General features: G+C 71.7%; 101 protein-coding genes, 1 tRNA gene and 1 CRISPR repeat array (1 of these 103 only partly in view). Of the genes, 42 read left to right on the top strand and 60 right to left on the bottom strand.

Annotation, left to right across the window (positions count from 1 at the left end):
- Positions 1-382: 382 nt before the first annotated feature.
- A CRISPR array of direct repeats spans positions 383-1,999; the repeat unit is 29 nt; unit sequence GGGACCAACCCCGCATGCGCGGGGACCAC.
- Between the two features lie 422 nt (positions 2,000-2,421).
- Complete coding sequence (locus AC068B_RS02535) at positions 2,422-3,510, bottom strand: YihY/virulence factor BrkB family protein (protein WP_478668493.1); 1,089 nt, start codon at positions 3,508-3,510, stop codon at positions 2,422-2,424.
- A 160-nt stretch (positions 3,511-3,670) separates the two neighbouring features.
- On the opposite strand from AC068B_RS02535, the gene AC068B_RS02530 reads away from it, so the two are divergent.
- From AC068B_RS02530 to AC068B_RS02520, 3 genes are all read left to right on the top strand, one after another.
- A complete protein-coding gene (locus tag AC068B_RS02530; protein ID WP_478669221.1) occupies positions 3,671-4,087 on the top strand; it encodes a TOBE domain-containing protein in 417 nt (138 codons plus the stop codon).
- A gap of 144 nt (positions 4,088-4,231) precedes the next feature.
- Positions 4,232-5,035 (top strand): molybdate ABC transporter substrate-binding protein, encoded by an 804-nt coding sequence (gene modA, locus AC068B_RS02525; RefSeq protein ID WP_478668491.1) that lies wholly within the window; start codon positions 4,232-4,234, stop codon positions 5,033-5,035.
- A 7-nt stretch (positions 5,036-5,042) separates the two neighbouring features.
- Positions 5,043-7,025, top strand: a complete 1,983-nt coding sequence (locus AC068B_RS02520; RefSeq protein ID WP_478668490.1) for an ABC transporter permease — start codon at positions 5,043-5,045, stop codon at positions 7,023-7,025.
- A gap of 90 nt (positions 7,026-7,115) precedes the next feature.
- On the opposite strand, the gene AC068B_RS02515 is transcribed toward AC068B_RS02520, so the two are convergent.
- The 5 genes from AC068B_RS02515 to AC068B_RS02495 form a co-directional block, all read right to left on the bottom strand.
- The gene (locus AC068B_RS02515) at positions 7,116-8,783 is read right to left on the bottom strand and encodes a GAF domain-containing protein (protein ID WP_478669220.1); all 1,668 of its coding nucleotides are present in this window, start codon (positions 8,781-8,783) and stop codon (positions 7,116-7,118) included.
- Between the two features lie 83 nt (positions 8,784-8,866).
- Positions 8,867-9,904 (bottom strand): rod shape-determining protein MreB, encoded by a 1,038-nt coding sequence (gene mreB, locus AC068B_RS02510; protein ID WP_478668488.1) that lies wholly within the window; start codon positions 9,902-9,904, stop codon positions 8,867-8,869.
- Positions 9,905-10,140: 236 nt separating this feature from the next.
- Positions 10,141-14,253: an SAV_2336 N-terminal domain-related protein gene (locus AC068B_RS02505; protein WP_478668487.1), complete on the bottom strand. Its 4,113-nt coding sequence runs from the start codon at positions 14,251-14,253 to the stop codon at positions 10,141-10,143.
- Positions 14,243-15,358, bottom strand: a complete 1,116-nt coding sequence (locus tag AC068B_RS02500; RefSeq protein WP_478668485.1) for an AAA family ATPase — start codon at positions 15,356-15,358, stop codon at positions 14,243-14,245. Before AC068B_RS02500 ends, AC068B_RS02505 begins: the two co-directional genes overlap by 11 nt.
- Before the next feature lie 27 nt (positions 15,359-15,385).
- The gene (locus tag AC068B_RS02495; RefSeq protein ID WP_478668484.1) at positions 15,386-17,083 is read right to left on the bottom strand and encodes a VMAP-C domain-containing protein; all 1,698 of its coding nucleotides are present in this window, start codon (positions 17,081-17,083) and stop codon (positions 15,386-15,388) included.
- Between the two features lie 295 nt (positions 17,084-17,378).
- On the opposite strand from AC068B_RS02495, the gene AC068B_RS02490 reads away from it, so the two are divergent.
- On the top strand, positions 17,379-21,098 hold the full coding sequence (locus AC068B_RS02490; RefSeq protein ID WP_478668483.1) for a S8 family serine peptidase: 3,720 nt from the start codon (positions 17,379-17,381) through the stop codon (positions 21,096-21,098).
- Positions 21,099-21,250: 152 nt separating this feature from the next.
- On the opposite strand, the gene AC068B_RS02485 is transcribed toward AC068B_RS02490, so the two are convergent.
- Complete coding sequence (locus AC068B_RS02485) at positions 21,251-22,702, bottom strand: acyl-CoA synthetase (protein WP_478668481.1); 1,452 nt, start codon at positions 22,700-22,702, stop codon at positions 21,251-21,253.
- A gap of 306 nt (positions 22,703-23,008) precedes the next feature.
- Here AC068B_RS02485 and AC068B_RS02480 point away from each other — a divergent pair, with 306 nt between their 5' ends.
- Both AC068B_RS02480 and AC068B_RS02475 read left to right on the top strand, forming a co-directional pair.
- Positions 23,009-25,405 carry a glycosyltransferase gene (locus AC068B_RS02480; RefSeq protein ID WP_478668480.1) on the top strand — a complete coding sequence of 799 codons (2,397 nt, stop codon included), beginning with the start codon at positions 23,009-23,011 and terminating at the stop codon, positions 25,403-25,405.
- Positions 25,402-26,670 carry an acyltransferase family protein gene (locus AC068B_RS02475; protein WP_478668478.1) on the top strand — a complete coding sequence of 423 codons (1,269 nt, stop codon included), beginning with the start codon at positions 25,402-25,404 and terminating at the stop codon, positions 26,668-26,670. The genes AC068B_RS02480 and AC068B_RS02475 overlap by 4 nt, the downstream gene beginning before the upstream one ends.
- 371 nt (positions 26,671-27,041) lie before the next feature.
- Here the strand turns inward: AC068B_RS02475 and AC068B_RS02470 are convergent, their stop codons facing one another.
- From AC068B_RS02470 to AC068B_RS02460, 3 genes are all read right to left on the bottom strand, one after another.
- Entirely contained in the window at positions 27,042-28,121 is a 1,080-nt protein-coding gene (locus tag AC068B_RS02470) for a YeiH family protein (protein ID WP_478668476.1), read from the bottom strand.
- On the bottom strand, positions 28,121-28,690 hold the full coding sequence (locus AC068B_RS02465) for a cysteine dioxygenase family protein (protein WP_356262012.1): 570 nt from the start codon (positions 28,688-28,690) through the stop codon (positions 28,121-28,123). Before AC068B_RS02465 ends, AC068B_RS02470 begins: the two co-directional genes overlap by 1 nt.
- A 101-nt stretch (positions 28,691-28,791) precedes the next feature.
- Positions 28,792-29,697 (bottom strand): LysR family transcriptional regulator, encoded by a 906-nt coding sequence (locus AC068B_RS02460; protein ID WP_478668475.1) that lies wholly within the window; start codon positions 29,695-29,697, stop codon positions 28,792-28,794.
- Between the two features lie 309 nt (positions 29,698-30,006).
- On the opposite strand from AC068B_RS02460, the gene AC068B_RS02455 reads away from it, so the two are divergent.
- Positions 30,007-30,321, top strand: a complete 315-nt coding sequence (locus AC068B_RS02455) for a hypothetical protein (protein WP_478668473.1) — start codon at positions 30,007-30,009, stop codon at positions 30,319-30,321.
- Here the strand turns inward: AC068B_RS02455 and AC068B_RS02450 are convergent.
- The 10 genes from AC068B_RS02450 to pgfA all read right to left on the bottom strand — a co-directional run bounded on the left by AC068B_RS02450 (position 30,311) and on the right by pgfA (position 42,747).
- A complete protein-coding gene (locus AC068B_RS02450; protein WP_478668472.1) occupies positions 30,311-30,913 on the bottom strand; it encodes a hypothetical protein in 603 nt (200 codons plus the stop codon). The genes AC068B_RS02455 and AC068B_RS02450 overlap by 11 nt on opposite strands.
- Positions 30,894-31,697: an FkbM family methyltransferase gene (locus tag AC068B_RS02445; RefSeq protein ID WP_478668471.1), complete on the bottom strand. Its 804-nt coding sequence runs from the start codon at positions 31,695-31,697 to the stop codon at positions 30,894-30,896. The genes AC068B_RS02450 and AC068B_RS02445 overlap by 20 nt, the downstream gene beginning before the upstream one ends.
- A 13-nt stretch (positions 31,698-31,710) precedes the next feature.
- Positions 31,711-31,938, bottom strand: coding sequence for a Trm112 family protein (locus AC068B_RS02440; protein WP_468559440.1), 228 nt, complete (start codon positions 31,936-31,938; stop codon positions 31,711-31,713).
- Complete coding sequence (locus AC068B_RS02435) at positions 31,935-32,843, bottom strand: hypothetical protein (RefSeq protein ID WP_478668469.1); 909 nt, start codon at positions 32,841-32,843, stop codon at positions 31,935-31,937. The genes AC068B_RS02440 and AC068B_RS02435 overlap by 4 nt, the downstream gene beginning before the upstream one ends.
- A 14-nt stretch (positions 32,844-32,857) precedes the next feature.
- On the bottom strand, positions 32,858-33,598 hold the full coding sequence (locus tag AC068B_RS02430; RefSeq protein ID WP_478668468.1) for a class I SAM-dependent methyltransferase: 741 nt from the start codon (positions 33,596-33,598) through the stop codon (positions 32,858-32,860).
- Positions 33,595-35,019 carry a condensation protein gene (locus AC068B_RS02425; RefSeq protein ID WP_478668466.1) on the bottom strand — a complete coding sequence of 475 codons (1,425 nt, stop codon included), beginning with the start codon at positions 35,017-35,019 and terminating at the stop codon, positions 33,595-33,597. Before AC068B_RS02425 ends, AC068B_RS02430 begins: the two co-directional genes overlap by 4 nt.
- Positions 35,016-39,458 (bottom strand): alpha-(1->3)-arabinofuranosyltransferase domain-containing protein, encoded by a 4,443-nt coding sequence (locus tag AC068B_RS02420; protein WP_478668465.1) that lies wholly within the window; start codon positions 39,456-39,458, stop codon positions 35,016-35,018. Before AC068B_RS02420 ends, AC068B_RS02425 begins: the two co-directional genes overlap by 4 nt.
- Positions 39,455-40,174 (bottom strand): class I SAM-dependent methyltransferase, encoded by a 720-nt coding sequence (locus AC068B_RS02415; RefSeq protein WP_107098211.1) that lies wholly within the window; start codon positions 40,172-40,174, stop codon positions 39,455-39,457. The genes AC068B_RS02420 and AC068B_RS02415 overlap by 4 nt, the downstream gene beginning before the upstream one ends.
- Positions 40,171-41,355 carry a glycosyltransferase family 4 protein gene (locus AC068B_RS02410; RefSeq protein WP_478668463.1) on the bottom strand — a complete coding sequence of 395 codons (1,185 nt, stop codon included), beginning with the start codon at positions 41,353-41,355 and terminating at the stop codon, positions 40,171-40,173. The genes AC068B_RS02415 and AC068B_RS02410 overlap by 4 nt, the downstream gene beginning before the upstream one ends.
- Before the next feature lie 357 nt (positions 41,356-41,712).
- Positions 41,713-42,747, bottom strand: a complete 1,035-nt coding sequence (pgfA, locus tag AC068B_RS02405) for a cell envelope lipid trafficking protein PgfA (RefSeq protein WP_478668462.1) — start codon at positions 42,745-42,747, stop codon at positions 41,713-41,715.
- A gap of 229 nt (positions 42,748-42,976) precedes the next feature.
- Between pgfA and AC068B_RS02400 the strand changes: the two genes are divergently transcribed.
- The 3 genes from AC068B_RS02400 to AC068B_RS02390 all read left to right on the top strand — a co-directional run bounded on the left by AC068B_RS02400 (position 42,977) and on the right by AC068B_RS02390 (position 45,434).
- Entirely contained in the window at positions 42,977-43,129 is a 153-nt protein-coding gene (locus AC068B_RS02400; protein ID WP_167355687.1) for a hypothetical protein, read from the top strand.
- A 255-nt stretch (positions 43,130-43,384) separates the two neighbouring features.
- A complete protein-coding gene (locus tag AC068B_RS02395) occupies positions 43,385-44,587 on the top strand; it encodes a PucR-like N-terminal domain-containing protein (protein ID WP_478669219.1) in 1,203 nt (400 codons plus the stop codon).
- A gap of 127 nt (positions 44,588-44,714) precedes the next feature.
- Positions 44,715-45,434, top strand: coding sequence for an SCO2400 family protein (locus AC068B_RS02390; RefSeq protein WP_478668460.1), 720 nt, complete (start codon positions 44,715-44,717; stop codon positions 45,432-45,434).
- 48 nt (positions 45,435-45,482) lie between these two features.
- On the opposite strand, the gene AC068B_RS02385 is transcribed toward AC068B_RS02390, so the two are convergent.
- On the bottom strand, positions 45,483-45,935 hold the full coding sequence (locus tag AC068B_RS02385) for a MarR family winged helix-turn-helix transcriptional regulator (protein WP_478668459.1): 453 nt from the start codon (positions 45,933-45,935) through the stop codon (positions 45,483-45,485).
- Between the two features lie 129 nt (positions 45,936-46,064).
- On the opposite strand from AC068B_RS02385, the gene AC068B_RS02380 reads away from it, so the two are divergent.
- Both AC068B_RS02380 and AC068B_RS02375 read left to right on the top strand, forming a co-directional pair.
- Positions 46,065-47,096: an NADP-dependent oxidoreductase gene (locus tag AC068B_RS02380; protein ID WP_478668457.1), complete on the top strand. Its 1,032-nt coding sequence runs from the start codon at positions 46,065-46,067 to the stop codon at positions 47,094-47,096.
- A 98-nt stretch (positions 47,097-47,194) separates the two neighbouring features.
- Complete coding sequence (locus AC068B_RS02375; RefSeq protein WP_055553766.1) at positions 47,195-47,623, top strand: organic hydroperoxide resistance protein; 429 nt, start codon at positions 47,195-47,197, stop codon at positions 47,621-47,623.
- A gap of 76 nt (positions 47,624-47,699) precedes the next feature.
- On the opposite strand, the gene AC068B_RS02370 is transcribed toward AC068B_RS02375, so the two are convergent.
- Both AC068B_RS02370 and AC068B_RS02365 read right to left on the bottom strand, forming a co-directional pair.
- Positions 47,700-48,860, bottom strand: a complete 1,161-nt coding sequence (locus AC068B_RS02370) for a serine hydrolase domain-containing protein (RefSeq protein WP_478668456.1) — start codon at positions 48,858-48,860, stop codon at positions 47,700-47,702.
- A gap of 87 nt (positions 48,861-48,947) precedes the next feature.
- Entirely contained in the window at positions 48,948-51,527 is a 2,580-nt protein-coding gene (locus tag AC068B_RS02365) for a M14 family zinc carboxypeptidase (RefSeq protein ID WP_478668454.1), read from the bottom strand.
- 139 nt (positions 51,528-51,666) lie between these two features.
- Between AC068B_RS02365 and AC068B_RS02360 the strand changes: the two genes are divergently transcribed.
- The gene (locus tag AC068B_RS02360) at positions 51,667-52,506 is read left to right on the top strand and encodes an EI24 domain-containing protein (RefSeq protein ID WP_478668453.1); all 840 of its coding nucleotides are present in this window, start codon (positions 51,667-51,669) and stop codon (positions 52,504-52,506) included.
- Here the strand turns inward: AC068B_RS02360 and AC068B_RS02355 are convergent.
- Together AC068B_RS02355 and AC068B_RS02350 are read right to left on the bottom strand one after the other, a co-directional pair.
- Positions 52,464-53,726: a pyroglutamyl-peptidase I gene (locus tag AC068B_RS02355; RefSeq protein ID WP_478668451.1), complete on the bottom strand. Its 1,263-nt coding sequence runs from the start codon at positions 53,724-53,726 to the stop codon at positions 52,464-52,466. The two genes, AC068B_RS02360 and AC068B_RS02355, sit on opposite strands and share 43 nt — an antisense overlap.
- A gap of 69 nt (positions 53,727-53,795) precedes the next feature.
- Positions 53,796-54,068 carry a hypothetical protein gene (locus AC068B_RS02350; RefSeq protein ID WP_478668450.1) on the bottom strand — a complete coding sequence of 91 codons (273 nt, stop codon included), beginning with the start codon at positions 54,066-54,068 and terminating at the stop codon, positions 53,796-53,798.
- Positions 54,069-54,191: 123 nt separating this feature from the next.
- Here AC068B_RS02350 and AC068B_RS02345 point away from each other — a divergent pair, with 123 nt between their 5' ends.
- Complete coding sequence (locus AC068B_RS02345) at positions 54,192-54,788, top strand: TetR/AcrR family transcriptional regulator (protein ID WP_478668448.1); 597 nt, start codon at positions 54,192-54,194, stop codon at positions 54,786-54,788.
- A gap of 154 nt (positions 54,789-54,942) precedes the next feature.
- Positions 54,943-55,572 carry a LysE family transporter gene (locus AC068B_RS02340; protein WP_478668446.1) on the top strand — a complete coding sequence of 210 codons (630 nt, stop codon included), beginning with the start codon at positions 54,943-54,945 and terminating at the stop codon, positions 55,570-55,572.
- Here the strand turns inward: AC068B_RS02340 and AC068B_RS02335 are convergent.
- On the bottom strand, positions 55,562-56,455 hold the full coding sequence (locus tag AC068B_RS02335) for an aminoglycoside phosphotransferase family protein (protein ID WP_478669217.1): 894 nt from the start codon (positions 56,453-56,455) through the stop codon (positions 55,562-55,564). The two genes, AC068B_RS02340 and AC068B_RS02335, sit on opposite strands and share 11 nt — an antisense overlap.
- A 130-nt stretch (positions 56,456-56,585) precedes the next feature.
- Here AC068B_RS02335 and AC068B_RS02330 point away from each other — a divergent pair, with 130 nt between their 5' ends.
- Positions 56,586-57,209 carry a GNAT family N-acetyltransferase gene (locus AC068B_RS02330; RefSeq protein ID WP_478668444.1) on the top strand — a complete coding sequence of 208 codons (624 nt, stop codon included), beginning with the start codon at positions 56,586-56,588 and terminating at the stop codon, positions 57,207-57,209.
- Here AC068B_RS02330 and AC068B_RS02325 read toward each other — a convergent pair.
- Positions 57,206-58,186 (bottom strand): LysR family transcriptional regulator, encoded by a 981-nt coding sequence (locus AC068B_RS02325; protein WP_478668443.1) that lies wholly within the window; start codon positions 58,184-58,186, stop codon positions 57,206-57,208. The two genes, AC068B_RS02330 and AC068B_RS02325, sit on opposite strands and share 4 nt — an antisense overlap.
- A gap of 58 nt (positions 58,187-58,244) precedes the next feature.
- Here AC068B_RS02325 and AC068B_RS02320 point away from each other — a divergent pair, with 58 nt between their 5' ends.
- Positions 58,245-59,063, top strand: a complete 819-nt coding sequence (locus AC068B_RS02320; RefSeq protein WP_478668442.1) for an NAD(P)-dependent oxidoreductase — start codon at positions 58,245-58,247, stop codon at positions 59,061-59,063.
- Positions 59,064-59,079: 16 nt separating this feature from the next.
- Positions 59,080-59,478, top strand: coding sequence for a RidA family protein (locus AC068B_RS02315; RefSeq protein WP_478668440.1), 399 nt, complete (start codon positions 59,080-59,082; stop codon positions 59,476-59,478).
- Here AC068B_RS02315 and AC068B_RS02310 read toward each other — a convergent pair.
- Positions 59,398-60,018 carry a TetR/AcrR family transcriptional regulator gene (locus AC068B_RS02310; protein WP_478668439.1) on the bottom strand — a complete coding sequence of 207 codons (621 nt, stop codon included), beginning with the start codon at positions 60,016-60,018 and terminating at the stop codon, positions 59,398-59,400. The two genes, AC068B_RS02315 and AC068B_RS02310, sit on opposite strands and share 81 nt — an antisense overlap.
- Before the next feature lie 169 nt (positions 60,019-60,187).
- Here AC068B_RS02310 and AC068B_RS02305 point away from each other — a divergent pair, with 169 nt between their 5' ends.
- Positions 60,188-62,674, top strand: coding sequence for a glycoside hydrolase family 3 protein (locus AC068B_RS02305; RefSeq protein ID WP_478668437.1), 2,487 nt, complete (start codon positions 60,188-60,190; stop codon positions 62,672-62,674).
- A 36-nt stretch (positions 62,675-62,710) separates the two neighbouring features.
- Here AC068B_RS02305 and AC068B_RS02300 read toward each other — a convergent pair whose 3' ends face one another.
- Both AC068B_RS02300 and AC068B_RS02295 read right to left on the bottom strand, forming a co-directional pair.
- The gene (locus tag AC068B_RS02300) at positions 62,711-63,700 is read right to left on the bottom strand and encodes an aldose epimerase family protein (RefSeq protein WP_478668436.1); all 990 of its coding nucleotides are present in this window, start codon (positions 63,698-63,700) and stop codon (positions 62,711-62,713) included.
- 24 nt (positions 63,701-63,724) lie between these two features.
- Positions 63,725-64,636, bottom strand: coding sequence for an SGNH/GDSL hydrolase family protein (locus AC068B_RS02295; protein WP_478668435.1), 912 nt, complete (start codon positions 64,634-64,636; stop codon positions 63,725-63,727).
- Between the two features lie 342 nt (positions 64,637-64,978).
- On the opposite strand from AC068B_RS02295, the gene AC068B_RS02290 reads away from it, so the two are divergent.
- On the top strand, positions 64,979-65,473 hold the full coding sequence (locus AC068B_RS02290; protein ID WP_356261936.1) for a DUF3145 domain-containing protein: 495 nt from the start codon (positions 64,979-64,981) through the stop codon (positions 65,471-65,473).
- Positions 65,474-65,563: 90 nt separating this feature from the next.
- On the opposite strand, the gene fabF is transcribed toward AC068B_RS02290, so the two are convergent.
- From fabF to AC068B_RS02265, 5 genes are all read right to left on the bottom strand, one after another.
- Complete coding sequence (gene fabF, locus AC068B_RS02285; RefSeq protein WP_478668433.1) at positions 65,564-66,826, bottom strand: beta-ketoacyl-ACP synthase II; 1,263 nt, start codon at positions 66,824-66,826, stop codon at positions 65,564-65,566.
- A 71-nt stretch (positions 66,827-66,897) separates the two neighbouring features.
- A complete protein-coding gene (locus AC068B_RS02280) occupies positions 66,898-67,146 on the bottom strand; it encodes an acyl carrier protein (RefSeq protein ID WP_016642582.1) in 249 nt (82 codons plus the stop codon).
- A 98-nt stretch (positions 67,147-67,244) separates the two neighbouring features.
- A complete protein-coding gene (locus AC068B_RS02275; protein ID WP_468559494.1) occupies positions 67,245-68,249 on the bottom strand; it encodes a beta-ketoacyl-ACP synthase 3 in 1,005 nt (334 codons plus the stop codon).
- A 28-nt stretch (positions 68,250-68,277) separates the two neighbouring features.
- On the bottom strand, positions 68,278-69,189 hold the full coding sequence (locus AC068B_RS02270; protein WP_478668432.1) for an ACP S-malonyltransferase: 912 nt from the start codon (positions 69,187-69,189) through the stop codon (positions 68,278-68,280).
- A gap of 100 nt (positions 69,190-69,289) precedes the next feature.
- Complete coding sequence (locus tag AC068B_RS02265; RefSeq protein ID WP_356261923.1) at positions 69,290-70,498, bottom strand: PucR family transcriptional regulator; 1,209 nt, start codon at positions 70,496-70,498, stop codon at positions 69,290-69,292.
- Between the two features lie 70 nt (positions 70,499-70,568).
- Here AC068B_RS02265 and AC068B_RS02260 point away from each other — a divergent pair, with 70 nt between their 5' ends.
- Entirely contained in the window at positions 70,569-71,231 is a 663-nt protein-coding gene (locus AC068B_RS02260; protein WP_478668430.1) for a pirin family protein, read from the top strand.
- Between the two features lie 38 nt (positions 71,232-71,269).
- Here AC068B_RS02260 and AC068B_RS02255 read toward each other — a convergent pair whose 3' ends face one another.
- Both AC068B_RS02255 and AC068B_RS02250 read right to left on the bottom strand, forming a co-directional pair.
- On the bottom strand, positions 71,270-72,091 hold the full coding sequence (locus AC068B_RS02255) for a serine hydrolase domain-containing protein (protein ID WP_478668429.1): 822 nt from the start codon (positions 72,089-72,091) through the stop codon (positions 71,270-71,272).
- Between the two features lie 19 nt (positions 72,092-72,110).
- Positions 72,111-72,593, bottom strand: coding sequence for a GNAT family N-acetyltransferase (locus tag AC068B_RS02250; RefSeq protein ID WP_478668428.1), 483 nt, complete (start codon positions 72,591-72,593; stop codon positions 72,111-72,113).
- A 94-nt stretch (positions 72,594-72,687) separates the two neighbouring features.
- Between AC068B_RS02250 and AC068B_RS02245 the strand changes: the two genes are divergently transcribed.
- Positions 72,688-73,149, top strand: a complete 462-nt coding sequence (locus AC068B_RS02245; RefSeq protein WP_478668426.1) for a MerR family transcriptional regulator — start codon at positions 72,688-72,690, stop codon at positions 73,147-73,149.
- Between the two features lie 3 nt (positions 73,150-73,152).
- The gene (locus AC068B_RS02240) at positions 73,153-74,169 is read left to right on the top strand and encodes an aldo/keto reductase (RefSeq protein ID WP_478668425.1); all 1,017 of its coding nucleotides are present in this window, start codon (positions 73,153-73,155) and stop codon (positions 74,167-74,169) included.
- Between the two features lie 269 nt (positions 74,170-74,438).
- Here AC068B_RS02240 and AC068B_RS02235 read toward each other — a convergent pair whose 3' ends face one another.
- The 7 genes from AC068B_RS02235 to AC068B_RS02205 all read right to left on the bottom strand — a co-directional run bounded on the left by AC068B_RS02235 (position 74,439) and on the right by AC068B_RS02205 (position 82,306).
- Positions 74,439-75,719, bottom strand: a complete 1,281-nt coding sequence (locus tag AC068B_RS02235; RefSeq protein ID WP_478668423.1) for an acyltransferase family protein — start codon at positions 75,717-75,719, stop codon at positions 74,439-74,441.
- Complete coding sequence (locus tag AC068B_RS02230; RefSeq protein WP_478668422.1) at positions 75,716-76,879, bottom strand: alpha/beta hydrolase; 1,164 nt, start codon at positions 76,877-76,879, stop codon at positions 75,716-75,718. Before AC068B_RS02230 ends, AC068B_RS02235 begins: the two co-directional genes overlap by 4 nt.
- A 149-nt stretch (positions 76,880-77,028) precedes the next feature.
- Positions 77,029-77,703 carry a response regulator gene (locus AC068B_RS02225; RefSeq protein WP_478668421.1) on the bottom strand — a complete coding sequence of 225 codons (675 nt, stop codon included), beginning with the start codon at positions 77,701-77,703 and terminating at the stop codon, positions 77,029-77,031.
- Complete coding sequence (locus AC068B_RS02220) at positions 77,700-79,049, bottom strand: sensor histidine kinase (RefSeq protein WP_478668419.1); 1,350 nt, start codon at positions 79,047-79,049, stop codon at positions 77,700-77,702. Before AC068B_RS02220 ends, AC068B_RS02225 begins: the two co-directional genes overlap by 4 nt.
- Before the next feature lie 193 nt (positions 79,050-79,242).
- Complete coding sequence (locus AC068B_RS02215) at positions 79,243-80,133, bottom strand: DUF4429 domain-containing protein (RefSeq protein WP_356262691.1); 891 nt, start codon at positions 80,131-80,133, stop codon at positions 79,243-79,245.
- A 66-nt stretch (positions 80,134-80,199) separates the two neighbouring features.
- Positions 80,200-81,411, bottom strand: a complete 1,212-nt coding sequence (locus AC068B_RS02210; RefSeq protein WP_478668418.1) for an alpha/beta hydrolase — start codon at positions 81,409-81,411, stop codon at positions 80,200-80,202.
- Between the two features lie 211 nt (positions 81,412-81,622).
- Positions 81,623-82,306: a TetR/AcrR family transcriptional regulator gene (locus AC068B_RS02205; protein ID WP_478669216.1), complete on the bottom strand. Its 684-nt coding sequence runs from the start codon at positions 82,304-82,306 to the stop codon at positions 81,623-81,625.
- 158 nt (positions 82,307-82,464) lie between these two features.
- Here AC068B_RS02205 and AC068B_RS02200 point away from each other — a divergent pair, with 158 nt between their 5' ends.
- The 3 genes from AC068B_RS02200 (at position 82,465) to AC068B_RS02190 (ending at position 85,029) form a co-directional block, all read left to right on the top strand.
- On the top strand, positions 82,465-84,075 hold the full coding sequence (locus AC068B_RS02200) for an MFS transporter (RefSeq protein WP_478668416.1): 1,611 nt from the start codon (positions 82,465-82,467) through the stop codon (positions 84,073-84,075).
- A gap of 215 nt (positions 84,076-84,290) precedes the next feature.
- A complete protein-coding gene (locus AC068B_RS02195) occupies positions 84,291-84,677 on the top strand; it encodes a peptidase inhibitor family I36 protein (RefSeq protein WP_478668415.1) in 387 nt (128 codons plus the stop codon).
- Positions 84,678-84,723: 46 nt separating this feature from the next.
- A complete protein-coding gene (locus AC068B_RS02190; protein WP_478668413.1) occupies positions 84,724-85,029 on the top strand; it encodes a small hydrophobic protein in 306 nt (101 codons plus the stop codon).
- A gap of 35 nt (positions 85,030-85,064) precedes the next feature.
- Here the strand turns inward: AC068B_RS02190 and AC068B_RS02185 are convergent, their stop codons facing one another.
- A complete protein-coding gene (locus tag AC068B_RS02185; protein WP_478668412.1) occupies positions 85,065-85,997 on the bottom strand; it encodes a potassium channel family protein in 933 nt (310 codons plus the stop codon).
- A gap of 127 nt (positions 85,998-86,124) precedes the next feature.
- On the bottom strand, positions 86,125-88,857 hold the full coding sequence (gene aceE, locus AC068B_RS02180) for a pyruvate dehydrogenase (acetyl-transferring), homodimeric type (RefSeq protein WP_468559524.1): 2,733 nt from the start codon (positions 88,855-88,857) through the stop codon (positions 86,125-86,127).
- Between the two features lie 368 nt (positions 88,858-89,225).
- On the opposite strand from aceE, the gene AC068B_RS02175 reads away from it, so the two are divergent.
- The 6 genes from AC068B_RS02175 to AC068B_RS02150 all read left to right on the top strand — a co-directional run bounded on the left by AC068B_RS02175 (position 89,226) and on the right by AC068B_RS02150 (position 94,126).
- The gene (locus AC068B_RS02175; RefSeq protein WP_468559526.1) at positions 89,226-89,657 is read left to right on the top strand and encodes a DUF3052 domain-containing protein; all 432 of its coding nucleotides are present in this window, start codon (positions 89,226-89,228) and stop codon (positions 89,655-89,657) included.
- Positions 89,658-89,878: 221 nt separating this feature from the next.
- Positions 89,879-90,346, top strand: a complete 468-nt coding sequence (locus tag AC068B_RS02170) for a peroxiredoxin (protein WP_478668411.1) — start codon at positions 89,879-89,881, stop codon at positions 90,344-90,346.
- A gap of 113 nt (positions 90,347-90,459) precedes the next feature.
- Positions 90,460-91,035 (top strand): TerD family protein, encoded by a 576-nt coding sequence (locus AC068B_RS02165; RefSeq protein WP_055564366.1) that lies wholly within the window; start codon positions 90,460-90,462, stop codon positions 91,033-91,035.
- Between the two features lie 245 nt (positions 91,036-91,280).
- A complete protein-coding gene (locus AC068B_RS02160) occupies positions 91,281-91,856 on the top strand; it encodes a TerD family protein (RefSeq protein WP_356261870.1) in 576 nt (191 codons plus the stop codon).
- 223 nt (positions 91,857-92,079) lie between these two features.
- Complete coding sequence (locus AC068B_RS02155; protein ID WP_478668409.1) at positions 92,080-93,225, top strand: DUF475 domain-containing protein; 1,146 nt, start codon at positions 92,080-92,082, stop codon at positions 93,223-93,225.
- 157 nt (positions 93,226-93,382) lie between these two features.
- Complete coding sequence (locus AC068B_RS02150) at positions 93,383-94,126, top strand: TerD family protein (RefSeq protein ID WP_478668408.1); 744 nt, start codon at positions 93,383-93,385, stop codon at positions 94,124-94,126.
- Between the two features lie 70 nt (positions 94,127-94,196).
- Here AC068B_RS02150 and AC068B_RS02145 read toward each other — a convergent pair whose 3' ends face one another.
- Positions 94,197-95,072 carry a TerD family protein gene (locus tag AC068B_RS02145; RefSeq protein ID WP_478668406.1) on the bottom strand — a complete coding sequence of 292 codons (876 nt, stop codon included), beginning with the start codon at positions 95,070-95,072 and terminating at the stop codon, positions 94,197-94,199.
- Between the two features lie 247 nt (positions 95,073-95,319).
- Here AC068B_RS02145 and AC068B_RS02140 point away from each other — a divergent pair, with 247 nt between their 5' ends.
- Genes AC068B_RS02140 through AC068B_RS02125 form a run of 4 tightly spaced genes read left to right on the top strand, consistent with a single transcriptional unit; the run spans position 95,320 to position 100,078 of the window.
- Positions 95,320-96,504: an HpcH/HpaI aldolase/citrate lyase family protein gene (locus tag AC068B_RS02140; protein WP_478668405.1), complete on the top strand. Its 1,185-nt coding sequence runs from the start codon at positions 95,320-95,322 to the stop codon at positions 96,502-96,504.
- A 56-nt stretch (positions 96,505-96,560) separates the two neighbouring features.
- On the top strand, positions 96,561-99,041 hold the full coding sequence (locus AC068B_RS02135; protein WP_478668403.1) for a phosphoribosyltransferase: 2,481 nt from the start codon (positions 96,561-96,563) through the stop codon (positions 99,039-99,041).
- A gap of 2 nt (positions 99,042-99,043) precedes the next feature.
- Complete coding sequence (locus AC068B_RS02130) at positions 99,044-99,853, top strand: HAD family hydrolase (protein ID WP_478669214.1); 810 nt, start codon at positions 99,044-99,046, stop codon at positions 99,851-99,853.
- Positions 99,854-99,862: 9 nt separating this feature from the next.
- Positions 99,863-100,078, top strand: coding sequence for an FmdB family zinc ribbon protein (locus tag AC068B_RS02125; protein WP_478668402.1), 216 nt, complete (start codon positions 99,863-99,865; stop codon positions 100,076-100,078).
- Positions 100,079-100,110: 32 nt separating this feature from the next.
- Here the strand turns inward: AC068B_RS02125 and AC068B_RS02120 are convergent, their stop codons facing one another.
- From AC068B_RS02120 to AC068B_RS02100, 5 genes are all read right to left on the bottom strand, one after another.
- Entirely contained in the window at positions 100,111-101,061 is a 951-nt protein-coding gene (locus tag AC068B_RS02120) for a sugar kinase (protein WP_478668401.1), read from the bottom strand.
- The gene (locus AC068B_RS02115) at positions 101,058-101,693 is read right to left on the bottom strand and encodes a bifunctional 4-hydroxy-2-oxoglutarate aldolase/2-dehydro-3-deoxy-phosphogluconate aldolase (RefSeq protein WP_478668399.1); all 636 of its coding nucleotides are present in this window, start codon (positions 101,691-101,693) and stop codon (positions 101,058-101,060) included. Before AC068B_RS02115 ends, AC068B_RS02120 begins: the two co-directional genes overlap by 4 nt.
- Before the next feature lie 23 nt (positions 101,694-101,716).
- Positions 101,717-102,238 (bottom strand): DUF4383 domain-containing protein, encoded by a 522-nt coding sequence (locus AC068B_RS02110; protein WP_478668398.1) that lies wholly within the window; start codon positions 102,236-102,238, stop codon positions 101,717-101,719.
- Positions 102,239-102,399: 161 nt separating this feature from the next.
- The gene (locus AC068B_RS02105; protein ID WP_478668396.1) at positions 102,400-103,896 is read right to left on the bottom strand and encodes a hypothetical protein; all 1,497 of its coding nucleotides are present in this window, start codon (positions 103,894-103,896) and stop codon (positions 102,400-102,402) included.
- 77 nt (positions 103,897-103,973) lie between these two features.
- Entirely contained in the window at positions 103,974-104,828 is an 855-nt protein-coding gene (locus tag AC068B_RS02100; RefSeq protein WP_478668395.1) for a DUF4097 family beta strand repeat-containing protein, read from the bottom strand.
- Between the two features lie 183 nt (positions 104,829-105,011).
- Between AC068B_RS02100 and AC068B_RS02095 the strand changes: the two genes are divergently transcribed.
- Both AC068B_RS02095 and AC068B_RS02090 read left to right on the top strand, forming a co-directional pair.
- A tRNA-Val gene (locus AC068B_RS02095) sits at positions 105,012-105,083 on the top strand.
- A 377-nt stretch (positions 105,084-105,460) separates the two neighbouring features.
- Complete coding sequence (locus AC068B_RS02090) at positions 105,461-105,709, top strand: helix-turn-helix domain-containing protein (protein WP_478668393.1); 249 nt, start codon at positions 105,461-105,463, stop codon at positions 105,707-105,709.
- A gap of 302 nt (positions 105,710-106,011) precedes the next feature.
- Here AC068B_RS02090 and AC068B_RS02085 read toward each other — a convergent pair whose 3' ends face one another.
- From AC068B_RS02085 to AC068B_RS02070, 4 genes are all read right to left on the bottom strand, one after another.
- The gene (locus tag AC068B_RS02085) at positions 106,012-106,347 is read right to left on the bottom strand and encodes a DUF397 domain-containing protein (protein WP_478668392.1); all 336 of its coding nucleotides are present in this window, start codon (positions 106,345-106,347) and stop codon (positions 106,012-106,014) included.
- Positions 106,348-106,443: 96 nt separating this feature from the next.
- Complete coding sequence (locus AC068B_RS02080; RefSeq protein WP_478668391.1) at positions 106,444-106,821, bottom strand: hypothetical protein; 378 nt, start codon at positions 106,819-106,821, stop codon at positions 106,444-106,446.
- The gene (locus tag AC068B_RS02075; protein WP_478668389.1) at positions 106,818-107,021 is read right to left on the bottom strand and encodes a hypothetical protein; all 204 of its coding nucleotides are present in this window, start codon (positions 107,019-107,021) and stop codon (positions 106,818-106,820) included. The genes AC068B_RS02080 and AC068B_RS02075 overlap by 4 nt, the downstream gene beginning before the upstream one ends.
- Positions 107,022-107,026: 5 nt before the next feature.
- Positions 107,027-107,356 (bottom strand): hypothetical protein, encoded by a 330-nt coding sequence (locus AC068B_RS02070; protein ID WP_478668388.1) that lies wholly within the window; start codon positions 107,354-107,356, stop codon positions 107,027-107,029.
- A 318-nt stretch (positions 107,357-107,674) separates the two neighbouring features.
- Between AC068B_RS02070 and AC068B_RS02065 the strand changes: the two genes are divergently transcribed.
- Both AC068B_RS02065 and AC068B_RS02060 read left to right on the top strand, forming a co-directional pair.
- On the top strand, positions 107,675-108,793 hold the full coding sequence (locus AC068B_RS02065) for a helix-turn-helix domain-containing protein (protein WP_478668387.1): 1,119 nt from the start codon (positions 107,675-107,677) through the stop codon (positions 108,791-108,793).
- Positions 108,794-108,804: 11 nt separating this feature from the next.
- A complete protein-coding gene (locus AC068B_RS02060) occupies positions 108,805-109,383 on the top strand; it encodes an HD domain-containing protein (RefSeq protein WP_478668385.1) in 579 nt (192 codons plus the stop codon).
- Between the two features lie 56 nt (positions 109,384-109,439).
- Here AC068B_RS02060 and AC068B_RS02055 read toward each other — a convergent pair whose 3' ends face one another.
- On the bottom strand, positions 109,440-109,748 hold the full coding sequence (locus AC068B_RS02055) for a hypothetical protein (protein WP_478668384.1): 309 nt from the start codon (positions 109,746-109,748) through the stop codon (positions 109,440-109,442).
- Positions 109,749-110,465: 717 nt separating this feature from the next.
- Here AC068B_RS02055 and AC068B_RS02050 point away from each other — a divergent pair.
- Complete coding sequence (locus AC068B_RS02050) at positions 110,466-111,365, top strand: PRC and DUF2382 domain-containing protein (protein WP_478668383.1); 900 nt, start codon at positions 110,466-110,468, stop codon at positions 111,363-111,365.
- Positions 111,366-111,453: 88 nt separating this feature from the next.
- Here AC068B_RS02050 and AC068B_RS02045 read toward each other — a convergent pair whose 3' ends face one another.
- On the bottom strand, positions 111,454-111,759 hold the full coding sequence (locus tag AC068B_RS02045; protein WP_478668381.1) for a hypothetical protein: 306 nt from the start codon (positions 111,757-111,759) through the stop codon (positions 111,454-111,456).
- Positions 111,760-111,840: 81 nt separating this feature from the next.
- On the bottom strand, positions 111,841-112,194 hold the full coding sequence (locus AC068B_RS02040) for a hypothetical protein (RefSeq protein WP_478668380.1): 354 nt from the start codon (positions 112,192-112,194) through the stop codon (positions 111,841-111,843).
- A gap of 90 nt (positions 112,195-112,284) precedes the next feature.
- Between AC068B_RS02040 and AC068B_RS02035 the strand changes: the two genes are divergently transcribed.
- Positions 112,285-112,509, top strand: coding sequence for a DUF2277 domain-containing protein (locus AC068B_RS02035; protein ID WP_356261829.1), 225 nt, complete (start codon positions 112,285-112,287; stop codon positions 112,507-112,509).
- Between the two features lie 149 nt (positions 112,510-112,658).
- Here the strand turns inward: AC068B_RS02035 and AC068B_RS02030 are convergent, their stop codons facing one another.
- Positions 112,659-113,087: the 3' portion of a DedA family protein gene (locus AC068B_RS02030; protein ID WP_356261826.1), read on the bottom strand. It continues 189 nt past the right edge of the window; the window shows 429 of its 618 coding nt (coding positions 190-618); its start codon lies off the right edge, out of view — the gene reads right to left on this strand; the stop codon is at positions 112,659-112,661.

Genomic DNA, 113,087 nt, shown 5'->3' with positions numbered 1-113,087 from the left:
GCCTTGCCCCTCTCTGAACAGCTCGACACTGTCAGGGTATGGGCAGGGCCGTTTCCATGTGAGGCGTCGGTCAACCCTGTGTGCGGGCATGAAGAACGGACTCCCTCCTGCCCGAAGGGGGCTTGCGCCAAGCGCATTGGCGTCGAGTGGGCTCCAAGGACGCGGCGTGCGATGTCCGTTCGGGCTCAGGGGCGGCTGTGCCGGTGGGGCGACGGCGGTGTGCGTCCGGGGTGAGGAACGCCACGACGATGACGAGCATCAACTTGATCAGCCACTCCGCATGCGGCAGTCGCGCCTGCCGCTCGCTCCGATAGCTGGTGCTGCTTGTACTGGGTCTCCGGCGTCTCCCGTCCATCGCTAACTTTCTGCAGCTCCTATGACAGGGGCTGACCCTGCGTGCGCGGGGACCACGAACAAGGCACGCACTTTGCGTGCCCCACTGTGGGACCAACCCCGCATGCGCGGGGACGACGACGGCGTCCGTGTCATCCACGATCTGGATCTGGGACCAACCCCGCATGCGCGGGGACCACCCCTGCGCCCTCGAAGTGAAAACCCGCTCGGCGGGACCAACCCCGCATGCGCGGGGACCACTCCCCGAGGGCACGACCCGGATCAAGGGCGAAGGGACCAACCCCGCATGCGCGGGGACCACTCCGGCACGTGCACCTCCGGCCAGAACGGCCAGGGACCAACCCCGCATGCGCGGGGACCACCCCGACGGGAATGCCGGTAGACGACGCGATCAGGGGACCAACCCCGCATGCGCGGGGACCACATCCCTCAACGGTGCCGCGCGGGTGGCGGGTTGGGACCAACCCCGCATGCGCGGGGACCACGCCGCTGTCCGGCGCAGATCGTCCAGGAGTGCGGGACCAACCCCGCATGCGCGGGGACCACGGCTGGTCGCCATGGCAACCGGCGTCATCGGCGGGACCAACCCCGCATGCGCGGGGACCACCCCGGTCGGCACCGGCTCTCACTCGCGTACCGGGGACCAACCCCGCATGCGCGGGGACCACTTGAAGCTGACCCACGGTGGCTGGATCTTCGGGGGACCAACCCCGCATGCGCGGGGACCACGTCGGTGTCGACGGCATCCGTTTTGGCGCCGAGGGACCAACCCCGCATGCGCGGGGACCACGATATCGCTCAACTCCCTTGAAAGGGGGGTCAGGGACCAACCCCGCATGCGCGGGGACCACACGTACACGACGGGCGCGGCCCACAGGGGCGTGGGACCAACCCCGCATGCGCGGGGACCACCTTCTTCCGCTTGACGACCTTGCAGCGGCACTCGGGACCAACCCCGCATGCGCGGGGACCACCCTGAAGCGCAGCACGCTGTGCTCGGGCAGGAGGGACCAACCCCGCATGCGCGGGGACCACGATGGCGCGTGCCGGGGAGGCGGTCGTCACCCGGGACCAACCCCGCATGCGCGGGGACCACGATGGCTGCGCTTAGTGTGTCGGCCACGGTGTGGGACCAACCCCGCATGCGCGGGGACCACCCGTCCGGTTAGCCGCCGGAGGGCGGGGTTCTGGGACCAACCCCGCATGCGCGGGGACCACGTCCCAGTACTGCACGGAGTTCAGCGCCGGAGGGGACCAACCCCGCATGCGCGGGGACCACGGCCCGTGCCCGGCGGGGTCGGGGAGCAGGGAGGGACCAACCCCGCATGCGCGGGGACCACGATGGTGTCGCTGCACCTGCGTCCGGCGTCGAGGGACCAACCCCGCATGCGCGGGGACCACCCACATTGTCCTCAGTTCCGCGTTGAGTCCGAGGGACCAACCCCGCATGCGCGGGGACCACGTCTCGCGGTCGTCCTCGCGCCGGTCGCCATCGGGACCAACCCCGCATGCGCGGGGACCACGCGGCCATGTCCTCGGCGAACAGGGCGGGTTCGGGACCAACCCCGCATGCGCGGGGACCACCCCCGCCGCGAACTTCCGCAGTCGGGGGCCCAGGGACCAACCCCGCATGCGCGGGGACCACAGGGGGCGACCTGGGCTTTCATGAGCGGAGGGGGGCGATTTTGCTTACTAGCGCGGAAAGCGACATTTGGGTCATCTGCCTTCCGATGTTGCAGCTATGGAGAGAACGTCTCGACGTCGCGGCCACCACGGTGACGCTTGGGAGCAGCCCTTTGGAGCTGCGATGCGATCAGGGAGCGGACGTGCTCTCGGGAGGAGTCATTCGACACCGTAGTTGCCTGAAGGGCCTTCAGAGGCGTTCGCCTTCAACCAGTGTGCGCGGCGTGATGCTGATCCTCGTGTCCGTGGAGGTGGTCCCTGTGTTCCATCAGCTCTTCGTGCGGTCTCCAGTACGCGGAGCCTGAGGCGGAGTCTCAGGCTTCGGTGCCTCCGCGGTGTGCGCACTCAGAGTTGAGGCCTGCCTGGGTCCCGTTGAGGAGGGCGCTAGCCTTCGCGGCCCGGCCGGGCGGGCGGCACGGGGGTGGGCTCCCGGTCCCTGCGCGGCCTCCGGCGGCGGGGCCACTTGCGGGTGTCTCGGGGCTCCACGTACGGCTCCTCCTCCGGGGGCATGCCGCCGGAGATCGCCCGCTGGCGGGCCAGTTCCGCGTCGAATTCCAGGCCCAGCAGGATGGCCAGGTTCGAGAGCCACAGCCAGATCAGGAAGACGACCACGCCCGCGAGGGTTCCGTACGTCTTGTTGTACGAGGCGAAGTTGGCGACGTACAGGGCGAAGCCGCCGGAGGCGAGCAGCCAGAGCAGGACCGCGAGGGCGCTGCCGGGGCTCAGCCAGCGGAAGCCGGGGCCGCGGACGTTGGGGGCCCGCCAGAAGAGCAGGGCGATCATCAGGATCACTAGGACCAGCAGGACCGGCCACTTGGCGATGGACCATGCCGTGAGCGCCGCGTCGCCCGCGCCGATCGCGTCGCCCGCCCGTTCGGCCAGCGGCCCCGTGAAGACCACTATCAGTGCGCTGAGGGCGAGCAGGATCATCAGGACCACGGTCAGGGCCACCCGGAGCGGGGTCAGTTTCCATGCCGGGCGGCCTTCGGGGAGGTCGTAGACGGCGTTGGACGTACGGATGAACGCCGCCACGTACCCGGATGCCGACCAGACCGCGAGTGCCAGGCCCGCGATCGCCATCACTCCGCTGGTGCCGCCGCTGTCCCGCAGCTGCCTCACCGAGTCGCCGAGCAGGTCGCGCACCGGGCCCGGCGCCAGGTCCTGGAGGTTGTCCAGGACCTTGTGGGTCGCCGATTCGCCGATCACGCCCAGGAGCGAGACGAGGACGAGGAGTGCGGGGAAGAGGGACAGGACGCCGTAGTAGGTGAGGGCGGCGGCCCGGTCGGGCAGCTCGTCGTCCATGAACTCCTTGCCGGTCCGCCGCAGCACCGCCCACCAGGAGCGTGCGGGCAGCTCGGTGGGCTCGTCGGGGGCGGCCCGCTCGACCTCCGGGGACGGGCCGGTACCCGGGGTGGCGGGTTCGGCCTCGTCGTGCGCGTGATTGGCGTGGTTGTGCCTGTCGGAGGGTGCCATGAGGGGGCGAGTTCACCGTGGCGGGGCGCTTATGCGCTTTCGGGCTGCCCATGTCTCGGGTTGGAGGTTCCTCCAGGGAGGGGGGCGTGCAGGCGCATCTGCGGTGGATATCCCTATCAACTTTTACAAATGCGAGCCGATCACGCTTATCTTGTCGCATATGCAGTCCTACACAATCGGGCAGGCCGCCCGTCTGCTCGGGGTCAGTCCCGACACCGCGCGCCGTTGGGCGGACGCCGGTCGGGTCGCCACTCATCGCGACGAGGCCGGGCGGCGGCTCATCGACGGGCGGGATCTTGCCGCCTTCTCCATCGAGGTCGGGCAGGGCGGTGGTGCGGGTGCGAGTGCAGGTGCGGGTGATGAAGAGGTTGCTTACACCTCCGCTCGCAACGCCTTTCCCGGCATCGTCACCGCCGTCAAGCTCGGCGACGTCGCCGCGCAGGTGGAGATCCAGGCCGGGCCGCACCGGCTGGTCTCGCTGCTGACCCGTGAGGCGGTGGAGGAGCTCGGCCTCGAGGTCGGCGTGGAAGCCACCGCCCGGGTCAAGTCCACCAGCGTTCATATCGATCGGGCTTGAGGGGGAGTCGGGGAGCCTCATGTTCCGGGGGCCCGGGGCCCGGGGCCCGAGGGGCCGGGGGCGTGTTCGTTTCGGCCTTCCCCGCTCCCCGAAGTTCCTCGTCTCGCGATCGTCCTTCCTTCGTCATCCGCTAGGAGCCGTGCAATGTCCCCGAAGTTCTCCGCTCGCCCCGTCCGCCGTACCGCCGCCGCTGTCGCCACCGCCGCGCTGCTCCTTCCGCTCGCCGCCTGCGGCAGTGACGACGACAGTGACGGGAAGAAGGACGGCGGTAGTGGGAGTAAGGACGTGAGCCTTACCGTTCTTGCTGCCTCCTCCCTCACCGACGTCTTCGCCACCGCCGAGAAGGCGTACGAGAAGGACCACCCGGGGACGAAGATCACCGTCTCCGCCGCCGGGTCCCAGGAGCTTGCCGCGCAGGTCAAGCAGGGGGCGCCCGCCGATGTGCTGGTCACCGCCGACACCAAGACCATGGACGGGCTGAAGGGGGAGACCGGCAAGCCCACCGTCATCGCCAAGAACCGGCTCGTCATCGCCACCCGCGAAGGCAATCCGGAGAAGGTCAAGGGGCTCAAGGATCTCGCCGACAGCAAGTTGAAGGTCGTTCTTGCCGATGACACCGTGCCCGTCGGGCGCTACAGCAAGCAGGTCCTCGACAAGCAGGGCGTCGACGTGAAGCCGGTCTCCAAGGAGGCCAACGTGCGGTCCGTGCTCAGCAAGGTCGAGCTCGGTGAGGCCGATGCGGGCATCGTCTACAAGACCGATGCCGCCACCGCGACCGGCAAGGTCGACGCCGTCGAGATCCCCGACGCGCAGAACGCCGTCGCCTCCTACCCCGCCGCGACCCTCAAGGGCTCCAAGAACGGCGACGCGGCCGCCGCGTTCGTGAAGTGGCTCAGCACGCCGGAGGCGCAGAAGATTCTGCGGGACGCCGGATTCCAGAAGCCGTAGCCCCCAGATGGCCAGGTTCAGCTCTCGTCTCCGCGGACCCGCCCGCGTGCGCTCCCGTGCGCCGCTCACGTTGGCCGTCCCCGCCCTGCTCGCCGTCGCGTTCCTGCTGATGCCGCTCGTCGGCATTCTTGCTCGGACCGAGTGGGGCGATCTGGGCAGTCATCTCTCGGCTCCCGGGGTCACCCAGGCCCTGAAGCTCTCGCTGCTCGTGTCCTTCTGGGCGCTCGGGCTCTCGCTCGTGCTCGGGGTGCCGTTGGCCTGGCTGCTGGCGCGGGTGGAGTTCCGGGGGAAGGCGCTCGTACGGTCCCTCGTGCTGCTGCCGATGGTGCTGCCGCCCACCGTCGGCGGCGTCGCGCTCCTCCTCGGGTTCGGGCGGCGCGGGCTGCTCGGGCCCTGGCTGGAGGACACCTTCGGGGTCGTCCTGCCCTTCCACACCTCCGGGGCGGTCGTCGCCGCGACGTTCGTGGCGATGCCGTTCCTCGTGATCAGTCTGGAGGGGGCTCTGGGCGGGCTCCGGCCCGGTTTCGAGGAGACCGCCGCGTCGCTCGGGGCGTCTCCGGTACGGGTGTTCCTCACCGTCACCCTGCCCATGGTCGCCCCCGGGCTCGCCGCGGGCGCCGCGCTGACCTGGGCGCGGGCGCTCGGCGAGTTCGGGGCCACCATCACCTTCGCGGGCAACCTGCCGGGGACCACGCAGACCCTGCCGCTCCAGGTGTATCTGCTCCTCCAGGATTCCCCGGAGGCCGCGACCTCTCTGTCGCTGTTGCTCCTTGCTATTGCTATGGCCGTGCTCGTGGGGCTGCGGGGGCGGTGGACGGCCGGGGCGGGGGCCGGGGCGGGGGCTGCTGTGCGGGGGCTTGGTCCTGTCGGGGACGAGTCGGCGGGAGATCCTGATGATCCCCGGACGCCCGAGTCGCTCGGCAAGGATCCCGCCGACCCCGGCCCCCCGGACAAGTGGGCCCTGCACGCCGACGTCACCGGCTACAACCAGCTCACCCTCGACGCCAACCCCGGCACCACCATCGCCGTCGTCGGACCCAACGGCGCGGGCAAGACCACGCTCCTGCGCGCCCTCCTCGGGCTCACCCCGCGCGCCCACGCGCTGCTGCGGCTCGGCGAGCACGACGTCACCGGCCTGCCGCCGCACCGGCGCGGGGTCGCCTGGGTGCCCCAGGAAGGTGCGCTCTTCCCGCATCTGAACGCGCTCGGCAACACCGCCTACGGGCTCCGCGCGCAAGGCGTACGGCGTGCCGAGGCCCGGCGTGACGCGCAGGCGTGGCTCGACCGGCTCGGCGTCGGACACCTCGCGCACCGCAGGCCCGCCCAGCTCTCCGGCGGGCAGGCCCAGCGGGTCGCGCTGGCCCGTGCGCTGGCCGCCCGGCCCCGGCTGCTGCTCCTCGACGAACCGCTCGCCGCCCTCGACCAGACCACCCGCGCCCACGTCCGGCACACCCTGCGCCGCCACCTCGACGGGTTCGGCGGCGTCTGTCTCATCGTCACGCACGACCCCGTCGAGGCCGTCTCGCTGGCGGACCGGGTCCTCGTACTCGACGAAGGGCGTACGTTGCAGGACGCGCCGCCCACGGAGGTCACCCGGCACCCGCGTTCGCCCTGGGTGGCCCGCATGCTCGGCCGCAACGCCTGGCCCGGCACCGCGACCGCCGACGGCACGCTCGCGCTGGCGGGGGAGGGGCGCCTGGTCGTCGCCGACCCGCTGGAGGAGGGCGCGCGGGCCCTCGCGGTCATCGCGCCGGAGGCCGTGTCCGTGCACTGCGAGAAGCCGGAGGGCAGCCCCCGCAACGTGTGGTCGGGGACCGTCCGCGAGATCACCACCGCCGGTAGTCGGCTGCGCGTTCTCGTTACTTCCGTCGAAGCGCCCGACCTCGTCGCCGAGATCACCCCTCAGGCGGCTGTCGAGCTCGGGCTCGTGGAGGGGGCCGAGGTGTGGACCAGCGTGAAGGCCACGGAGGTGTCGGTGGTGGACCTTTGAGGGGGCCAGCGGCTCAGCAGTGGGGCTAAGCGCGGGCTCAGAGGGCTAAGTGCGGGCTCAGTAGGGCGGGGCTGCGGGACGTAGTAGCCCTTACAGCGGTGCCTGCCACGTCGCCGTCGTCCCCGCCTCCACGCCGTCCGTGTCCCCGTCGTCGTACACCGTCAGCCGCACCCCCGAGCGGCCGTCCGGCAGCGTCGCCCGCGCGTCGATCGCGACGTCCACGCGGGTGACGCCGGTGCGGCGCGACGCCGCGGCCAGCGCCCGGCGCAGCGCGGCGAGCAGGTGGCCCGCCGCCGGGTCCGTGACCTGGGCGTCGACCGCACCGGCGAAGTGCACCGACGGCTGGATGCCGAGGACCGCGGCCGCGCCCGCCGTCTCGCGCAGGACCTTGCCGCGGAACGTGGCCGGGGCGTCGGCGGGCGGCTGCTGGAGCGCGAAGATGGCCGTACGGACCTCCTGGATGGTGGACTCCAGCTCGTCGACGGCGTGGTCGAGCGTGGACTCGACCTTGGTCGATTGGGCCCTGCGGCGCGTCGACTCCAGCATCATGCCGGTCGCGAAGAGGCGCTGGACCACGAGGTCGTGCAGGTCGCGGGCGATGCGGTCGCGGTCCTCGAAGACCGCCAGGCGCTGCCTGCTCTGCTGGGCGTCGGCCAGGACGAGGGCCAGCGCGGCCTGCGAGGCGAACTGCGTGGCGAGCAGGCGTTCGGCCGAGGTGTAGGCGGGGGCGCCGCGTCTGCGGGGCAGCGCGAGAGTGCCGATGAGACGTCCTGCGGCTTGCAGCGGCAGCATCATGCTGGGGCCGAAGCGGGCGCGTACGTGCGTCGTCATACGGGGGTCGGTCGCCGAGTCGTCGATGTACACCGGTTCGCCGCCGAGGAGTTGGGCGAGGACCGCGCTCCCGGGCTCGATGGTGGTGCCGATGAGGTCGTTGGGGTGAGCGTGGGAGGTATGGGAGTCGGGGGTGGTGTTGCGAGTGGGGCTGGTTTTCGGGGTTGGGCGGGGGGTGTCCGTGCGGGACCCTTCCGCCGCGGGGCCAGCCGAACGCGCCGCCCCCTCCCCGTGCGCACGCCTGCCCGCCGACGCCCCCTCCCCGTGCGCACGCCTGCCCGCCGACGCCCCCCACCCGTGCGGCTCCCCGTCCGTCGCGGCCGCGACGATCCGCATGCCGCCCGCCTCCGTGGGCTGCAGGACCACGCCCGCCGCCGCGCCCGCGAGGATCCGCGCCCGGTCCGCCACCGTCATCAGCGCGTCCGCCGCCGCCTCGCCGGTGAGCAGGGCCGTGGTGACCGCCGCCGCGCCCTCGATCCAGCGCTCCCGCTGCCGGGCCGCCTCGAACAGGCGGGCGTTGCCGATCGCGATGCCCGCCTGGCTCGCCAGGACCTTCAGGAGCTGCCGGTCCTCGTCGGTGAAGGGGCCGCTCCCGGCCTTCTCGGCGAGCAGCAGGGTGCCGAACGGGTCGTCGAGGACGTGGATCGGTACGTCGATGACGGTGCCGTCCGCGTTCGGGCGCACGCGCGGCACGCCGTCGGGGAAGCGCCCGGGGCCGCCCGCCACGAACACCTCGGCCGGGCCCTCGTGACCGGGGGCGTCGACACCGAGCGTGCCGAGCCCCGCCCCCGTCAGCCGGGCCGCGCTGTCCACGATGTGCTGCAGCGTGGCCCGGAGTTCGAGGTCCGTGCCGACGCTCAGGACCGCCTCCAGGATCGGCTGCATCGAGGGCCCCGGTGCGGCGTCCGTTCCTTCGGGCATCGGCATCTCGGTCACGTACGACGTACTCCATGGTCGGTGGAGACAGGTGCTGCCTCTCGGCCGGGCCGGGCCGGTGGGGTCGGGTCGGGTCAGCCGGACAGCGGAGCCAGCGCCAGCGGTTGGATCTTGCCCTCAAGCATCGCACCGAGCCCCAGCACAGCGCACACATCAGGCCGTTCCGCGATATGTACGGGCATACCGGTCGCGTCCCGCAGCATCTGGTCGAGACCCGGGAGCAGCGCGCTGCCGCCGACCATCATGATTCCGCGGTCCGCGAGGTCGGCCACCAGGTCCGGCGGGCAGTCGCGCAGCACCTTGCCGATGCCGTCCAGGACGGCGGTCAGCGGCGTGTGGATGGCGTCGCGTACGGCGGCCGTGTCCACCTGGACGGAGCGGGCCAGGCCCGTCGCGACGTCCCTGCCGTGGATCTCGGTCGACTCCGGGCCCTGCGGGGTGAGGCCGTTGCCTCTCAGGGCGAGCTGGAGGGGGCGTACGGACTGGGAGGGCAGCATCAGTTCGTGGTGGTGGCGCAGGTGCTGCACGATCGCGTGGTCGATGGCCTCGCCGCCGACGGGGATGCGTTCCGCGGTCACGATCGAGCCGAGGGAGAGGACCGCGACCTGCGTGGTGGCGGCGCCGCAGACGAGGATCATCGTCGCCTCCGGGCGCTCCACCGGGAGGCCGCAGCCGACGGCCGCCGCGATGAGGGTGTCCACCAGTTCCACGCGGCGGGCACCGAGCCCGACCATCGTCTCGACGGCGGCGCGCTGTGCCAGCGGATCCGCGTCGTGCGGCGTGCAGGCGGCGGCGCGCAGCCGGGGCTTGCGGCGCAGGGTGCGGCGGAGCTTCTCGCCGAGCAGATGGCGCAGCATGCGCTGGGCCATCTCGATGTCGACGACGGTGCCGCCGGAGACGGGGCGGACCACCCGGATGTAGCCGGGCGTACGGCCCGTCATCTGCTCGGCGAACTGGCCGACCGCGATGAGCGCACCCGTCCGCGTGTTGATGGCGGCGGCGCTCGGCTGGTCGACGACCAGGCCCGCGCCCTTCACGAACACCCGGGTCCTCGCGGCTCCCAGGTCGACGGCGATGTGGCAGCGGCGCAACTGCTCCAGACTGACGGTCATGGCAGATCCTCCCGAGAGCGCAGACCGTACGGACCGTCGGACGGCGGTCCTGTCTCGCATCGTGCGGCGGACGCGCGCGGCCCGCGCGCTGAGCTGAGCCGGGCGGGGTGCCGCCGCACGGGTGGTGTTGACGGCGTCGCAGGCGGTGCGGTGGTTCGCGCGAACAGTGCGGTGGTTCCAGTGGACCCGGAGCGGTTGCTACCGAAAAGGCGCATACTCGCCGATCTGACGGGTTTTCATCCGCCCCCTCGTGCCTCCGTGCGGACGATGTCGATGAACGCGCGCACGGAGTCGACCGTGCGGGAGACGCCGACGGACCGGAGACCTTCCGCGGACGTTCGGTCGGGGGCGTGGCCGACGAAGGGGACGTCCAGACTCCGGGCGGCGACCGCCTCGTGCGGGGACGCCCCGAGCATCAGGCAGCGGTCCGGTGCCACGGCGAGCTGCCGCAGCGCCCGGTTCAGGCAGTCCATGTCCGGCATCAGGCGCGCGAGGTCCGCGGTGCGGCCGTGGATTCCGCCGCGGGGGGCGGGGAGGCCGTGCGCGTCGAGGTACTTCGCCACGGCCTGGTGGGAGGTGTCGGTGACGATCGCGACGGGGTGCCTCGTGAGGAGGACGCGGAGCGCGCCGCTCTGGGCCAGTGGCTTGGAGGCGGCCGCGCGCTCCGTCTCCAGAGTGGTGAGGCGTGCGTGTAGTTCGGCGGCGTACTCCTGGTGATGGGCGAGGGCGCGCAGCACGTCCGTGGGGTGGGTGAGGTGCCCGCTCGGCACGACGCTGCTGTCCGAGTTCAGGAGCGGTACGCCGGACAGCGCGTCGTCGAGGCGGCGGTACTCGCTGACCACGGAGAGGAGGGAGAGGGCGGCCGCGCGTGCCGCCGAGCCCCGGAAGAGGTGGGTGAAGACGCCTTCGAAGCCGAGCAGGACCGGTGTGGCGGGGGTGGTGGGCTGTGTTGCCGTGATGCGGCCGTACCAGTGGTCGGTGCCGGGCATCCGCTTGAATGTGGGGGCGCCGGGCAGCTCGTGGAGGTCGAGGCTCGTGTACAGCGCGTCCGGGACGGCGATCACGGCGCCCCCCTCGCGGTCGAACAGGTGCCGCAGCTCCTCGGGGAACCGTGGCGAGAAGGCCGTCGGGACGGGTGCTTGCGCGACCGTGACGGCGAGGGCCAGGTGCGGCAGGTCCGTGAGGAGGGCGGGGAGCCCTTTCAGGAGGGCCGGGAGAAGTTGCTCAGGGTGGGCCTCGGGGGCGACGGCCACCTGCCAGCCCCGGGGGACCGGCTGGAAGGTGTACCGCTCAAGACCGCTGTGGGCCAGCAGGCCGGAGAGCCGTCGGCCCAGCTGCTCCCTGAGCGTGTCGGACCGGTCGCCGGGTGCGACGATGCACTCGAATGCCACGACGGTGTGCCGCGGTGCTCCGGCCTCGATGGAATCCATGCGCAGCAGACGCTCCCGGAGTTGGCCGATGCTCGACCGCGCCCGCGCCGCGGCCGGTCCCGGCACCCCGCTCAGAGGATTTCCGCGCCACAGTGCGAGGGCCTCCTCCACCAGGTCGCGGGCGATCTCCGCGTCTCCCGCCGCCTGTGCCACATCGGCTTCGTCGGCCAGCCGTCGGCAGCGGAACAGATCGACGGACAGGGCGTCAGGAAGGAGGAGGGAGTAGCCGTCGGACTGCTCGGACAGGGGCAGCTCCATCACGTCGCGGATGTGGGTCAGGCAGGCGTCGATGAGGGAGAGGGTGGGGTCGGCGCGGTCGGCCCCCCACAGGCCCTCCGCAAGCTCCGCGTACGAGAGGGGGCGGCCCTCGTGGAGCAGCAGCATGCAGAGCACCGCCTGGCATTCCGGCGTGCCCGTCGGTACGGGCCTGCCGTCCCGGAGGACCGTGAGTCGGCCCAGCAGGGAGCAGGTAACTTCCGGCATCGGATGCGATGCGAAGTCCAACAGCCGTGCGGCACCGCGGCGTTGCTGTTCCAGGCTGCCGGATTCCAGGTCGAGGACGGCCGACTCCAGGGTCGCCAGGACCGCTTCCGGAAGGATGCCGGGGCGCACGGGGCCCGACGCCTGGCCCACCGGCCTCGTCACCGAACCCGTGTACGTCTTGTGGACGAGGCGTCCCAGCGCTAGCAGATCGGCCCACCGGGCTGCCGCACTGTACGGAGTGAGAGTGAAGCCGCACAGGACCGGGCCGCGCTCCGTCGGGAGCCGCACCTGCTCCGCCGAGACGGCGCCGTGCGCAAGGCCTTGGGCGTGCAGGGCCAGGACCGCGTCGGCCAGGGGCGGCACCACCTGTAGGAGCCTGTCGCCGGGGAGACCCTCGGGGTGTCCGAGGAGCAGCTCGTACAGATTGCGGCCCGGCACGAACTCCGTTACCAGGTAGGGGATTTCGCTGCCGGGGCCCTCACCCCCGTCCACGCCGTGGTCGCGGACGGCGGCCACATGCGCGTGCCGGAACCGTTCGAGCCGCGCCGCCTCGTTCGCGAACGAGGCCCGCAGCCGGTCCGACGCCGCCAGGAACCGCTGCACCACCACGACTTCGCCCTCACCGCCCGCGGAGAGGTCGTCCGCGAGCCACACGCCGGGGCTCCGGCCGATCTGCTCCACGCCCCGGTAGCGCCCGCCGAGCAGATGGTCCCGTTCGCCGCCGAGCTGCCGCACGCTGTCGCGGGTCACGGTCGCGAACGCCCCGTCCGTGCCGAGGTCCCCGCCCCCGCCCTCGCCCCCAGGCCCCGGCAGATGAGCCACCGCCCGCAGCTCGCCGGGCGCGACCCCCGCCCGGTCATCGATCAACCCGCCCACCTGGGCGAGGAGTTCACGCGTCCGCCCGCGTGCCGTGCGCGGCAGGCTGCGCAGCAGCAGTTCGCGTACGCCGTCCCGGAAGGCGTACGCGCCCGGCGGGCCCTCCAGGGACTCGGCGAGCATGCCGCTGAGGATCACCTCGGCGAGGTGCTGCGGCCGCGGGTTCCGCTCGACCGCCCGGTGGACGAGGCGCATGACCGGCAACTGCGGTTCGCCGAGGGCGAGATGACCGGCCAGCCGGAACGCCTCGGGCGATGCGGTGGAGCGGAAGCGCAGCACGAGCTCCTCGGCGGTGAGCCGGGTGATGTCCTCGCGGGGCGGGGTGACCGCGTCCGGCGCGTCGGGCGGCGGCATCGGTGACAGCGGCGGTGTCGGCGTCAGCCAGGCGACCGAGCCGGGGCGGCGGGCCCCGCCCGGGTCGGTGACGAGCGCCGCCCAGTTCGCCAGCCAGTTGGCCGCAGGTTCCAGGACGGGCAGGGGCAGGGCGCCCTCGGGCCGCGGCGATTCGAGGGGGTCGTACGGGGTGAACGTGAGGGTGGCGCAAGGGGCCGCGGGGTGCGGTGCGGAGAGCAGGCCGGGAGTGGTCGGCAGGGCGGTGGTGCGCCACAGGCACTCGGGGAGCGGCTGGACGACGGCCAGCGGCGTACGTGCCGCCCAGCGGCGCAGCGTGCGGTGCCAGCGGACGGCGCCCGCGCCCTCGCGCCATTGGGGGCCCATGCAGTCGCTGACCACCAGGACGACGGTGCGCCCGTCGGCGGGCACGGATGCCGCACGGGCCGGGACCGTGCCGTCGGGCGCGGCGCGGTGGAGCTCGACCGTGCGGAACACGCCGGACTGGGCCAGCGCGGTGTGCAGCTCCCGTACGAGCGGCCGCCACATCGGCATCGTGGCGCCGCCGTCGTGCACGATGCAGAGCCGGAGCCAGCGCTCCGGGGACGGTTCGAGGACCGGCAGCCAGCCTTGCGGGCGCCCGCCGAGGAGGGCGATGCGGTGGGCGGTGGCCTCCTCGTCCAGGAACCGTTGGGTGGGCGAGGGGACGTACCGCTTGAGCGGGCGCACCGCTCGTTGCAGCGCCAGCGGGTGGGCGATCATCGGCGGGACGGGTACGTGCACGGGGATGCGGCGGACGCCCGGTGCGGGCGGCCCCGGTGCGGGCGCGCGTGGTGTCCCGTGGTTGCCGGGCGGGGGTTCCGGAGGGCGGGGCTTGCGGAGCGGGCGGGGCGGGAGGTGCAGCGGGACGCGGTCGTCGGCGGGGCGCGGCGCGTCGGCGTCCCGACCCGGGACCGGGTCGTCGGGACCGGGGTCGACACCGGGACCGGCTTCGGATTCGGGGGCGGGGAGCGGGGTGGGCGTGGGCGGCTCCGTTGCGCGCGGCTCGGCCTGGCGAGGGGCCGGGTCCGGGGCAGGGTCCGGCTCCGGTGGCGCGGGCAAGTGAGCCGCCAGCCACAGGAGTTCCGCCAGCTCGGTCGGCGTGAGACGGCGGGCGCCGCCCGACACGTCGGCCAGCAGCCCGGCGAGGTGTGCGACCTCGCCGGGGCGCGGGGGCCGGTCAGAGGGCATCGCGGCCGGTGTCGGCGGACGCCGACAGATAGGGCATCAGCTGCTGTGCCAGTTCGTCCCGCGAGGCGGCGTCGAGGTCCGCGGCGCCGGTCAGGTAGATGGCGTTGAGCAGCTGGTCGGTGGCGAGTTCGCCGCCAGTGCCGCGTTCCAGGAAGCGGGTGATGAGGCCGCGGGCGTAGGCGTCGGGCTCGCCGAGGTGGGCGCGGACGATCTCTTCCAGGTGCTCGTCGCGCGGCTGGCGCAGGCGCAGGGTGACGCAGCGGCGCAGGAAGGCGGGCGGGAACTCGCGCTCGCCGTTGCTGGTGAGGACGACGAAGGGGAAGGCGCGGCAGCGCACCCGGCCCTTCGTGACCGTGACCGGGGTGTCGGTGCCGTCGGTCAGGAGGGTCGCCCGCGGGGTGCGCTTGGCGACCCGCAGCAGTTCGGGGATCTCGTACTGGCCTTCCTCCAGGATGTTCAGGAGGTCGTTGGGGAGGTCGAGGTCGCTCTTGTCGATCTCGTCGATGAGGAGGGCGCGGGGGCGGGCGTAGGGCAGGAGGGCGGTGCCCAGGGGACCGAGCCGCAGGTGGTCGGCGACGCCCGCGCGGTCCACGGGGGGTGCGGCTTCGCCGGGGGTGCGCGGGGTGTGAGGGGTACGCGGGGCGCCCGGCGCGCCCGGCGTGTGCTGTGTGCCCTGCGCGTGCGGGCGGGGCCGGGCGTCGTCCCGTGCGGCCCGCCCTGCCGCGTACAACCGTGACAGCGGGTCGTACTGGTAGAGCGCGTCGTGCAGGGTGCTGCGGCTGGTGATGTTCCAGCGCAGCACAGGGCCGAGCCGCAGCTCCCTCGCCACCGCGTACGCGAGGCTCGACTTGCCGCTGCCCGGCGGGCCCGTGACCAGGAGTGGACGCCTCAAATAAAGGGCCGCGTTGACGAGTTGGACCGCCTGGTCGGTGGCGCGGTAGGTGCGGGCCCGGTGGGCGCGGTCGGGGGACGTGGTGGCTCCGTCGTCCGCCGGGGTCTCCAGGGCGGGGCCGCCGTCGAAGGCGCGCCAGGGCGGGGGCGGCGGCAGGTCGGCGATGCCGTCGTGGGGCGCTGTCCTGCCGGTGTAGACGGGCCACTTGCTCATGCGGGGTCTCCGTGGGGGTGCGGGCGCTCAGCGGGTGACGGGGGAGAGTTGCGGGGCGGCGGCCGCGTCGGGCAGGCAGCGGGGGTCGTCCCACAGGAGCTGTACGTCCCTGGCCCAGTGCCGGTCGGGGGCGTCGGACGCCTCGGCGCTCTCGCGCAGGGTGAGGACGTGGCGGGGCAGTTCGGCCGGTGGCAGGCCGTCCAGGTACGTGGCCAGCTCGTCCAGGAATTCCTTCCCGGCGCAGGCCTCCGCCGGGTCGTGGTCGCCGCACTCGCATCCGGTGCGCGGCCACACCAGGATGGGCGCGGGCGCGTTCAGCGAGGCCTCGAAGTGGGGCCGGACGCGGGGCGCGGTCGGGGCCGCGGCGAACCCGGCCAGGTCCGCCTCGTCGCGGCGGAGCAGGAAGCGGAGCCTGCCCGGCTTCTCGACGGTGCCGCACTCGACGCGGTGCAGCGTCGCCGACGCCCTGCCGCCGAGCCGCTCCCACTTGCGGGCGAGCTGGTGCCGGAGGCCGCCGGTGCGCCGGGAGCGTTCGGTCACGACGAGGGGGTAGTGGCAGCCGAGCGGCGTCGGGTCGGTGGCGCTGCGCTGCCAGTTCGCGACGGGCCAGTTGAGCCACTCGCGGGGCAGCGCGAAGGCGATCAACTCGTCAGAGCCCGGAGGGACATGGCAGAACGCCTTGTCGATGTGCTCTTGGACGTGGGCCCGCAGTTCGCTCCTGTGCAGGGTGCGCGAGTCGACCGGGTGGCGGCGGCCCTCGCGGTGGGCGGAGACCGTCACGAGGACCTGGCCGGTGTCGCCGCCGCTGTGCTCGATCTCGATGAGGATCGGGACCCAGTCGGGGCCGGACGCCGAACGGGGCGCGTCGGCGGGCCGCGGCGGGGCGTCGAGCAGCGCGGCGAGCCGGTCGGCGAAGCGGGTCGCGGCGTCCGGCTCCGCGACCTCCCACAGCAGGTACCAGGCGGCGGCCCACAGCGACTCGAAGCCGCCCTCGGGGACCGGCGGGCCGAACGGGCCCGCGGCGTCCAGGTACAGCCGCTCGGGGTTGCGGGCGAACTCGGTGTCGGTGGCCTTCCCGACCAGTTCGCGCAGGCGCTCCGCGGTCGCCGCCGAGTGGGCCGGTGTGCGGATCAGTTCGGCGAAGCCGGGCCAGTAGCGGGACATGACGGAGGTGGGCAGCATCCGGCCGCTGAGGATGTCGGGCGAGCCGTCCGCCGCCGCCAGCATGCCGACGACCTGCCCCGTCTCGGCGAGGGCCACCGCGGCACCGCTGAACCCCGGCGCGAGGCGCTGCCCGTGGGCGCTCCACGCCTCCAGCTGGATCCACTCGTCCGCGATCAACTGGGCGGCGGTGGCCCGGTATTCGACGATCGTGCCTTCGTCGTACCCCCGCGGGAAGCCGTACACGATCAGGCGCGGCCGCGGATCGCCGTACGCCTCCTCGGGCGCCGCGAACTCGGCGGGGGCGACCGGCACCGGGCAGTCCAGCTCAAGCACCGCGAGGTCGCCGGGGTCGTCGTGCCGCCCCTGCCAGCCGCCGTGGCCGGTCACCGTGGCGAGGACGGGGGCGAGTTCCCTGTGGTGCGGGAAGGTGACGGTGACGGGGTGGCCTTCGCTGTCGCGGACGACGTGCGCGCAGGTGAGCACGCGCCGCTCCGAGACGAGGAAGCCCGCGCCGACCTCGCCGCCGCAGTCGATGCGGGCGTGCCAGGAGGCATTCTTCATAAGGCCTCACCGCACGACGAACTGCCCATGGCGCACACCCCCGTTGAGCCAGTCCGGTCGCCGCGATCCGGACGCCCGGATCCGGCTCCCGTATTCTCGCGGACGGCGTGTGCGGCTGTCACCCGCCTTCGTGACGCGGCTCGGTGCGCGCGGTCCGTCGATTCCCCCTGGCGGATAGTCGCCCTGGCGGCTTCCCGCCACGTCCCGCCAACTCCCCAGCACCGCAAGGCCCCTGACACTCTTCGCAGCACTCGGGCACCACCCCCGCCCGGGTCCGACGAAGAGAGGCAGCCTCATGACCAGAGCCTCCGCGCGGCGAAGAGCCACGCTCGTGGCCGCCGCCGGTCTCGCGTTCGCCCTGCTTCCCGGCGGGCAAGGAGCCGTGGCCGACGACGCGCCCGGCCGCACCACCGGTGCCGCCCGCACCCCCGATGCCACCCGCACGACCAACGCCACCCGCACAGCCGACGCCACCCACACCGTCACCCTGGTCACCGGCGACAAGGTCACCGTCACCCGGCTCCCCGGCGGTCGGCAGACCGTCACCGTCGACCGGCCCGCGGGCGCGAGCGGGGCGGTGCGCAGCCAGGTGGCCGACGGGCACGTCACCGTCGTACCGGACGAGGCCCGGCCGTATCTGCGCTCCGGCGCCCTCGACAAGCGGCTGTTCGACGTGACCGAGCTGATCCGGCAGGGCGTCGCGGAGCAGGGCAGGGCGACCGCCGGGCTGCCCCTCATCGTCACGTACGACAAGAAGAAGGCGCTGGGCGCCGCCGCCCGCCAACTCCCCCGCGGCGTAGAAAAAGTGCGCCCCCTGGCGAGCGTCGACGGCCTCGCCGTCACCGCCGAGAAGCCGGACGCCCTGTGGCGGCCCGTGCAGCGCGGGGACTCCGGCATCGACAAGGTGTGGCTCGACGGGCGCGTCGAGGCCGACCTGGCGCAGAGCAACGCGCAGATCGGCACCCCGAAGGCCTGGGAGGCCGGGCTCACGGGCAAGGGTGTGAAGGTCGCCGTCCTCGACACCGGGGTCGACGCCGGGCACCCGGACCTGAAGGGGCGCGTCGGCGAGAGCAAGAGCTTCATCCCGGGCGAGGAGGTCGCCGACCGCAACGGGCACGGGACGCACGTCGCCTCCACCGTCGGCGGCAGCGGTGCCGCCTCCGAGGGCAGCAAGGAGAAGGGTGTCGCGCCCGGCGCCGCGCTCGCCGTCGGCAAGGTGCTCAGCAACGAGGGCTCCGGCAGCGAGTCGGAGATCATCGCGGGCATGGAGTGGGCGGCGAAGGACGTCGACGCCAAGGTCGTGTCCATGAGCCTCGGTTCGCAGGAGGCCAGCGACGGCACAGACCCGATGGCCGCCGCCGTGAACTCCCTCTCCAAGGAGACCGGCGCCCTCTTCGTCATCGCCGCGGGCAACACGGGCGCACCCTCCTCCATCGGCTCGCCCGGCGCCGCCGACTCCGCGCTGACCGTCGGCGCCGTCGACTCCGGTGACAAGGCCGCGTACTTCACGAGCCAGGGCCCGCGCATCGGCGACCACGCGCTCAAGCCCGACCTGTCGGCGCCTGGCGTCGACATCCTCGCGGCCCGCTCCCAACTCGTCGACGGCGAGGGCTTCTACACCGAGATGAGCGGTACGTCGATGGCGACCCCGCACGTCGCGGGCGTCGCCGCGCTGCTCGCCGAGCGGCACCCCGACTGGTCGGGCGCGCAGCTCAAGGACGCCCTGATGGCCACCTCCAAGCAGCTCGACGCGTCGGCGTACGAGCTGGGGGCGGGGCGGGTGAGCGTGCCCGATGCCGTCGACGCGCAGATCACCGCGACCGGCAGCGCCGACCTCGGCTTCTACGGCTGGCCCTACGAGGACAACAAGCCGGTCGAGCGGACCCTGACCTATCGCAACTCCACTGACATTGCAGTCCAGTTGAGTCTCGCGGCGGAGGGCGCCGCCGACGGTGTCGTCACGCTCGCCGACTCGACCCTCACCGTCCCGGCCCACGGCACCGCGTCGACCACCGTCACCGGGGACGGGGCGAAGGCGGCGGTCGGGAACACCAGTGGCGCCGTCGTCGCGAGCGCCGGTGGCAAGAAGGTCGCGCACACCGCGTTCGGCCTGGTCAAGGAGGAGGAGCGGTACACGCTCACCGTCCATGTGAAGGACCGTGACGGCGCCGCGACCCCCGCCGACCTCGTGGTGCAGCAACTCGCCGAGGGCACCGAGCCGTTCCCGGCCGCCGTCGACGGCTCCGGCACCCTGAAGCTGCGCCTGAAGCCGGGCACGTACGCCCTCTCGACCTTCCTCGACGTCCGTGGCGGCAACGGCGCGGACTCCCTCGGTCTCGGCTTCCTCGCCGACCCGCAGATCCGCCTCGACCGGGACCGCACGGTCACCCTGGACGGGCGGAAGCTGCGCGAGATCAAGGCCGACGTGGACCGGCGCACCGAGACCCGGCAGCTGCTCATGGAGTACGACCGCAAGGCGGGCGGCGCCGACCTCATGGGCGCCGTCCAGGTGCCGGTGAAGTACGACAGCATCTTCGCCGCGCCCACCGCGAAGGTCACCGAGGGCAGCTTCGAGTACCGCACGGTGTGGCGGCTCGGCAAGCCCCTCGTGGACGTGCAGGGCGTGCGCGAGGCCGTCGCCCAGCCCGGCGGGACGATCGCCGCGGGGCGCACCAAGTGGGCGCTGGTGGACGCGGGCGACGGCACCCCGGCCGCGTACGAGGGCAAGGACGTCCGCGGCAAGGCCGTCGTCGTGCGCCGCACGGACGCGGTCACCGCGTCGCAGCTGGGGCAGGCGGCGCAGGACGCGGGCGCGAAGGCGCTGTTCGTGACAGACGACCGGGCGGGCCGCCTCAACGCCTGGTTCGGCACGGACGACAACGGCGACCGGCCGCTGCAGATCGCCACGGTCGACGCCGCCGACGGGGCCCGGCTCATCGCGGCCGCGAAGGCGGGCAGGAGGGTCGAGAGCACCGGGACCCTCAACACCCCCTACGTGTACGACCTTTCGAAAGGGCACGCGGGGGCCGTCCCCAAGGGTGATCTCACGTACGAGCCGACGAAGCGCGAACTCGCCGTGGTGGAGAGCACGTTCCACGCGGTGAAGCCCGCGGCGGGCGGCGAGTACCGCTACTCGATCACCGACGCCTTCCCCGTCGGCCTCGGCTTCCAGGAGAAGATCGACTATCCGGCCGAGCGCACGGAGTACGTCTCCACGGGCAAGGGGCAGCTGTGGCACGAGTCCGTGTCCACCGGGCCCGGGGCGCTGGAGGAGCGCAGCGGCCTGGTCGCCTACCAGGGCGGCAGGCACACCGGCCTCGACTGGTTCAAGCCGGTCCTGCACCCCTGGCTCGGCACCGGACTCGGCTGGGGGCAGACGCGCACCGGAGACAACCTGGAGTTCAACGTGCCCGGCTGGGGCGACTCGGGACCGGACCACACCGGCTTCGGCGACGTCTGGAACGAGGACTCGATGACGCAGGTCAGCGAGGTCTTCGTCGACGGGGTGAGCGCCGACCGGCGCAAGAGCTCGGGCGTGTACGTGTGGGACGCGGACCCCGCCGAGCACACGTACAAGGTGGTGACCGACACGACTCTGGACCCGGAGCGCTGGCAGCTCGCGACGAAGGGTCACGCGGAGTGGACCTTCACGTCGAAGCGGACGCCCGCGGACAGGAAGACCTTCCTGCCGCTGCTCAACCTCGGCTTCGACGTGGACACGGACCTCTCGGGCGCGGTGCGGGGCGGCCGGACCGTCGGCGTCGGGATCTTCTCCGCGTACGTGAAGGGGGCGGCCGGCACCGGGACGATCGGCGGCGGCAAGCTGTCCGTCTCGTACGACGAGGGCAAGACGTGGCAGGCGGTCGCCCTGGACCGGGACGGCAGGAAGGCGTCGTGGGAAGGGAAGTTGAAGGTGCCGGGCGACGCGAAGTCCGTCTCGCTGCGGGCCTCGGCGAGCGATGACCGGGGCGGTTCGGTGTCCCAGGAGATCGTTCGGGCGGTGGGGGTGAAGTAGCGGGCAGCCGCTTCGTTCCGCAGGCCGCGCCGCCCCGTCCCCGGGATCCTTCAGAAGGGCCCCGGGCGGGGAGGCGCGGTCGCCTGCCGTTGGGCAGGGTGATGCGGAGCGGGGTGATCAGGACTCGGGCAGGGCGATACGGAGCGGGGTGATCAGGACTCGGGCAGGGCCCGCTTCATGATCTTGCCCATGTCGTTGCGCGGCAGGGCTTCCAGATAGCGCACGACGCGCGGGCGCTTGTGCGGGGCCAGGCGGGACGCGACATGGTCCGCCAACTCCGCTGCGCGCGGCGGGACATCGGCGTCCGCCGGGACCACCCACGCCACGATCCGCTCGCCCAGGTCGGGGTCCGGCTCGCCGGTGACCGCGGCCTCCCGCACCCCCTCGTGTTCGAGGAGCGCGTTCTCGATCTCGCCCGCGCCGATCTTGTAGCCACCGCTCTTGATGAGGTCGGTGGCCTTGCGCCCGACGATGCGCACGTACCCGTCGGCGTCCCGCAGCGCCATGTCGCCGGTGCGGAACCAGCCGCCGGGCGCGAAGGCCCCCGCGGTCGCGTCCGGACGGTTCAGATACTCCGTGAAGAGGTTCGGGCCCCGCACCTGGATCTCGCCCACCGCCTCCGGGTCGTCCGCCGCCACCTCCTCGTCCGCCTCGTCCACCAGGCGCAGCTCGACACCGGGCAGCGGCACGCCGACCGCGCCCGCGCGCGGCTCCCCGTCCGCCCGGACGCTGGTGTTCATCAGGGTCTCCGTCATGCCGTACCGCTCGATGACGCGACGGCCCGTGGCGGCGGCGATGCGCTCGTGGTCGTGCACCGGGAGCGCCGCCGATCCTGAGACGAGGAGGCGCGCCCCGGCCAGCGCCTTCGCCAGCTCCGGGTCGTCCGGCAGGGCCTCGGCGATCCGGTGGTACATCGTCGGCACCCCGAACAGCATGGTCGCCCCCGAGCCGAGCTCGCGCGTCACGCCCTCGGTGCCGAACCGGCCGAGGTGCCGCACGGAGCCGCCGCGCCGCAGCGGGCCCAGCGTGCCGAGGATCAGGCCGTGCACGTGGAAGAGCGGCAGGCCGTGCACGAGGACGTCGTCGCCGGTCCACTGCCAGGCGTCCGCCAGGGCGTCCAGGGTGGCGGCGATCGCGCGGCGGGGCAGGACGGCGCCCTTGGGCGGGCCCGTGGTGCCGGAGGTGTAGACGATCAGGGCGGGGGATTCGGGGCCGGGTTCGCCGGGCGGGCCCGCGGGGTGGTCCCCGCCGTCCTGGCGTACGTCGACGTCATGGCGCTCCAAGGCGGCGAGCGTGGGCGGCAGTTGGGCGCCGGTCTCGGTGAGCACCAGGGAGGGGGCGCTGTCGCGCAGGATGTGGGTGAGCTCGGAGTCGCCCGACTTCGGGTTGAGCGGCACGGCAGGTACGCCCGCGAGCAGCGCGGCGACCACGCCGACGGCCGTCTCCAGGGACGGCGTCGCCCAGACGGCGACCCGGTTCGCGTCACGCAGCCGCAGCGCCAACGTGCCCGCCGCCGAAGCCAGTTCGGGATAGGTCAGCGAGCGGTCGCCGAACCGGAGGGCCTCGCCGCGCGCGGTGTCCAGGGCCGGGAAGAGGGGATCCACGTCTCGTACTCCTCGTTGTCTGCGTTGCCTGCGTTGTCTGCGTCATCTGGGTTGCCTGCGTGGTCTGCTCGTTCGGCGCACAGCCTGTGCAGTCTCTGCACCGGAGCGTAATGAGAGTGTTACGCCGCCGAAGGTGCGGTGTCACAGTGATCGCTGAGGCTGATGTGGCTGTCAGTCACCCGACCTCACTTCCGTAATCCGGTCCTCCCCCCACAATCCGAACAGGATGGGACCACCTTCATGTCCGACGTACTGAGGCGTCCCGACGCCTCTCCCCCCTCGCCCCCCTCGCCCCCCTCTCGACAGGTGCTCATACCGCACCAGTCCACCACCCCCGACCCCGCGCCGACGGGCCACCCCCACGTGCTCGCGGTCGGCGCCCCCGGACCCGGCCGGGAACAGCTCACCCGCACCCTCCGCCTCACCGGCCACGAGGTCACACACGCCGTCCCCGGCGACGTGCACCGTCAGGTCAGGCAGGCGCCGCCCGACGCGATCGTCGCCCTCGACGACGGGCCCGACGGCCGCAGGCAGGGCCGCGACGTCATCAGGGAGGTGCGCGCGGACCCGGCGGGCCAGGCGCTCCCGCTCGTCATGGTCACCGCGGCGCGCACCCCCGCGACGGTCGCCGAGCTCCTGCGGCACGGCGCCGACGACTGCGTGACGGAGGCCTTCGACCCGGACGAGCTGTCCGCCCGCATCGCGGCCAAGCTGCACCGGGTCCCGGTTCCTGCCGACCAGTTGCTCCTCGACCCGCGCACCGGCCTGTACTCGGCGCCCCACTTCATGGCCGAACTCGACCGCGAACTCCAGCGGCCCGCCGCCGCCCGGCGCGGCGGCGTCCTCGCCGTGGTCCGCGTCGCGGAGACCGAGGCGCTGGAGACCCGCCTCGGGCCGCGCGTGCGGCGCGAGATCGCCGAGCGGCTCGCCCAGGTCGGCAACGGGGCAGCACCGGCCCGGACGGAGCCGGAGGCCCGGGGCAGGCTGGGCAGCGTCTGCGACCGGCTCGGCTGGGACGAGGAGGGGCGCCTCCTCGTGCTGATGCCGGGCGTCGACGAGGAGACGGCGACCGAGACCCTGCGCGAGTTCGCGGACTCCGTCGCCGGAACGCGGTTCGTCGTCGCCGACGAGAACGTCCGGCTCACCCCGGCGGTCGGCTGGGCCCCGCTTACCGCCTGTACCGGCAAGGGCGCGAGCGCGCTGGCCGCCGAGCGGGCGCGGGACGCCGCCGAGGAGGCCCTGCGCCACCGCGACCTGCGGCCCGTGCGCTACGAGCCGTGGATGCGGACCGCCGCCGCGCCCGGTCACCGCCGCGCGCGGCCCGGCCTGCGCGGCCTGCTCTCGGCGGTGGCGCCGCTGCTCTCGCCCGTCCTGATGCTGGCACTCGGCGTGGGCGTGCCGTTCCTGCTCTACCAACAGGCGTACGCCATGGGCTGGGACGCGGCGGCGGTCGCGTACTGGGTGGTCGTCGCGGGGCTTGTGACGTCCGCCTTGCTCATCGTCCTCGAATGCCTCTTCTCGCTCGACGCGAAGCCACGCCCAAAAGCGCCGGGTCAGCCCTACCCGGCGGCGAGCGCGGTCATCGCGGCGTATCTGCCGAACGAGGCGGCGACGATCGTCGACACCGTCGAATCGTTCCTGCGCCTGGACTATCCCGACGAGCTGGAGATCGTCCTCGCGTACAACACCCCGCACCCGCTGCCTGTCGAGGAGACGCTGCGCGACATGGCGCGGCGCGACCCGCGCCTGGTGCTGCTGCCTGTGGCGGGCAGCACGTCCAAGGCGCAGAACCTCAACGCGGCGGTGACGCGGGTGCGCGGCGAGTTCGTCGGCATCTTCGACGCCGACCACCATCCGGCGCCGGACGCGTTCCGGCACGCCTGGGACTGGCTGTCCAACGGCTACGACGTGGTGCAGGGGCACTGCGTCATACGCAACGGAGAGAGCTCCTGGGTCGCGAAGCTGGTGGGCGTCGAGTTCGAGGCGATCTATGCGGTCAGCCACCCCGGCCGCACCCGGCTGTACGGCTTCGGGGTCTTCGGCGGCTCCAACGGCTTCTGGCGCACCGACCTGCTCGCCAGGACGCGCATGCACGGCTCGATGCTGACCGAGGACATCGACTCCACGATGCGCGCCCTGTCCGCGGGCGCCCGCATCGCCACGGACCGCACCCTCATCTCCCGCGAGCTCGCCCCGACGATGCTGAAGCCCCTGTGGAACCAGCGCTCGCGCTGGGCGCAGGGCTGGCTCCAGGTCTCGCTCGAACACCTGTGGCGCGGGCTGCGTTCGCCGGTCTTCACACGCCGCCAGAAAGCGGGTCTGTTCGTCCTGCTCGGCTGGCGCGAGGTCCAGCCGTGGCTGACGCTGCAGATCCTGCCGATCCTGCTGCACGCGGCCTGGCGCGCGGGCGGCGCGGACCGGCTCGACTGGGCCGTCCCCGTCTGCCTGATCGCGGCCGCCGTCACGATGTCGGCCGGTCTGGTGCAGGCGGCGTTCGCGTGGCGGCTCGCGGTGCCCGAACTGCGCCGCCGCAAGAGCTGGTTCTGGCGCTACCTCTTCGTGTCGACGTTCTTCTACACCCACTTCAAGAACATGGTGGCGCGCGCCGCCCATCTGAAGGAGGCGCTCGGCGACCGGCAGTGGCGCGTCACCCCGCGGGCCGTCGCCGCCGCGGGGACGGCCGGTACGGGAGGGGGTTCGTGACCTCGCTCGTCGCCCCCGAGACGACGGCCCCGCCCCGCGCCCCCGAGCGCCGGGAGCCGCAGACCCGCGGCCGCGCGCTCGAACTCCAGGGCTTCCGGGGCCTGGCCGCGCTCAGCACGGTCGTCTTCCACGTCTGGCAGCAGTACTACACCTACGACGCGGCGGGCTCGCACGCGCCGGTCGACAACCCGTACGTCGGCGCGCTGCTCTCCCTCGAAGTGATCGACCTCTTCTTCGTGATGTCGGCGTACCTGCTCACGCTGTCGTACGCGCGAGCGGCCATCGACGGGAAGGAGGGCTCGGTCAGGCCGGGGCGGGTGTTCCTCTTCCGGCGCGCGATCCGCATCCTGCCGCTGTACTTCCTGGCGGTCCTCGTCGTCTGGTCGATGCGCAACCCGACCCTGCCGGGGGACTGGCGGGACCTGGTCGAACACCTCACGTTCACGCACGTCTTCGACCGCGACCGGATCTTCTACACGCTGGGCCCGACCTGGTCGCTCTCCCTGGAGGTCGCCTTCTATCTGGTCCTCGTGGCGCTCGGGCCGCTCGCGGTGCGGGCCTGCCGGGGGCTGCGGACCCGGCGGGCCAGGACGGCGCTCTGTGCGGCGGGGTGCGCGGTCCTCTTCGCCGTGCCGCTCGTGTGGATCTTCTGCGCGCGCTACGTCTTCGACGTGCCGCACACCGACTGGCCGGTGTACTTCGGGCCGCAGGCCCGCTTCGGCGGCTTCGCGGCGGGCATGGCCCTCGCCGTCCTGCTGACGGCGCTCGGCGACGACCGGGGCAGGCTGCGCGCCCGGTGGGCGAGCGCCCTGTCGGCCGCGGCGCTCGGCGGGCTGCTCACCCTGTCGTACCTCTCCGACCCGGGGAACCCCGCGCAGACCTTCTACCACCCGATCGCCGCCGTCTTCTGGTCCGCGCTGCTGTACGCGACGCTCCACATCCGGCACCGGGAGCGCCAACGGGTGCGCTGGCACGGCCTGTTGCGGGCTCGCTGGGTCACGGGCGTGGGGCTGATCAGCTACAGCCTCTACATCTGGCACGAGCCGGTGATGCTGCAGCTCGACAAGGCGGGGCTGCTGCCGTCGGCGCAGGCGGGCTTCCCGGTCGCGGTGCTCGTCGTGGTCCTCGTGGCCCTCGCGGTGGGGACGGCGAGCTACTGGTTCGTGGAGTATCCGGCGGGCCTGCTGGGCCGGGCGAAGGACGGCAGGGGCCGGGCGCGGGAGTTCTACCCCGGCGCGGAGAGCGAGGCCACCACGGTCCGCTGACCCGGACGGCACGCACAAGGCGACGCCGCCTCCCCCGTGGGACGGGGGGAGGCGGCGTCGCCGCGATGCGGTACGGGTGACGTCAGACGAGCCAGCCGAGGAAGTGGGCGAGACCGGCGACGACGTCAGTGATGAGGTTCATGGTGGTGCTTCTCCTTGTGGGACTTTTCGGAACAACTCCCCGGCCCTGTATGGGACATGGGCCGGGTGCGCGGTCACGGTCTGCAGCCCGTCGCTTGCGCACCGTAAGCATCGTCAATCACGGGGGCCCCGCGCAATTCCTGGCGCCACGATCACCTGTTCCAGGGAACAACTGCCCAGCCGTTCGGATCTGTTGTTCGTATCCCGGCTGTCTCCGGCTGCCCCCGGCCTCAGTAGGTCAGTACGACACCCACGTACGAGATCCCCGCGATCACGCCCCACGAGACGAGCCCGAGCGCCGCGACCCGGCCGCCCGTACGCGTCAGGGACGGCAGGTCGACCGCGCTGCCGAGTCCGAACAGGGCGGCGGCCAGCAGGAGTTCCTGCGCCGTCTGTGCCGCGTCGATCGCCCCACCTGGCAGCCACCCGGTGGTGCGCAGCGCCACCATGGCGAGGAAGCCGACGACGAAGAGCGGCACCAGGGGCGGGCGCTTGGCGCCCGCGGCCCCCTCGGCGGAGCCGCGCCCCTGCCGACGCGCTCGTACCGAGAGGGCCACCGCCGCGACGAGCGGCGCGAGCAGGGCGACCCGCATCAGCTTGACCAGGACCGCGTCGCCCAGCGCCCCGGCGCCCGCCGTCTGCGCGGTCGCCACGACCTGGCCCACGTCGTGCACGCTCGCCCCGACCCACCGCCCGAACTCCGCGTCGCTGAGCCCCAACGGGCCCTGCAGCAGCGGCAGTACGGCGATCGCGAGCGTGCCGCACAGGGTCACGAGCGCCACCGAGGTGGCCGTGTCCCGCTCGTCGCTCTCGGAGACCTCGCTGACCGCGCCGATCGCGGAGGCGCCGCAGATCGAGTAGCCGGTGGCGATCAGCAGCGGCTGGTCGCCCTGCAGCCCCATGCGGCGGCCCAGCCACCAGGTGCCGAAGAAGGTGACCGCGACCACGCAGAGCACCATGACGACCGACGCCCAGCCGAGCCCGAGTACGTCGTCCAGGCTCAGCTTCAGACCGAGCAGCACGACGCCGACCCGCATCAGCCGCTTGCCCGCGAACGTCAGACCGGCCTTGCCGGGACCGCGCACGAACGCATGGGCCGCGCCCGGCACATGGGCCGCCGCGATGCCGAGCACCACGGCCGCGGTGAGCATCGGGATGCCCGGCACGAGGTGGTGCACGCCCCACGCCACGGCGACGCCGACCGCGGCCAGTGTCAGCCCCGGCAGCTTGCGCGGAGTGCGCCGCGGGGGCGCGGTGGACGCGACGGGGTGGTTGCGGGACCTTCCGGTGCGCTCCCCGAGCAGCGCCATTACCGGTCGGCCGGGAGCTCGTACACCCGGCGGACACTGCTGCCGAGCCGGGCTATGTCCGCGCCGTAGATGTGGATCGATATCGCGAGCGTCCCGCAGGCGTTCCACACCCGGTGGATGTCGCCGGGGGGCGCGAAGCCGCACACCGAGCCCTGCGGGTTGACGACGTCCTCCGTGGCGACGAGGCGGGCGGCGCCCCCGGGCCCGGCGGCGGGCACCAGGCGGTAGCGCCGCTCCTGCTCCTCGCCCTCGTGCACGCCCGTGACGCACCACGACACGTGGTCGTGGACGGAGGTCCGCTGCCCCGGCAGCCAGACCAGCGCCACGATGGAGAAGCTGCCGTCGTGCTCGGCGTGCAGGACGTGCTGGCGGTAGTGCTTGGGGTCGCCCTCGCGCTGTTCGTCGGTGAGCAGGTCGGCGTTGCCGAGATGGGGGGCGAGCCGTTCGCCGACCAGGTACGCGGTCAGGTCGGGAGGCAGGCCGCGCCCCACGGCCTCGCGCACGTCGGCGACGAGGGTGTCGAGGCGCTCTGTGGTCCGGGCGGCCCGGTAGGCGGTCGGGGTCGTCATACGGGCAGCGTCGCGCCGCCCGATCCATCACGTCCAACGACAGTCTTTTGGCAACCCCCCAACTTCCGCTTATGGGAAGCGCGCGGGGGAGGGGTGAGCGATCAGCAGCCGACGCGGTTGGCGGCCACCGTCCGCAGCTCGTCGAGGACCAGGGCGGTGGCCGGGATCCGCAGATGCTCCTTGAGGACGTACGCCGACACCTGGCGCCGCGATGCCGGGTCCAGGGCGCGGCCCGTCACCTTGCGGTGGCAGAGGAAGTTCAGGACGAGGCCCGGCATCATCGCTATGCCGAGCCCCTCGGCGACCAAGCTCTGCACCACCAGGTTGTCGTCGGTGGTGAACGCGATCTCGGGCGCGAAGCCCAGCTCGGCGCACTCGTGCAGGAAGTTGGCGCGGCAGCGCGGGCAGCCCGCGATCCACCGCTCCTCGGCCAGCTCGGCGAGCTTCACCGAACGCTGGCGTGCCATGCGGTGCCCGGACGGCAGCAGCACGGTCAGCTGGTCCTCCATCAGCGGGATCTCCGCCAGCTCCGCCGGCACCTCGTCGTGCAGGCCGGGATAGGTGAAGGCGAGCGTGATGTCGCACTCGCCGCGCACCACGCGCCGCAGCGACTCGGGCGGCTCGTCCTCCAGGAGCTCCACGCGCACGCCCGGATGTCCGGAGGCGAGCCGGGCCAGGGCCTCCGGGATGAGCGTCGCGTTGGCGCTGGGGAACGCGCAGACCCGGACCCGTCCCGAGCGCAGCCGCGTGATCGCGTTCATCTGCTGCTGGGCGGCCGAGATGTCGTCCAGGATGATCCCCGCGTGCCGCGACAGTGCCTCGCCCGCCTCGGTCAGGCGCATGCGGCGGCCGACGCGGGTGAACAGCGGGGTGCCGACGGACCGTTCGAGGGCCTTCATCTGCTGGGTGATCGCGGGCTGGGTATAGCCGAGGGAGCGGGCGGCCGCCGAGTACGAACCGGCCCGGACCACCTCGTGGAACGTCTTGATGTGCCGTGAATCGAACACCGCTGAATCATAAGCAGATGTTGGAGGCGGCGAACAAGGCCGGGGTCCGGCTTTTGCCCCAGCGGCAAGGGGTGCGGGTGTCACGGAGTGAAGGACCCCACGGCCTTGTCGAAGGGGCGCTTCCCCGTGGCCTGCTTGCTTGCCGGGGGGCGAACTTCCCCTGCCTGACCAGCAGTTGGGGCATCTGGGGTGGAGGTGCTCTGGCGGTTCCGGGGGGATGGTGAGGGGAGTGTGAACGGCGCGCGACCACGGCGGGTCTGCTCCCGCGCGCTGGTTACGTGCTGTGTTTGATCCATTACTTTTAGCTACATGAATCGACGACGCATGACCATGGTGGCCAAGGTGACCAAGACGCTCGGGGTGCTCGCGGCGGCCGCGGCACTCGCCCTTTCCGTGCCGACTTCGGCGTACGCGGCGGAGGGGATCCTCAACATCAACGGCCAGAATTACGTGGATCCGAGCGGCTGCTACGGGGTCGACTGGTTCCCGACCTCGGTCACCAACAACACGGATGCCATCGCCGAGGTCCATTCCGGGCCCCACTGCACCGGCCCGGTCGAATGGCTCGTGTACCCGGGCGAGACGTACTACACGGAGACCGCGCAGAGCGTCTTCATTCTCTGACGCCCACCCGCTGCAGCAGCCCCCAGGTGAACTCCGCCACGCAGTGCCGCGGTTCACCGCTCGCGTCCACCGCATCGAACGCCAGGCCCCATCGCGTCGGCGCCGTCCCCTCCATGGGACGCGCCGGGGCGAAGGCGCGGGCCGCCTCGTCGACCGTGCACGACCAGGGGGCGAGGTCGTCGAGCGTGCGCAGCTCGGGGCCCGGTGTGCCCGGCGCGCGCACCAGCCACTCGTTCCACACCGCCCCGTTCGGCGCCCGCAGCACCTCGAAGCGCAGGTCGGGCCAGAGCGGCACCGGCCAGAGCAGCGCCTCGCACTCCAGGTCGCCGATCCGGCGGCGGTCCTTCACCTCGGGCGGGCCGAGCACCGAGCGGTACCGGGAGGCCGCGCCCCGGGACCGCGACGACCGGGTCATCGCCTGCCAGCGCCGGTTGGCCTCCCGCATCTCCGCGATGGAGACGCCAAGATCGTGCCGTGCGTCCTCCACCAGGCCGGGGTTGTGGTCGGCCATCCGGCGCAGCAGGACCAGCTGGAAGTCCAGCGCGGTGAACGGACCGGGGGCAGGGGCGGAGCTAGCGGGCATGCACCCCATCGTCGCGCACCGCGAGCGTTCCCGGGCGGTGCCCGTCGGGAAGGAACAGGACCGAGTTGACGTACCGGGGGTGTCTCGGTGTCAGGACCCGCCGCAGCAGGCCCTGCGTCACGACGTACGAGGTGCCCGCCTGGTGCGTCTCCAGGTCGAACGCGTCGAGCGGCAGCCAGCTGTCGTGCGGCAGCACCCAGCCCCGGTAGCCGTGGTGGCTGGTCAGGAGCTCCACGATCGGCGCGATCGGCTGGATCCGCGACTCCAGCTCCAGGAAGATCGCCGGGCGGTCGCGGGTGATCAGCTGGTGCGCGCCGCGCAGCACCTGCAGCTCGTTGCCGTCCACGTCGATCTTGACGAAGTGGACGTCCCGCAGGCCGAGGCCGTCCAGCGTCAGACACGGCACGTCCACGGCCACGTCGTGGATGTCGCGCCGGACGAGCGACGACACGCCTCTCTCGCCGCGGTCGCCGCGCGGCAGCCAGAGCCGGGCCGTGCCCGGCCGGTCCGTCGCCGCCGCCTGGATCACCCGGACGTTGCGGGGCGTGCTGGCGGCGAGGAGCCGCGCCAGGTGCGGCACCGGCTCGACGGTCACCACGCGGTCCGCCCGCGAGGCGAGACGGCGCGACCACGGGCCGTACCAGCCGCCGACGTCCACGGCGGTGCCGCAGCCCGGCGGGCAGAGATCGGCGAGCCGTCCCAGCTCCGGCTCGAAGCGCGGATAGACGAGCCGCGCCAGGGAGGCGATCAGACGGTCGGGGACGAAGGGCGCCACACGGGCGGCGAAAGTCATGCGCACCCCCTCGTCACGGGGACATTCGCTTGAGCAGTTGCTCGTGCTCGTCCTCCGGGACCTGCTCGCCGGAGGACGGCAGCAGCTGCGGTATGCCGTCGACGACCGGATAGCGGCGCCGCAGCCGCGGGTTGTAGAGCGACTCCTCCGGTACGAGGGGTTCCGCCGCGGTCAGCAGGTGCAGCGGGCCCTTGTCCAGCGGGCACGCGAGGATCTTCAGCAGCGGGTCTTCGGGGTTCATCCGCTGGTCAACTCCTTGGGAACGGTCGAGGGTGGGGGAGATGTCGCGTCGTGCTTCGGCATGGCGAGGAGGACGGAGACGGCGAGGACCGTGCCCGCGATGCGCAGCGTCAGACGCACCGGCTCGTGCGGCAGCGCCTCGCCGAACGCCAGCGTCCCGAGCACCGCCGTGAACAGCGAGGTCACCGTCGTGCACACGGGGACGATGAGGGACGCCCGGCAGCGCTGCAGGGCCGCCTGCGACATGATCAGGCCGAACGCGCCGGTGAAGAGCAGCAGATAGGGGTACGGCGAGCGCAGCAGGTCGCCGATCGCGCCGCCGATGTCCTCCGTCGTCAGATAGCTGGACACGCCCTTGATGGCGAGCGAGCTCACCCCGTACAGCAGCCCCACCGCGACGCCGTACTCGACGCCCGCCGTCGGCATGCGGTGCCGGTGCCTGGCACGGCGCTCCGCGGAGCCGTACAGCCAGACGCCCGCCGCGAGCGACGGCAGGCACACCGTGAGGATCAGCGGCACGGGCGCGCCGTGCCCGACCGTGTCGCTGTCCTCGCTGAGCGAGAGGACCACCATGAGCAGCGCGAGCAGGATCCCGCCGACCGCGTACCGCTCGCGGCCCGAGGTGCGTTCGCCAAGCAGGACGGAGGAGAGGAGCAGGAGCAGGACCAGGCCGGAGACGAAGATGCCCTGCGCCGCGGCGATCGGCAGCGTGCGGTACACGGCCAGCTGCGCCCCGAAGCCCGCCGCCAGGGACAGTGAACCGCCGATCCACAGGGGGCTGCCAAGGACCTGCCTCAGCAGTCTTGCGGGGTTGCGGACGCTCACCGACGGCATCGCCGTCAACGCTCGCTTTTCCAGGACGAATCCCGTGCTGTAGAGCAGGTTCGCGATCAGTGCCGCGGCCACGCCCCACCACATGATCAGGCCTTTCGGGCGTGCAGCAGGAGGATCGAGGACGCGCTGGGCACGGCGCAGGCCAGCCGGTCCAGGGCGCGCAGCGGGCGTGGCACCCCGTGGAAGGGCGCGCCCGACAGGCGGACGACCTCGAAGCCGGAGGCGGCCACGAACTCGCGCAGGGCGCGCGCCGTGTACAGCCGCAGATGGCCCACGACCTCTTTGCCTGGGCGGCCGTGGATCGCGCGCAGGCTCACCTCGGAGAAGACCGGCTGCACGCCTGCGAGGAGCAGGCCGCGGTTGTACCAGGCGGCGAGGTTCGGGGTGGAGAGCATCAGGTGACCGCCCGGGCGCAGTACCCTTCGCAGCTCGTCCAGCGCGCTGTCCGGGTCGACCAGGTGCTCGACCACCTCGCTGAACAGCACGGCGTCGGCCGCCCCGTCGGCGAACGGCAGCCCGCCGCCCGTGAGTTCGCCGCGCACCACGTAGGGCAGCCTGGCGTGCGCGCGCTTCAGCGCGTCCTGCGACCAGTCCACGCCCACGACGCGGTGGCCCGCGAGGAGCGGCGCCGCGGTCGCCGCCGCCGTGCCGTCGCCGCAGCCGATGTCCAGGACCGTGGCGGTACGGGTGGTGGCGGGGCCCAGCGCGGCGGCGAGGATGCGGGCCTGGCGGATGGTGCGGGCGTCGCCGGATGCGACGGGGACGGCCGGGTTCTCGTAGAAGTCCCTTAGTCCCTTGGGGCGTTGGTTTGTTGCGGTTGCGGTCACATGGGCCCCCCGTGGGTCTCCTGGGGTTCGGTGTGTTCCGTCGCGTGGAGGTAGTGCTCGAAGAGGTCGCGCAGGTGGGCGCCGTCGCCGTGGCTGAGCAGCGTTCTCGACCAGCGCAGGGCCAGGTGCAGTCGGCCCGCCGTCGACGCCGTCGTCACGGTCAGGCCGCGCGGCAGTCGGGCGGGCGCGGAGAACCAGACGGCGTGCGCGCGGCCCGCGTCGCCGAAGTCCAGGGCGTAGGGGACGCGGCCGATGTTGCTCAGGAGCGTGGTCGACGTCCAGGGGGCGGCGGCCCTGCGCAGGCCGCGGGTGACGGCGGCTCTGAGGGCGACGGGTAGGACCGGGGCGGTCAGGAGGGCGGCGCCGTAGCCCAGTTGGGGGCGGGAGAGCGCCTTGAGGGCGCGGGTTCGCTCGGAGGTGCGGCGCAGGAGGTCTCGGGTTGCCTCCGGGGTCCAGTCGCGTTTGGTCAAATCGGCTGCGGTGAAAGGGACTTCGACCAGTCGCGTGCCGTTGCCTATCGGCATGGTGGCGTCCCGGGGGCGGTCGTCCACGGGCATCGTGATGCGGAACGGGCGGGGGCGGGCCCCGTGTTCACGGTTCCAGTGCGCGATCATCAGCGCGGTCGCGACCATGAGCTGGTCGTTCACCGTGAAGGGGGAGCCCTTCGGGCGGCGGGGGACGGGGAGCTCCGCCACGAGCATGCCGTTGCCGGGGGAGGGCTCCGGGGTGCCCTTCGACACCCGGGCCGGGGGTGACCATCCCGAGGGGGCGTCGGACGGGGGCTCCTCTGGTGCCTGTGGTGCGGCGGGGGCTCGGGTGGGAGGTGCCGCCGGGGAGTTGTCCTTGCCGCCGTACAGCTCGGCTGCGGTGGCCAGTACGCGGAGGCAGGCCGGGCCGTCCAGGGCCGTGTGGTTGATCGTGAGGAAGAGGACGGAGCCTGGGGCGGCGGGTGTGCGCTCTGTTGTTTCCGGGCGCCCCCTCGGGCCCGTCTCGCGGCTTTCCGCCGGTGGGGGTGGGGCTGCCACCACCTCCAGGCGGATCGGGGGTGAGGAAGTGAGGGGTGGTGCTTCGGCCAGGGCGCGTTCTCGGGCGCGTTTCAGGGCGTCGGGTTCTGGGGGTGGGAACGTCACCACCTCCAGGTCCGGGTCCGGGGTGAGCTCCCACTCGTAGCGGCGGCGGTACCAAGGGCCGCGCGCCTCCCGCATCAGGATGCGCGGGTGGCGGCGCAGGGCCTCGGTGAAGGCGGCCCGGAGGCGGTCCGGGTCCGGGGTGCCCGGCAGGTGCACCTCGATGTGCACGGTCTCCGGCTCCTCCTCCTGGAGGCAGTGCCGTGAGACCTCGTCGACGACGGGGAACGGCACGCGCGCAGGGGGCCGCCCGGGGCCGTCCGCGCGCCGTGCCGGGTGTTCCAGTGCGGTCATCGCTGGGTGCCTTCTCCTGTCGTGGACGTACGCCTGCGGCGCGGGAAGCGCACCGTCCTGCGGCCCGGCGGCGCGGGCTCCGGCTGGGCCGACGCGGGGCCCCGGGCCGAGACCGTCGGGCCCGCGGCTGCTTCCGGTGAGCCGTCCGGGCCGTCCCCGTCTCGCTTGCGGCGGGGGAGCGGGGGCGCCTGACCGGCCGGGGCGTGGTCCGGGGCGAGTGGCAGCGTCGCCGGGTCGGGGGCGGGTGCGGGTGCGTATGGCGGGGGGTCGCCGCCGTCAGTCGTGTCCGGGGCGTACTCCAACGTATTCGTGGTGCGGGGGCGTGTCTCCTTCACCGACACCAGAGCCGCGAATACGGCGATGAGAGCCAGGAGTTGAGCCGCCGGGCCGAACGCTCCCTCGTCGGATGCGATCGGCTCGCCCGCGCCCGTTGCCGCTGCGATGCCCGCCCCCGCCATCGCCAGGAACGCGATCGGCACGAGGAGCGCGTGCCGCCAGTGGGCCAGGAGGGCCAGTGCGGGGACCAGGAGCGCGAAGGGGCCCGCAATCACCACGGCCACCAGCGTCAGCGCCACCGTGCCGAGGATGAGCCCGGGGGCGGGCGGCGCCGCGGAGGGGGCGTCGGTGTTGGGGTCGCGGCGGCGCACCAGGACCAGCGCCAGCAGGGCCAGGACGCCGATGCCTGCCAGGATCAGGCCGATCTCGTAGAGCTGCGAGGGCTCGTAGGTCAGCTTGACCGTGCCGCCCTCGCCGTTCGGCACCAGCCAGCCCTGCTGCCAGCCGTCGAGCCGCACGGAGGTCAGCTCCTTGCCGTTGAGCGTGGCCTTCCAGCCGTCGTTCACGTTCTCGTACGTGGTGAGGTACGAGGCCGCGCCCGCGCCGACCTTCAGCTCGCGGCGGTCGCCCAGCCAGTCCTTGACCTGTAGGTCACGGGAGGCGGTGTCGAGCGTGCCCGGCGTGCCGGTGGTCAGGGAGGCGTCCATGACGGCGAGCGGGCCCGCGTCGCCCGTCTCCAGGCTGTGCGCCCCCGCGCCGAGGCGGATCGCGGGGGCCTCCTCGCCCTGTCGGCAGAGCGTGATGTCCACCGGGCGCCGGTCGGTGAGGTCCTGGATGCGGCCCTTGGCGCTCGTCTCGTACAGCTCGCCGTCGATCGACATCGTCGGGCCCTGGCCGCACGGCAGCTTGAAGCGGTCCTCGGGGTCGGGCTGCTTGGTGCGGTACTTGTCGAGCGCGGGGACGTACACCTCGGTGAGGCCCACGGGCAGTTGGAGGTTGGCGTCCGCCACCGGGTTGTGGACCGTCAGCGGAGCGGTCTCCGTGATGGTGATGTCCATCTGGTCGGTGGTGATCGGCGCGAAGCGGGCGTTGCCGTTCTCGTCCACGCCCGCGGTCGCCGCGCCGTCCGGCGAGCTGATCTCGATCTTCACGGGCCGGGTGGACAGACCGCCCGCCGCGGGCAGCACGAGCTCGCCCACCGGCTGTTTGTCCGGCCACTTGAGGTGGATGACGGGCCGGTTGTCGCTGCCCGCGATCCAGGCCGTGGTCAGATCGCCGTCGGTGAGGTTGCGCGGCGAGAGACCGCTGCCGAGCTTCGCGGTGGCGTCGGCCGTCGCGATGATCTGCTGCTCCTGCTCCGGCGCCACCTTGTAGAGCAGCTCGTCGAGTTCACGGCCCGGCACGGCCACCGCGCTCGCCTTCACGTCGTACGCGCCCTCCGCCGTCGTCGTGAAGCGGCGGTGCAGCCCCGACTCGGTGTCCACCTGCGAGAAGGCGCCCGGATCGGCCGTGCGGTGCAAGGAGTACGTGGTCGCCTTGGCGTCGGTGGCCTTCTCTGCGTCCTTCGGGAGTTGGAGCAGGCGCGTGATCCGTACGTCAGGAATGGTGATCTCCGAGAAGCCCGCGCCCGTCAGGCCGGGGCGGGCCACCTGGGTGTCCAGGATCGTGATCTTGACGAAGTCCGTGGAGCCCGGGCGCGCCTTGACGCGTTGGGTCTGTCCGTTGGGCTGGAGGGGGCTCGTGACGCTGCCCTGCTCCGTCTCGACGCGGATCCGGGTGGGCGCCGAACGCGTGCCCTCCTGCGGCAGCGGGGTGACGCGGAAGGACGACGGCATCGCGACCTTCGAGTTGAACTCCGCCTTGATCCATTCGCCGTCCGCGGAGTCGGTGCTGCCCTCCGCCCAGGCCGTGGCCGGGTTCCCGTCGAAGGCGTTCGCCGGGTCGTACTGCGGCAGGTGGAAGAGCCAGTTGCCGTAGCTGGACGCCGAGACCGACTTGGCGCCCCGCAGCTCCGACGTCGTCTGGTGGTCGATGCCCTTGCTCGGCAGGATCTGGTGCGGCTTCTCGTCCGGGTTCTGCAGCGCGTCGACGGCGTTCCGCTCGCTGCGCCCGTACGTGTACGAGGTGTTGGAGTTGACCAGGCCGAAGCGGGTGTCGGCGCGGCGCATGCCGTCACCGACCGCCTGGAGGCCCGGCGCCCCGATGCCCGGATGGTTGTCGCCGGTCAGGACGGCCGGGCGGTCGCGCATCGACGGGTCGGCGGAGAGCGGCAGCAGGGCCTCGGGGCCGCCGCTGACGACCGCCGTGTTGGACACCGGCTTCAGGCCCGCCTGGCCCGGCCGCTCGGTGCCTTCCTTGGGCGCGTAGATCTCGACCGCGCGCTGGCGCGGGTAGAGGCCCTCCACCTGGATCGGGGTGTCGTTCGGGATGATGCCGCCGGTGGTCTGCGGGCCAAAGCCCGTGACGCGGCGGAAGCCGGACTCCTCCAGGGTGCGCTTGACCGTCGCGGTGGGCACGTTGCCGACCTGGTCGGGGTCGAGGTCGTTGCGTACGACGACGTAGTGCAGACCGGCCCGCGTCACGTAGTCGCGCAGGCCCGGCACTTCGGCCCCGGTCATCAGCGCGTTCTCGACGGCGTCCATCGCGCGCCGGTTGCCCGGCGCGCCGAACGGCACGTAGTCGCGCTGTGCCCAGCGCGAGTCGGCGAGCACGTCGAGGGGCTGGTCGATGGGGGAGCCCCAGGTGTAGATGCCGTGCGCGGTCGCGGGCACGACCAGGGCGCGCGAGTCGGGCGAGTACTTCTCCAGCCAGTCCGCCGTCGTCTGCCAGTACGTGGGCAGCTTCTGGAACGAACCCGGCTGGAGGATCGAGCCGTTGAAGTAGGGCAGCGCGAGGCCGGGCAGGACCAGGACCGCCGCGATCAGCGGCGCGTACCGCCTGCCCCGCACCCGCCGGGCCCCGCGCGCCTGCGCGGCCACGCCCACCAGGTGCATCAGGCCGAGGACGAGCGCGAGGGCGAGGCCCGTCTGGAACTTGTAGATGTTGCGGAACGGGACGAGCCCGCCGTCCAGCCAGGACTGGACCGTGCCGTGGAAGGGGGCGCCGAACGCGCCGCCGTACCCGGCGAGGGTGACCAGGACGACCGAGAGGACCGTCAGGACCAGCCAGCGCCGCTCCGGCAGATCGCGCCGCGCCAGGCCCGCGAGGCCGATGCCCGCGGCGAGCGCCGAGCAGACGATGGTCACGACGGCCGTCGCCACCGTCCAGCCCGCGGGCAGCCAGGCCTCGCCGAAGTGCAGGTACGCCACCCAGTTACCGGCGCCGCGCAGGGCCTCGGTCGCCGACATGGTGCCGGTCGTGGTGGCCGAATCCTCCACGAACGGCAGGAAGTTCTCGCCGTAGATGCCGAGCATCAGGAGCGGTACGACCCACCAGGCGGTGGCCAGGACGACGCCCGGCACCCACCAGGTGATCAGCTTCCGCTTGCGCGGGCCGTTCGGGCGGGAGAGGAGGTAGAGGCCCACGGGCAGCAGTGACGCGAGCGTCGCCGCCGCGTTCACGCCGCCCATGAACGGGATGACCAGCGCCGAGCGGCAGGCGGCGAGCCGTGCGCTGATCCGCTCGTTGGTCAGCGGGAGCAGCACCCACGGCAGGAAGGCACCGGGCAGCGCCGCCGCCGAAGTGGAGCCGATGACCACGGTGAACGTCGGCCACAGCGCGTACACCACCGCGCCGAGGAGACGGCTCTGGCGGCTGCCGATGCCGAGGCGTTCGGCGAGCCGCAGCGCGCCCCAGAAGGCCACCGCCACGATCAGCGAGAACCAGAGCCGCTCCGCGATCCAGACCGGCAGCTGCACGAGCTTGGCGAGCCCGTAGAACGGCAGCATCGGGAACGCATAGCCGACGTACTGGTCCTGGATCCCGCCGAAGCCGCCCCGATCGTGCCAGAGCTGCCCCAGGTCGGAGAGGAACTGCCAGGGGTCGACGGCGACACCGAGCTTGGTGTCGAACGTCATCCGCCCCGGTTTCACCGCGAGGAAGAGCACGAACACCACGGCCCAGAACCCCAGGAGCCAGCGCCACGAGCGCGGCCCCCGCGAGGGATCGGGGGCATCGGTCGTTGGTCTTACGGCCGCCGGGGGTGGGGCCTGGACCGTGGTCATGGACACCGCCTGAGGATGAGGAGGAGATTCCAGGTCGCGATCTCGCGCACACCCGGCACCTTGGTGATCGCCCCGGCCAGGAACGGCCAGTAGCGGGAGCGCGCCGACACGATCTCCACGTCGTCGCGGCCCCGCACCTGGCGCAGGGTCGCTCCGACGTGGTGGACGAAGAGGTTCTCGCCGAGCGTGTGTTTCGCGGCCTTGCCGGTACGTCGTTCATAGCGGGCCCTGGCCCGTTCGGCGCCCAGGTAGTGCCAGGGCGCCCACTCGTGACCGCCCCACGGGGACAGCCAGTTGGTGAACGAGACATAGATCAGCCCGCCGGGCCGGGTGACCCGGACCATCTCGCTCAGGAACGTCTGCGGGTCGTCGACGTGCTCCAGGACGTTCGAGGAGAACGTGACGTCGGCGACGCCGTCCGCGAGCGGCAGCAGATACCCGTCGGCCACGACCGCGCCCTCGGGCGGCTTGGCCCCCAGCTCGGCCGGGTCGGGCTCGAAGAGGAAGGACTGCGCGCCGCGCCGCCGGAACTCCTCGGTGAAGTAGCCGCCCCCGCCGCCGATGTCGACGACGACGCGGTCCTTCACCGGCACGTACGCCTCGACCTGGTCGGCGGCGTCGCGGGCGAGGAGCGTGTAGCACCGCTCGGGCTCCTGCTGTTCGCGCAGGAAGGCCCGGAACAGGGTGGCGGAACGGCGCAGCGAAGGGTCCTTCACACAGACCTCTGGGGAGTCGGGGGTCCATGGGACACCTGGTGTGCGGCGACCGCTTCGGCCGCCACCGCCTGGAACTGCCGGACCGTGTTGCCCCAGCGGAACTGCACGGCCCGCTCCCCGGCCGCCTTGCCGAGGGCTCTGCGGCGCTCGGCGCTGAGCGCCAGGGTGCACCAGGCGGCGGCGAAGGAGCTCTCGCCCCTGGCGAGGAGTCCGGTCACGCCGTCCTCGACGGAGTCGCGCACGCCGGGCACGTCGAAGCCGATCGAGGGCGTCGAGCGGGTCGCCGCCTCGGTGATGACGAGCCCCCAGCCCTCCACGGCCGACGGATGGAGCAGCATCCAGGCCTCACAGAGCAGGCGGTGCTTCTCCGCCTCGGAGACGTGACCTCTGAACTCCACGCCGGGACCCGCGAGTTGTTCCAGGCGCTGGCGCTCCGGGCCGTCGCCCACGATCACGAGCCTGCCGCCCGTGACGGGTCTGACGCGCTCCCACAGCCGCAGGAGCAGATCGATCCGCTTGTACTCGACGAGCCGTCCCATCGCGAGGAACAGCGGCTCGTCGGAGCGGGCGTGCAGCGGCCCGGGTTCCTCGACGCCGTTGTGCACGATGCGGATACGTTCCCGCTCGACGCCGATGGCCCGCAGCGCCGTGGCCGTCGACGGTGAGACGGCCACGAGCAGATTGCCGCGCTGCGCGCCCGAGAGCGCCCAGTGTTCGAGCCTGCGGCCGAGCCGCGCCGCGGGGGCAAGCGCGCCCTGGAAGCGCATCCCCCACAGGTCGGTGTGGACGTGGTTGACCAGGCAGAGGGTGGGCCCGCGGTGCCACAGCGGCGCCAGGTACGGCATGCCGTTGCAGACCTCGACCAGCAGGTCGCAGTCGCCGACCTGCCGGGTGAACGCGGTGCGCGCCCGCAGGTAGTGGCCGAGGTCTCCGCCTGCGGAGACGACGCGGTAGTCGCGGTAGGCGGCGGGCCCGCCGCACAGCAAGGTGACCTGGTGGCCGAGTTTGCTGAGGCCGTCGGCGAGCCTGTCGACTAGGAGTTCGGAGCCGCCCGCGGCCGGGTTGCCGAGGTCGCGGTGGGCGAGGAAGACGATCCGGCGCGGTGGTGGGGGCGGCGCCGGAAGACGCTCCGCGCGGCGTGGGGCGGCCGCGCGCAGCGAGGACGGTACGTGCTGGGGCATGCGTGCTCCAACTCGTCTCAGGGTGCGGAACTGTGGGGGGTCCGGTCGGGCGGAACGGTCCTGCTGGGTTCTGCGGATCCTGCTGGGGTGGAGCGGACCGGGCGGGCGGAGCGTGGGGCTCACGGACGTGCGGTGCCCAGCCTGTGCGGGGTGGTGCGCCGGTCGTGCCGGTGTGGTGCGTGGGCGGTGCTCGGGTGGTGCCGGGGGCGGTGCTCGTGTGGTGCGTGGGTGGTGCGGGGGTTGTGCTCGGGCGGTGCGGGGACTGTGCGTGGGTGGGGTGGATAGTTTTCGCCGCCCCGTACCGCGGGGCTACTCACTGAAGTGATAATTTCTGCGCTTTCAACAGCTGACGTCTCATCACATCGTGGTGGGTTGCAGGGCGGTCGGTGACGTGTCCGGATTCGGACTCCCCGGCTCCGCGGATTTGCCGTGCCGTCCCGAACCGTTCGCCCCGTCGCCATGACGCCCGCGTACGAGGAGGACGGTTCCCGCCACCGCGAGTACCCCGCCGAGCACGCCCGCACCGACCGGAAGCGTCTCGCCGACCAGTTCAAGCCGACTGCTGTCGTCGTCGGCGAGCTTCACCTGAGCCCTCTGGGTGTCCGGCGTGAACGCGATCCGGTCGCTGTCGAGCAGTACCGTCGCGTCCTTGTCCGAGCCCGGCGCCCGCAGCGTCTTGCGGGGGCCGATCGCGGCATAGATGATCCGGCCGGTGCGCTGGTCCGCGACGAGCTCGATGCCGTGGTTGGCGTAGTACTCGTCCGCGATGACCTGGCTCTTCCGCGGCTGTCCGACCATCCGCCCCGGCACCTGACGCGTGCCCGTCTTGGTGGCCTTCACCGTGCCCGTGAAGCGGTAACCCTCGTAACCCTGGATCTTCTTGGTGCCCTTGTAGGTGAGCGGCACGGTCGCGCCCAGGGTGTTGTCCCACCAGCGGTAGGACCGCTTCTCCACGTCGAAGGGGAACTTCAGATAGGCCTCGCCCTCGAAGTACGGCTCCTCGCCGCAGCAGTGCACCGGCGCGTTCGTCTTGCGGTCGGTGACCCAGCGCTCCAGCGTCCACTGGAGCGAGTCGTGCGGGTCGGCCGCGGGCAGCGACTTGTCCGGATCGACGGACGTGGACACGTCCCAGACCGCGCGCCCGCTGTCCTCGCTGTCGGCCACGTCGCCGCGCACCTGGCGGGTGATGGTGAGGTCCTTGTCGTGGACCGTCTTGATCTTCTCGGTGTCGAAATAGCTTCCCTTGCCTTTGAAAACGGTCGTGATGTCGACATCCACGGGCGTGCGTTTCGCGCGTGGCTCGACGTACCAGGCCAGCATCGGTGCGAGGACCAGAAGAAACGCGCCAAGCCCGAGCAGGATCAGCGACAGAGGAGAGGCGGTGCGGCGCATGAGGTCACTCCTGGGCTGAGGGCGGGAGAAGTGTTACCGAGCCGTATGGGCCGGGAACCGTAGGCGCACCCTTGACGAAGTGTCAATGCATTGCAGAGACTGAGGACTTGCCGGACGGGGCCGGCACGGGCTGTGCGACCAGCGCTTCGTGGCCGGGGCTTCACCACCGGCCGAGGGACTTGCGCGACCAGGGTGGGGACGACCTCCGACAGAGAGGCTGACCCTCGCAATGCATCGACTGCTCGCCGCTTCACTCACCGTCGCCGCCGCGGCGCTCCTCGCCGTGGGCGCGGCGCTCGGCATCGTTGCGCTCCTCGACGCCACCCCGGACCAGCCCAATACGCCGCTCGTGCATTACGAGGCGCCGGCGCGGGGGCAGTGAGCGACCGTGGCCGCCACCCACGCCCAGGCGTCCGACGACCTGACGGCTGACGGCGGGTTTCCGGACGGCCGGACTCCGGATGCTGCCGAAGCCGCCGAATCCGTCGGGGCCGTCGAAGCCGTGCAATCAGCCGATGCCGCCGACGCCCCGGACGGCCGCCCCGCCGGTGATCCGCCGCCGGAGGCCAGGCCCCCCTTCCGCTCCGCCTGGCGCGACGTACCGCCCCGGCAGGTGCGGGAGTTCGCCGCGCTCGCCATGGAGGAGGTGCCCGCTCTCGCCCAGGACATCCTGCGCGAGATCCGCGCCGAATACCCCGGCCTGCCCGTCGTCCTCGACGACTCGGGCGAGCCGATGGCGCTGATCGGCATCCGCCGCGCCCTGGAGGGCTTCGTCCAGCAACTGGCGTCCCAGGAGGGGCGGCCCCGCTACCACCTGGAGGTCTTCCAGGAGTTCGGCCGCGGCGAGGGCCTGCACGGCCGCAGCCTCGACTCGCTCCAGGCGATCTACCGCCTCGGCGTGCGCCTCGCCTGGCGCCGCCTCGCCGAGATCGGCCAGCAGATAGAGATCCCGCCACCGGCCATGTACGAACTCGCCGAGTCGGGCTTCGAGTACCTGGACGGCCTCGTCGACCAGTCCGTGCGCGGATACGCGGAGGCGGCGGCCCGCGAGGCAGGCGAACGGCTCAGGCTGCAGCGCAAGTTGATGGAGCTGCTGCTGTCCGACCGGCGGTCCGACACCGGCTCGGGGGCGTCGCACGGGCCGGGCTCCGGCTCGGGCTCCGCGTCCGGCGCCGCCGCCCTCGGCAACGGCCTTGGCGAGCGCGCCGCCCGCGTCGGCTGGCAACTGCCCGAACGCGTCGCTGTCGGCGTCCTGCTGCGCCCCGCGCGGGAAGCCGTCGCGCCCGCCGTCGGCGAGGGCGTCCTGCTCGACATGGAGGCCGAGCAGCCCCGCATGGTCGTGCCCGACCCCGACGCGGCCGGACGCCCCGAGCTCCTGCGCCGCGCCATGACCGGCTGGTCGGGCGCCATCGGCCCGCCCGTGGCCCTCGCCGACGCCGCGAAGTCGCTGCGCTGGGCGGAGGCGGCGGTGCGCCTGATGGAGCGCGGACTGCTGCCCTCCGGTGAGGTCCTGCACTGCACGGAACACACCGAGGCGCTGGTGCTGCTGCAGCCGGAGGAGCTCATCGAGGACCTGGCCCGCCGCTGCCTCGCCCCCCTGGAGCACTGCGGCCCCGCCCACGGCCGCCGCCTCGCCGAGACCCTCCTCGCCTGGCTGGAGACCCGTGGCGGCGCCCCCGAGGTGGCGGCCCGCCTGGGCGTCCACCCGCAGACGGTCCGCTACCGCCTGCGCCAGATCAGGGAGCTCTGGGGTGACGAGGTGGACGATCCGGACCGCCGCTTCGAACTGGAACTGGTGCTGCGGGCCCGTCGGTTGAGGGGGCAGCTGGGCAGGGCGTGAGAGGTGCGGCGGGGCGTGGCGTGCGCAAGCGCCACGCCCGGAACCGACCGGACCTTTCGATTCCGCACACAACTTTCACAGCCCCGGCTTCCGCTGTTACGGGCGAGGCACCTAGCCTCCATGCCTCATGGACTACTGCCACCCGTGCCGCAGGCACCTCAACGGCGCCCTCGCCTGCCCGGGGTGCGGAACCCCGGCCGACGCCTGCCGGGAGTACGCGCAGTCCGCCGCCGCGTCGCAGGAGGAGCCCGACGCCTACGACGACGCGTACGAGGAGTCGTCCCCGCGCACTCGCGCCCGCCGCAAGGAGCGCACCCGCAGGGCGCACCGCCGCAGGCGGCGCAAGATCCTCTTCGTGACCGCGGGACTCGCGCTCGCGGCGGGCGGCCTGAGCCTCGCCGAGCTCGGCACCGAAGGCGCCTCCGAGGACCCCGCCGCCGCGTCCGCGCCGGACGGCGGCACGGAGGATCCCTCCGCGGCCCGCCCGACGGACCCGGAAGGCACCGGCGGAGGCGGCGCGACGGCCGAGGACGCGGCGGCCACGTCGGCGCGTCCGACGGCGGAGGAGTCACGGGACGCCGACCAGAAGGACGAGAAGGACGGTAAGGACAAGAAGAAGCGGGACGAAAGCGGCGACGGCGACAGCGAGGACGAGCAGGGACAGGAGGGTGGCGAGGGCGACGAAGGCCCCGGCACCCCGACCTCCACCACGCCCCCGCCCCAGGACGACACCCCCGGAACGCCCGGCTCCACACCCCCGCCCCCCGCCGACGACCCGAAGCCGACGAAGCCCCCGGAGCCGACCCCGACCGAGACGTGCGACCGCTTCCTGTGGTGGTGCACGTAAGGGCCTGCCTTTGAGCCGGGCAAGGGGTCGGATGAGCCGGGCCAGGAGTCAGATCTCTTCGCCCAGCATCCTGCGCAGCAGCCCCCGCAGCGCGAGCCGCTCCTCGCGCGAGAGCTCCGCCAGCGGCTCGCGCGCGAAGTTCAGCGACTCCCGCAGGCCGCGGGCGACCTCGACGCCCTCCGGTGTGGGCGCCGCCAGCTTCACGCGCCGGTCGGCCGCGTCGGGGCGCCGCTCGACGAGGCCGCGCGCCTCCAGGCGGTCGACGATCCCCGTGATGTTCGACGGCTCGCACTTCAGCTTCTGCGCGATGCGGCGCATGGGCATAGGTTCGAGGGAGAGCAGCCCGAGGACACGGGCCTGTGCGCCGGTCAGCGCGTGCTCGGCGGCCGCCTCCTCGTACTCCTCGTAGTAGCGCGCCACGACCGTGCCGATCAGCTCGACGACTTCGAGTGTCAGCGGGTCGGTGCGGGGGGTGGGGGCGCTGGAGCTACTGGTGGCCATGCTCACCAGGTTACCCGTTTACTTGACATCATGAAATATTCAGGAGCATGGTTGTTTTACAACCTCAAGCATTTTTCGCAACCCTGGCGCTGGCACACAACAGCCCGCACGCAGTAGGAGGACGCCCCCATGACCGTCACCCCCGAGCAGCTCCCCTCCGTCGGCCGCGAATGGCACCTCGTGCGTCGCCCGTCCGGCTGGCCGGTCCCGGAGGACTTCGCGCTGCGCGAGGTCCCGGTGGAGGCCCCGGCCGAGGGTCGCGTCCTGGTGCGCAACCTGCACTTCTCCGTGGACCCGTACATGCGGGGCCGGATGAACGACGTGAAGTCGTACGTGCCGCCGTTCCAGCTCGACCGCCCCATGGAGGGCGGCGCGGTCGGCGAGGTCGTCGCGTCGAACGTCGAGGGCTTCGCGGTGGGCGACCACGTCCTGCACTTCGCCGGGTGGCGCGAGTACGCCTCCGTGCCCGCCCAGCACGCCACCAAGGTCGACCCGCAGGCCGCGCCGCTCTCCGCCTACCTCGGAGTGCTCGGCATGACGGGCCTGACCGCGTACGCCGGACTGCTCGAAGTGGCCTCCTTCAAGGAGGGCGACGCCGTCTTCGTCTCCGGCGCGGCCGGTGCGGTCGGCGGCCAGGTCGGCCAGATCGCCAAGCTGAAGGGCGCCTCGCGCGTCGTCGGCTCGGCCGGTTCGGACGACAAGGTGAAGCTGCTCGTCGAGGAGTACGGCTTCGACGCGGCCTTCAACTACAAGGACGAGAAGTCCGTCGCCGAGCAGCTCAAGGAGGCGGCCCCCGACGGCATCGACGTCTACTTCGACAACGTCGGCGGGGAGCACCTGGAGGCCGCCATCAGCCGCCTCAACGTGCACGGCCGCGTCACCATCTGCGGCATGATCGCGGGCTACAACGACACCGAGCCGACCCCCGCCCCGCGCAACCTCGCCATGGTCATCGGCAAGCGCCTGCGGCTGCAGGGCATGCTCGTGCAGGACCACGCGGCGCTGCAGCCCGAGTTCGTCCGCGAGGTCGGCGGCTGGATCCGCTCCGGCGAGCTCAAGTACCGCGAGACGGTCGTCGAGGGCGTGGAGAACGGCGTGGAGGCCTTCCTGGGCATGCTCCGCGGCGAGAACACCGGAAAGATGATCGTCTCCCTCGGCTGAACAGCCCCACCGGTTCACTTCCGGTATCCGATAACCTAATTCCACAAACCGTGGTTGTGGGCGCGCACCACGTCACATCTCAGGAGGAAAAGGCAGTTATGTCCATCCAGAAGATCGACGTCAAGTACACCGCCGTAGCCACCGCGGAGAACGGCCGCGATGGCCGTGTGGCCAGCGACGACGGCAAGCTCGACGTCGTCGTGAACCCGCCGAAGGAGATGGGCGGCAGCGGCGCGGGCACCAACCCCGAGCAGCTCTTCGCCGCCGGTTACAGTGCCTGCTTCCAGGGCGCCCTCGGTGTGGTCGCCCGCAAGGAGAACGCCGACATCTCCGGCTCGACCGTGACCGCCAAGGTCGGCATCGGCCAGAACGAGGCCGGTGGCTTCGGCCTGGAGGTCGTGATCACGGCCGCCATCCCGAACGTGGACGCGGCCACCGCGCAGTCCCTGGTCGAGAAGGCGCACCAGGTGTGCCCCTACTCGAACGCCACGCGCGGCAACATCAAGGTCGAGGTCTCGGCCGCCTGACCACAGGCCGTACGTACGTGAGGGCCGCACCCCGCTCCAGGGGGCGGCCCTCACGCGTGCGCGGATCGTGCGCGGCTCAGCCCGCCGCGAGCGCCGCCTCGTGGACCGCACGGACCAGCCGCTCGTTCTCCACGGCGGGGCCGCCGGGGAACGCGAACCGCCGCCGCGTGTAGCCGTAGGCGAGCCCGCTGCGCGGATCGGCGAACGCCTGCGAGCCGCCCGCGCCGCTGTGCCCGATGGTGCCCGCGCCCAGGAACGGGTAGACGGCCACCGACGTCGCCTGGAAGCCGACGGCGAACGCCTTGAAGGCCCCCGCCACCAGGTCGTGGCCGACCGACTGGATCTGCCCGAACTCGGCGACCGTGTCCGCCTTGAGCAGCGCCTCGCGGCCCTCGATGCCGGTGACCGCCGCCGCGTACATCCCGGCGAGGCCCCGCGCGGACGCGACGCCACCGGCCGAAGCGGGCCCCTTGGCGCGCAGGCGGCGGGAGTTGGGCATCGCCTCCAGATCGGTGGGCTGCGCGGTGTGGCGGTTGAAGGCGATGGAGCCGAGGCTCTGCGGCTGCGGCGGCAGCGCGTCGAGCAGGGCCGCCTGCTCGGGCGTGGGCGCCATCGGCCGCACGGAGCGGAACCGGCCCTCGTGCTCCTCGGGCAGCCCCAGGAAGAAGTCGAGCCCGTACGGGGCGCGCACCCGCTCCTCGTACACCTCTTGCAGCGTCCGCCCGGTGGCCCGGAACACCACCTCTCCGGCGAGGGCGCCGATGGAGAGGGCGTGGTAGCCGAAGGCGGTGCCCGGGCGCCAGAAGGGGCGCTGCGCGGCAAGACGCGCGGCGATCACCCGGTCGTCGGCGATCTCCTCGGGCGAGAAGCCGGAGCCGGCGCCGGGGACACCCGCGCGGTGCGCGAGCAACTCCCGCAGGGTCACCGCGCCCTTGCCCTCCGCCGCGAACTCCGGCCAGTAGTGGGCGACCGCCCGGTCCAGGTCCAGGACCCCGTCCTGCACGAGCAGGGCCACGACGAGGTGGGCGGCGCCCTTGGTGGAGGAGTAGACGCCGTAGAGGCTCTCGCCGGTGACGTCCGGGCCCACCCACAGGTCGACGACCTTGCGGCCCCGCACATGGGCGGCCAACTGCCCCTCGTACTCGGGCAGTTCGTTCGCGAGCACGGCGGTGAACTCCTCGCGCACCGCCTCGTACCCGTCGGCGACCGTTCCCTGCACTCGGATCTCACGGGTCATGGCGGCGGGACCTCCGGGGGCGCGGTGATGTCATGGTCTGTGTGTCTGTGACGTGATCAACCGCCGCGCCCCCGGCGCGCATTCCCGTTACCGGCCGACGCTCAGCAGCGCCCGCCCGACCTGAGGGAACATCCCCTTCGGGTGGTCGCGGAAGAGCGGCTCCGTGCCGAACAGCACCACGTCCGTGGCCCCGTCCGACCCGCTGACGACCGCCGCGCGGCCCGCGGCGTCCGCGGGCCCTCCCGTGCCGTCCTCCGCGGCCCGCCAGTGCCCGGACACCAGCGGGTTGCCGGTGCCGTACTTCTGCTCCACGCGCACACCGGCGCCGAGGTCGGTGAACCACGACGGCGAGTAGACGAAGCCGTGGTCCGGCGCCCCGCCCGTGACCGTGCCGCCCGCGTTCACCACGCGGACCACGCCGTTCGCGTCGTCGTTGCCCCCGACGGCCTTGACGGCGAGCAGCCCGGCGTCGGCGTTGAGCGCGGCACCGGCCGCGCCCCGCCCGACCAGGCCGCCGCCCCTGGCGAGGAACCGGTCGAGCCGGTCCTTGGCCGCCGCGTTCAGCTCGCTCCGGTCCAGCCCGGCCGAGACGAAGAGCGCGTCCGCCTTCTTCCAGTCGAAGCCGGAGTTGAGCACGGCGGTCGACACGGGCACCACCTCGAAGTTCATCTCCCGCAGCGCGAACAGCTCGCCCGGCGTGACGGCCGCGGCGACCCGCGTCCGGTGCAGGGCCGCGCCGCCCTTCGCCTTCGTGGCGTCGAAGGCGACGTCGTACTTCTTCGCCGCGGCGGCCGCGGCACGGCGCGCGGAGGACGGCACGACGGCGCTCCCGTCCCGGTCGCGGCGCACCGAAACACCCTCCGCGAGCAGGGAGTTGAGGGCAGCGATCTCGCGCGGGTCGTCGAGGCGCAGGCGCAGGTTCCCGCGCGGCGCCACGTACCCGACGCGGGACGCCGCGTGCACCGCGCGGCCGTGCACGCCGTCCAGGTCACCGCTCTTGACGGAGACCACGCTCGCGCCCCACAGCCGCCCGAGGCTCCAGCCCGAGATGTCGTACATCGTCGACACCTTGTCGCTGATGTCCCGCCCGTCGGCCAGCATCACATTGGCCAGGCCCCGCTTGGGCTGGTGCATGTCGACGACGTACGAGCCCTTCGGATACGTCCGCCCGCCGAGCCGGAACGCCTTGCCCGCCCGCTCCACGCGCACGTCGTTGGCGACCAGATGGTCCACGAGCCGCGCCGCCGCCGCGGCGGAACGCTGGCCGCGCCCGCCCGCCGGAATCACGTACGCCCGCGGGAACTCGGTGGTGTACACGTCCTCGGGGCCGATCCCGGGCACGCCCGGCACGGTCTCCTCCGACACCGGCACCTGCTTCGCACCCGTCGCGCCCCGCCGGAAGACCTCGATCTGGTCGGCGATCACCGAGGTGCGGTGCCGGTCGGTGTAGTCAAGGGTGGCACGCATCGCGGCGCCCGCGATGTCCGTGTTGATCCTGGCCCTGCGCCGCAGCTCGGCGACCGGCTGGGTCTCGTACTCCTCGTTGTTCACCTGCATCGGGAACTCGATGGTGTGCGTGGCCACCGCCCCGTGGAACGGCATGTACTGCGGGGTGAAGATCGGCGGCCAGTCGTCCCAGCCCTCCTTCTGGTCGCGGAAGGGGATGACGGCGGGCTTCACGCCGTCCTTCGCCTCCGTGTACCCGAGGCCGTTGACGGCGGCCTCCATGCCCAGCGCGTTGGCGTAGGAGTTCTTCAGGAAGAGGTCGTACTCGTAGTTCTCGCCGTGCGGGGGAGTGGTCGGCTCGATCAGCGTGCCGTTCACATAGCCGTGCAGGTCGATCATGACCGCGGGCTGCTTGGCGATGGCGATCTGCCGGACCGCGCGGGCCTCGGGCTGCGAGGCGGTGATGAAGTCGCGGTTCAGGTCGAAGCCGTTGGCGTTGGCGCGGGTGCCCGCGATGCGGCCGTCGGGGTTGGTGGTGACGTTGAAGTAGAGGCGGTTGTGCGCGAGCAGGTCCCGGCTCTTCTTGTCCTCGGCCTTCGCGAGCTTCCCGATGAGCTTCAGGGCCGCGTCGGTGCCCTCCCACTCGTTGCCGTGGATGTTGTTGTTGATGAAGACGGGCGTCTTGTACGAGGACTTGATCGCGTCGTCCTTCGCGGCGGCCGCGGGCGCGTTCTCGATCCGCTCGCGCATCCGCTCCTGCCGGGCCGTCTCGCGCGCGGACTCGGGCGCGGTGACGGTCACGAGGTAGAGCTGGTGCCCGCCCGCCGAACGGCCCGCGAGTTCCACGCTCACGCGGTCGCCGACGCGCTGCAGGTCGTTCAGCTTCGGGGCGATGCCGTGGTACGGCGTCAGCCCCAGTTTTATCGACTTGTCGGCAGGGTTCTCCGGGGGCAGGTCGAGCTTCCGCTCGCGCGGATAACCGCGGCCCTTGTCGCCGCCGAGCCCCGCGGCTCCGGACCGCGCGTCGCCGAGGGCGCGTTCGGCGGCGGCCTCCGGGGCTCTGGCGGCCCGGTCGGCGTCGAGCGGCGAGCCCTCGCGGGTGACCGGGCGCGGCGTCGGATCGGCGGTCGCGCTGCCCGGGACGAGCGCGGTGAGGACCAGTGCGCTCGCGGTGGCCGCGGTGGTGAGCAGAACGGGTCTGGATGGCCGGGATATACCCATACGTACCTCCGGAAGATCGGTACGCGAGGTCTTACCGGTTCAACACCCGTTCAACAAGAGGGCCTTGCGTCCCGGCTGTGACGGTCCCGGCACACGATCTTGAACAAACCCCCGGCGACCTGCGGCTAAGGTGTGCCGCATGCGCGATCTGGGTGTGGGCTTCGGCTACTTGATGAAGGGGCAGCGCTGGGTCGCCCAGCACGGCAAGCAGTACGGATGGGGGCTGCTGCCCGGCCTCATCACGCTCGTCCTCTACGCGGCGGCGCTCGTCTCGCTCGCCCTGTGGGGCATCGATCTCGTCGGCTGGGCCACGCCGTTCGCCGACGACTGGTCCTCGCCCTGGCTCGGCCTCTTCCGCGGCTTCCTGACGGCCCTGCTCTTCGCTCTCGCGCTGCTGCTCTCCGTCATCACCTTCACCGCGGTGACCCTGCTCATCGGGGACCCCTTCTACGAATCGCTCTCCGAGCAGGTCGACATCTCCGAGTGCGGCCACGCCCCCGAGTCGGGCCTGCCGCTCTGGCGCGACCTGTGGATCTCCGCGCGGGACAGCCTGCGCATCGTGGTGCGCGCGCTGGTCTGGGGCGTGCTGCTCTTCGCGCTCGGCTTCATCCCGGTCGTCGGCCAGACCGTCGTCCCGGTGATCGGCTTCTGTGTGACCGGCTTCTTCCTCGCCGAGGAGCTCGCCGCGGTCGCGATGCAGCGCCGCGGCATCGAACTCCGCGAGCGGCTCGCCCTGCTGCGCTCCCGCAAGCGGCTCGCCTGGGGCTTCGGGACGCCGCTGGCCGTCGCCTTCCTGGTGCCGTTCGTCGCCGTGTTCCTGATGCCGGGGGCGGTCGCGGGCGCGACGCTGATGACACGGGACCTGCTGGGCGAGAACGGCTCGGACGGCGACGGCTCACGCACCGCCGGTGACGGCTCACGCACCGCCGTCGGCGGTCAGGACGACGACGCGGCGACCCCGAGGATCCCCCGCACCTGAGCGATGATGTCGAGCCGGTTCCGCACGAACTCGGGGTCGGTGACGTCGCCCGTCGCCGGATCGGTGTTCCCCGCGCCGAACTGCAGGACCGGCGTGTGGACATGACCGCCGGGCAGCCGGTCGTGCAGCCCGAGCCGGTCCCGCAGCAGGGTGGCGCGGTAGGCGATCTCGTTCGACAGGTAGTCCCCGCCGCCGCCCGCACGCGCCGCCGAACCCTCGGTGGGACCGTCGGGCCGGACCACGGGCTCGCTGCCGCCCGCCGGTATCTCGGTCACCGACGTGTTGTCGTACACCGGGAAGCGCCCGGTCTTCGCGGCCACGATCTCCTTGTACGGGAGTGTCGTCGACGTCCACTGGGGCTGCGTGGCGGGATCGCTCACCGGCACGATCCCGGTGCGTGACAGGTTCTCGTTGTCGCCGAAGCCGCCGCGCCAGGCGCCGTTGGTCCGCTCGATGTCGAACTTGCCGACGCGGCCCTGGCTGATGGTGGTGAAGAGGTCGACGCGGGGCAGGTACGGGCGCAGCGCCCGCTCCACGGCGCCGTCGGCGAAGTCCTCCCAGCGGACCGGGAAGACGACCGCCTCGACGCGCGCGGGCCCGTCGGCGGTCCGGATCGTCGTGCCGTCCAGGGCGAGGGCGGCGGCGCCCGACGGATTGCTGATGCGGACGTCGCGGTCGAGGGTGAAGGGGTCGAACCCGGTGACGAGGATGCGCTTGACGTGCCGGTTCCCTTGCTTTCCGGGGCGGTGGTCGACGGTGTCCTGGCCGCGGGAGGACCGCTCCAAGGCGCCCATGAGCCGGTCCCGCTGGTGCTGGCTGAGGGAGAACCGATTCGGCTCCCACTGCCGCAGCTCGCGCGTCATCCCGAGCCGGGCCCAGTACAGCGGCCGGTCGTCGTCCTTGCTGAGGCCCGTCTGCTGCTTGCCCTGGGCCCGCTCGACGGCCCGCCGCCACAGCGACTGACCTTCGCGTACGACCAGCCGCCGCGCCTGGTTGTAGGAGCGGACCTTCCCCAGCGCGCCGGCGAACTCCGGTGCGACGGAGTCGAATCCGCTGCGCCCCAGGATCTCCTGCGGGGCGGCGCGGTCGAGTCGCGCCTCCTCGGTGGTGGGGGCGGTGGCGGAGGCCGTGTGCCCGGCCGGGGCGGCGGATGCGGACGCCGGGACACCGAGCCCGGTCAGCAGGGCGGCGACGCCGAGGGCGCCAATTCGTGAGAGCACGCGAGTCCTTCCGTGACGGGTGAGGTGGCGGAAGTATCGCGGGACGGGAGGGTCGAGCGCTACGGCTCGCTACTTCGCGCTGTGCAGCATCCGGGCGCGGGCCGCCGCGGCGAGCAGCGCGCAGCCGACCGCGCCGACCACCAGATCCACCCAGGCAGGCGCCCCCGCCTCCCGCAGCACGGCGGAGACCCCGAACGAGGTGTCCCACCCCGACTCGGTGATCGCGGAGCCGAAGCCCTGCACGAGCAGGATGGCGCCGAAGAGAGCAAGAAGCCCGCCGGAGGACTTCTTGGGCCTGGGCTGGGGCTGTGCCTGGTTCTGAGCTTGAGTCCGGCCGGTCATGCGTATCTCATCTCCCCGATCGCGAGGCCTCGTGGGCGTCACATTTTTTCGATGCGGTCGCATCAGATCATGCACGCCAACGGGATATGATGCAACCGCATCGAATAGGAAGGCGCCCCCAACATGCCCAAGCAGGTCGACTACGAGGACCGACGGAGCCGTATCGCCGAAGCGGTCTGCCTGCTGATCGCCCGCTCCGGGATGGAGTCCGTCAGCCTGCGGGACGTGGCCACGGAGGCCGGGGTGTCGATGGGGGCGGTGCAGCGCTGCTTCCGTACGAAGGACGAGATGCTGCTCTTCGCCCTGGAGGGCATCTCGGAACGCATCGGGGACCGCGCGAAGGCCCGCATCGAGGCGTCGGACGCCCCGGAGTCGGCCGTGACGCTGCTGGACCGGACCCTGTCCGCGCTCGCGCTCGTCGAGCCCGAGGACAGGACGGAGGCGCAGGTCTGGGGGGCGTTCGTCGCGCATGCGGCGGTGAGCGAGGAGCTGGCGGGGGTGCTGCGGGACACGTACGCCAAGCTCTACGAACTCCTCGTCTGGCTCCTTGAGTACGGCCGCACCGCGGGCGAACTGCGCCCCGACCTGGACGCACCGACGGAGGCCCGCATCCTGGTGGCCTTGACGGACGGCCTCACGGCGGAGGTTCTGGTGGGACATCTTGCGCCGGGGGCGGCGCGGGGGGTGTTGAGGGGGTATACGGAGAGATTGACCGCTTAGCCCGAGGCCGACCCGCAGGGGGCATCGTCCCTACTCCCACTAGGCGTTGCGGGGCAAACGGGTGGGCGGGAAACATCCGCCGCGAAGCGGCGGTCTCGAGGCCCCTACCCAGCAGGACACCGCAGAGCAACAGCCCGGGCCCTAGGCTCAACACATGAGCGCGATCACGATCGCGGGCCTGCTGGCCGGTTACGGCATAGCCATGCCAGTGGGCGCCATAGGCGCCTACCTCGTGGCGCTCACCGCACGGACGACCCTCAAGACAGGCGCCTGCGCCGCATTGGGCGTGGCGACAGCCGACGGACTCTACGCACTGGTCGCCGCACTCGGCGGCGCCTCGCTCACCGACGTGGTCGAGCCGGTCATGGCGCCGCTGCGCTGGGCCTCGGTCCTGGTGCTCGTCGCGATGGCGGCACGCGGCGCGGTGACGGCGGTCCGCGAGTACCGCGGACGTGACGCCGCCACCGTCGGGACGGGCGTCCCCGTCGGCCCCGCCCGCGCGTACGCCGCCCTGCTGGGCCTCACCCTCCTGAACCCCGCCACCGTCATCTACTTCGCCGCGCTCGTCCTCGGCAGTCCGGCCACGGCATCGCTGACGCGCGCGGAGCAGGCGGTGTTCGCGCTGGCCGCCTTCGTGGCGTCCGCGAGCTGGCAACTGCTCCTGGCGGGCGGCGGCGCGCTGTTGGGCCGGGCCCTCACGGGTCGCAGGGGCCGACTGGCCACCGCGCTGGCGTCGAGCGCGCTGATCACGGGCTTGGCGGCCCACTTGCTGCTCAGCGCCTGACGTCGGCGGGCCCCGTGAGCCGCCCGATCACGCACCGCGCGGTGTCGGCCATCACCGGGTTCGTCTCCTGGTAGTACGAGAGTTCCATGAGGGCGATCGTGAGCGCCCAGCCCTGCCCGCGCGCCCACATGTCGTCGTCGACGGCTGGTCCGAGGGCAGTACGGAAGACGGGTCGGGCCTCGGCGTCCATCATGTACCACGCGGCGATCAGGTCGACGGCGGGATCGGCCGTACCCATGCACTCGAAGTCGATGACGGCACCGAGCCGCCCCTCGTGGACCAGCACGTTCCCCGGCTGGAGGTCCCCGTGCACCCAGACGCCGGGACCCTGCCACGGGGCGGCGCGCAGCGCGGCGTCCCACACCTCCGTGACGGCGTCGACGTCGACGACCCCACGCAACCCGGCGATGACCTCGCGCGTGGCGGAGTCGCGCGACGCCAGGGGATCGCCGCGGTAGGAGACGGGGGCGCCGGTCGGGTCGACCTCGCGCAGGGCGGTGACGAACGCAGCCATGTCCTCGGCGAACAGGGCGGGTTCGGCGAGCGGCCGCCCCGCGACGGGCGTCTCGCCGTCGAGCCACCGGAAGACGGACCACGGGTACGGGTAGCCCTCGCCGGGACCGCCCATGCCGAGCGGCGCGGGTACGGGTACGGGGAGCGCCGCCGCAAGGCCGCGCAGCCACCGGTGCTCCCGCTCGACGTCCTCGACGGAGCCGGACAGCCTCGGCAGCCGCACCACCATGTCCGCGCCGAGCCGGTACATCGCGTTGGACGTCCCCGCGGAGTCCACACGCTCCACGGACAGCCCGGCCCACGCCGGGAACTGGTCCTCGACCAGCCGACGGACCAGCGCCTCGTCGATGTCGGCCTCGTCGGCGTGCATCTTCCCCGTACTCACATTTCTCCCTCGTCCACCGGGCCTCGGGCCCGAACCGCGGACCCGGACCGTATCCGTTTACGTAGGGTCGGTCGAACAGAATTCGGTGCACCTCTCGGGAAGAAGCCACATCCGGATGACCATGGCCGTGAACCCGACCGTCGAACCAGCCCCCGGCAGACCGGGGTTGACGCTCCGCCCCTGGACCGCCCGCGACGTCCCCGCCCTCCTCGCGGCCCACCGCGACCCGGACCTGCGCCGCTGGCTCGTGCTGCATCTGGAGAGCGCGGCGGACGCGCACCGCTGGGTCGAGGAGCAGCACGAGGCGTGGGCGGCAGGCACGTTCTTCAGCTTCGCGGTGACCGAAACCGAAACCGAAACCGAAACCGGAACCGAAGAAGCCGGAACCGAAGCCGATGCCACCACCACCGAACACGACCGCCCCATAGGCAACGTCGTCCTCAAAATCGCCCCCGACAGCTCACGCCCCGGCGCCGCCTCGGAAGTCGGCTACTGGACCGCCCCCGAGGCCCGGGGCAGAGGCGTGGCCCCGCGCGCCCTCGAAGCCGTCTCCCGCTGGGCGTTCGCCTCCCTGCCCCTGACGGTGCCAGGACGCCTGGAACTCCTCCACGCCGCCGCCAACGAGGGCTCCTGCCGCGTCGCCCAGAAGTCCGGGTACGCCCTCCACTCCGTACTGCCGCCCTTCCCGCCCGACTATCCGGGGGAAGGCCACCTGCACGTCCGCGTGGACAAGCCCTAGTCGTCGCGCGGCCCCAGCCCCCGCGCCGCCCCCCGAAGCGCGCCCAGGAACGGCCGTACCGCGGGCGCCGGTACGCGGCCCCGCGCCGTCGCCGCGTACACCGCGCGCGGGGGCACCCCCTCGTCCCGTACCGGCACCAGCACGATGTCCTGCCGCACCCCCTCCGCCGCCAGCGCGGGGACGAGGGCCACGCCGAGCCCGGCCGCCACATACCCCTGCTTCGCCGTCCACTCCGCGACGACGTGCGCGACACGCGGCCGGAAGCCGTGCCGCAGCGCCGGGTCGAGCAGGGAGCCCTCGATGCGGGAGCTGCCGGAGATCCAGTCCTCCGCGGCGAGCCGGTGGAGCCGCAGCTCGGGCTCGCCCGCCAGCGCGTGTCCCGCGGGCAGCGCGACGTAGAGCGTCTCGTCGAGCAGGTGGTGCAGCTCGTACGCCTCGCCGGGGCCGGGCGGGCTCGGCAGGGTGCCGCCCGTCGCCGACACCACCGCCAGATCGAGCTCGCCCTCCGCGAGCCGGGACAAGAGCGCGGGCGTCAGGCCCTCCTCGCGAGTGAGGGTCACCCCGGGGTGCCGGGAGCGGAAGGCGGCGATGGCCCGCGGCACGAGCCCCGCGTCCGCCGTCGCGAACGCCCCGACCCGCAGCAGCCCGCCCGCCGCGTCCCGAAGGGCCGCCAACTCCCGCCCCATGGAGCCTAGTCGGGCCAGCAGCTCCTCCGCGTGCGGCAGCAGCGCCCGGCCCTGCGCCGTCGGCCGCACCCCGCGCGGCAGCCGGTCGAAGAGCGGCGCCCCGCCGAGCGCCGCCTCCAGTGCGGCGATCTGCCGCGACACGGCGGACTGCGTCCACCCCAGTTCCCGCGCGGCCACCGTGAACGACCCGTGCCGGGCCACGTCCAGGAAGGTCCGGAGCCAGACGGTCGACAGCTCGGGCGGGGCGCTGTCAGAGCCGTGGGGGCGGTGTGCGGCATGCGGGTTCGGCATGGGTCGCATGCTAGACATTCGCTTGTCGCATCGCGCGGCCGGGCCTAGCGTCGGACGCATGGAAAAGATCGCATTCCTCGGCCTGGGGCACATGGGCGAGCCGATGGCCCGTCACCTGCTGGCGGCCGGGCATCCCTTGAGCGTCTGGAACCGCACCCCCGAGAAGGCCGACGCCCTCGTCGCGGAGGGGGCCACGGCCGCCGCGAGCCCCGCCGACGCCGTGCGCGGGGCCGACGTCGTCATCACGATGCTCGCCGGGCCCGACGCCGTGCGGGGTGTCGCGGACGCCGTGGTCCCCGCGCTGCGCCCCGGCGCGTACTGGGTGGAGATGTCGACCGTCGGGCCTGAAGTCGTACGGGAGTTGGCGGGCCGCGTCCCGGACGGCGTGACCCTCGTCGACGCCCCCGTCATGGGCAGCACGGACAAGGCCGCCGCGGGGCGGCTCGGCATCCTGGCGGGCGGCGACGCGGCCGGCGTGGAGCACGTACTCGCCCGGTTCGGCCCGGTCACCCGCACCGGCGCCCTCGGCTCCGGGGCCGCGCTCAAGCTCGTCGTCAACACCGCCGTCATCGGCGGCGTGGCCCTGGTCGCCGAGGCGATGAAGCTCGCCGACGCGCTCGGCCTGGACGAGGACACCGCCAGGGGAGCCCTCGCCGGGGGTCCGCTCGGCGGCGCCGTCGCCCGTGCCTTCGCCACCGACGTGCACTTCGGCAGCGACCTCGCCGTCAAGGACGTCTCCCTCGCGACGCAAACCACACAACTGCCCGCTATGGAGGCCGTGTTGGGTCACTTCCAGGCGGCCGCCGCCGATCCCGACGTCGTCCACGAGGACGTCGCCCGCGCCGTCACCCACATCCGCGCCCGCCGCGACAGCTGAGGAGAACGGAACAGACATGCAGATATCCATCGACAACCCCGCCGGAGCCCCGCAGCCCTTCGGCCCCTACTCGCAGGTCGCCCGCGTCGAACACGCCGACGGGGGCGTCCTGTTGTACGTCTCCGGCCAGTGCGCGGAAGGGGACGGCATGGCCGCCCAGTCCCGCGGTGTCTTCGAGGCTCTGGCGCTGCTGCTCAAGGCGCACGGCGCCGGGCTCGACGACATCATCAACATCCGTACGTATCTGACGGACATGGACGGCTTCGCCGACTACGCGGCCGTGCGCAAGGAGTTCCTCACCGGGACCCCGCCCACCAGCACCACCGTCGCGGTCTCACGGCTCGTCCCGCCGCGGGCGCTGGTCGAGGTCGAGGTCGTCGCCGCCGTCGGCACCGGGGGAGCCGCCGCCCAGTAGCCGCAGGAAGTCCCTGAACGCCCCCGGCATGTCCACCGCGTCGGGGGCGAGCAGCCACTGGTACTGCAGGCCGTCCATCGCCGCCACCATCAGTGGCGCGGCGGCCTCCGGGGTGAGCCCGCCCGGCAGCCGGTCGCCGTACTCGGCGCGCAGCACCGCCGCGAAGTTCTCGCGCACCGCCTCGTACCGCTTCGTGAAGAAGGCACGGGCGGGGTGCCCGTCCGTAACGCTCTCGCCGAGCAGGGCGGAGAAGGTCTGCACGATGCCGGGGCGCATCACGTTGTACTCGACCAGTGAGCCGAGCAGATCCAGGCGCCACTCGCCGCGCGGCACCGCGTCCCACTGGTCGCGCGCCTCCAGGACGGCGACCAGCAGCGCCTCCTTGGTGGGGAAGTAGTGCAGCAGACCCTGCTGGGTGAGCCCGACCCGCTCGGCGACCGCCCCGAGGCTCGCGCCCCGGTAGCCGCGCTCGGCGATCACCTCGAACGCCGCCCGGAGGATCTCCGCGCGCCGCTCCTCGCTCCTGGCCCTGGCCGCCATGGCCCGCACCCCTTCCCTACGTCCTCGCTCGGAGGACCGTACGACATCTTCGAACACAGACCATGGATAACGACAGGATAACGAAACCTACCTCTCTACAGGTAGCCGATGCACGATGGGAGGACCGGCGCGGAACGGCACGAGACGGACGGAACGAGGAGGCACCGCCATGGCGGAGACCCAGCCCACCGAGCAGCGGCAGTACGAGGAGCAGGAGCAGGCGCGCGAGGCGGCCGTCGAGGCCGCACTCGGCAAGCTCGATCTCGACGCCAAGGCCCGCCTCCTGGGCGGCCGGAACATGTGGGCCCTGCACGCCCTGCCGGAGATCGGCCTCCGGTCCCTGGTGATGTCCGACGGCCCGGTCGGCGTGCGCGGCGTGCGCTGGACCGCCGACGACCCGTCCGTCGCGCTGCCGTCCCCGACCGCGCTCGCCGCCACCTGGGACCAGGACCTGGCCCGCCGCGCCGGTGTCCTGCTCGCGCAGGAGGCCCGCCGCAAGGGCGTGCACGTCCTGCTCGCCCCCACCGTCAACCTCCACCGCTCCCCGCTGGGCGGCCGCCACTTCGAGGCGTACAGCGAGGACCCGTACCTGACCGGCGTCATTGGCACCGGCTATGTGCGGGGCGTGCAGTCCGGCGGCGTCGGCACGACCGTCAAGCACTTCGTCGCCAACGACGCCGAGACCGACCGCTTCACCGTCGACAACAAGGTGCCCCCGCGCGCCCTGCGCGAGCTCTACCTGGCGCCCTTCGAAGCCATCGTCGCGGGCGCCCACCCGTGGGGCATCATGACCGCGTACAACCAGGTCAACGGCGTGACCATGACCGAGCACCGCCACCTCGTCGGCGAGGTCCTGCGCGGCGAATGGGGCTTCGACGGCTACAACGTCTCCGACTGGATGGCCGCCCGCTCCACCACCGGCGACATCGAGGGCGGCCTCGACGTCGCCATGCCGGGGCCGCGGACCGTCTACGGAGAGCCGCTCGCCGCCGCCGTCCGCGCGGGCGAGGTCACCGAGGAGAGCGTCGACGCGGCCGTCCGCAACGTCCTGCGGCTCGCCGCCCGCGTCGGCGTCCTCGAAGGCGCCGAGCCGGTCGTCGCCCCGCGGAACCTCCCGGCGCGGACGGACGGCGAGGCCCTGGCCCGCGAGATCGCCCGCCGCGCCTTCGTCCTCGTGCGCAACGAGAACCGGGCCCTCCCGCTGAGCCCCGACGGCAGCGGCGTGGGCGCGGGCACCGTCGCCCTCATCGGCGCCGCCGCCCGCGACGCCCGCATCCTCGGCGGCGGCTCCGCCACCGTCTTCCCCGCCCACGTCGTCTCCCCGCTCGACGGCCTGACCGCCGCTCTGCCCGAGGGCGCGCTCACGTACGCCGTCGGCGCCGACCCCAGCGACGAACTCGCCGCAGCCGACAAGGGGTTCGCGCTCCGCGCGATCTGCCGCGACGCCACGGGCGCCGTCCTCGGCGAGGGCAACCTCCCCTCCGGACACGTCCAGTGGATCGGCGACGACCTGCCCGAGGGCGTCACTCACGAGACCCTGGCGGCCGTCGACGTGGTCGGCACCTTCACCCCGCGCGAGAGCGGCGAGCACGTCTTCGGCACGAGCGGCCTCGGCGCCTTCACCCTCACCGTCGGCGGCGAGACCCTGTACGACGGCGTCCAGGAGATGGGCTCCGCGTCCGACCCCTTCGAGGCGTTCTTCGGCTCGCCCGTCGAGCGCGGCAGGGTGCGGCTCACCGCAGGTGAACCCGTCGAGATCGCCATGCGCCACCCGCTCGGCAAGGACTTCGAGGCCCCGCTGCAGGGCGTCGTGTTCTCCCTCGTCCACCTCGGCCCGAGGCGCGACCCCGACGAGCTGATCGCCGAGGCCGTCGAGGCCGCCCGCGCCGCCGACACCGCCGTCTTGGTCGTCGGCACCACCGAACGCGTCGAGTCCGAGGGCTTCGACCGCCGCGACCTGCGGCTGCCCGGCCGCCAGGACGACCTGGTCCGTGCCGTGGCCGCCGCCAACCCGAAGACCGTGGTCGTCGTCAACTCCGGCTCACCGGTGGAGCTGCCCTGGCGGGACGACGTCGCGGCCGTCCTGCTCGGCTGGTTCCCCGGCCAGGAGGGCGGCGCGGCCCTCGCCGACGTGCTGCTCGGCGCCGAGGAGCCCGGCGGCCGCCTCCCCACCACCTGGGGCGACCTGGCCGCCGCCCCCGTCACCGCCACCACGCCCGAAGAGGGCGAACTCGCCTATGCCGAGGGTGTGTTCATCGGCTACCGCGCCTGGGAGAAGGCGGGCGCCACGCCCTCCTACCCCTTCGGGCACGGCCTCGGCTACACCGACTGGACGTACGAGTCGCTGACCGTCGAGGGCACGACGGCCACGATCCGCGTCCGCAACACCGGGGACCGCACGGGCCGCGAGGTCGTCCAGGTCTATCTGGCCCCCGCAACCGGCGACCCCGGCCGCCCGGCCCGCTGGCTCGCCGGGTTCGCGAGCACGGTGGCGGCGCCGGGCGAGACGGCCGAGGTGACCGTGGAACTCCCGCGCAGGGCCTTCGAGACCTGGGACGAGGGCACGGACTCCTGGACGTACCGGAGCGGCACGTACGAGGTCCAGGCGGGCCGCTCGGTGGCCGACCGACGGCTGACCGAGACGCTCATCGCCTGAGGGGCCCGGGGGGCCGTAGAGGGCCCGCGGACCGCGCTAGCGCGAGGAGAAGCCGTACACCGTCTCCGAGGCGTACACCCCGCCCGGCCGCAGCTCCGTCACCGGGAACCGCGGCCGGTTCGGGGAGTCGGGGAAGTGCTGTGTCTCCAGCGCGATCCCGCCGCCCGGCGCGAACGGCAGGTCCGGCGCGAAGTGGTCCGCCGTGTAGAGCTGCAGCCCCGGCTCCGTCGTCGAGACGGTCAGCACCCGGCCGGAGCCGGGGTCACTCAGCTGGGCCACCTCGACCGGCTCCGCGGTGACCCCCTTGTCGAGCACGTAGTTGTGGTCGAAGCCGGGGCCGACCTCACGTGCCGTGCGGAAGTCGCACCGCGTCCCCGCCACGTCCGCGTACTCCCCGGTGGGAATCCCGCCACCGTCCACCGGGGTGGTGCGGGAGGCGGCGATCCGTACCTCGTGCCCGAGCGCGGTCCCGGTCCCTGCCCCCGCGAGGTTCCAGTACGTGTGGTTGGTGAGGTTCACGACGGTCGGCGCGTCCGTCGTCGCCTCGTACGCGATCCGCAGCGACCCCGCCTCGTCCAGCGCGTACGTCACCGAGACCGCGAGCCGCCCGGGATAGCCCTCCTCGCCGTCGGGGGAGACCCGCGAGAGTCGCACCCCGTGTCCGTCGGCGGGCTCCGCGTCCCAGACGTGCTTGTCGAAGCCGCGCTCGCCGCCGTGCAGCGCGTTGGATCCGTTGTTCCGCGCGAGGCGGTACGCACGCCCGTCGACCTCGAAGGAGCCGCCCGCGATCCGGTTCGCGTACCGCCCGACCAGCGCACCGAAGTAGGGCCCCGGATGCGCCAGATACCCCGCAAGATCCTCGAACCCCAGCGCCACCGACGCGACACGCCCGGAACGGTCGGGCACTTGCGCCGACTGCACGATCCCGCCGTACGTCAGGACGCGTACCCGCACCCCGGCCCGCTCCAGCGTCCAGCGGTGGACGGGGCTGCCGTCGGGAAGCGTCCCGAAGAGTTCACTACGCATGATCGAGACCCTACGCGGCCCCCGTCACGCCACGGGCTTCCTCGACGTCACCTGCCGGTAGGCGATCTCGGCGAGCCGCGACTGGCCGTTCTTGCTGGGGTGGAACCAGTCCCAGTGGCTCAACTGGTCGCCGTCGAAGCGGTAGTCGAAGACCGCCCCGCCGTCGTAACGGCAGCGCCGGTCCTTGCCGCACACGTCTTCAAGGACCTTGTTGTACGCGACCACGCGGTCCTGCACCGAGTCGCGCCGCTGGGTCGCCGCGGAGTTCAGGTCGTCGGGGTCGGCCAGCATCGAGGAGCAGATGCCCAGCTTCCACACCTGCTTGCCCAGCGGATTGGTCCGCCCCTGGGACCAGAGCCGCTTCAGGTCCGGCACGGACGCCACGTACACCTGCGCCTTCGGCAGCTCGCGGCGCAGGGTGCGCAGCGCCTCCTCGAAGTCGGCGCGGAACTCGCCGACCGGCGTCATCGCGGCGGCCGACGAACGGCACGCGTCATTGGCGCCCGTCATCACCGTCACCAGCTCGGGACGCTCCGCGGCTGCCGCCTCGATCTGCCCGGTCAGGTCCTCCATGCGGGCGCCGGTCTTCGCGTGGTTCCAGCTGTGCGAGGCGGCCCGTGTCTTCCCGAGCAGCCGCGTCGCCAGGCTGTCGACCTCGGTGTCGGTGCCGGTCGCCCAGGACGCCTCGGGGCAGTCGGAGAGCACCGAGCAGGCGTCGAAGCCGCGCGTGATGGAGTCGCCGACCGCGGCCAGCGAGCGGGGCGAGGTGTCCCAGGCGGGAGTTGGTTTCGGGGACGGCTTGCCGTGGGCGGACTCGCCGCCCGGTGCCCCCGAGTTCCCGCCCTGCGCGTCGCAGGCGGTGAGCGCCCCGCCGCAGAGAAGGGCCGCCGTCGCGAGCGCGACGACGGCGCGTGAGCGGCGCCTGCGGTTCCGCATCCCTGCTCCCCTCGGTCGTTCAACGTGACGTCGTGCGCATGCCCAAGGTTGAGCCCCGCCGGGTGAAAGGTCGGAGTTTCCTGGCCTTTGGACCGACGGTACGTCACACTCCTTGCGCCGCCGCACGGTAGCCTCGGGCCCGTAGCCGCCGGGCCACTGCTGTCACGGCAGCGACAGGGCGGGTGGTCCACCCGGTGACGCCTCGCTCTTGTGGTTCCGCTAAATTACATCACGTCACATCTGTCCCCTTTTCCCAGGTTTATCTAGTATTTGGGGAAAACTGCTCGGCACGGGCGCGAGGCCGCTGGGGAAGGCGAACCTCGACCCACACTGGAGGTCCCGGTGACGACACGTGGAGTTCTGTATGTGCACTCCGCTCCGCGCGCGCTGTGCCCACACGTCGAGTGGGCTGTCGCGGGCGTGCTCGGTGCGCGTGTGAGCCTCGACTGGATCAGGCAGCCCGCGGCGCCGGGCACCTGGAGATCCGAATTCTCCTGGCAGGGCTCGGTGGGCACCGCCTCCAAGCTCGCCTCCGCCCTGCGCGGCTGGGATCTGCTGCGCTTCGAAGTCACGGCGGAGCCCTGCGCAAGCGCCGAGGGCGAGCGCTACAGCGCCACGCCCGAGCTCGGCATCTATCACGCCGTCACCGGCATCCACGGTGACATCCTCATCCCCGAGGACCGGCTCCGCGCCGCGCTGGCCCGCTCGCAGCGCGGCGAGAGCGATCTGGCGGCCGAGCTCGCCAAGCTCCTCGGCAAGCCCTGGGACGACGAACTCGAACCGTTCCGGTATGCGGGCGAGGGCGCGCCCGTGCGCTGGCTGCACCAAGTGGTCTGAGCCGTACCAAGTGGCTTGAGCCACGCGAAGGGGCCCCACCGATCGGTGGGGCCCCTTCGCGTACGTGCAGCGGGTTCAGCTGCGGCAGGCTCAGACGGTCCGGAACGCCAGGACGACGTTGTGGCCGCCGAAGCCGAACGAGTCGTTCAGCGCCGCGATCCTGCCCTCGGGCAGCGCGCGGGCCTCCCCGCGGACGATGTCCGCGTCGACCTCGGGGTCGAGGTTCTCGAGGTTGATCGTCGGCGGGGCGATGCGGTTCTTCAGCGCGAGGACCGTGGCCACGGTCTCCACGCCGCCCGCGCCACCGAGCAGGTGACCGGTCATCGACTTGGTGCTGGAGATCGCCATGTGGTCGACGTCGTCGCCGAACGCCTTGCGCAGCGCCTTGATCTCCGCGACGTCACCCTGCGGCGTCGAGGTCGCGTGCGCGTTCACGTGCGCCACCTCGGCGGGCTTGAGGTCCGTCGTGTCGAGCAGGTTCTGCAGCGCCGCGGCGATGCCGTTGCCGGACGGCTCGGGCTGCGTGATGTGGTGGGCGTCGGCCGAGATGCCCTGGCCGATGGCCTCCGCGTAGATCTTCGCGCCGCGGGCCTTGGCGTGCTCCTCGGACTCCAGGACGACGACACCGGCACCCTCGCCGAGCACGAAGCCGTTGCGGGAGGCGTCGTAGGGACGCGAGGCGCCCTGCGGATTGTCGTTGTCCTTGGACATCGCCATCATGTTGCCGAACGCGACGATCGGCAGCGGGTGGATCGCCGCCTCCGTGCCGCCCGCGACGACGACGTCGGCACGGCCGGTGCGGATCATCTCGATCGCGTAGCCGATGGCCTCGGCGCCCGAGGCGCAGGCCGACACCGGAGTGTGGACGCCCGCGTGGGCGCCCAGCTCGATGCCGACGTTGGCCGCCGGGGAGTTGGGCATCAGCATCGGCACGGTGTGCGGGGAGACGCGGCGTACGCCCTTCTCCTTGAGCACGTCGTACTGGTCCAGAAGCGTGGTCACGCCGCCGATGCCGGAGGCGATGACCGCGCCGAGACGGTGCGGGTCCACCGAGGTGTCCTCGCCCGCCTTGGCGGTGTATCCGGCGTCCGCCCAGGCCTCCTTGGCCGCGATCAGCGCGAACTGCGCCGACCGGTCCAGCTTGCGGGCCTGCGGGCGGGGGATGACCTCGCCCGGCTCCACGGCGATCTGACCGGCGATGCGGACGGGCAGCTCGGCTGCCCAGTCCTGCTCCAGCGTGCTGACGCCGGAGCGGCCCGCGAGCAGGCCCTCCCACGTCGACGCTGCGTCGCCACCCAGCGGTGTGGTTGCGCCGATACCGGTGACGACCACGGTGCGATTGGTCGAGTTCACAGGAAATTTCTCCACGGTGTTGAGGGGATCAGCGGCGCCACCGCCGGGTGGCGACAGAGCAACGGGCTGGGTCAGCCCTGGTGCTCGAGGATGTACTTGGTCGCGTCGCCGACCGTCTTGAGGTTCTTGACGTCGTCGTCCGGGATCTTCACGTCGAAGCGCTCTTCGGCGGCGACGACGACCTCGACCATGGACAGCGAGTCGACGTCCAGGTCGTCGGTGAAGGACTTGTCCAGCTGGACGTCCTCGACCGGGATGCCGGCGATCTCGTTGACGATCTCCGCGAGACCGGCGACGATCTCTTCCTGAGTGGCGGCCATGTTGGCGCTCCTTCTTATGTATCCAGAGGGTGTGGCGCCCGCCGCGGCAGCGGCAGGTTGGTTTCAGCGGTACGGATCGGATGATCCGGACGTGATGCCTAGGGGAGGGTAACGACCGTGGCGGCGTACACGAGACCCGCCCCGAAGCCGATGACGAGGGCAGTGTCGCCGCTCTTCGCCTCCCCGGTCGCCAGGAGCCGCTCCATCGCGAGCGGGATCGAGGCGGCCGAGGTGTTGCCGGTGGTGCGCACATCACGGGCGACCGTGACGTGTTCCGGCAGTTTCAGAGTCTTCACCATCGAGTCGATGATCCGCTCGTTGGCCTGGTGCGGAATGAAGACATCCAGGTCGTCCGCGGTGATTCCGGCCGCGTCCAGCGCCTGCTGGGCGACCTTCGCCATCTCGAACACGGCCCAGCGGAAGACCGCCTGACCCTCCTGCGTGATGGCAGGGTACTTGGCAGGCGCACCGCCGTTGCGGTACACGTCCCAGGGCTCGGTCTGCTTGATCGTCTCGGACTTGTCGCCCTCCGAGCCCCAGACCGTCGGGCCGATCCGCGGCTCCTTGGCGGGGCCCACGATCACGGCGCCGGCGCCGTCACCGAAGAGGAACGCCGTCGCGCGGTCGTGCAGGTCGGTGAGGTCGCTCAGCCGCTCCACGCCGATCACCAGGACGTACTCGGCGGAACCCTCGACGACCATGCCCTTGGCGAGGGTGAGGCCGTACCCGAAACCGGCGCAGCCCGCGGAGATGTCGAACGCGGCGGGCTTGCCCGCGCCGATCTTGTCCGCGATCTCGGTCGCGATGGCCGGGGTCTGCTTGAAGTGCGAGACGGTGGAGACGATCACGGCTCCGACCTGCTCGGGCGTGATGCCTGCGTCGGCGATCGCCTTGCCCGAGGCTTCGACGGACATCGCGGCCACGGTCTCCTCGTCGGAGGCCCAGTGGCGGGTCGCGATGCCGGAGCGGGAGCGGATCCACTCGTCGGACGAGTCGATCGTCTCGAGGATGACCTCGTTCGGCACGACACGGGTGGGACGGTAGCCGCCGACGCCCATGATCCGCGCGTACGGATGGCCTTGGCTGGCCTTGATCTTCGTCATGCGCAACGGCTCCTTGTCTGTCGTCGGCTCAGGAATGCTCGGCGACGAGCGCGCGGGCCGCGTCGAGGTCATCGGGGGTCTTCACCGCGAGCGTCTTGACGCCGGGCAGGGCACGCTTGGCCAGACCGGTCAGGGTACCGCCGGGGCACACCTCGACCAGCGCCGTCACGCCGAGCTCCTTGAAGGTCTCCATGCACAGGTCCCAGCGGACCGGGTTGGCCACCTGGCCGACCAGCCGGGAGATCACGTCGGCGCCGGTGGTGACCGTCTTGCCGTCGCGGTTCGAGACGTAGGTGAGCTTGGGGTCGGCGACGGTGAGACCTGCGGCGGCCTCCTCCAGACGCGTCACCGCGGGCGCCATGTGCTCGGTGTGGAACGCGCCCGCGACCTTGAGGGCGACGACCTTGCGGACGCCCTCGGGCTTGTCCTCCTGCAGCGCCGCGAGCTGCTCCAGGGTGCCTGCGGCAACGATCTGGCCTGCGCCGTTCACGTTCGCCGGGGTCAGCCCGAGCTTCTCCAGGTGCGGGACGGTGACGTCGGGGTCGCCGCCGAGCAGCGCGGCCATGCCGGTCTCGGTGACGGCGGCGGCATCGGCCATGGCCAGGCCACGGGTGCGGACCAGACCGAGGGCGTCGTCTTCGGCGATGACACCGGCGTACGCGGCCGCGGTGATCTCGCCGACGCTGTGCCCGGCGACGGCGCCCGGCGTGATGTCACCGAGTGCCGCGGCGGAGAGCAGACCGGCGGCCACGAGCAGCGGCTGGGCCACGGCCGTGTCACGGATCGCGTCCGCGTCGGCCTGGGTGCCGTAGTGGGCGAGGTCGAGCCCGATGGCGTCCGACCAGGCGGCGATGCGGTCGGCAGCACCGGGGAGGTCGAGCCAGGGGGTCAGGAAGCCGGGCGTCTGAGCGCCTTGGCCGGGAGCGACGAGTACGAGCACTCTTACACTCTCTCTTGTGGACGGTGGGAGCCGCCCGTGGGGACAGGGACGAAGAACAGCTGGGGGATTTGTAGGGGGCCGACAAACCCGCGGGCAAACCCTACGACTGGGGATCGGCGTCGGCCAGACGTCCCAGGATCAGCGCGATACGCAGCGTGAAAGCGGAGCGCACATCGGAAGGCGACCAACCGGTGACGTCAGTCACACGTCGGAGCCGGTAGCGCACGGTGTTCGGGTGTACGAAGAGCATTCTGGCCGCGCCTTCGAGGCTGCTGGCCTGTTCCAGATAGACGCTGAGCGTCTCCAGGAGCGCGGAGCCCGCTTCCTCCAGTGGTCTGTAGATCTCCTCCACCAACTGCTCGCGCGCCGCCGGATCCCCTGCCATCGCGCGTTCCGGCAGCAGATCGTCCGCGAGGACGGGCCTCGGGGCGTCCTGCCAGGCGGCGGAGGCCTTGAGCCCGGCGGCCGCGGCCTGCGCGGAACGGGTCGCGGCGAGCAGGTCGGGGACGATCGGTCCGGCCACCACGGGGCCCGCGGCATACGGCCCGATGAGGGACTTCGCCACATGCAGCGGATTGTCGTTACCGCCCGCGATGACGACCAGGCGGTCACCGAGGACGCCCGTGAGGACCTGCAGTTTCGCGTGCCGGGCGGCGCGGCGGATGGCCTCCACGGTGAGCTCGCTGTCGCCGTCGGGGGCCGTGCCGAGGACCACGCAGACGTGCTCGGGGGAGTTCCACCCGAGGGCGGCGGCGCGCGAGACGGCTCCCTCGTCGGCCTCTCCGGACAGCACCGCGTTCACGACCAGCGACTCGAGCCGGGCGTCCCAGGCACCGCGTGCCTCGGCGGCCTGTGCGTACACCTGCGCGGTGGCGAAGGCGATCTCGCGTGCGTAGACGAGCAGGGCCTCCCGCAGCACCGACTCGTCACCAGGGGCGGCGACCTCGTCGATCGCCGACTCCATGACCTCGATCGTCGTACGTACCATCTCCACGGTCTGGCGCAGGGTGATCGCCCTGGTCAGCTCGCGGGGCGCGGTGCCGAAGACGTCGGTGGAGATGGCCTGGGGCGCGTCCGGGTGCCGGAACCACTCGGTGAACGCGGCGATACCGGCCTGGGCGACCAGACCGATCCAGGAGCGGTTCTCCGGCGGCATCGCCCGGTACCAGGACAGCGTCTCGTCCATGCGCGCGATGGCCTGCGCCGCGAGGCTCCCGGACGACTTCTCCAGACGCTTCAGGGTCGCGGCATGGGCGTGGGCGGACCGGCGGGCGTCCTGATGGGCTTCGTTCGCTGAAGGTTCGGGCACGGGACAAGACTGCCTTATCGGGGCGGGGACGTGCGGTGCCGGGGCCAGGACCTGTCCTACCGTGGGGAGCGTGATTGATGTACGGCGCTCCGGCGACCGGTACCGCGGCGGGGAGACCGCGGCCGGTATCGAGTCCTTCCACGCCTTCTCCTTCGGCCCCCACTACGACCCCGACAACCTCCGCTTCGGCGCGGTCCTGGCCTGCAACGAAGAGCGACTCGCGCCCGGCGCGGGCTTCGACGAGCACCCGCACAGCCACACGGAGATCGTGACCTGGGTCGTCGAGGGCGAGCTCACCCACCGCGACTCGACGGGCCATGCGTCACTGGTCCGCCCCGGCGACGTCCAGCACCTCTCCGCGGCGGGCGGTGTCCGCCATGTGGAACGCAACGACGGCCCGGGCCCCCTCGTCTTCGTCCAGATGTGGCTGGCCCCCCTCTCACCGGGCGGCGACCCGTCCTACGAGGTGGTCCGCGGAATCGCCGACTCGACGCCGTACGCCGTGCCCGGCGCGGGCGCCCTCCTCCACGTACGACGCCTGACGACGGGGGAACGACTGGCAGTCCCTGACGCCCCGTTCGTATACGTCCACGTGGTGCACGGCGAACTGTCCCTGGCCGACGACCGACTGGGCCCCGGCGACTCCGCCCGCATCAGCGGGGAGCCGGCCCTGGAAGGGGTGGCGTCGGACCCCACGGAACTACTGATCTGGGAAATGACGAGCGCCCTTTAGTCGACGAGCGACCTTTAGTTACGGCTGGGTGCCGTCGGTCACCCGCGGAGCTCGGCGAGCACCGCGTCGGTGAACGGGGGCCACACCTCCGCGGCCCACGGCCCGAAGGGCCGGTCGGCGAGCGCGACACAGGCCGCCTGCGCATCGGGGTCGATCCACAGGAACGTCCCCGCCTGCCCGAAGTGCCCGAACGTCCGCGGCGACGACGAACTCCCCGTCCAGTGCGGCGCCTTGGAGTCCCGGATCTCGAACCCGAGCCCCCAGTCGTTGGGATTCTGGTGTCCGTACCCGGGAAGCACGCCCTTCAGCCCCGGGTACGTCACGGTCATCGCCGCGGCCACGGTCCGCGCGTCCAGCAACCGGGGCGCCTGCACCTCCGTCGCGAACCGCACCAGGTCGTCGACCGTCGACACCCCGTCCTTGGCGGGCGACAGCTCGCCCTCCAGCGTGGTGGCCGTCATCCCCAGCGGAACGAGAACCGCCTGCCGCAGATACTCCTCGAAAGGAATGTCCGTCGCCTTGGCGATGTGATCCCCCAGCACCTCGAACCCGGCGTTCGAGTACAGCCGCCGCGTCCCCGGCTCCGACGTCACCCGGTGCTCGTCGAACGCGAGCCCGCTGGTGTGTGCGAGCAGATGCCGGACCGTCGACCCCTCGGGCCCCGCGGGCTCGTCGAGCTCGATCGCCCCCTCCTCGTACGCGACGAGCGCCGCGTACGCAGCGAGGGGCTTGGTGACCGAGGCGAGTGCGAAACGCCGGTCCGTGGGGCCGTGCGTCCCCGCGACGGTGCCGTCCGCACGGACGACGGCCGCGGCAGCGGTGGGGACCGGCCAGTTCTCGATCAACGCCAGGCTCTGCATGCCCCCGAGCCTAAGCGCCCTACAGGTTCAGCCGCATCGAGGGGTCGGCCTTGCGCACGAAGCCGAGCGAGGCGTAGAGCGGCTCCGCCTCCGCCGACGCATTGAGGTCCACGCTGCCCGCCCCGCGCTCACGGAACCAGTCGAGCAGCACCTCCATCGCCGCCCGCGCATACCCCTTGCGCCGCTGGTCCGGGGCCGTGGCGACGCTGAACACGCAGCCGACCCTGCCGTGCGGATTGCCCGCCCGCCCGATCCGGTATTCGAGCGTCCCCACGACCAGCGCCGCGAGCCCTTCCGGCCGCTCCGGATGATCGACGACGAACGCGGCGAAGCTTCCCTCGGGCTCCGCGAGCCGACGCCGTACGGTCGTCAGGGACTCGGCATGCCAACTGGTGTCGGACTCGCCCCCGGAGCCCGCGGCAAAGACAGAGTCGATCATCACCTGCCTCAGTCTGATCAGTTCGGTGGCATCCTCTGGCGTGGCACGACGTACGAGACTCATGCCGGGACCGTAGTGACCACGGGGTGAGACGTCTCCTGAATTTCCTCCTGATCCGCTTGCTTGGAGTGCACTCCAAGGTCCTAGCGTGAGGGGCATGACGGTGATGGAGACCAGGACCGACGCGAGCGGGACCGCTGTCCGCGCGCCCGGACCGGCCGAGCCCCCGAGCCCGGACGGTCAGGACCACTACACGATCAGCGAAGTCGCCGCCCACACCGGTCTCTCCGCCTACACCCTGCGGTGGTACGAACGGATCGGCCTGATGCCGCACATCGACCGCTCCCACACGGGCCAGCGCCGCTACCGCAACCGCGACCTGAACTGGCTGGCCTTCGTCGGCAAGCTGCGCCTGACCGGGATGCCCGTGGCGGACATGGTGCGCTACGCGGAACTGGTCCGCGAGGGCCAGCACACCTTCCCCGAGCGCCAGGAACTCCTGGAGCAGACCCGACGCGACGTCCGCAACCGCATCGCGGAGCTGCAGGACACCCTCGCCGTCCTGGACTACAAGATCGAAAACTATGCGTGCGCCCGTATGGCGTCGGAGAGGCCCTGACTGATGACGGACAAGGCAATAGCGAAAGTGCGGCTCGGCACGGGCGGCCCCGAAGTCGGCGTCCAGGGCCTGGGCTGCATGGGCATGAGCTTCGCCTACGGCCCCACGGACACCGACCAGGCCAGGGCCACCCTGGACCGCGCCCTGGAACTGGGCGTCACCCTCTACGACACCGCCGACGTCTACGGCATGGGTGAGAACGAGAAGTTCCTGGCCCCCTTCCTCAAGGCCCACCGCGACGAGATCGTCCTCGCCACCAAGTTCGCCCTGGCCATCGACCCGGCGGAGCCGACGAAGCGGCGCATCGACAACAGCCCCGCGTACATCCGCTCCAGCGTCGACGCCAGCCTCCGCCGCCTGGGCACGGACGTCATCGACCTCTACTACATGCACCGACGCGACCCGAACGTCCCCATCGAGGAGACGGTCGGCGTGCTGTCCGAGCTCGTCGCCGCGGGCAAGGTCAAGCACGTCGGCCTGAGCGAAGTCACCGGCGGCGAACTGCGTGCCGCGCATGCCGTCCATCCCATCGCCGCCGTCCAGTCGGAGTGGTCCCTCTTCAGCCGCGACATCGAGCAGGGCGTCGTCCCCGCGGCCGCCGAACTGGGCGTGGCCCTCGTGTCCTACTCCCCGCTCGGCCGCGGTTTCCTCACCGGCTCCTTCGTCAGCGCCGACAAGGAACTCGGCGAGGACGACTTCCGTCGCCAGCAGCCCCGCTTCACCGGCGCCAACGCCACCGCCAACGCCGCCCTCCTGGCCCCCGTCCGCTCCGTCGCCGAAGCCCACGGAGCCAGCCTCGGCCAGGTCGCTCTGGCCTGGGTCCAGCAGCAGGCCGACGCCCATGGCCTGCCCGTCGTCCCGATCCCCGGCACCCGCAGGCCCACCCGGGTCGAGGAGAACACCGCGGCCACCCGCATCACCCTCACCGACAACGACCTCGCCGCCCTGTCCCCGATCGCCGCGGCCGTCGCGGGTGACCGCTACGCCGACATGACCTCCACTTCGGCGGGCCGCGAATAGCGACTGTCTCGGTGGGCCGGGCTGTGGGCTGAGCGCCTGCGTGGGGGCCTGTGTGGGCGCCTGCGTGGGTGGTCGGGGCCGGGGCCGGTGCCGGTGCCGAGGCCAGGGCATCCGTGCGGGTGACCCGGAAGGCTGCCAGGTCGCCGACGCGACCCCCGCGCTCACGCCCGCCCGCGCGTTCATGCCTGCCCGTGCGCTCACGCCCGCCCCCGTGCTCACGCCAACCCCCGTGCTCACGCCAACCCCCGTGCTCACGCCAACCCCCGTGCTCACGCCAGCCCCAGCGCGAAGACCGCGAAGCCTGCCGCCAGGAGTCCGGCGAGTGCGCGCCGCGCGCTTGACGCCCGCGTCCACGGGGCCTCGAACCCGCGCGCGTACCGGCCTATCAGGATCAGCAGCCCCGCGAAGACCGGAAGCCAGGCGACGCGCCCGGCCATCCAGCCGAACGTGTCGGGGCTGGTGGTCAGGCCGGGCACCCCGCCGAGGAACGATCCGGGCACCGCCGCCGTGAGCAGCGCGGTCTGGTGCCAGCACAGGATCGTCATCGCGGAGAGGTTGATGACGACGACCGGAGCCCACAGAGTCGGCCTGCGCAACAGCCTGCCGATGCGGTCCCGCAGGAGGATCGCCGCGCCGCTCTGCGCCGCGGCGAGAGCGAGGACCAGGAGCGACGGCGGGTGCGAGTTGGTGCGGGCCTCGCCGGGGACGCCGACCATCGACGCCGGGTAGTGGAAGAGGAGGAGCAGCGCGGCGAAGAGCGCGGTACCGCCCACCAGGAGCAGCCACGCACCCCGCTTCCCCAGCCTCTTCTCGCCCCAGCAGACGCCCAGTTGGTAGGCGAACAGCCAGCCCGGCAGCAGATTCAACAGGCTCAGCCAGGAGGGCATCGCCTCCGCATACGGGCCGTAGCGCAGGAAGTCGACGACGGCCACCGACCCGAGCAGCGGCACCGCGGCCCAGCCCTCCAACCGCTCCGCCGCGCGGATGCACCACGGGGTGAGGGCCGTGATCACCGCATAGACGCCCACGAACCACAGCGGCTGAATGACCAGCGTGGAGGCGGTGCGCAGGGTCGCACCGGGCACTCCCAGCGTGTACAGCGTCGAGATCAGTGCGGCCCACACGGCGGTCACGCCGAGGACCGGTCGGCCGAGCCGGGCGAGCCGCCCCCGCAGCCAGCCGCCCGTCGACTCGCCTCGCGCTCTGGCCCGGCGGTACGACAGCGTGGAGGCATAGCCGCCCACCAGGAAGAAGATGCCCAGCATCTGCAGCACCCAGCTGACCGGGGCGAGGAAGCCGAACGAGGCGAGCGGGCTGGTGTTGTGCAGGGCGCCGTCGGAGTCGAGGGTGAATCCGCCGAGGAGCCAGTGCCCGGTCGGGACGGCGAGCAGGGCGAGGGCACGCAGCCCGTCTATCGACCGGTCGCGGTGGGCGGGGGTCTTGGCGTCGATGGCGGACGCGGTGCCGCGCAGCGCGCTCAGGGGGCGCGGTGTGTTCGGGGCGCGTCGTGCGGTCGGGGCGAGTCGTGTGCTCGGGGCGGGAAGGCTCATGCCCGTGCTCCGATGGGAGTGGTGCCGTCGGCGGAGGCTTCTCCGTCGGCGATGAGGGCGAAGGCGCGCAGGGAGTCCGTGCCCGGGGCGAAGTAGCCGGTGTGGCCCTCGGCCTGCTCGGCCGGGACGCGGTGGGCGCCGAAGCCGGGGCCGGCCGGGTCCTCGCCGTGGCCGAGGCCGAACAGCTCGACGCTCGGCACGTTGTCGATCCAGTCGCTGTCGTCCTTGGCGGCCCAGACGCGTGCGGTGGTGTGCAGGTCGGAGACGCTGTCGGCGCGCATTCCCGGGGAGCCGAACACCACGAGGTCGGACGCGGGCAGCCGTGGTGCGGCGAGGCCGCACACCACCGAGCCGTAGCTGTGACAGAACACGGCGGGACGCGGGGCGCCGACGGCCGTCAGGCCTCGGGCGAAGCGGGCGAGGCGCGGCGCACCGGCCTCGGCCAGACGGCCCGTGGCGGCGTCGGGGCCGAGGCCGACCGGGGTGGTGTACCCGACCCAGGCGACCACGGCGGTGCGGGCGTCCGCTGCCGCGCGCAGGGAGTGGCCCATCCCCGCCGGTGTGCCGTACTTGTCGTTGCTGCGGTCGAAGGTGCTGAGGTCGATGTCGGAGCCCGGCACGACGACGGAGACGTGCTCGGCAGCGGTCAAGTCGCCGTACACTTCCGCGATTTGTCCGCGGCCTCGCGGGTCGAACGCCAGTATCTGCCGTCCGGGGGCCAGCAGTTCCTCGTAGCGCGCAACCAGGGAGCGGGCCCGCTCGTGGTCCTGGAGGGTGAGGTCGGGGTCGGTCGCTCGGGTGCGCTCGCGGGCGCGCTCGGATTTCAGATAGCGGGAGTTGGCCTCGTACCGGAGAGGGGTGGGGGCGCCGTCCAGGTTTCCAACGACGGACGGGTGGCGTGCGACCAGTTGCTGCTGCTGAGCGGGGCTCAACGAGTCGAAGAACGTGGCGATCCGGGCGGGGGAAGCGGTCGCCGGGTCGGGCAGGCGCATGTCCAGCGAACGGTCCGCCCGCCAGGAACTCGTGCCGGGCGGCGGGCCCGTGAGCGGCTGCTGTTCATTGCCGATGGCCCAGCCCGCCGTGCCCACCATGACGGTCGTCATGAGTGAGGCGGCGACGAGCGCCCTCTTGCTCCGTGCTTTCCAGGACCGAAGCCGCATGGCCTCTCTCCCTCCCCGCTTCGTGGCGCGCTGTGGCCTGACGAAGCGAAAAGTAGGGAGACGGTGGGCGGCGGCACGTCACACCGGGGAGCCAACTCGCAGGTGATACCGCGGTATGTCCGGGTGATACTCCGGTAGGGGGGTGGGGGTTACTGCTCGCCGGGTGTGACCAGCCCGGATTCATAGGCGAAGATCACGGCCTGGGCGCGATCCCGCAGGTCAAGCTTGCTCAGCACGCGGCCGATGTGAGTCTTCACCGTCTGCTCGGCGAGCACCAGGCGGTCGGCGATCTCCTGGTTGGACAGGCCGCGCGCGATCAGCGCCAGTACCTCGGTCTCACGCGGCGTCAGGCCGTTGAGGCGGAGGGCGTCCTTGCGGGGCGCGGGCCGCTGCGCGGCGAAGTCCGCGATCAGACGGCGGGTCACCGAGGGGGCGAGCAGGGCCTCGCCCGCCGCCACCACGCGTACGGCCGAGATGAGGTCGGCGGGCGGCGCGTCCTTGAGCAGGAACCCGGAGGCTCCGGCGCGCAGCGCCTCGTACACGTAGTCGTCCACGTCGAAGGTGGTGAGCATCAGCACCTTCGGCCGGTGCACCACGCCCGCCGACGGGTCCAACAGGATGCGGGCGGCGTTGAGTCCGTCCATCTCCGGCATGCGGACGTCCATCAGGACGATGTCGGGGTGCGTGCTGCGGCTGACCTCGACGCCCTTCTTGCCGTCCGGTGCCTCACCCACCACGTCGATGTCGCTCTGCGCCGCGAGCAGCGCGGCGAATCCCGCCCGCACCATGGCCTGGTCGTCGACGATGATCACGCGGATGGTCATGCGGTGCCGGAGTCCTTCGGGATGAGGGGGAGTTGGGCGGCCACGCGGAAGCCGCCGTCGGGCAGCGGACCGACGTCGACCGTGCCGCCGACCAACCGTACGCGCTCGCGCATGCCCACGAGCCCGTGCCCCGTGCCGCTGCCTTCCAGGTGGGCGGGTGGTGCGTCGGACGGGCCGTTGACGACGAGGATCAGGAGGTTCCGGGTGTCCAGGGTCAGCTTGATCGAGGTGCGTGCGCCCGGCGCGTGGCGCATCACGTTCGACAGGGCTTCCTGGACGATGCGGTAGGCGGACAGGTCCACGGCCGGGGTCACATTGGCCAGTTGCGTGAGGATCGACAGTTCGAGGTGCGACAGCTCGATCGGTACACCGGCCCGCACCGTAGCCTCGACCAGGTGTGGCAGTCTGTCCAGCCCCGGCTGGGGCGCCCGCTCACCGTCCGCGCCCTCACTGCGCAGCACCGAGAGGAGCCGCCGCATCTCGGTCAGCGATTCCCGTGCGCTCGCCGCGATGCTCTCGAACTCCTCGCACACCTCGTCGGGCAGGTCGTAGAGCCGATAGGGCGCGGAGTCGGCCTGGACGGTGATCACCGACATGTGGTGGGCGACGACATCGTGCAACTCGCGGGCGATGCGGGCCCGTTCCTCGAGGAGCGTGCGCTGGGCGCGCTCGGTCTCGCTGATGCTCTCCTGCTCGACGAGCCTGCGCCGGGCGTCGCCGCGCTCCTGCAGCAGCGCGCCGAGAAGCAGCACGGCGCCGCTGAGCACGGTCAGCAGCACACCGGTGTCCTGGCCGCCGTCGTCGCGGAACGCACTGAGCACCACGCCTGCGACCACGGTGACCAGCCAGATCCCGAGGAGCGTGCGGCGGCTCTCCCGCAGGGACAGCACGATGCACAGGAACATGTACCCCACGATGATCATGGGGGTCCAGGGCCCGGGACGGCTCGGATCCGCGTCCAGCGTCGCGACGGCCCCGAGGACGTCCGCGACGATCACGATCCACCACGCCATGAGCGGCCGGGTGACCGCGAGGAGCAGCGGCGCGGCCTGCGCCACGCCCAGGGCACCGGCGAGACCGCCGGCGACGCCGTAGTCGTGTGTCAGCACCTGGACGGTGACCGGGATGAGGACGGCGACGAAGGCGGCCGCGATGACCAGCGGCAGCATCCGCACCCAGCGCCTGGGCGCGTGCGCGAGCAGTGGCTCTGTCGGCCCCGAGGGCGCCGACAGAGCGGCCCCCGCAGTGCGCAGGCCGTCGAGGAGCGCCGTCGCGGTGCGGCGGAGGGCACCCGGGCACCCGTCCGGCTCGGACGCGGGACGGCGGGGCTCGTGATCGGGAGGCATCGGGTCGGGAGGTGGTGTCGGGGCGGGCGGCGTGGGAGGGGGAGATAGGGGATCGGGAGGTGTCGATGCGCTGCTCATGGCCTGATCAGAGTAGGTGTGTAGCCCTCGCCGTGGCGTCATACCGTGGAGCCGGACCGCGCCTCATACCCAGGTATCACCAGCGCCCTGCGGGTGGCACGCGCACCCGCAGGGATTACAGCTCCGCCAGCAGCTCGGTCTTCTTCATCGTGAACTCGTCGTCCGTGAGCAGGCCCGCCTGGTGCAGCTCGCCCAGGTGCCGGATGCGTTCGGCGATGTCCGCAGGATCGCGCCGCACGGACGGTGTGGCGGAGGCGCCGGTGCCGACACCGTCGGAGTTCAGGGCCGGGCCCGATGCGCGCACCGCGGCGAGGACCGACGCGGCGAACGGCAGCGACTCGTGGACCGGGCCGTAGCCGAGGCCGAAGACGACGGCCGCCGGGTCCTGGTCGGCCTGTCCGGGCTGCGCCACCGGCGTCTCGCGCCGCAGCAGGCGCAGATGGCCCTCGAACACCTCCGGCGAGCGCCACTCGATGCCGCTCAGGTCGGTGACGAGGAAGCTCTGGTCACCGGCCTTCCACTTAGCCGATGAGGCACCCGTCCAGAACCAGCGGAAGGCGACCAGCTTCCCGTCGAAGGTCGCCTTCCCGTCGTACGCCTTGAACTGCAGGGGCGCCTCGGGCGGCGCCACCAGATAGCGGTCGGCGGGCTCGCCGTCGTCGGCGGAGATCTGCGCGCGCAGCTCGTCCGCGTAGTACTCGGCGAGCGTCTCCCGCTCCGCGGGCAGCACCAAGCGGTACGGGTCGCAGCTCTCCTTGAGCTGCCCCGCCGCGGCCTCCATCAGAGGATCGGCGCCCGGTCTCGGCACGGCATGCAGAATCACGGTCCCGCGTTTGCCGGGGGAGAGCGTCACCGCCGAGATCGCCTCATGGGGGATGCGCCGTTCGCCGAGTGTCTGGAACAGCTTCGGCGTGCGGATTCCCCGTTCGAAGCGGATGAGCACAGAGTCGGACTCGAACTCCCAGGCGGCATGAAATCCGGCCAGAACATCACCCATGCGGCTCATCGTAGGCGGCACGAGCGCCTCCGTCCCTCCTGCGGCGGGCCGCTGTTTCATCGATTTCTACGCGCGTCAGGCCGCTGCCCCGCCGGAAATACCCTTCCGGCAGGCACCGTCCTCGCCCGCGCATCGCACCGCGTGGTACGAACCAGTCCCGATTTCTGCGAAGTTCCGCAGACTCTCCGTGCCCGGCTCGAAATAGCCGGTGTGCCCCTGCGCGCCTGCCGCGGACACCACACGCGCGCCGAACCCTTCGGCCACCGGGTCGGCGCCGTGGCCGAGCCCGCCGAACTCCATGTTCGGGACATCCTGAATCCAGTCGTCGCCGTCCCGGGTGGCCCAGATCCGGGCACCCGTACCCAGTTGGGAAGCCGAGTCGGCGCGCATGCCGGGGCTGCCCGCCACCGCGATGTCGGTGACCCGCGAGGGCAGGTCCCGCGCGGCCACACCGCACACCACGGAGCCGTAACTGTGGCAGTACAGCGCGACCGGCGTGCGGCCGGGCAGGCCGCGCACCATGGCTTCGAGGCGCGTGGCCCCGTCCTCGGCGCGCATCGCCGTGGCCGCGTCGACGCCGATCCCGACGGGTGCGGTGTAGTCGGCCCAGGCGATCACGGCGGTATGCGCGCGGGGGCTGACCGAGCGCTCCGCGCGGTAGAGCGATTTCGCCATGCCCACCGGCGCCGAGTACTTGCGGAACGTCCGCTCGAAGGTCAGCACGTTGGTGTCGACACCAGGCACGACGACGGAGACGCGACGGGCCTTGTCTATGTCTCCGAAGACCTCTGCCATGCGTCCGGAGCCCATGGGGTCGAAGGCGAGGACCTGGCGTCCCGGGCGCATCATGACGCCGAACCGCTTCATCCTGCGCTCGGCCTCCTGCTGCCCCAGGGGGGAGAGGCGCTTGTCGTGCATGCGCTCATGCTCGACCTTGCGGGCCTGCCCCAGGGCGATGTGGTTCGCGCGATAGCGAAGCGTGGCGGGCGCGCCGCTCATGTTGCCGACCGCGAGCGGGTAGCGGCCGGCGAGCCGGTTGCGCTGGTGCCCGTCGAGGGAGGCGAAGAAGCGGGCGAGCTTGCCGGAGGAAGCCTCGGGGTCGGGCAGTGGGTGCCCGTCGATGCTTCCCCGCTCCCAGGCGGAGAGCGCGGCTTGGAGCGGCGAGGCGTCGCCCTTGTTGTGGCGCACGGCGGTCCAGCCGGTGGTCGCAAGCATGACGAACACGACGGCCAGCGCGAGCAGAGCGCGCCATGCGTTGAGTTGAGGGGAGGAGTCGAAGGAAGTCACTACGGAACACCCTAGGAGAACCGTGATGCCTACCGTGCATCGCGTGAGACAGATCACGTTTCTGCAGGGGTAATTGAGGCATAGCGGGCGCGTCCGATGCCGCCCGGTCACGCTCTGTAAGTGGCGCACGGGTACGGTGCGACAGGGGTGACGGTGGCTCAGAGTGTACGTACGAACACGTAACGCGTGGGCGATTTCAGCTGGTTGAGGGTTACGCGGACGGTGCCGACGGGTGTGTGTGCCAGTCCTGCGCCAACGCGGGCCCCAAGTGGTCGAGATACCTCTCCGTGAGCTCGCGGATCGACTCCGGGCTGATGTCCTCGCCCGCGCCCCACAGGCGCCCCGTGATCCGCATGACGCCGCTGAACGCGGCCACCGCCACGCGCGGGCGCGGATCGCTGTCCAGGTCGAGTCCCTCGCGCTCGGCGACCACGCGGGCGACCTCGTCCTCCATCTCGATGGAGCGGCGCAGGTGGGCGGCGATCAGCGTGGGTGTCGACTCGATCATCTGGTAAGTGCGCATGTGGAGTTCGACCGGTACGACCTCCTCGATGGACTGCCCCATCGCCTCCCAGGTGCCGAGGACGGCGCCGCGCAGCGCCTCCAGCGGGGCTTCGTGGGCGGGGCGGTCGCGCACGGCCTGGACGAACCGCGACTCGATCATCTTCTGGACCGCGAAAGCGGCTTCCTGCTTGTTGGCGAAGTACCTGAAGAACGTGCGCTGCGAGACGTCGACCGCTTCGGCGATCTCGTCGACGGTCGTCTCCTCGTACCCCTTGGTCGTGAAGAGTTCGAGTGCCACGCGCAGGAGGGCGTCCCGGGTGCGCTGCTTCTTGCGCTCGCGCAGTCCCGGCCTGCCGACGGGCCCGGATGGGGCGTCCCCGGTGGCCTCCAGCTGCGCTTCCAAGGGGTCCGTCACTCGCTGCGTGGTCTTCACACCGTGGTCCTCTTTCTCGCCATTTTCCCAGTTCACCATACCTGTGAGCCACGTGACAGTTACCGACTTGTGAAATGGTTTGTCAACTGTCAGTCGCTGTCACTAATCTCGATCGCATGACTAGTCAGATCACCGTCGACAAGGCGGACAAGGCGCCGGAGCCCGTACCCGTTCCGGCCCCGGCCAAGGGGCTCCGTGGCCACCCCTGGCTGACGCTGTTCGCCGTTGCGATCGGCGTGATGATGGTCGCCCTCGACGGCACCATCGTGGCGATAGCCAACCCGGCCATCCAGAAGGATCTCGGCGCCACCTTCGCGGAAGTCCAATGGATCACCAACGGCTACTTCCTCGCGCTCGCCGTCGCGCTGATCACCGCGGGCAAGCTGGGTGACCGCTTCGGCCACCGGCAGACGTTCCTCGTCGGCGTGGTCGGCTTCGCCGCCGCCTCCGGCGCCATCGGCCTGTCGGACAGCATCGCGCTGGTGGTCACCTTCCGCGTGCTCCAGGGCCTCTTCGGGGCCCTGCTGATGCCCGCCGCGCTCGGCCTCCTCCGGGCCACGTTCCCGGCCGAGAAGCTCAACATGGCCATCGGCATCTGGGGCATGGTGATCGGTGCCTCCACGGCGGGTGGTCCGATCCTCGGCGGTCTTCTCGTCCAGCACGTCAGCTGGCAGTCGGTCTTCTTCATCAACGTGCCGGTCGGCATCATCGCTCTTGTACTCGGCGTGGTCATCCTCAAGGACCACCGCGCGGAGAACGCGCCGAAGTCCTTCGACATCGTCGGCATCGTGTTGCTCTCGGCGGCCATGTTCTGCCTGGTCTGGGCGCTCATCAAGGCCCCGGAATGGGGCTGGGGCGCCGGTATGACCTGGACGTTCATCGGTGTCTCCGTGGCGAGCTTCGCGCTTTTCGCGGTCTGGGAGTCGAAGGTCAAGGAACCGCTCATCCCGCTGACCCTGTTCCGTTCGGTGCCGTTGGCCGCGGGCGTGGTGCTGATGGTGCTCATGGCCATCGCGTTCATGGGCGGGCTGTTCTTCGTCACCTTCTACCTGCAGAACGTGCACGGGATGAGCCCCGTCGACAGCGGTCTGCACCTGCTGCCGCTCACCGGCATGATGATCATCGGCTCGCCGCTGGCGGGCGCGATGATCACCAAGATGGGCCCGCGCATCCCGCTGGCGGGCGGCATGCTGTGCACCGCCATCGCCATGTACGGCATGTCCACGCTGGAGGCAGGCACGGGCAGCGGCCTCATGTCGATCTGGTTCGCCCTCCTCGGCCTCGGCCTCGCCCCGGTGATGGTCGGCGCCACGGAGGTCATCGTGGGCAACGCGCCGATGGAGCTCTCCGGCGTCGCAGGCGGCCTCCAGCAGGCCGCGATGCAGATCGGCGGCAGCCTCGGCACGGCCGTCCTCGGCGCCGTCATGGCCTCGAAGGTCGACAGCGACCTGGCCGGCAACTGGGCCGAGGCGAAGCTTCCGCCGCTCAGCGAGGCCCAGCTCGACAAGGCGGCGGAGGCCGTCCAGGTCGGTGTGGCACCGGTGCCACCGAAGGCTCCGCCGTCCATCGCCGACCAGATCACCTCGGTCGCGCACGACACCTTCATGTCGGGCATGGGCATGGCCTGCCTGGTCGCCACCGGCGTCGCCGTGGTCGCGGTCTTCGTCGCGTTCCTGACCAAGCGCGGCGACAACGCCGAGGCGGGCGCGGGCGTCGGCCACATCTGAGACGCGAATCCGAGGCGCGAGCCCTCGGTGTCAGGGAAAGCCCCTCAGGGATAATCTGGGGGGCTTTCGCCTATCAGGGTGACGCACATTCGTACCCCTTCCGATGCCCCGGCCGACGGGTCCACAGTGCAGTCAGAAGATCCGCACGGCCCGGACGATCGAGCCGTGCGAGCGATACGTGGACAACTGCGCCACATCACACGGGGGTTGAGCAGATGCGTACGACCATGACCACGACCGTGGCCACGACCGTGACGGCAGCCGCACTCGCCGCGGTCATCCTCACACCGGTACACGCCGGAGCCGCCGCTCCGCCCACACTCCGCGGATGCGGTACGGGCGAGCTCTGTCTCTGGCAGAAGGCGGGGTTCAAGGGCGCCCGCCATACGTACGAGCTGTCGGACATCGACATCGAGAGTTGCACCGCGCTGCCGGAGGGGGGCAGCGCGGAGTCTCTCGCCAACCGCACGGGACGGCCGGTCACCGTGTACCAGTCGGGGGAGTGCGCGGAGACCGGCGAGTTCAACACGTACCCGGGCAGTGGCACTTGGGCGCCCGAATCGCCATACCGCGTACGGGCATTCAAAGTCTGGGAAAGCTGAACGAGGGTACCCGACGGAAAGGCCCGAACCGGCTGACAGAGGAGTGATGATGGCGGGCTTCGGACACACCACGCGCAAGCGCCCCGGCTCACGCGGCCGTACGTGGTCGCGGAGTCGGCCGGATCGCGCGTCGCTCGGGATCATGGGCGCCGTCTGCGCAATCGCCGGATTCTTCGTGCTGGGAATCATCCTCGGCCCGGTGGCGATTGCCTGCGGCTGGCTGGCCATGGGCCGAAGCTGGGCCGGTGCCCGCCCGGCGCCGGCTCTGGTGGCCCTGGTCCTGGGCGTGATTGACACGGTTCTCGCGCTGATATGGATAGCGGGGACGACCACGACGACCGGCATGTTCTGACACCGAACGGCTGGCCCTGAGAGCCGGGGCGGCTCTTACGCTCCGGCTCGGGACGCACCGGAACCACCTGTGCGGGTGTCATCCATGTCAGTACCACCCACACCACCCACACCTGCCCCCGAGCCGTCGTCCTCCGCCGCTCCGGGGCGGGGCACCACACCCGCACGCGCCCCCACGCCCGGCATCCCTGGCACGCCCGGCATCCCTGGCACGCCAGGCACCCCAGGCACGCCCGGCGCCCCCGGCGCCCCCGACAACGAAGCCACCTGCGTACGCAGCGCCCTCACCTCCGCCGTCAACGCCTCGATCGCGGCTGTCTGGCGCCGCTCCTCAACGTCGTCCTTATCGAAGCGGGCGATGAACCACGCCGCGATGTTCGCGGTGACCACACCGAGGAGCGCGATGCCCGACAGCATCAGACCGACCGCGAGCACCCTGCCGAGGCCCGTCGTGGGTGAGAGATCTCCGTAGCCGACCGTCGTCATGGTGGTGAAGGACCACCACACCGCGTCACCGAGCGTCTTGATGTTCCCGTTCGGTGACTCCCGCTCCACGGAGAGCACCGCCAGGGAACCGAACATCAACAGGCCCACCACCGAGCCCGCGACATACGTCGTCAGCTTGATCTGCGAAGCCATGCGGGCCCGTCGCCCGACGAGCGCCAGCGTGGAGACGAGCCGCAGCAGCCGCAGCGGCTGAATCATCGGAAGGAGCACGGCACACAGGTCCAGCCAGTGGGTGCGGACGAACTGCTTGCGGTTTCCGGAGAGGAAGAGACGTACGGAGTAGTCGACGGCGAACACGCCCCACACGGACCACTCCACCAACGAGCAGATTCTCGTCACGGACTTGCTCGCGTCGGGCGACACGATCGGCACGGCGTAGGCGACGGCGAATGCCACCGCGAGTACGAGCAGCGGGCGCTGGGTGCGCCGCTCCCAACGGGTCTGTGCCGATAGTTCCTTCATGGGCGCATCGTAGAAAGGCATCGCGGAAAAGCCGAAGGGCGACGGGACCCGAGTCCCGCCGCCCTCCGAATAAGGCTCGCCGCCCTCCGAATGAGGCGTATGCCGTGTTGCCGAGGCCTATGCCGTGCTACGCGTCGCCCCCGGCCGCGCCCGGGTCGGCGGCCGTGACGTCGAGAAGCTGGTAGCGGTCGACCGCCTGCTTCAGGACGGAGCGGTCCACCTTGCCCTCACGGGCCAGTTCGGTCAGCACGCCGACCACGATCGACTGCGCGTCGATGTGGAAGAAGCGGCGGGCCGCACCGCGGGTGTCGGCGAAGCCGAAGCCGTCCGCGCCCAGCGACTGGTACGTGCCGGGCACCCAGCGGGAGATCTGGTCGGGGACGCTCCGCATCCAGTCGGAGACGGCCACGAACGGGCCCTCGGCGCCGGAGAGCTTCCGCGTGACGTAGGGGACGCGCTGCTCCTCCTCGGGGTGCAGGAAGTTGTGGCGCTCCACGTCCACGGCCTCGCGGCGCAGCTCGTTCCAGGAGGTCGCCGACCAGACGTCCGCCTTGACGTTCCACTCCGAAGCGAGGATCTGCTGTGCCTCGACCGCCCATGGAACCGCGACACCGGAAGCGAGGATCTGAGCCGGAATGGCGCCCTGCTCACCGGACTTGAAGCGGTAGATGCCCTTGAGAATGCCGTCGACGTCCACGTCGGCGGGCTCGGCCGGGTGCTGGATCGGCTCGTTGTAGACGGTGAGGTAGTAGAAGACGTCCTCGCTGTCGGGGCCGTACATCCGACGGAGGCCGTCCTTGACGATGTGCGCGATCTCGTAGCCGAACGCCGGGTCGTAGGCGACGCAGCCCGGGTTGGTGGAGGCGAGCAGCTGCGAGTGGCCGTCCGCGTGCTGCAGGCCCTCGCCGGTCAGGGTCGTACGACCTGCGGTCGCGCCGAGGACGAAACCGCGCGCGAGCTGGTCGGCCATCTGCCAGAACTGGTCGCCGGTGCGCTGGAAACCGAACATCGAGTAGAAGACGTACACGGGGATCAGGGGCTCGCCGTGGGTGGCGTAGGCCGAACCGGCGGCGATGAGGGACGCCGTGCAGCCCGCCTCCGAGATGCCGTCGTGCAGCATCTGGCCCGTCGGCGACTCCTTGTACGCAAGGAGGAGCTCGCGGTCCACGGCCTCGTACTGCTGGCCGAGCGGGTTGTAGATCTTCGCGCTCGGGAAGAACGCGTCCATGCCGAAGGTGCGGTACTCATCGGGGGCGATCAGCACGAAGCGCTTGCCGATCTCCTTGTCCCGCATGAGGTCCTTCAGGATGCGGACGAACGCCATGGTGGTGGCGATCGACTGCTGACCCGAGCCCTTCTTCGCGGCCGCGTACGTCTTCTCCTCGGGGAGCTGCAGCGGCTTGGAGCGCACGACGCGGGTCGGGACGTAGCCGCCGAGGCCCTTGCGGCGGTCGTGCATGTACTGGATCTCTTCGGAGTCGCGGCCCGGGTGGTAGTACGGCGGGGCGCCGTCCTCCAGCTGCTTGTCCGTGATCGGGATGTGCAGGCGGTCGCGGAAGCCCTTGAGGTCGTCGACCGTCAGCTTCTTCATCTGGTGCGTGGCGTTGCGGCCCTCGAAGTTCGGGCCGAGGGTCCAGCCCTTGACCGTCTGGGCGAGGATCACCGTCGGCTGGCCCTTGTGGGCCTTGGCCGCCGCGTACGCCGCGTAGACCTTCTTGTGGTCGTGACCGCCGCGGCCCAGGTGCAGGATCTGCTCGTCGGTCATGTTCTCGACCATGGCGCGCAGGCGCTGGTCGTCGCCGAAGAAGTGCTCGCGGATGTAGGAGCCGGTCTCGGTCGCGTACGTCTGGAACTGGCCGTCGGGGGTGGTGTTGAGCCGGTTGACCAGGAGGCCGTCGCGGTCCTGTGCGAGCAGCGGGTCCCAGCTGCGGTCCCAGACGAGCTTGATGACGTTCCAGCCGGCGCCGCGGAACTGGGACTCGAGCTCCTGGATGATCTTGCCGTTGCCGCGCACCGGGCCGTCGAGGCGCTGGAGGTTGCAGTTGACGACGAAGGTCAGGTTGTCCAGGCCCTCGCGGGCGGCGATGGAGAGCTGGCCGAGGGACTCGGGCTCGTCCATCTCGCCGTCACCGAGGTAGGCCCAGACGTGCGACTTGGAGGTGTCGGCGATGCCGCGCGCCTCCATGTAGCGGTTCATCCGGGCCTGGAAGATCGCGCCGAGCGGGCCGAGGCCCATCGAGACGGTCGGGAACTCCCAGAAGTCCGGCATCAGGCGCGGGTGAGGATACGAGGAGAGGCCGTTCGGGGCCTTCGACTTCTCCTGGCGGAACGCGTCGAGCTGCTGCTCGGAGAGCCGGTCGAGGAGGAAGGCGCGGGCGTAGATACCGGGGGACGCGTGCCCCTGGAAGAAGATCTGGTCGCCGCCGTCGCCCTCGTCCTTGCCGCGGAAGAAGTGGTTGAAGCCCACGTCGTAGAGCGAGGCGGAGGAGGCGAAGGTGGCGATGTGGCCGCCGACGCCGATGCCGGGGCGCTGGGCGCGCGAGACCATCACCGCGGCGTTCCAGCGGGTGGCGTTCAGGACCTTGCGCTCGATTTCCTCGTTGCCGGGGAAGAACGGCTCGTCCTTGGTGGCGATCGTGTTGACGTAATCCGTACTGCGCATTTCGGGCACGGCGACGCGCTTCTCCCGCGCGCGCTCGATCAACCGGAGCATCAGGTAGCGGGCGCGCTCACGGCCGCGTTCGTCGACCGCGGCATCGAGGGAGTCGAGCCACTCCTGGGTCTCTTCGGGATCGAAGTCCGGGACCTGACTCGGCAGGCCGCCAATGATGATCGGGTTGCGATCGGATCCGGAAGCCACGCTGTTCCTTCGCTGTTGGGGCTCTCGCCTGGGTTATGCCTGGCCGTGCACCGCTTCCCATCGTGTACCTCGCGGACGCAAACGTCATGTCTACCGATAGGTAACCGAGACGTTCATCCGGCCACCCTGGGGTAGGCTCGGCCCAAATCGCAACGATACGCCCATCCTGCCTAACCGCTTCGCAGAGCCGTTCGGTCTCGCACAGATGTGGCGACAGTTGCGGCGACACGGTCGGGAACGTCACCGTTTCGGCGGTCTCGGCGGCCGGGTACTTGCGCGATCCGTCCCGCCCGTGTGGACTACGGCCAACGCCCCGCGCACGCGCGTGGCTGACAGGCATTCCCAAAAACATGATCAGGAGGCAATCCGTGAGCGCGACCGCGGACCACGCGGAGACGAACCTGGCCGTAAGGCTTGGTTTCCAGCCCGACCAGGTGGTCCAGGAGATCGGCTACGACGACGACGTCGACCAGGAGCTCCGCGAGGCCATCGAGCAGGCCACAGGCACAGAGCTCGTCGATGAGGACTACGACGACGTGGCTGACGCCGTGGTGCTCTGGTTCCGTGAGGACGACGGGGACCTGACTGATGCGCTGGTGGACTCCATCGCGTACATGGAGGACGGCGGCTCGATTCTGCTGCTGACTCCGAAGACCGGTCGTGACGGTTACGTCGAGCCGAGCGAGATCGGCGAGGCGGCCACCACTGCGGGCCTGTCCCAGACGAAGAGCATCAACGCAGGCAAGGACTGGAACGGCAGCCGCCTGAATACGCCGAAGGCGGCCGCCAAGAAGCGGTAAACGCTCCACTGGGCACGCATTGCGCGGCCTCCGCGGCTACGACGCGGCGGCCGCGCGATTCCCCGTGCCCCTTCGGAGCGCTCTGAGGGCCCCTGTCGACAGCATTCGTCGGCGGGGGCCTTGCGCATGCGTGGGGTGCGGACCGCCAGGAACAGGCGGACGTAGGGTGGACTCACTCGAACAGCCCCACCCGAATGGGCCCGTCGAAGGGATGCGTACACATGGCGCTCGTTGGAATCGCGGCCGGCACCAAGGCCCCGGATTTCGAGCTGAAGGACAACCACGGCCGGACCGTGCGGCTCGCCGATTTCCGCGGCGAGAAGAACGTGGTGCTGCTCTTCTACCCGTTCGCGTTCACCGGTGTGTGCACCGGCGAGCTCTGTGCGCTCCGCGACGAGCTGCCGACGTTCGTCAACGACGACACCCAGCTGCTCGCCGTCTCCAACGACTCCATCCACACGCTGCGCGTCTTCGCCGAGCAGGAGGGCCTGGAGTACCCGCTGGTCTCCGACTTCTGGCCGCACGGCGATGTCTCGCGCGCGTACGGCGTCTTCGACGAGGAGAAGGGCTGCGCGGTGCGCGGCACCTTCATCATCGACAAGGAGGGTGTGGTGCGCTGGACGGTGGTCAATGACCTGCCCGACGCACGTGACCTGAACGAGTACGTGAAGGCGCTCGAAACGCTCTGAGCGAGCTTTGTTTTCGCTCACGGCCGGGAACCGGTCACTAGGATCCACACGTTGATCCGATGGCAACGCAACGCTTGGGGCTCCCCGCCCCTGGACATCAATTGGGAGGATTCGTGGGAGTCAGCCTCAGCAAGGGCGGCAACGTATCGCTGAGCAAGGAGGCGCCTGGCCTGACCGCGGTTCTGGTCGGCCTCGGCTGGGACGTCCGCACCACCACCGGTACGGACTTCGACCTCGACGCCAGCGCCATCCTGACGAACACGGAGGGCAAGGTCACCAGTGACCAGAACTTCGTGTTCTTCAACAACCTGAAGAGCCCCGACGGCTCCGTCGAGCACACCGGTGACAACACCACCGGTGAGGGCGAGGGCGACGACGAGGCGATCAAGGTCGACCTGGCCGCGGTCCCCGCCGACGTCGAGAAGATCGTCTTCCCGGTCTCGATCTACGACGCGGAGAACCGCCAGCAGTCGTTCGGCCAGGTGCGCAACGCGTTCATCCGCGTCGTGAACCAGGCGGGCGGCGCGGAGATCGCGCGGTACGACCTCTCCGAGGACGCCTCGACGGAGACCGCCATGGTCTTCGGCGAGCTGTACCGCCACGGCGCCGAGTGGAAGTTCCGCGCGGTCGGCCAGGGCTACGCCTCGGGCCTGCGCGGCATCGCGCAGGACTTCGGCGTCAACGTCTGAGCCGAGCACGTCCCGGCGTTCCAGCGCCCCGGTGCTCAGCGCTCTCCGTCCGGCGCCGCACAGGTTCACAGTGCGGCGCCGGACGTGCTCGCCATCTCGTGCGCCCGCACCGCGGCGCGCGGGCTCCCGTCACCACGGAGACGTGTGTTCCCGTCCTCAGGGGGACACACGTTCCCGGCACCGCGGGCACTTCTGCTCTCGTCACCGCGGGCTTCTGCTCTCGTCACCACGGGGAGGACTTCACCATGGGCGTCACGCTCGCCAAGGGAGGCAATGTCTCCCTCTCCAAAGCCGCACCCAATCTCACCCAGGTCCTCGTAGGCCTCGGCTGGGACGCGCGCTCCACCACCGGCGCCCCCTTCGACCTCGATGCCAGCGCACTGCTGTGCAACGCGGGCCGGGTCCTCGGCGACGAGTGGTTCGTCTTCTACAACAACCTCAAGAGCCCCGACGGCTCCGTCGAGCACACCGGCGACAACCTCACGGGCGAGGGCGACGGCGACGACGAGTCGCTCCTGATCGACCTCTCCCAGGTCCCGGCGGGCTGCGACAAGATCATCTTCCCTGTCTCGATCCATGACGCGGACAACAGGGGCCAGACGTTCGGCCAGGTCAGCAACGCGTTCATCCGCGTCGTGAACCAGGCGGACGGCCAGGAGCTCGCGCGCTACGACCTCAGTGAGGACGCTTCCACGGAGACGGCGATGATCTTCGGCGAGGTGTACCGGTACGGGGGAGAGTGGAAGTTCCGAGCGGTCGGACAGGGGTACGCGTCCGGTCTGCGCGGCATCGCTCTGGACTTCGGGGTCAACGTTTCGTAAAGGGTCATGCACGCAGTGTGGCCCGGCGGCGAAGACGGAGAGCCACCCAAGGAATCTCAGCCGACGGGCTTGCGCCCGGTGAGTCCTCTCCGTCCGGGGAGGGTCGCCCTCCCCGGACGCGTAGCGGGACCTCTACACTTCGGGGTCAACGTTTCGTAAAGCAGGGGACCGGCGCGGGGGAGACCGCTACACGGGAGCCCGTACACACACGATTGGGTAGCCAGTGCTTCTGAAAACCTTCGGCTGGTCGTTCGCGGTTACCGCGCTCGGCCTGGTCGCCGCGGTGCTCTACGGAGGGTGGACCGGCTTCGGCGTCGTGGCGATCCTGTCCGTCCTCGAGATCTCGCTGTCCTTCGACAACGCCGTGGTCAACGCCGGAATCCTGAAGAAGATGAATGCCTTCTGGCAGAAGATCTTCCTCACCGTCGGTGTGCTGATCGCGGTCTTCGGCATGCGGCTGGTCTTCCCCGTCGTCATCGTGGCCATCAGCGCCAAGATCGGCCCGATCGAGGCCGTCCGCCTCGCGCTCAACGACAAGGACCAGTACCAGCAGCTGGTCACCGACGCGCACCCGTCGATCGCCGCCTTCGGTGGCATGTTCCTGCTGATGATCTTCCTCGACTTCATCTTCGAGGACCGGGACATCAAGTGGCTGAGCTGGCTGGAGCGTCCGCTCGCCAAGCTCGGCAAGGTCGACATGCTGTCGGTCTGCATCGCGCTCGTCGTGCTCCTGGTCTCCGCGATGACCGTCGCCACCCACGCCCACCAGCACGGCGGCATGCATGTGGACAAGGCGCAGACAGTCCTCATCTCAGGCATCGCGGGTCTGATCACCTATCTCGTGGTCGGCGGCCTCTCCGGATACTTCGAGAACAAGCTCGAGGAAGAGGAGGAGCGCGAGCACGAGCAGGAGGAAGCGGCCGCCAAGTCGGGCAAGAAGGTTCCTGCGGTCGTCCTGGCAGGCAAGGCGGCGTTCTTCATGTTCCTCTACCTCGAGGTCCTGGACGCGTCCTTCTCCTTCGACGGTGTCATCGGCGCCTTCGCCGTCACGAACGACATCGTGCTGATGGCCCTCGGCCTCGGCATCGGTGCCATGTACGTCCGGTCCCTCACGGTCTACCTGGTCCGCCAGGGCACCCTCGACGACTACGTGTACCTGGAGCACGGCGCGCACTACGCGATCGGTGCCCTCGCCGTGATCCTCCTGGTCACCATCCAGTACGAGATCCACGAAGTGATCACCGGCTCCGTCGGTGTCCTCCTGATCGCCTGGTCCTTCTTCTCCTCCGTGAGGCGCAACAAGCGGCTGGCGGCGGCCGAGGGGCAAGGGAGCTCAGGAGACAAGGCGGAGGTCTCCTCGGGCGTCTGAGACTGACTGATTCCCTCGCCGAGCTGTCCGATTCCGGTTCCCGGAGTGTGACGACGGCCAGGGTGAGGAACGCTCTGTGCGGGGCGGCCGTCGAGGAGATGTCCTCATGGCCGCCCCGTCGGTATTCGTAGGTGGTACGAGGGCACTTGGGGGCGCAATGTCCTTCTGGGACGGTCTGTGGCGTGGGCGTTCGATGGACTTCGAATCGGGCAGCGCCGCCACCAACTCCATCGAACTGACCAAACGGCACCCGACGGTCTCGCTCTCCAAACAGGGCGCGGCCACCGGCAACCTGCGCGTCAACCTGTCCTGGCAGATGCGCACGTCCGACCTCATCGGCAAGTCGCGCGGTGGCGGCAGCGGTCTGCTGCGGCACCCCTTCCAGATGTTCCGGCCCGAGCCGGTCCAGGCGCACACACAGAGCATGGTCAACGTCGACCTCGACCTGGGCTGTCTGTACGAGCTGAACGACGGCGACAAGGGCGTGGTGCAGCCGCTGGGCAACTTCTTCGGGAGCCTCAACTCCCCGCCGTACGTGAAGGGCAGCGGCGACGACCGGTTCGGTTCGGGGACGGGCGAGACGCTCTACGTCAATCTCGACCACCGCGAGGCGATCAAGCGGCTGCTGATCTTCGTGTACATCTACGACCAGACGCCCGCCTTCGACCGTACGCACGCGAAGGTCACGCTCTACCCCAGCAACGGTCCCCGGATCGAGATCGACCTGGACGAGCGGCAGCCGCAGGCCCGCTCGTGCGCGGTGGTCTCCATCGAGAACGTCAAGGACGAGCTGATCGTGCGCCGCGAGGTGAAGTTCGTCTACGGATTCCAGGCCGAGCTCGACCGGCTGTACGGCTGGGGGCTGCAGTGGGGCCGGGGCTACAAGGCCAAGGTCGGCTGATCCGGTGCGCCCGCCAGGCCCACCGGATCCACCGGGCCCCCCGGCCCCGGTCGCACGGCCGACGGGACGCTCAGCGGGACAGGAACTGCGGGCCCTGCGGAGGCAGCCGGAAGTTCGGGTCCGGCATCGGGGCAACCGGCTGCGGATAGCCGTACGACGGCTGGGCGACGGGGACCGGCGGCGCGATCGGCGTGGGCTGGGTGGCCGCGGCCGGCGGATAGCCGTAGGCGGGCTGGGGCGCCGGGTGCCGGGGCGGCTCGGGCGGGTAGCCGTACGAGGGCTGGGGCGGCGACTGCGGGGCGGGCTGGGCGGCGGACGGCGGGGCCACCGACTGCTGCGGCATGGGCTGCTGCGGCGGCAGCGGGAAGGAGGCCGAGGGTGCGGGCTCCGGCGAGGCGGAGTCCGAGTCGTCCACGGAGATCCCGAAGTCGGAGGCGAGGCCCTCCAGGCCGTTGGAGTACCCCTCGCCGAGCGCGCGGAACTTCCAGCCCTCACCGCGGCGGTAGAGCTCCCCGCAGATCAGCGCCGTCTCCTCGCCGGTCTGCGGAGTGATGTCGAAGTGGGCGAGCGGCGCGCCGTCCGTGACGGTGGCGTCGTACAGCAGGATCCGCAGTGCGGGTACGTGCTCGAAGGGGATGCCCTCCGCCGACGCGGCCAGGAGCACCCGGCTCACGGCCGGGTCCATGCCCGCCAGATCCGTCTGGATCGTGTCGGTCAGGCCTTCGGCGGTCCGCTTCTTGCCGAGCCGCCAGACCTTGCCCCCTGGGTGGCGCGGCTGGTTGTAGAAGACGAAGTCCTCGTCCGAGCGCACCCGCCCGTCGCCGCCGAGCAGCAGCGCCGACGCGTCGACGTCGGGGACGCCCTGTCCGGGGGTCCAGCGCAGCACGGCGCGGACCGCCGAGGCTTCGAGTGGGACGTTCGACCCCTTCAACATCGCGTGCGTCATGCGGTCATCCTGCCTTCCCCCACAGGGCCGGGACAACGCGGGGGGCCGAAGGCCCCGGCCGCGTCACCAGGCTCCTGACCTGCGAGTGGTGCGAGCGTGCGACGGTTGTGTGGTGAGCATGTGTGACATGGCCGGGTTACCTGAAGTTCATGCCCGGAGGGAACCCCCGGCACCCGTCTCTACGTACTATTACCGGCCACATCCGAACGGCCCACGTCGACGAGAACAGGCGATAACAGGGAATCACATGCGTCATTTCGGGCATATCACCCCAGAGGTGCGGCACCGCCTCTTCCACCGGGAGCCGTGTGCCTTCACCGCGGACTCCGCGCCCCACCTGCTCGCGTCCGCCCTGGGTGCCACGCTCTACAGCCCGGCCACCCGTCCCCGCCTCGCCGAGGACATCCTGAAACAGGCCGGGCGCGGGGTGATCTCCATGGTGATCTGCCTGGAGGACTCCATAGACGACGCCGAGGTCGCCGACGCCGAGGAGAACCTGGTCCGGCAGTTCGCCGACTTGGCGGAGCGGGACGTGGAGCCGCCCCTGCTCTTCATCCGGGTCCGCGCCGCCGAGCAGATACCGGACCTGGTCCGCAGGCTCGGGACGAACATCCGGTTGTTGTCCGGATTCGTACTGCCCAAATTCACCGAGGAGCGGGGCGTCCCCTTCATGGAGGCGCTGGTGGCCGCGGAGGCGGATCTTCCGGCGGGGCCCGACGGCCCGGCACGGCGGCTCTTCGCCATGCCCGTCCTGGAGTCGCCCGAGCTGCTGCACCTGGAGAGCCGCGCCGAGACCCTCGCCGGGATAGCCCGCACCGTCGACAAGTACCGCGACCGGGTCCTCGCCCTGCGCCTCGGCGTCACCGACTTCTGCTCGGCGTACGGACTGCGCAGGCCGCCGGACATGACCGCGTACGACGTACAGATCGTCGCCTCCGTCATCGCCGACGTGGTGAACGTGCTGGGCAGGGCCGACGGCACCGGCTTCACCGTGACAGGACCGGTCTGGGAGTACTTCCGCGTCCAGGAGCGGATGTTCAAGCCGCAGCTGCGCCGCAGCCCCTTCCTGGAGGGCCGGGCCGACGAACTGCGCCAGGCCCTCATCGAGCACGACATGGACGGGCTGCTCCGCGAGATCGAGCTCGACCGCGCCAACGGCCTGCTCGGCAAGACCTGCATCCACCCCTCCCACGTGCTGCCCGTGCACGCGCTCTCCGTGGTCAGCCACGAGGAGTTCAGCGACGCCGAGGACATCCTGCGTCCGGAGCGGGGCGGCGGCGGGGTCCTGCGCTCCTCGTACACGAACAAGATGAACGAGGTGAAGCCGCACCGCGCCTGGGCCGAGCGGACCCTGCGCCGCGCCGAGGTCTTCGGCGTCGCCAGGGAGGACGTCGGCTTCGTGGAGCTGCTCACCGCGGGGCTTCCCGCCTGAACCGCCGGGCCGCCCGCCCGAACGGCCGGAACTCCCGGCCGATGAACCTAAGGAACATGACGTACGTGACTGAAGACGCGGTGCCGGAGACAGCGGCGACGGGATGGTCGGGGACCTGGGTCGCCGAGCGGCTCGGGGTCGGCCTCGAAGGCGACGAGGCGCTGCGCGGCATGCTCGGCCTCGCCCTGCGCCGCAACCCCAAGCGGGCCCACCTCCTGGTGTCGAACGTCCTGGGCAAGCACGTCCCGCAGCACCCCTCGGCCGTGTACGCGGCCGGGCGCGACCTCGGCGTCCGGGTGCGGGACCTCCTCGGCGACGACGAGGCTGGGCGCGCCGTCGTCCTCGGCTACGCGGAGACCGCGACGGGCCTCGGCCACTCGGTCGCCGACGGCGTCGCCCTCGCCCCGTATCTGCACTCCACCCGGCGCCCCGTCGAGGGCGTCGAGCGCGCGGGCGGCTTCGAGGAGTCCCACTCGCACGCCACCTCGCACCTGCTGCTGCCCGAGGACCCGCGGCTGCTCGCCGGGGACGGGCCGCTGGTCCTCGTCGACGACGAGTTCTCCACCGGCAACACCGTCCTGAACACCGTCCGCGCCCTGCACGAGCGCTTCCCGCGCGAGCGGTACGTCATCGTGGCGCTGGTCGACATGCGCTCGCCCCGGGACCAGGAGCGGATCGCCGACTTCGCCCGCGAGATCGGCGCGCGCGTCGACCTCGTCGCGACGGCGTCCGGCACGGTGCGGCTGCCCGACGGCGTCCTGGAGAAGGGGCAGGCGCTGGTCGCCGAACACGAGAGCGGGCCTGATGATGCCGCCGTCCCGCAGCCCCGGGGGGAGCGCGGCCGGATCGACAGGGTCGAGCTCGGCTGGCCCGCGGGTCTCCCCGACGGTGGGCGGCACGGCTTCACGCCCACGCACCGCGCGGCCCTGGACGCCGCCCTGCCCGACATGGCGGCCCGGATCGCGAAGGCCCTGCCCGACGGGGCGCGCCGCGTGCTCGTCCTCGGCTTCGAGGAGCTGATGTACGCCCCGCTCGCGCTCGGCGTCGAGCTGGAGCGGCGGACCGGCGCGGAGGTGCGGTTCTCCACCACGACCCGCTCGCCCGTCCTCGCCGTGGACGACCCCGGCTATGCGATACGCACCCGCCTCGCCTTCCCCGCGCACGACGAGCCCGCCGACGGACCAGGGACCCGGTACGCCTACAACGTCGCCGGGGCAGGCTTCGACGCGATCGTCGCGGTCGTGGACTCGGTCGCCGACACCCCCGAACTGCACGCGCAGGACGGCCTGTTGGCGCAGCTGGCCGCGCACACCGGACACGTCCTGCTGGCCGTCGTCCCCTCCTACGTACCTCAGCACGTTCCCGAAAGGTCCCGCATGCTCCCCGAGCCCCTCCGCGGCCCCGACTTCTCCTCGTACGCACCCGAAGACGTCGGCTGGCTGCTCCAGGACCTCTCGGACGTGACGCTCGAAGCGCCCACGGAGGAGCGCGAGGAGGCGATACAGAGCGGTGGCGCGCACTACGCCGAGTCGCTCCCCGTCGAGTACCAGCCCAGCGAGCGCTACCAGGACCTGTTCCGCGCCGCCCTCGACACCTCCGCCGCCCGCATCGCGCAGGCCGTCGGAACCGTCACCGAGACCGTGCTCGCCGAGAGGTCGCCGCGCCCGGTGCTCGTCTCGCTGGCCCGCGCCGGTACGCCCGTCGGCGTCCTGATGCGCCGCTGGGCCGCACACCGGCACGGCCTCGACCTGCCGCACTACGCGGTGTCGATCGTCCGCGGCCGCGGCATCGACGCCAACGCCCTGCGCTGGCTCGCCGCCCACCACGACCCGTCCGACGTCGTCTTCGTCGACGGCTGGACCGGCAAGGGCGCGATCACCCGTGAACTGGCCGACGCGGTGCGGGAGTTCGAGGAGGAGGGCGGCGCCACCGGATTCAGTCCGGAGATCGCCGTGCTCGCCGACCCCGGCTCGTGCGTCCGCACCTACGGCACCCGCGAGGACTTCCTCATCCCCTCCGCCTGCCTCAACTCCACGGTCTCCGGACTGATTTCGCGTACGGTGCTCCGCGCCGACCTGGTCGGCCCGGACGACTTCCACGGCGCCAAGTTCTACCGCGAGCTCGCGGGCACCGACGTGTCCGGCCACTTCGTCGACGCGATATCCGCCCGCTTCGACGAGGTCGCCGACGCGGTCGACGTACGGGTCAAGGAGCTGCTCGCCGCCGACCGCGCACCGACCTGGGAGGGCTGGGCCGCCGTCGAGCGGATCAGCGAGGAGTACGGCATCCACGACGTGAACCTCGTCAAGCCGGGCGTCGGCGAGACGACCCGGGTGCTGCTGCGCCGCGTCCCCTGGAAGATCCTGGCCCGCAAGGGTGCGGGCGCGGACCTCGATCACGTACGCCTGCTCGCCGAGCAGCGGGGCGTACCCGTCGAGGAGGTCGACGAACTCCCGTACACCTGCGTCGGGTTGATCCATCCCCAGTACACGCGCGGCGCGACGGGCGCGGACGGCAAGGCGGTGGCTTCCCAGTGACCGTGACCAGGATCGTCGCGAGCGACCTCGACCGCACCCTCATCTACTCCGCCGCCGCCCTCGGCCTGACCATGCCGGACGCCGAGGCGCCGCGCCTGCTCTGCGTCGAGGTGTACGAGGGCAAGCCGCTGTCGTACGTCACCGAGAACGCCGCCGGACTCCTGGCCGAGCTGGCGCGCACGGCCGTCTTCGTGCCGACCACCACGCGCACGCGCGAACAGTACGGACGCATCCATCTCCCCGGCCCCGCACCGAAGTTCGCGGTCTGCGCCAACGGCGGGCACCTGCTCGTCGACGGTGTCTCCGACCCCGACTGGCAGTCGGCGGTCGCCCGCCGCCTCGCCGCGGAGTGCGCCTCGCTCGACGAGGTCCGCGCCCACCTCGTGCGCACCGCCGACCCCGCCTGGCTGCTCAAGGAGCGCGTCGCGGAGGACCTCTTCGCGTACCTCGTCGTCGAGCGTGCGCTGCTGCCCGACGAGTGGGTCAAGGAGCTCGCCGTCTGGGCCGAGGGGCGCGGCTGGACCGTGTCGCTGCAGGGCCGCAAGCTCTACGCCGTGCCGAAGCCGCTCACCAAGAGCGCGGCCGTGCGGGAGGTCGCCCGGCGGGCCGGGGCCGAGGAGATCCTCGCCGCGGGCGACTCGCTGCTCGACGCCGACCTGCTGCTCGCGGCGGACCGCTCCTGGCGGCCGGGGCACGGCGAGCTCGCGGACACGGGCTTCACGGCGGCGGGGCTCACGGTGCTGCCGGAGCGGGGCATCGCGGCGGGGGAGGAGATCGCCAAGGCGTTCCTCGGGGCGGTGGGGCCCCGCTAACCTGGGGCCATGCCTCGATACGAATACCGGTGCCGGTCCTGCGGTGAGACCTTCGAGCTCAGCCGCCCGATGGCCGAGTCGGCCGATCCCGCGTCCTGCCCCTCCGGGCACGAGGACACGGTGAAGCTGCTGTCGACCGTGGCCGTCGGGGGGTCGGCCGCGGCTTCGGCCGGTCCTGGCGCGGGTGGCGGCGGTGGCTGCTGTGGTGGGGGTTGCTGCGGCTGAGGTCGCGAGGCGGGCGTCCGCTGGGCGGGTGCCTAGCGGACCACCGTGCCCGGGCCCGCCTTCAGCAGGCCCAACTCCGCCCGCGTGGGCGCCCCTTCCCAGTCGCCCCGCGACGCCACCGCGAACGCGCCCGTGGTGACCGCCCGGTCCAGGCGGGTCGACATGTTCGCGCCGTCGAGCAGCGCCGACAGATAACCGGCGACGAACGCGTCACCCGCGCCGACCGCGTCCACGGCCCGCACCTCGCGCGCGGGGGAGTGCAGCGGGCCGTCGGCCGTGTGGACGGTCGCGCCCTGCGCGCCGAGCTTGACCACGACCTCGCGGATCCCCTCGTCCAGGAGGACCTTCTCCGGCTCCGGGATGGTGGCGGCCCCCGACAGCAGGCACAGCGGCAGTTCGTCGTCGGAGGCGATAAGCACGTCGACGTAGGGGAGCCAAGCGCGCAGCTCGGTCGCCGCCTGCTCGGAACTCCACAGGCGGGAGCGGAAGTTCACGTCCAGGCAGACCTGTGTGCCGTGCTCGCGGGCGAGCCGCAGGGCGCGTCGGCAGGCCTCCGCCGCCGACGGGCCGAGGGCCGGGGTGATGCCGGTGACGTGCAGGACGCGCGGCGGCCCGGCGGCGAAGGCCGCCTCGACCGCTTCGGGAGCGAGCCGCGAACCTGCCGAGCCCGCGCGGTAGTAGTGCACGCGGGTCACTTCCGGCAGCCGCGGCTCGAAGAGGATCAGGCCCGTCGGAGCCTCCGGGTCCTTCGTGGCCGCGCCGACGTCCACGCCCTCCGCGCGCAGCGTGCGCAGGACCAGCTCGCCCGCCTCGTCGTCGCCGACCGCGCCCGCCCAGCGGACGGTGTGGCCGAGCCGCGAAAGGCCGATGGCCACGTTGCTCTCGGCCCCGGCGACCGACAGGTCCATGGAGCCGCCCAGCTTGAGAGGGCCGCTGCCGCGCAGGGCGACCATGGTCTCGCCGAGGGTCAGGACGTCGCTCATCGGGCCACCGCCTCCGCGACCCGCACGAACTCCGTCGCCCGCGTCCGCAGCGCACCCAGGTCGCCGCCGTCGGCCGCATCGCCGATCAGCGGCGAGCCGACGCCCACCGCGACCGCGCCGAGCTCCAGATACGCCTCGGCGGCCGCCGCGTCCACACCGCCGACCGGCACGAACGGGACGTCGGGGAAGGGGGCCCGCAGCGCCTTGAGGTAGCCGGGGCCGCCCATCGCCGACGCGGGGAAGATCTTCAGCGCGGTCACGCCCGCCGCTTGGGCCGCGATGACGTCGGTGGGCGTGAGGACGCCGCCCAGTACCGGAAGCCCCAGGTGGACGGCCTCGTCCACGCCCGCGCCGAGGCCGGGCGTGACGATGAGGTTGGCGCCCGCCTCGGCGGCCCGTCGGGCGTCGTCAGCGGTGAGGACCGTGCCCGCGCCCAGCCAGGCGTCCGCGCCAAGCTCGGCCCGCGCCCGGCGCAGCAAGCCCAGCGCGTCGGCGCCGCTGAGGGAGACCTCGACGAGCGGGACACCGGACTCCACCAGCGTCATGACCGTACGGAAAGAGGCGTCTGGATCGGTGCCGCGCACGATGGCGACGAGGCGCCGCGCCCGGAGAGCCGTGGGGAAGTCGAGCATCTCCCCACATTCGCACAGCCGTTTCAGCCGGTCCGATCCGGGTGGCGCGCCTTCCAGTACGGGTTGTCGTGCGGCAGACCGCCGCTGACCCTGCCGTACATCCCGAAGGTCATGAGCAGCACGCCCACTACGAAGCTGAAGAGGACGTTCTGGATCCGGAACGCCAGGAAGTTGTGGCTGGAGTCCAGCAGGGCGAGATTGACGAAGCCGCTCACGATGAACGCGACGCCGAGGACCGTGTTCAGGGTCGAGGCGAAGTTCCCGCCGATCACCATGCCGACGAGGAGCAGCAGACCGACGACGATCGACAGGACGCTCAGGGCGCCGTTCGTACTGAGTCCGGCGACCGAGTCACCGCGGGTGTCGAAGAACCCGATCTTGTCGATGAGCCCGAGGATGCCGAACGCGAGCAGGACGAGGCCCATGAGGCCCGCGCCCGCGCGGTAGACCTGGTTCAGCCGGTGGTCGACGGGCAGATGCTCGTCGAGCGTGATGTGGCGCCGGTTTCCCCGCTTCGTCCCTGGATGGAGCACGTGTGTGGCCATGCCAGCCTCCTGGTGCGAGCGGAGGACGACGTACGTCCGCACGCCGAGCCCCGTACGCCACTCCAGGATCCGCCTGCGGGACGGCGACTGCCAACCGCACGGGGAGCGGCGGCCGTGACCCGTATGTGGCGCAGGGCAGTCGTCGCGCCGGGCTCGGCTCCTCAGGCGCCCTGCCCCCGCTCCTCCCTTATCTGCGCGACCACGCGTGACACGGTCGTGCGGACCGCCTCGGTCTCGGTCAGGAAGTGCCAGTAGTCGGGGTGGCGGCCTTCCAGGGACGCCACCGCGCGGTCCAGTCGGGCCACGGATTCGTCGAGCGGGCGGGCGTGCCGCTGCTCGGGCGTCTGGCGGCCCGTCATCGCCAGGCGCTGCGCGTCCCGGATCGCGAAACGGGTGCGCTCGATCTCCTGCTGCGGGTCCTTCGACACCGCGTTCAGCCGCTGGAGGCGGTCGCCTGCCGCGGAGACCGCCTCGTCCGTGGTGTTCAGCAGCGCACGGACCGTGGAGAGCAGCGAGGTGGCGTCCGGCCAGCGCTGCTCGGCGCGCGCCTGCTGGGCCTCCTTCAGCTTGGCCTCGGCCTGGCGCACGTTCTCCACGGCCTGGTCGGGGACGTGCTGCAGGTCCTGCCAGCACGCGGCGGAGAACCGGCGCCGCAGCTCGCTGAGGACCGGCTCGACCTGGCCGGTGCGGGTGGTCAGCGCCTGCGCGCGGGTGCGCAGGGAGACGAGCCGCCGGTCGATCTCGGCGGCCCGCTCGGGCAGCTGCTCGGCCTCGGCGCGCACGGCCTCGGCGTCGCGCAGGACGCGGTCGGCGCGCTGCAGCGTCTCCGGCACGCCATGGCGGCCCGCGCCCTGGTTGAGCTTGGTCAGCTCGGGGCCGAGGGTCGCAAGGCGGGCGGCGAGGTCGTCGGCCTTGAGTCCGGCCGCGCGCACGGAATCGAGGGCGTTGCTCGCGGCGAGCAGGGTCTGGCGGGCCCGCTCGACCGCGGGGGCGAGCCGGGCGAGCTGGGTCTCCGCCTTGTCGAGCAGCGGGCCGAGGCCCTGCTGGAAGCGCTCCAGGTCCTGCTTGGCCTTGCCCAGCTCCGTCTTCGCGGCGGTGAGCTCGGTCCTCGCGCGGGCCGCGACGGAGGACTCCAGGTCGTCCCGGTCCAGGTCGTGGGCGTCCACGGCGCTGATGTACTGGTGGCTGACCTCGTCGATGCGGTGCCCGATCGCCTCGAAGTCGGAGACGGCGCGCCGGGCCGCGGGCGAGGAGTCGACGGCCACGATCGTCTCGATGGAGATGCGCAGGTCGCGCTGGGCGGTGTCCAGTTCGTAGAACGCCGCGGCGGCGGCGTCCTTGGCGGCCTGCGCCTCGGCGCGCTGACTCTCGCCGCGCCCGCCGAACCAGCGCCGGGTGCCGCCGCCCGCGAACGCGGCCGGGACGGCGAGGGCGAGCAGGGGCAGGGAGAGGGTGACGACGGTGACGAGGGCGAGGGCGTCACGCAGGGGGCCGCGGCGCGCGCTCCCGAGGCGTGCGCTCCCGCGGGACGGACGAGAGGGAGCCTGCAAGCGCAGCCCGCCGCCCGCCGCACCGCCTACCCCTACGGCCCCTGCCTCTGCCGCTCTCTCGGCCCCTGCTCCGTCCGGTGTGTACGGCTGCGAAGGTGTCGCCGTCACTATCCCTCTCCCGTGCTGTCATCCGCCCTGCCCGGTGTCACATTCTCCCACCGGTTAAAGACGAATACACGGGCCCGTTAGTTCGCGCTGCGCACAGTGACTTTGCCGTCGGAGCTGTGGACGGACACGTGGTGGGGGCTGCCGTCGTCCCTCGGCACCGACACGTCGACGGCGCTGTCGGAGGTCTCGGTCCGTACGTCGTACCGGACGCGCTTGCCGTCCTTCTCCTTCGGCACCGCTATGTCGACGGAGCCGTCCTTGCTGCGGGCCTCGACACGGTCGGGCACGGCGGCCAGTGCCAGCAGCACGGACCCGTCCTTGGAGTCGACGGCCACCCGCCCGGACGTGACGTCGCGCGCGGTGATGGAGCCGTCGGAGCTGCGCAGGCCGAGCGGCCCCTCGGCCCCCTCGACGGTGATCGACCCGTCGGAACTGTTCACGTCGAGCGGTGCGCCGGAGTCCTTGACGGTGACGGACCCGTCCTTCGTACGCACCTTCATCGCGTCCCGGAACCCGCTGGCCGAGACGCTGCCGTCCTTGTTCTCGACGGTTACTGCGACTCCGCGGGGCACCTCCACGCGGTGCTTGGCCGAGCAGTTGGTGATGATTCCGGAGCACTCCATGCCGAGCTTCAGCCGGTCGCCGTCCATCTCCCACGTCACCTTGGGGTCGCCGCCGAGCACGGTCTCCCCGTCGAACCACCGGGTCACCTTCACGCCCTTGGCACCGCGGCCCGCCGGGACGAGTTCGAGCGAGGTGTCGCTGGACTCGACGGTCAGCGTCTTCCCTGCCAGGGCGAACGTCCGGTGCTCCGGTTCCGTGTCGCCATCGGCGTCGGCCCCGCACGCGCCGACGAGCAGGACGACGGCCACGGTCCCGCCGACGGCAGCGAGGGTGCGGGCGGCGCGTGGACGACGGGCGCGGACGGTCATGACGGATCCCCCTGTAATGATCTTGCTTGTCTCCGACAGACTCTACGGAGCCGCCCGAGTCGGCAGGATCCGGGCCGCCACCGGATTCGGGGTGGGGTTAACCCCCGGACGCGGGGCCTCCGGCGGCGCAAAAGGGGTTTGCGGGGCACTGCCTGCGGCAAGGTAGGCTGTCCACTCGTTCCCGGGCGCGTAGCTCAGGGGTAGAGCGCCTCCCTTACAAGGAGGATGTCGGCGGTTCGAAACCGTCCGCGCCCACCGGGTAGGTAACACCAGGTGAAAGCCTGTTTTGAGACCCTCCAGCCGTGATCGGTTGGGGGGGGCTCTTCGTGGTCAAAGTCCACTAAGAGTCCACATCCCCACACCGGCCTTGCGGTGTCCATCGCCCGTGCGGGGGACTGGACGGCGCCAGCCTCCCGCATAGAGTCACAGCTGACGAGGGGTGGTGTGTCTCCCCACGCGCGCCAGACACGTGCTCGTCCAATCCTGTGGTGCTCCGGCGGGGAGGCCGGGCCCGCAGGCTACGGCCCCCGTCGCATGAATCGGCGGGGGCCGCACGAACAAACTAGACCGCCCCACCACGCAATTGTGGTGGGGCGGCCTGCTCTGACCGAGTCAGAGCCAAGGGTGGCCGGATGAGGCGGACACGTGAACACCCTGTCCCGCCCCCCTCACCACGTGTCCTCGCCGTCCGGCGAGACATCGGCGACCGCATCCGGGCTGCACGCAACCACGCGAACATGACCCAAGACGTGCTGGCTGAGGCTGCGCTCATCGACCGCCAGGCGGTCAACCGCATCGAGCAGGGCCACCAGAGCCCCCTCCTCGACACCCTCATCCGCATCGCCGACGCCCTCGACGTCCCGCTCCGCGACCTCGTCTAGGGCGGCCTCGGCCGGATCGGGGGAACCGGTCGAGGCCGCCGGTCGGCGGCGCGGATCAGGTGACCGGCCCCTTCTCGCGCCAGTACGGGCTATCCAGAATGGCGTTTTCCCGCCGCACGATTGCCCACGTGTCCGCAGCTGTCCGCCCTAGGGGCGTGCAGATGTGGCAGATGTGAGTGCCCGTGCTGCTCCGGATCGTCGGCGCCGGGGGCCCCGTGTGCGTAGTGCAGACGGGACCGCCCTCCAGGGACTTCAGGTTGTCGGGCGGCGCCTGCCACGCCTCGCCCGTCTCCAGGGCAGGGTCAGGTGGTGGCGGCAGCTGCTGTGAGCTCGTCTGCGCTGGCCCGGAATTCGTCGAACTCACCCGCGGTCACCCCGTCGAAGAACTTGCTGATCTCGACCCGGCTCATGAGCAGCACGGGGGCGTCCGGGTCCTTGCTGTCGCTGATGGCGACCATGCGTGTCCCGTCGGGGATGCGGTCGTGTGGGTGGTCCTTGGCGATCGGCGCCTTCGCGAGGATCACGCAGTCCTTCACGATCGGGTCGAGGTCGGTGCGGCTGGCCTTGCGCCAGTGCAGGCCGGGCAGTGTGCGGTGGTCGTAGGGGATGGTGGTCTTGCCGTTCGTGAGCGTGCCCACGGGGCGCCTCCTGTGGGGTTGGGCCTGGCCTGGCCTGGCCTGGTCAGGGCATGGGCGCCCACCGCGTGCGCGGTGGGAGTTCAGGGGATCGGGTGGTCAGTCTGCCGACGGGGCGGCGGGCGCCGACACGGCTCGGGCTTCAGTCCGTGCCGCCTGCAGTGCCGCGCTCTCCTCGGCACGCCGGTTCTGGCAGCGGCACGGGCAGTCGTCCGCGATGCCTGCGACGAGCCGTTCACCCTCGATGCCGACCGAGGTGACCTCGTGGCAGCCGTGCGGCCTCTCGTCGCCCCGCAGCAGGGCGTCCAGGCACGGGGGGCAGGGAACGAGCACCAGCTGGGGGCAGCGGACGTGCACCACTCCGGGCACTGGGGGGCCGGAGGCGGCCGCGAACATCTGTGTCTCGTAGGCCTCACCGTCACGCACCGTGTGCTCGCAGCGGCGACACTTCAGCGGGGTGCCCAGCGGGCCCGTCACGATCCCTCCCGCGGCGGCGAGGGCGTGCCGGTGGCGGGCGGAGGCTGAGGGAGAGCGGAGCGCGTGGCGCGGTGCGCGCGCCGCAGCCGCTCCCCCGTCGGACAGTAGTTCTCGACCCGGCAGGGGGCGCACTCGTCGAAGTGCGCGAGGAGACCTGCGTACGCCTGCTGCGCCTGCCGCTCCTCGGCGGTCGTCTCCATGAGAGTCACCGTCGGCTCCGCTGAAGCTCGCTGCGGGCGATGCGGACCAGGGCGGCGACGGACTGGACCGGGCACAGGTCGCCGACGATGCGGGGGCGCACCGCCCAGTACAGGCCGGTCGGGCCACGGAGATCGGACGCTGGGACGGACAGGAAGTCACCGGTCCCCAGCATCGGGGCCTCCGGGTACTCCTGTGTCCACGGCGGTGCGGGGGTGGGCTCGACGAGTGCGTAGAACTGGTGCTGCGGCCGGTTGTGGATGACCGGCCCGCCGAGCAGCTCGGCGAGCGCGCGGGTCACGTCCTCCAGATCGCTGGTTCCGACTGCGACGTGCACGAGCACAGAGGGAAGGAAAACCGAGTTGAAACGCTTCCCCAGCGGCAGAAGAGCGATGCCTGTTTCCATCCACTCCTTGTGCGCCTGCTGCGGCGCCGCCTGCGCCCGCGCCAGCCAATCGAATGCGGCTTCACCTGCACTCGTAATCTGCGGTCCTCGCAAGACGGACGAGGTTCCCTCTACGGCATCCACCGTGACACCACTCCCACTACGCTGAGTTGCCGGTCATCACCCCTTGACAGTAGGTAGCGGTGACCGCCTCCAGAAGTGACCGCGAGTACGGGTAAGGGCTCGCCAAGCAGGTGCAAGGGGCCGATCATGGAGCACCACACGCGTCCAACCCTGACCGCCAGTCAGGGCAAGCCCGAACACAGCCGTGCGGGCATCATCTCCGGATACGTCTTCCGCGTGATTCGCGAGCAGTTGGGTCATACGCAGGACGCCTTCGCCGAGACCTTCGGTGTCTCCCCGGACACCATCGCCGGGTGGGAATCAGGGCGGCGGCCACTGACCTCGGTGCCCGTCGGCCAGATGCTCGTTCACCGCCACCGCCTGATGCGCCTAGGAGCCGGTCCTGAACTTCTGGCCGCCCTGGAGCGGGCCGTAGAAGCGGACGTCCTGCTTGCCAGCGCGCTCGACGACGATGTGTCCACCGAAGCCAGCCCGCTCGGTGCTTGGGTCATGCAGCGTGACCTCGTAGAGGTGCTGACCTGGCCGCTGAACGGGGTGGCGCCTGCGCCGGTCCGAAAGCTCCCCCCGCCGAAGAGGCCGCGCCGTGGCCCAGTCCCCACGGCACCCGATCTTCCTGTCGGGGACCGCAGGCGGTTCTTTACCCGGATGCGGGAGACAGCCGAACAGGCGCGGGGAGGCGACAACTTCCTGCTGCGGCGCCAGGCCCTGTACCTGGCAGGTTTCGACGACGACACGGATGCCTCCGACTGGCTGGCCCACCAGCAGAAGCTTGTCCGCCCCGACGACTGGCTGACTGGCTGGCTCAACTCTCGTTCTGTCGCTGCCGTCGAAGCTCGCCAGGGTGATCGCGACAGGATGGCGCACTTCATCACGCGCACCCTCGGGGGCGACGATGCCGCGGAGGCGGCGAACCTCAACTACTGGGCGTACTGGCTTGGCGAGATGCCGCACATTCAGCTGTCGGACGACTTCATCGCCTCACCCTCGCCAGGGCCCTGGCACGGTGGCCGCATGCTTGATCATCTCGTTCGCGGGCCCACCCCCAGGCACGGGTTCTTCGACCTCAATGTCCACACCCTGTGGGCTCTGTTGGCGGCACGCCCCAACCTGCTTCGCGCGGCGTCCGCGGCCGGGACGGCTCTACGCACCCGGCTCCCCGTGATGTTGGATGACTTGCAGCTCTCCGCTCAGGCAAGGCGAGAGCTGGAGGGCATTCGGTACGCAATCCGCCTCGCCGAGGCGTGAAAGGGGACACCGTGGCTGACCAAGACCTCACAGAGGTGGCCCACTTCCTGTGGGAAGCAGGCACGCTCAAGCAAGCCCGCCGAACAGGCTGGTGGATGGCAGGTGTTCGCGACCCTGAGAGCGTGGCCGAGCACTCGTGGCGCACGTCCATCATCGCGTCGGTCATCGCCACGCTGGAAGGGGCCGACGCGGCGCACGCCGCGCACATGGCGGTCTGGCACGACTCGCAGGAATCGAGGACGGGCGACGTCAACCACCTGGGCCGCAAGTACATCGGGCGGAAGGCGGACCCGCGGGAGGTCACAGCGGACCAGACAGCCGCCATGCCCGAGGTCCTGCGCGTCGCCGTGCGCTCGGTCGTGGCCGAGTACGAGGCGCAGGACTCCCTGGAGGCACGGTGCGCCCGGGACGCCGACAAGCTGGAATGCATGCTCCAGGGCCTGGAGTACAAGACCCAGGGGTACGCCAGCGCTCAGCGGTGGATCGACAACAGCCGCGCGCGCATCGTCACAGAGTCGGGCCAGAGGCTGGCCGACGAACTCCTCGCTCAGGCTCCCCTGGAGTGGCTGCACGCTGCCATCGGCGAGTAGGGCTGATTTGGCACGAGGAATGGCCCTCTTCCGCCCGAAGCCGGAAGAGGGCCATGTCAGTACTGGCGTCGCTGTGGGTCGAGGGCCGCAGCCTGCGGGGTGGACTCGGGATCGGGCGCAGGGGCCCCGTCACGGCGGCACACCAACGCGTCCAGGTCGTCCGCCCGCGCCTGGAGGCTGTACCCGTCCGGGCCGGTCTGCCCATCACGGCCGTCGGTGCCGTCCGCGCCTGCGGGGCCTGGCTCGCCGCGCGGGCCCGCGGGGCCCGACTCACCGTTCTTGACGACGTCGAGGTCGGCGATCTGCTGCCAGCGGTCGCCGTCGCCCAGCTCTCGCACGGCGATGGACCGGAGCGTGCCGTGCACCTTGCCACAGCCCAGACAGGCGACGTGCCGAAGGGAAGTGGACTCCGTGCCGTTGAGTGATCGAATCGGGTGGGAGTCCACAAGGAGTCCACAGAGCCCCCTCGATGTCGCTCGGCGAGTCTCGGCGAACCTCGGCGACGCTGGATCTTCGGAGCGACGCTCTTACAGGGAGGATGTCGGCGGTTCGAAACCGTCCGCGCCCACCGGGTAAGTAGAACCAGGTGAAAGCCTGTTTTGAGACCCTCCAGCCGTGATCGGTTGGGGGGTCTCTCTGCGGTTCGGGCGCGTTCGTCCTCGGCTGGGACGGCGACGGCAGCGACTCTCGCCCCACTGGCATCATCCCCAGCGCGGGCCACGCCCCCGGCGCCGAGAACGCCGAGAACGCCGAGAAGTGCATGCGCCTGCCCGCGCACCCGAAGTGCCTCGTGCCGGTGCGCGATGGTGTCGCTGGCCTTGCCGGGAGATTGTCGGGAGATTGCCGGTCCGTCGGGGGCTTCAGGGGCGTAGCTCGAATGGGCTAATCGGGTTGTTTCGGGGTAGACCGGGCTGACCGCCTCAGGCATGCCGCTGAGCCGGTTCCGCGGCGCTCTCCGCGTACGTTCCGTCACTTTCCTGGTTGCGGTGTGCGGCAACGCGGAGCGCGATGGAGGGGAGGCGTGCGTCTGCCGTGGCGAGAGTCGATATCGCCCGTCGCGCGCTCCGAGGGAGTGATCACCCATGACGCAGGGCGAAGGCTTCACCAACTCCGACGGGCTCGCGGGCATGACGGCCTACGACCGGACCGGCGAGAAGATCGGCAGCGTCGAGCAGGTCTATCTCGACGACCGCAACGGTCGCCCCGAGTGGGTCACCGTCAAGACCGGTCTCTTCGGTATGAAGCAGAGCTTCGTCCCGCTCGCCGGAGCCCGCCGCCAGGACGACCAGCTGCACGTCGCGACGACCAAGGAGGCCGTCAAGGACGCTCCCCGTATCGACGCCGACCAGCACATAGAGCCGGGTGAGGAGCACGAGCTCTACGCCCACTACGGGCTCACCCGGCCCGAGGCGACCGCCCGTGGCGTGGCCGGCGGTGCGGCCGGTGGCGCGCCGATGGCCGGTAAGCGGGGCCGTGAGGGCGCGGCCGGAATGGCGGGCGCCGGTGCTGGTGCCGGTGCCGGGATGGTTGGTGCGGGGGCCGCCAGTCGGTCGGCCGGGCGTGACGAGGGCAAGCACGACGAGATGATCCGCTCCGAAGAGCGGCTGCGGGTCGGCACGGAGGAGGAAGTGGTCGGGCGGGCCCGGCTGCGCAAGGTCGTCGTCACCGAGGACGTGAAGACGTCCGTGCCCATCTCCCACGAGGAGGTTCGCGTCGTCCGCGAGCCCATCCGCGAGGGCGACGGCACGCGCGCCACCATCGGCGAGGCCGAGACCGAGGTGACCCTGCACGCCGAGAAGGCGGTGGTCCGCAAGGAGTCCGTGCCGGTCGAGCGCGTGCGGCTGGAGACCGAGAAGGTCACCGAGACGCAGGAGATCTCCGACACGGTGCGCAAGGAGCAGATCGAGTACGACGGCGGCAAGGGCGAGCGCGGCGCCAAGGGCGAGGGCTGGCGCGACCGGAAGCAGGGCCCGCGTCACTGATGTCGCTGATGTGCCCTGTCCGTGCGAAGGCCCCCCGCCGTTCCGGGCGGGGGGCCTTCGCGCATGCAGGTGACGACCTGCGGCGGTGTCAGCGGGAGCCGGGGTGCGTTCTGCGGTACCGACGGTCCCAGCGCTCCATGCGTTCCTTGCGGATGCGGTAGTCGCGGTAGGTCTTGGGGTAGCTGCCGCCCCCGCCGCCTCCACCGGCGCCCCCGCCCATGCCACCGCCGCTGCTCGCGGAACTGCTCCCCGAGCCGCTCTTCTTGGTGGACGAGCCGCCTTCGTAGAAGCGTGCCAGGTAGAAGACGAGCGCCGCTGCGGCAAGCCACAGCAGTGGTTGGCTGAAGCCCAGGCCGAAGAGGGCCAGGATCGCGATGACTATCAGGACGTTCAAGGCTGCACCTCCATGGCTCGAAGGGGGCTCTTGTGCGTGGCTGATAGGGAGTCAACGCCCGCGGTCTGCGCCTGTCAATGGCTAGGCGGAGAGGGAGTCGTCGGGCCGCTCGTGGGCGTGTTTGAGGGCCGCGCGCGCGGCGACGGCGTCCGGTCCCGCGACTTGTTCCCAGTACTTGTGACACGTCACAAAAACCGCCAACTCGCGCTCTCTGGAACGAAGTTCCTCCACTTCGGCCTGTTCGTCCCTGCTCCAGCCGGGAGAGGCGGGGCGTTCCACCTTTCGCCAGCCGCCAGTGTCGCTGAACCCGTCGAGGGGCTCGACCGACCAGGGCAGACGTTTGAGGAGTGCGAGGAGCGCGGAGCGGATCTGGTGCAGTTCCTCCTGTCCGGCGAGGAGGTCGCTCGGGAAGTCATGGGCTGGGGTGACAGGCACGCCGTAATGGTACTCCTGTTCGAATTACGTGTGCGAGTGGCGCGCGAACGATCCGGCCGAGTTGTCAGTGGGCGGTGGCAAGCTGGAAGCATGTGCCGAAGCATCAAGACGCTCCGCCCGCCCGCGATCCCCGAGGACGCCACCGAGGAGGAGATCCGCGCGGCCGCTCTCCAGTACGTCCGGAAGGTCTCCGGCTTCCGCGCCCCGGCCGCCCACAATCGCGAGGTCTTCGATCACGCGGTGGACGCGGTGGCGAAGGCGACGACGGAACTGCTGGCGGGCCTGGAGGTACGCGGGGCGGCGCGGGCGTCGTAGCTGTGCAGCCGTAGGAGGTCTCCGCGCGTGCGGCCGACGCGCGCCAAGGGCCACGCAAAAGACCGCGCCCAGGACGGAATCCTGTGCGCGGTCGGCGGGTCGGCGGGTCGGCGGGTTGGCGGGTCGGCGGGTCGCTGTCGCGGGGCGGGTCAGCTCGCCGTCGTGGGGCGGCGGACCAGGAACGCCGCCCCAGCGCCCGCCGCGAACAGCGCGAGCAGGGAGACGCCCGTGGCCAGCCAGGTCGCGCCGAGCCACTGCCCGCCGAAGTAGCCGAGGGCGACGCTGTAGCCCGCCCAGGCCAGGCCCGCCAGGGCGGACCACGGGAGGAACTCGCGCACCTTGCGGTGGGCCGCGCCCGCGCCGAGGGAAACGATCGAGCGGCCCGCGGGTGCGAAGCGGGCGATGACGACGAGGACGCCGCCGCCCCGCGCGAGCGCCGTGCCGAGGCGTTCCTGCGCGCTGGTCAGGCGGCGGGAACGGGCGATCGCGCGGTCGAGGCGTGCGCCGCCGCGCCAGGCGAGCCGGAAGGCGACCATGTCGCCGAGCACGGACGCGGTGGCGGCACAGAGCGTGAGCAT

This window comes from Streptomyces sp. NPDC042371, assembly GCF_056437465.1.
The sequence above is the reverse complement of the archived record's forward strand: the minus strand, read 5'-3'. Positions and strand labels throughout refer to the sequence as shown.

What these genes read in the sequence shown, in the direction of transcription:
- AC068B_RS02380 (WP_478668457.1), top strand. Translation starts at nt 46,065, where the DNA reads ATGACCGTCACCCCCGAGCAGCTCCCCTCCGTCGGCCGCGAATGGCAC.
- AC068B_RS02535 (WP_478668493.1), bottom strand. Translation starts at nt 3,510, where the DNA reads ATGGCACCCTCCGACAGGCACAACCACGCCAATCACGCGCACGACGAG.
- AC068B_RS02135 (WP_478668403.1), top strand. Translation starts at nt 96,561, where the DNA reads ATGACGTACGTGACTGAAGACGCGGTGCCGGAGACAGCGGCGACGGGA.
- AC068B_RS02160 (WP_356261870.1), top strand. Translation starts at nt 91,281, where the DNA reads ATGGGCGTCACGCTCGCCAAGGGAGGCAATGTCTCCCTCTCCAAAGCC.
- AC068B_RS02125 (WP_478668402.1), top strand. Translation starts at nt 99,863, where the DNA reads ATGCCTCGATACGAATACCGGTGCCGGTCCTGCGGTGAGACCTTCGAG.
- AC068B_RS02280 (WP_016642582.1), bottom strand. Translation starts at nt 67,146, where the DNA reads ATGGCCGCCACTCAGGAAGAGATCGTCGCCGGTCTCGCGGAGATCGTC.
- AC068B_RS02035 (WP_356261829.1), top strand. Translation starts at nt 112,285, where the DNA reads ATGTGCCGAAGCATCAAGACGCTCCGCCCGCCCGCGATCCCCGAGGAC.
- AC068B_RS02530 (WP_478669221.1), top strand. Translation starts at nt 3,671, where the DNA reads ATGCAGTCCTACACAATCGGGCAGGCCGCCCGTCTGCTCGGGGTCAGT.
- AC068B_RS02365 (WP_478668454.1), bottom strand. Translation starts at nt 51,527, where the DNA reads ATGGGTATATCCCGGCCATCCAGACCCGTTCTGCTCACCACCGCGGCC.
- AC068B_RS02470 (WP_478668476.1), bottom strand. Translation starts at nt 28,121, where the DNA reads ATGGCGCTGCTCGGGGAGCGCACCGGAAGGTCCCGCAACCACCCCGTC.
- AC068B_RS02345 (WP_478668448.1), top strand. Translation starts at nt 54,192, where the DNA reads ATGCCCAAGCAGGTCGACTACGAGGACCGACGGAGCCGTATCGCCGAA.
- AC068B_RS02230 (WP_478668422.1), bottom strand. Translation starts at nt 76,879, where the DNA reads ATGCGGCTTCGGTCCTGGAAAGCACGGAGCAAGAGGGCGCTCGTCGCC.
- AC068B_RS02360 (WP_478668453.1), top strand. Translation starts at nt 51,667, where the DNA reads ATGCGCGATCTGGGTGTGGGCTTCGGCTACTTGATGAAGGGGCAGCGC.
- AC068B_RS02170 (WP_478668411.1), top strand. Translation starts at nt 89,879, where the DNA reads ATGGCGCTCGTTGGAATCGCGGCCGGCACCAAGGCCCCGGATTTCGAG.
- modA (WP_478668491.1), top strand. Translation starts at nt 4,232, where the DNA reads ATGTCCCCGAAGTTCTCCGCTCGCCCCGTCCGCCGTACCGCCGCCGCT.
- AC068B_RS02420 (WP_478668465.1), bottom strand. Translation starts at nt 39,458, where the DNA reads ATGACCACGGTCCAGGCCCCACCCCCGGCGGCCGTAAGACCAACGACC.
- AC068B_RS02050 (WP_478668383.1), top strand. Translation starts at nt 110,466, where the DNA reads ATGACGCAGGGCGAAGGCTTCACCAACTCCGACGGGCTCGCGGGCATG.
- AC068B_RS02385 (WP_478668459.1), bottom strand. Translation starts at nt 45,935, where the DNA reads ATGGCCACCAGTAGCTCCAGCGCCCCCACCCCCCGCACCGACCCGCTG.
- AC068B_RS02245 (WP_478668426.1), top strand. Translation starts at nt 72,688, where the DNA reads ATGACGGTGATGGAGACCAGGACCGACGCGAGCGGGACCGCTGTCCGC.
- AC068B_RS02400 (WP_167355687.1), top strand. Translation starts at nt 42,977, where the DNA reads ATGCATCGACTGCTCGCCGCTTCACTCACCGTCGCCGCCGCGGCGCTC.
- AC068B_RS02495 (WP_478668484.1), bottom strand. Translation starts at nt 17,083, where the DNA reads ATGAAGAATGCCTCCTGGCACGCCCGCATCGACTGCGGCGGCGAGGTC.
- AC068B_RS02100 (WP_478668395.1), bottom strand. Translation starts at nt 104,828, where the DNA reads ATGACCGTCCGCGCCCGTCGTCCACGCGCCGCCCGCACCCTCGCTGCC.
- AC068B_RS02220 (WP_478668419.1), bottom strand. Translation starts at nt 79,049, where the DNA reads ATGCCTCCCGATCACGAGCCCCGCCGTCCCGCGTCCGAGCCGGACGGG.
- AC068B_RS02300 (WP_478668436.1), bottom strand. Translation starts at nt 63,700, where the DNA reads ATGCGTAGTGAACTCTTCGGGACGCTTCCCGACGGCAGCCCCGTCCAC.
- AC068B_RS02340 (WP_478668446.1), top strand. Translation starts at nt 54,943, where the DNA reads ATGAGCGCGATCACGATCGCGGGCCTGCTGGCCGGTTACGGCATAGCC.
- AC068B_RS02200 (WP_478668416.1), top strand. Translation starts at nt 82,465, where the DNA reads ATGACTAGTCAGATCACCGTCGACAAGGCGGACAAGGCGCCGGAGCCC.
- AC068B_RS02150 (WP_478668408.1), top strand. Translation starts at nt 93,383, where the DNA reads ATGTCCTTCTGGGACGGTCTGTGGCGTGGGCGTTCGATGGACTTCGAA.
- AC068B_RS02335 (WP_478669217.1), bottom strand. Translation starts at nt 56,455, where the DNA reads ATGCACGCCGACGAGGCCGACATCGACGAGGCGCTGGTCCGTCGGCTG.
- AC068B_RS02445 (WP_478668471.1), bottom strand. Translation starts at nt 31,697, where the DNA reads ATGACTTTCGCCGCCCGTGTGGCGCCCTTCGTCCCCGACCGTCTGATC.
- pgfA (WP_478668462.1), bottom strand. Translation starts at nt 42,747, where the DNA reads ATGCGCCGCACCGCCTCTCCTCTGTCGCTGATCCTGCTCGGGCTTGGC.
- AC068B_RS02370 (WP_478668456.1), bottom strand. Translation starts at nt 48,860, where the DNA reads ATGACCCGTGAGATCCGAGTGCAGGGAACGGTCGCCGACGGGTACGAG.
- AC068B_RS02115 (WP_478668399.1), bottom strand. Translation starts at nt 101,693, where the DNA reads ATGCTCGACTTCCCCACGGCTCTCCGGGCGCGGCGCCTCGTCGCCATC.
- AC068B_RS02225 (WP_478668421.1), bottom strand. Translation starts at nt 77,703, where the DNA reads ATGACCATCCGCGTGATCATCGTCGACGACCAGGCCATGGTGCGGGCG.
- AC068B_RS02490 (WP_478668483.1), top strand. Translation starts at nt 17,379, where the DNA reads ATGACCAGAGCCTCCGCGCGGCGAAGAGCCACGCTCGTGGCCGCCGCC.
- AC068B_RS02065 (WP_478668387.1), top strand. Translation starts at nt 107,675, where the DNA reads ATGGAGCACCACACGCGTCCAACCCTGACCGCCAGTCAGGGCAAGCCC.
- AC068B_RS02325 (WP_478668443.1), bottom strand. Translation starts at nt 58,186, where the DNA reads ATGCCGAACCCGCATGCCGCACACCGCCCCCACGGCTCTGACAGCGCC.
- AC068B_RS02195 (WP_478668415.1), top strand. Translation starts at nt 84,291, where the DNA reads ATGCGTACGACCATGACCACGACCGTGGCCACGACCGTGACGGCAGCC.
- AC068B_RS02315 (WP_478668440.1), top strand. Translation starts at nt 59,080, where the DNA reads ATGCAGATATCCATCGACAACCCCGCCGGAGCCCCGCAGCCCTTCGGC.
- AC068B_RS02375 (WP_055553766.1), top strand. Translation starts at nt 47,195, where the DNA reads ATGTCCATCCAGAAGATCGACGTCAAGTACACCGCCGTAGCCACCGCG.
- AC068B_RS02310 (WP_478668439.1), bottom strand. Translation starts at nt 60,018, where the DNA reads ATGGCGGCCAGGGCCAGGAGCGAGGAGCGGCGCGCGGAGATCCTCCGG.
- AC068B_RS02250 (WP_478668428.1), bottom strand. Translation starts at nt 72,593, where the DNA reads ATGAGTCTCGTACGTCGTGCCACGCCAGAGGATGCCACCGAACTGATC.
- AC068B_RS02235 (WP_478668423.1), bottom strand. Translation starts at nt 75,719, where the DNA reads ATGAGCCTTCCCGCCCCGAGCACACGACTCGCCCCGACCGCACGACGC.
- AC068B_RS02425 (WP_478668466.1), bottom strand. Translation starts at nt 35,019, where the DNA reads ATGACCGCACTGGAACACCCGGCACGGCGCGCGGACGGCCCCGGGCGG.
- AC068B_RS02350 (WP_478668450.1), bottom strand. Translation starts at nt 54,068, where the DNA reads ATGACCGGCCGGACTCAAGCTCAGAACCAGGCACAGCCCCAGCCCAGG.
- mreB (WP_478668488.1), bottom strand. Translation starts at nt 9,904, where the DNA reads ATGACCGTCAGTCTGGAGCAGTTGCGCCGCTGCCACATCGCCGTCGAC.
- AC068B_RS02505 (WP_478668487.1), bottom strand. Translation starts at nt 14,253, where the DNA reads ATGCCCTCTGACCGGCCCCCGCGCCCCGGCGAGGTCGCACACCTCGCC.
- AC068B_RS02240 (WP_478668425.1), top strand. Translation starts at nt 73,153, where the DNA reads ATGACGGACAAGGCAATAGCGAAAGTGCGGCTCGGCACGGGCGGCCCC.
- AC068B_RS02515 (WP_478669220.1), bottom strand. Translation starts at nt 8,783, where the DNA reads ATGCCGATGCCCGAAGGAACGGACGCCGCACCGGGGCCCTCGATGCAG.
- AC068B_RS02215 (WP_356262691.1), bottom strand. Translation starts at nt 80,133, where the DNA reads ATGAGCCGCATGGGTGATGTTCTGGCCGGATTTCATGCCGCCTGGGAG.
- AC068B_RS02140 (WP_478668405.1), top strand. Translation starts at nt 95,320, where the DNA reads ATGCGTCATTTCGGGCATATCACCCCAGAGGTGCGGCACCGCCTCTTC.
- AC068B_RS02520 (WP_478668490.1), top strand. Translation starts at nt 5,043, where the DNA reads ATGGCCAGGTTCAGCTCTCGTCTCCGCGGACCCGCCCGCGTGCGCTCC.
- AC068B_RS02275 (WP_468559494.1), bottom strand. Translation starts at nt 68,249, where the DNA reads ATGACGAAGATCAAGGCCAGCCAAGGCCATCCGTACGCGCGGATCATG.
- AC068B_RS02190 (WP_478668413.1), top strand. Translation starts at nt 84,724, where the DNA reads ATGATGGCGGGCTTCGGACACACCACGCGCAAGCGCCCCGGCTCACGC.
- AC068B_RS02390 (WP_478668460.1), top strand. Translation starts at nt 44,715, where the DNA reads ATGGACTACTGCCACCCGTGCCGCAGGCACCTCAACGGCGCCCTCGCC.
- AC068B_RS02305 (WP_478668437.1), top strand. Translation starts at nt 60,188, where the DNA reads ATGGCGGAGACCCAGCCCACCGAGCAGCGGCAGTACGAGGAGCAGGAG.
- AC068B_RS02450 (WP_478668472.1), bottom strand. Translation starts at nt 30,913, where the DNA reads ATGGGGTGCATGCCCGCTAGCTCCGCCCCTGCCCCCGGTCCGTTCACC.
- AC068B_RS02455 (WP_478668473.1), top strand. Translation starts at nt 30,007, where the DNA reads ATGAATCGACGACGCATGACCATGGTGGCCAAGGTGACCAAGACGCTC.
- AC068B_RS02110 (WP_478668398.1), bottom strand. Translation starts at nt 102,238, where the DNA reads ATGGCCACACACGTGCTCCATCCAGGGACGAAGCGGGGAAACCGGCGC.
- AC068B_RS02120 (WP_478668401.1), bottom strand. Translation starts at nt 101,061, where the DNA reads ATGAGCGACGTCCTGACCCTCGGCGAGACCATGGTCGCCCTGCGCGGC.
- AC068B_RS02075 (WP_478668389.1), bottom strand. Translation starts at nt 107,021, where the DNA reads ATGGAGACGACCGCCGAGGAGCGGCAGGCGCAGCAGGCGTACGCAGGT.
- AC068B_RS02185 (WP_478668412.1), bottom strand. Translation starts at nt 85,997, where the DNA reads ATGAAGGAACTATCGGCACAGACCCGTTGGGAGCGGCGCACCCAGCGC.
- AC068B_RS02465 (WP_356262012.1), bottom strand. Translation starts at nt 28,690, where the DNA reads ATGACGACCCCGACCGCCTACCGGGCCGCCCGGACCACAGAGCGCCTC.
- AC068B_RS02500 (WP_478668485.1), bottom strand. Translation starts at nt 15,358, where the DNA reads ATGAGCAAGTGGCCCGTCTACACCGGCAGGACAGCGCCCCACGACGGC.
- AC068B_RS02295 (WP_478668435.1), bottom strand. Translation starts at nt 64,636, where the DNA reads ATGCGGAACCGCAGGCGCCGCTCACGCGCCGTCGTCGCGCTCGCGACG.
- AC068B_RS02410 (WP_478668463.1), bottom strand. Translation starts at nt 41,355, where the DNA reads ATGCCCCAGCACGTACCGTCCTCGCTGCGCGCGGCCGCCCCACGCCGC.
- AC068B_RS02440 (WP_468559440.1), bottom strand. Translation starts at nt 31,938, where the DNA reads ATGAACCCCGAAGACCCGCTGCTGAAGATCCTCGCGTGCCCGCTGGAC.
- AC068B_RS02090 (WP_478668393.1), top strand. Translation starts at nt 105,461, where the DNA reads ATGAGGCGGACACGTGAACACCCTGTCCCGCCCCCCTCACCACGTGTC.
- AC068B_RS02255 (WP_478668429.1), bottom strand. Translation starts at nt 72,091, where the DNA reads ATGCAGAGCCTGGCGTTGATCGAGAACTGGCCGGTCCCCACCGCTGCC.
- AC068B_RS02320 (WP_478668442.1), top strand. Translation starts at nt 58,245, where the DNA reads ATGGAAAAGATCGCATTCCTCGGCCTGGGGCACATGGGCGAGCCGATG.
- AC068B_RS02145 (WP_478668406.1), bottom strand. Translation starts at nt 95,072, where the DNA reads ATGACGCACGCGATGTTGAAGGGGTCGAACGTCCCACTCGAAGCCTCG.
- AC068B_RS02330 (WP_478668444.1), top strand. Translation starts at nt 56,586, where the DNA reads ATGACCATGGCCGTGAACCCGACCGTCGAACCAGCCCCCGGCAGACCG.
- AC068B_RS02395 (WP_478669219.1), top strand. Translation starts at nt 43,385, where the DNA reads ATGGAGGAGGTGCCCGCTCTCGCCCAGGACATCCTGCGCGAGATCCGC.